Source organism: Patescibacteria group bacterium, from assembly GCA_040387855.1.
In the GTDB taxonomy this organism is placed as follows: Bacteria; Patescibacteriota; Minisyncoccia; order Phycocordibacterales; family JAKAEA01; genus JAZKCY01.
Genome location: JAZKCY010000001.1, coordinates 630,327 through 745,669, shown reverse-complemented (window position 1 = coordinate 745,669; position 115,343 = coordinate 630,327). Strand labels below are relative to the sequence as shown.

121 protein-coding genes and 8 tRNA genes (2 of these 129 cut by a window edge) are annotated in these 115,343 nt (G+C 38.3%); 91 read left to right on the top strand and 38 right to left on the bottom strand.

What is annotated here, in order from left to right; all coding sequences use genetic code 11:
* Both V4519_04195 and lepB read right to left on the bottom strand, forming a co-directional pair.
* Positions 1-893: the 5' portion of a His/Gly/Thr/Pro-type tRNA ligase C-terminal domain-containing protein gene (locus tag V4519_04195; protein MES2437185.1), read on the bottom strand. Its footprint begins 283 nt before the window's first position; 893 of the gene's 1,176 nt are visible here — the first part of the coding sequence; it begins with the start codon at positions 891-893; its stop codon lies beyond the left edge, outside the window.
* Between the two features lie 6 nt (positions 894-899).
* Positions 900-1,472: a signal peptidase I gene (lepB, locus tag V4519_04190; protein ID MES2437184.1), complete on the bottom strand. Its 573-nt coding sequence runs from the start codon at positions 1,470-1,472 to the stop codon at positions 900-902.
* Between the two features lie 76 nt (positions 1,473-1,548).
* On the opposite strand from lepB, the gene pth reads away from it, so the two are divergent.
* Positions 1,549-2,178 (top strand): aminoacyl-tRNA hydrolase, encoded by a 630-nt coding sequence (gene pth / locus V4519_04185; GenBank protein ID MES2437183.1) that lies wholly within the window; start codon positions 1,549-1,551, stop codon positions 2,176-2,178.
* A gap of 322 nt (positions 2,179-2,500) precedes the next feature.
* Here the strand turns inward: pth and V4519_04180 are convergent, their stop codons facing one another.
* Positions 2,501-3,643, bottom strand: a complete 1,143-nt coding sequence (locus V4519_04180) for a S1 RNA-binding domain-containing protein (GenBank protein ID MES2437182.1) — start codon at positions 3,641-3,643, stop codon at positions 2,501-2,503.
* A 160-nt stretch (positions 3,644-3,803) separates the two neighbouring features.
* Here V4519_04180 and V4519_04175 point away from each other — a divergent pair, with 160 nt between their 5' ends.
* From V4519_04175 to V4519_04130, 10 genes are all read left to right on the top strand, one after another.
* Positions 3,804-4,442, top strand: coding sequence for an MBL fold metallo-hydrolase (locus V4519_04175; protein ID MES2437181.1), 639 nt, complete (start codon positions 3,804-3,806; stop codon positions 4,440-4,442).
* A 6-nt stretch (positions 4,443-4,448) separates the two neighbouring features.
* The gene (locus V4519_04170) at positions 4,449-4,862 is read left to right on the top strand and encodes a hypothetical protein (GenBank protein MES2437180.1); all 414 of its coding nucleotides are present in this window, start codon (positions 4,449-4,451) and stop codon (positions 4,860-4,862) included.
* 9 nt (positions 4,863-4,871) lie between these two features.
* On the top strand, positions 4,872-7,352 hold the full coding sequence (gyrA, locus tag V4519_04165; GenBank protein MES2437179.1) for a DNA gyrase subunit A: 2,481 nt from the start codon (positions 4,872-4,874) through the stop codon (positions 7,350-7,352).
* A gap of 54 nt (positions 7,353-7,406) precedes the next feature.
* A complete protein-coding gene (locus V4519_04160; protein ID MES2437178.1) occupies positions 7,407-7,937 on the top strand; it encodes a methyltransferase domain-containing protein in 531 nt (176 codons plus the stop codon).
* Positions 7,938-7,939: 2 nt separating this feature from the next.
* Positions 7,940-9,247, top strand: a complete 1,308-nt coding sequence (locus V4519_04155) for an extracellular solute-binding protein (protein MES2437177.1) — start codon at positions 7,940-7,942, stop codon at positions 9,245-9,247.
* A gap of 2 nt (positions 9,248-9,249) precedes the next feature.
* On the top strand, positions 9,250-9,936 hold the full coding sequence (locus tag V4519_04150) for a pilin (protein MES2437176.1): 687 nt from the start codon (positions 9,250-9,252) through the stop codon (positions 9,934-9,936).
* Between the two features lie 2 nt (positions 9,937-9,938).
* On the top strand, positions 9,939-10,424 hold the full coding sequence (locus V4519_04145) for a pilin (GenBank protein MES2437175.1): 486 nt from the start codon (positions 9,939-9,941) through the stop codon (positions 10,422-10,424).
* Positions 10,425-10,445: 21 nt separating this feature from the next.
* Positions 10,446-11,144, top strand: coding sequence for a hypothetical protein (locus V4519_04140; protein MES2437174.1), 699 nt, complete (start codon positions 10,446-10,448; stop codon positions 11,142-11,144).
* A gap of 100 nt (positions 11,145-11,244) precedes the next feature.
* Positions 11,245-11,640, top strand: a complete 396-nt coding sequence (locus V4519_04135) for a hypothetical protein (protein ID MES2437173.1) — start codon at positions 11,245-11,247, stop codon at positions 11,638-11,640.
* A 16-nt stretch (positions 11,641-11,656) separates the two neighbouring features.
* Complete coding sequence (locus tag V4519_04130) at positions 11,657-11,989, top strand: pilin (GenBank protein ID MES2437172.1); 333 nt, start codon at positions 11,657-11,659, stop codon at positions 11,987-11,989.
* 153 nt (positions 11,990-12,142) lie between these two features.
* Here V4519_04130 and V4519_04125 read toward each other — a convergent pair whose 3' ends face one another.
* The 5 genes from V4519_04125 to V4519_04105 form a co-directional block, all read right to left on the bottom strand.
* The gene (locus V4519_04125; GenBank protein ID MES2437171.1) at positions 12,143-12,787 is read right to left on the bottom strand and encodes a hypothetical protein; all 645 of its coding nucleotides are present in this window, start codon (positions 12,785-12,787) and stop codon (positions 12,143-12,145) included.
* Positions 12,745-13,095, bottom strand: a complete 351-nt coding sequence (locus tag V4519_04120) for a hypothetical protein (protein ID MES2437170.1) — start codon at positions 13,093-13,095, stop codon at positions 12,745-12,747. Before V4519_04120 ends, V4519_04125 begins: the two co-directional genes overlap by 43 nt.
* 21 nt (positions 13,096-13,116) lie before the next feature.
* On the bottom strand, positions 13,117-14,373 hold the full coding sequence (locus V4519_04115; protein MES2437169.1) for an SPFH domain-containing protein: 1,257 nt from the start codon (positions 14,371-14,373) through the stop codon (positions 13,117-13,119).
* 165 nt (positions 14,374-14,538) lie between these two features.
* Positions 14,539-14,620: transfer RNA gene (locus tag V4519_04110), tRNA-Leu, on the bottom strand.
* 41 nt (positions 14,621-14,661) lie between these two features.
* Complete coding sequence (locus tag V4519_04105; GenBank protein ID MES2437168.1) at positions 14,662-16,014, bottom strand: hypothetical protein; 1,353 nt, start codon at positions 16,012-16,014, stop codon at positions 14,662-14,664.
* Between the two features lie 150 nt (positions 16,015-16,164).
* On the opposite strand from V4519_04105, the gene V4519_04100 reads away from it, so the two are divergent.
* Positions 16,165-19,014, top strand: a complete 2,850-nt coding sequence (locus tag V4519_04100) for a hypothetical protein (protein ID MES2437167.1) — start codon at positions 16,165-16,167, stop codon at positions 19,012-19,014.
* 45 nt (positions 19,015-19,059) lie between these two features.
* On the opposite strand, the gene V4519_04095 is transcribed toward V4519_04100, so the two are convergent.
* Positions 19,060-19,132, bottom strand: a tRNA-Lys gene (locus V4519_04095).
* 70 nt (positions 19,133-19,202) lie between these two features.
* Here V4519_04095 and V4519_04090 point away from each other — a divergent pair.
* On the top strand, positions 19,203-20,249 hold the full coding sequence (locus V4519_04090) for a phosphatase PAP2 family protein (GenBank protein ID MES2437166.1): 1,047 nt from the start codon (positions 19,203-19,205) through the stop codon (positions 20,247-20,249).
* On the opposite strand, the gene V4519_04085 is transcribed toward V4519_04090, so the two are convergent.
* The 6 genes from V4519_04085 to V4519_04060 form a co-directional block, all read right to left on the bottom strand.
* Positions 20,238-22,634, bottom strand: coding sequence for a DCC1-like thiol-disulfide oxidoreductase family protein (locus V4519_04085; GenBank protein ID MES2437165.1), 2,397 nt, complete (start codon positions 22,632-22,634; stop codon positions 20,238-20,240). The genes V4519_04090 and V4519_04085 overlap by 12 nt on opposite strands.
* Before the next feature lie 11 nt (positions 22,635-22,645).
* A tRNA-Leu gene (locus V4519_04080) sits at positions 22,646-22,727 on the bottom strand.
* A 15-nt stretch (positions 22,728-22,742) separates the two neighbouring features.
* Positions 22,743-22,816: transfer RNA gene (locus V4519_04075), tRNA-Cys, on the bottom strand.
* A 6-nt stretch (positions 22,817-22,822) separates the two neighbouring features.
* A complete protein-coding gene (locus V4519_04070; protein MES2437164.1) occupies positions 22,823-23,149 on the bottom strand; it encodes a ribosome-binding factor A in 327 nt (108 codons plus the stop codon).
* Positions 23,150-23,151: 2 nt separating this feature from the next.
* The gene (gene infB, locus V4519_04065) at positions 23,152-24,651 is read right to left on the bottom strand and encodes a translation initiation factor IF-2 (GenBank protein ID MES2437163.1); all 1,500 of its coding nucleotides are present in this window, start codon (positions 24,649-24,651) and stop codon (positions 23,152-23,154) included.
* A 42-nt stretch (positions 24,652-24,693) separates the two neighbouring features.
* Positions 24,694-25,182, bottom strand: a complete 489-nt coding sequence (locus V4519_04060) for a DUF4446 family protein (GenBank protein ID MES2437162.1) — start codon at positions 25,180-25,182, stop codon at positions 24,694-24,696.
* Between the two features lie 27 nt (positions 25,183-25,209).
* Between V4519_04060 and V4519_04055 the strand changes: the two genes are divergently transcribed.
* From V4519_04055 to alr, 5 genes are all read left to right on the top strand, one after another.
* Positions 25,210-26,391 carry a cysteine desulfurase family protein gene (locus V4519_04055; protein MES2437161.1) on the top strand — a complete coding sequence of 394 codons (1,182 nt, stop codon included), beginning with the start codon at positions 25,210-25,212 and terminating at the stop codon, positions 26,389-26,391.
* 83 nt (positions 26,392-26,474) lie between these two features.
* Positions 26,475-29,162, top strand: a complete 2,688-nt coding sequence (locus V4519_04050) for an AAA family ATPase (protein ID MES2437160.1) — start codon at positions 26,475-26,477, stop codon at positions 29,160-29,162.
* Between the two features lie 92 nt (positions 29,163-29,254).
* Positions 29,255-29,338: transfer RNA gene (locus V4519_04045), tRNA-Tyr, on the top strand.
* A gap of 86 nt (positions 29,339-29,424) precedes the next feature.
* A complete protein-coding gene (locus V4519_04040) occupies positions 29,425-30,264 on the top strand; it encodes an aminotransferase class IV (GenBank protein ID MES2437159.1) in 840 nt (279 codons plus the stop codon).
* Between the two features lie 6 nt (positions 30,265-30,270).
* The gene (gene alr, locus V4519_04035) at positions 30,271-31,419 is read left to right on the top strand and encodes an alanine racemase (protein MES2437158.1); all 1,149 of its coding nucleotides are present in this window, start codon (positions 30,271-30,273) and stop codon (positions 31,417-31,419) included.
* Positions 31,420-31,421: 2 nt separating this feature from the next.
* Here the strand turns inward: alr and V4519_04030 are convergent.
* The 4 genes from V4519_04030 to V4519_04015 form a co-directional block, all read right to left on the bottom strand.
* Positions 31,422-31,493: transfer RNA gene (locus tag V4519_04030), tRNA-Trp, on the bottom strand.
* Between the two features lie 61 nt (positions 31,494-31,554).
* The gene (rpmG, locus tag V4519_04025) at positions 31,555-31,713 is read right to left on the bottom strand and encodes a 50S ribosomal protein L33 (protein MES2437157.1); all 159 of its coding nucleotides are present in this window, start codon (positions 31,711-31,713) and stop codon (positions 31,555-31,557) included.
* 22 nt (positions 31,714-31,735) lie between these two features.
* Positions 31,736-32,647 (bottom strand): tRNA (adenosine(37)-N6)-dimethylallyltransferase MiaA, encoded by a 912-nt coding sequence (miaA, locus tag V4519_04020; GenBank protein ID MES2437156.1) that lies wholly within the window; start codon positions 32,645-32,647, stop codon positions 31,736-31,738.
* A gap of 401 nt (positions 32,648-33,048) precedes the next feature.
* Positions 33,049-33,130: transfer RNA gene (locus tag V4519_04015), tRNA-Leu, on the bottom strand.
* 139 nt (positions 33,131-33,269) lie between these two features.
* Here V4519_04015 and V4519_04010 point away from each other — a divergent pair.
* Entirely contained in the window at positions 33,270-34,379 is a 1,110-nt protein-coding gene (locus V4519_04010; protein MES2437155.1) for a ParB/RepB/Spo0J family partition protein, read from the top strand.
* 27 nt (positions 34,380-34,406) lie between these two features.
* On the opposite strand, the gene V4519_04005 is transcribed toward V4519_04010, so the two are convergent.
* From V4519_04005 to dprA, 4 genes are all read right to left on the bottom strand, one after another.
* The gene (locus V4519_04005) at positions 34,407-35,825 is read right to left on the bottom strand and encodes a RelA/SpoT family protein (GenBank protein ID MES2437154.1); all 1,419 of its coding nucleotides are present in this window, start codon (positions 35,823-35,825) and stop codon (positions 34,407-34,409) included.
* A gap of 84 nt (positions 35,826-35,909) precedes the next feature.
* Entirely contained in the window at positions 35,910-36,284 is a 375-nt protein-coding gene (locus V4519_04000) for a hypothetical protein (GenBank protein ID MES2437153.1), read from the bottom strand.
* A 57-nt stretch (positions 36,285-36,341) separates the two neighbouring features.
* On the bottom strand, positions 36,342-38,525 hold the full coding sequence (topA, locus tag V4519_03995; GenBank protein MES2437152.1) for a type I DNA topoisomerase: 2,184 nt from the start codon (positions 38,523-38,525) through the stop codon (positions 36,342-36,344).
* Positions 38,526-38,562: 37 nt separating this feature from the next.
* Positions 38,563-39,420 carry a DNA-processing protein DprA gene (dprA, locus tag V4519_03990; protein MES2437151.1) on the bottom strand — a complete coding sequence of 286 codons (858 nt, stop codon included), beginning with the start codon at positions 39,418-39,420 and terminating at the stop codon, positions 38,563-38,565.
* Between the two features lie 90 nt (positions 39,421-39,510).
* Here dprA and serS point away from each other — a divergent pair, with 90 nt between their 5' ends.
* The 8 genes from serS to dnaX all read left to right on the top strand — a co-directional run bounded on the left by serS (position 39,511) and on the right by dnaX (position 49,223).
* Complete coding sequence (gene serS, locus V4519_03985) at positions 39,511-40,827, top strand: serine--tRNA ligase (protein ID MES2437150.1); 1,317 nt, start codon at positions 39,511-39,513, stop codon at positions 40,825-40,827.
* A gap of 6 nt (positions 40,828-40,833) precedes the next feature.
* Positions 40,834-41,709, top strand: coding sequence for a hypothetical protein (locus V4519_03980; protein ID MES2437149.1), 876 nt, complete (start codon positions 40,834-40,836; stop codon positions 41,707-41,709).
* Positions 41,710-41,719: 10 nt separating this feature from the next.
* Positions 41,720-42,115 (top strand): hypothetical protein, encoded by a 396-nt coding sequence (locus V4519_03975; GenBank protein MES2437148.1) that lies wholly within the window; start codon positions 41,720-41,722, stop codon positions 42,113-42,115.
* On the top strand, positions 42,112-44,553 hold the full coding sequence (locus V4519_03970) for an AAA family ATPase (GenBank protein MES2437147.1): 2,442 nt from the start codon (positions 42,112-42,114) through the stop codon (positions 44,551-44,553). Before V4519_03975 ends, V4519_03970 begins: the two co-directional genes overlap by 4 nt.
* 490 nt (positions 44,554-45,043) lie before the next feature.
* Positions 45,044-46,048, top strand: coding sequence for a 3-deoxy-7-phosphoheptulonate synthase (locus tag V4519_03965; GenBank protein ID MES2437146.1), 1,005 nt, complete (start codon positions 45,044-45,046; stop codon positions 46,046-46,048).
* Entirely contained in the window at positions 46,045-47,058 is a 1,014-nt protein-coding gene (locus V4519_03960) for a tRNA-dihydrouridine synthase (GenBank protein MES2437145.1), read from the top strand. The genes V4519_03965 and V4519_03960 overlap by 4 nt, the downstream gene beginning before the upstream one ends.
* Before the next feature lie 153 nt (positions 47,059-47,211).
* Positions 47,212-47,529 (top strand): hypothetical protein, encoded by a 318-nt coding sequence (locus V4519_03955; GenBank protein ID MES2437144.1) that lies wholly within the window; start codon positions 47,212-47,214, stop codon positions 47,527-47,529.
* A 656-nt stretch (positions 47,530-48,185) separates the two neighbouring features.
* Positions 48,186-49,223, top strand: a complete 1,038-nt coding sequence (gene dnaX / locus V4519_03950; GenBank protein ID MES2437143.1) for a DNA polymerase III subunit gamma/tau — start codon at positions 48,186-48,188, stop codon at positions 49,221-49,223.
* A 73-nt stretch (positions 49,224-49,296) separates the two neighbouring features.
* Here the strand turns inward: dnaX and V4519_03945 are convergent, their stop codons facing one another.
* From V4519_03945 to V4519_03935, 3 genes are all read right to left on the bottom strand, one after another.
* Positions 49,297-49,989, bottom strand: a complete 693-nt coding sequence (locus tag V4519_03945) for a DUF5666 domain-containing protein (protein ID MES2437142.1) — start codon at positions 49,987-49,989, stop codon at positions 49,297-49,299.
* An 85-nt stretch (positions 49,990-50,074) separates the two neighbouring features.
* Complete coding sequence (locus V4519_03940) at positions 50,075-50,953, bottom strand: hypothetical protein (protein MES2437141.1); 879 nt, start codon at positions 50,951-50,953, stop codon at positions 50,075-50,077.
* Entirely contained in the window at positions 50,937-51,500 is a 564-nt protein-coding gene (locus V4519_03935; GenBank protein MES2437140.1) for a sigma-70 family RNA polymerase sigma factor, read from the bottom strand. The genes V4519_03940 and V4519_03935 overlap by 17 nt, the downstream gene beginning before the upstream one ends.
* 135 nt (positions 51,501-51,635) lie before the next feature.
* On the opposite strand from V4519_03935, the gene V4519_03930 reads away from it, so the two are divergent.
* The 11 genes from V4519_03930 (at position 51,636) to V4519_03880 (ending at position 58,796) form a co-directional block, all read left to right on the top strand.
* Positions 51,636-51,706: transfer RNA gene (locus V4519_03930), tRNA-Gln, on the top strand.
* Positions 51,707-51,736: 30 nt separating this feature from the next.
* Positions 51,737-52,243 carry a hypothetical protein gene (locus V4519_03925; protein ID MES2437139.1) on the top strand — a complete coding sequence of 169 codons (507 nt, stop codon included), beginning with the start codon at positions 51,737-51,739 and terminating at the stop codon, positions 52,241-52,243.
* A complete protein-coding gene (locus tag V4519_03920; protein ID MES2437138.1) occupies positions 52,230-53,291 on the top strand; it encodes an ATP-binding protein in 1,062 nt (353 codons plus the stop codon). Before V4519_03925 ends, V4519_03920 begins: the two co-directional genes overlap by 14 nt.
* 13 nt (positions 53,292-53,304) lie before the next feature.
* Complete coding sequence (locus tag V4519_03915) at positions 53,305-53,631, top strand: hypothetical protein (GenBank protein ID MES2437137.1); 327 nt, start codon at positions 53,305-53,307, stop codon at positions 53,629-53,631.
* Between the two features lie 13 nt (positions 53,632-53,644).
* Positions 53,645-54,328, top strand: a complete 684-nt coding sequence (locus V4519_03910) for a hypothetical protein (GenBank protein MES2437136.1) — start codon at positions 53,645-53,647, stop codon at positions 54,326-54,328.
* Between the two features lie 89 nt (positions 54,329-54,417).
* On the top strand, positions 54,418-54,765 hold the full coding sequence (locus tag V4519_03905) for a nucleotide pyrophosphohydrolase (GenBank protein ID MES2437135.1): 348 nt from the start codon (positions 54,418-54,420) through the stop codon (positions 54,763-54,765).
* A 3-nt stretch (positions 54,766-54,768) separates the two neighbouring features.
* Positions 54,769-56,331, top strand: coding sequence for a DNA/RNA helicase domain-containing protein (locus V4519_03900; GenBank protein ID MES2437134.1), 1,563 nt, complete (start codon positions 54,769-54,771; stop codon positions 56,329-56,331).
* A 9-nt stretch (positions 56,332-56,340) separates the two neighbouring features.
* Entirely contained in the window at positions 56,341-56,787 is a 447-nt protein-coding gene (locus V4519_03895; GenBank protein MES2437133.1) for a hypothetical protein, read from the top strand.
* 104 nt (positions 56,788-56,891) lie between these two features.
* Complete coding sequence (locus tag V4519_03890; protein MES2437132.1) at positions 56,892-57,620, top strand: hypothetical protein; 729 nt, start codon at positions 56,892-56,894, stop codon at positions 57,618-57,620.
* A 105-nt stretch (positions 57,621-57,725) separates the two neighbouring features.
* Positions 57,726-58,382 carry a hypothetical protein gene (locus V4519_03885; protein ID MES2437131.1) on the top strand — a complete coding sequence of 219 codons (657 nt, stop codon included), beginning with the start codon at positions 57,726-57,728 and terminating at the stop codon, positions 58,380-58,382.
* Between the two features lie 69 nt (positions 58,383-58,451).
* Positions 58,452-58,796, top strand: a complete 345-nt coding sequence (locus tag V4519_03880) for a hypothetical protein (GenBank protein ID MES2437130.1) — start codon at positions 58,452-58,454, stop codon at positions 58,794-58,796.
* A gap of 61 nt (positions 58,797-58,857) precedes the next feature.
* Here the strand turns inward: V4519_03880 and V4519_03875 are convergent, their stop codons facing one another.
* Entirely contained in the window at positions 58,858-59,319 is a 462-nt protein-coding gene (locus tag V4519_03875) for a hypothetical protein (GenBank protein ID MES2437129.1), read from the bottom strand.
* 39 nt (positions 59,320-59,358) lie between these two features.
* Between V4519_03875 and V4519_03870 the strand changes: the two genes are divergently transcribed.
* Complete coding sequence (locus V4519_03870) at positions 59,359-59,799, top strand: hypothetical protein (protein MES2437128.1); 441 nt, start codon at positions 59,359-59,361, stop codon at positions 59,797-59,799.
* A gap of 11 nt (positions 59,800-59,810) precedes the next feature.
* Here the strand turns inward: V4519_03870 and V4519_03865 are convergent, their stop codons facing one another.
* Positions 59,811-60,347 carry a DUF1697 domain-containing protein gene (locus tag V4519_03865; GenBank protein ID MES2437127.1) on the bottom strand — a complete coding sequence of 179 codons (537 nt, stop codon included), beginning with the start codon at positions 60,345-60,347 and terminating at the stop codon, positions 59,811-59,813.
* A 73-nt stretch (positions 60,348-60,420) separates the two neighbouring features.
* Here V4519_03865 and V4519_03860 point away from each other — a divergent pair, with 73 nt between their 5' ends.
* The 18 genes from V4519_03860 to V4519_03775 all read left to right on the top strand — a co-directional run bounded on the left by V4519_03860 (position 60,421) and on the right by V4519_03775 (position 75,212).
* A complete protein-coding gene (locus tag V4519_03860) occupies positions 60,421-61,308 on the top strand; it encodes a L,D-transpeptidase family protein (protein MES2437126.1) in 888 nt (295 codons plus the stop codon).
* An 11-nt stretch (positions 61,309-61,319) separates the two neighbouring features.
* Complete coding sequence (locus tag V4519_03855; GenBank protein ID MES2437125.1) at positions 61,320-61,709, top strand: DUF1801 domain-containing protein; 390 nt, start codon at positions 61,320-61,322, stop codon at positions 61,707-61,709.
* Positions 61,710-61,712: 3 nt separating this feature from the next.
* Positions 61,713-62,276 carry a YdeI/OmpD-associated family protein gene (locus tag V4519_03850; GenBank protein ID MES2437124.1) on the top strand — a complete coding sequence of 188 codons (564 nt, stop codon included), beginning with the start codon at positions 61,713-61,715 and terminating at the stop codon, positions 62,274-62,276.
* A gap of 39 nt (positions 62,277-62,315) precedes the next feature.
* The gene (locus V4519_03845) at positions 62,316-62,852 is read left to right on the top strand and encodes a prepilin-type N-terminal cleavage/methylation domain-containing protein (protein ID MES2437123.1); all 537 of its coding nucleotides are present in this window, start codon (positions 62,316-62,318) and stop codon (positions 62,850-62,852) included.
* 15 nt (positions 62,853-62,867) lie between these two features.
* Entirely contained in the window at positions 62,868-63,770 is a 903-nt protein-coding gene (locus tag V4519_03840) for a VOC family protein (GenBank protein ID MES2437122.1), read from the top strand.
* A 66-nt stretch (positions 63,771-63,836) separates the two neighbouring features.
* A complete protein-coding gene (locus V4519_03835) occupies positions 63,837-64,712 on the top strand; it encodes an SDR family oxidoreductase (GenBank protein MES2437121.1) in 876 nt (291 codons plus the stop codon).
* A gap of 18 nt (positions 64,713-64,730) precedes the next feature.
* On the top strand, positions 64,731-65,195 hold the full coding sequence (locus tag V4519_03830) for a hypothetical protein (GenBank protein ID MES2437120.1): 465 nt from the start codon (positions 64,731-64,733) through the stop codon (positions 65,193-65,195).
* Positions 65,196-65,200: 5 nt separating this feature from the next.
* Positions 65,201-65,641 carry a hypothetical protein gene (locus V4519_03825; protein MES2437119.1) on the top strand — a complete coding sequence of 147 codons (441 nt, stop codon included), beginning with the start codon at positions 65,201-65,203 and terminating at the stop codon, positions 65,639-65,641.
* Positions 65,642-65,655: 14 nt separating this feature from the next.
* Complete coding sequence (locus V4519_03820) at positions 65,656-66,021, top strand: hypothetical protein (protein ID MES2437118.1); 366 nt, start codon at positions 65,656-65,658, stop codon at positions 66,019-66,021.
* 254 nt (positions 66,022-66,275) lie between these two features.
* Positions 66,276-68,069 (top strand): ABC transporter ATP-binding protein, encoded by a 1,794-nt coding sequence (locus tag V4519_03815; GenBank protein MES2437117.1) that lies wholly within the window; start codon positions 66,276-66,278, stop codon positions 68,067-68,069.
* A 44-nt stretch (positions 68,070-68,113) separates the two neighbouring features.
* Complete coding sequence (locus V4519_03810; GenBank protein ID MES2437116.1) at positions 68,114-68,668, top strand: CYTH domain-containing protein; 555 nt, start codon at positions 68,114-68,116, stop codon at positions 68,666-68,668.
* A 30-nt stretch (positions 68,669-68,698) separates the two neighbouring features.
* On the top strand, positions 68,699-69,109 hold the full coding sequence (locus V4519_03805; GenBank protein ID MES2437115.1) for an SRPBCC domain-containing protein: 411 nt from the start codon (positions 68,699-68,701) through the stop codon (positions 69,107-69,109).
* A 4-nt stretch (positions 69,110-69,113) separates the two neighbouring features.
* Positions 69,114-70,919, top strand: coding sequence for a YiiX/YebB-like N1pC/P60 family cysteine hydrolase (locus tag V4519_03800; GenBank protein MES2437114.1), 1,806 nt, complete (start codon positions 69,114-69,116; stop codon positions 70,917-70,919).
* Positions 70,920-71,033: 114 nt separating this feature from the next.
* Complete coding sequence (locus V4519_03795; GenBank protein MES2437113.1) at positions 71,034-72,575, top strand: PAS domain S-box protein; 1,542 nt, start codon at positions 71,034-71,036, stop codon at positions 72,573-72,575.
* On the top strand, positions 72,576-72,932 hold the full coding sequence (locus tag V4519_03790) for a response regulator (protein MES2437112.1): 357 nt from the start codon (positions 72,576-72,578) through the stop codon (positions 72,930-72,932).
* Positions 72,933-72,951: 19 nt separating this feature from the next.
* Positions 72,952-73,242 (top strand): hypothetical protein, encoded by a 291-nt coding sequence (locus tag V4519_03785; protein ID MES2437111.1) that lies wholly within the window; start codon positions 72,952-72,954, stop codon positions 73,240-73,242.
* 5 nt (positions 73,243-73,247) lie between these two features.
* A complete protein-coding gene (locus tag V4519_03780; GenBank protein ID MES2437110.1) occupies positions 73,248-74,042 on the top strand; it encodes a LamG-like jellyroll fold domain-containing protein in 795 nt (264 codons plus the stop codon).
* A gap of 63 nt (positions 74,043-74,105) precedes the next feature.
* Positions 74,106-75,212: a hypothetical protein gene (locus V4519_03775; protein ID MES2437109.1), complete on the top strand. Its 1,107-nt coding sequence runs from the start codon at positions 74,106-74,108 to the stop codon at positions 75,210-75,212.
* Positions 75,213-75,220: 8 nt separating this feature from the next.
* Here the strand turns inward: V4519_03775 and V4519_03770 are convergent, their stop codons facing one another.
* Complete coding sequence (locus V4519_03770) at positions 75,221-77,821, bottom strand: HAD-IC family P-type ATPase (protein MES2437108.1); 2,601 nt, start codon at positions 77,819-77,821, stop codon at positions 75,221-75,223.
* Positions 77,822-78,036: 215 nt separating this feature from the next.
* Here V4519_03770 and V4519_03765 point away from each other — a divergent pair, with 215 nt between their 5' ends.
* The 4 genes from V4519_03765 to V4519_03750 all read left to right on the top strand — a co-directional run bounded on the left by V4519_03765 (position 78,037) and on the right by V4519_03750 (position 80,068).
* Entirely contained in the window at positions 78,037-78,648 is a 612-nt protein-coding gene (locus V4519_03765; protein ID MES2437107.1) for a hypothetical protein, read from the top strand.
* Positions 78,649-78,721: 73 nt separating this feature from the next.
* Complete coding sequence (gene cyaB / locus V4519_03760) at positions 78,722-79,270, top strand: class IV adenylate cyclase (GenBank protein MES2437106.1); 549 nt, start codon at positions 78,722-78,724, stop codon at positions 79,268-79,270.
* Positions 79,271-79,274: 4 nt separating this feature from the next.
* Complete coding sequence (locus V4519_03755; protein ID MES2437105.1) at positions 79,275-79,721, top strand: NADAR family protein; 447 nt, start codon at positions 79,275-79,277, stop codon at positions 79,719-79,721.
* 11 nt (positions 79,722-79,732) lie between these two features.
* The gene (locus tag V4519_03750; protein MES2437104.1) at positions 79,733-80,068 is read left to right on the top strand and encodes a tRNA-binding protein; all 336 of its coding nucleotides are present in this window, start codon (positions 79,733-79,735) and stop codon (positions 80,066-80,068) included.
* A 70-nt stretch (positions 80,069-80,138) separates the two neighbouring features.
* Here V4519_03750 and V4519_03745 read toward each other — a convergent pair whose 3' ends face one another.
* Positions 80,139-80,912, bottom strand: coding sequence for a hypothetical protein (locus tag V4519_03745; protein ID MES2437103.1), 774 nt, complete (start codon positions 80,910-80,912; stop codon positions 80,139-80,141).
* A gap of 158 nt (positions 80,913-81,070) precedes the next feature.
* Here V4519_03745 and V4519_03740 point away from each other — a divergent pair, with 158 nt between their 5' ends.
* Together V4519_03740 and V4519_03735 are read left to right on the top strand one after the other, a co-directional pair.
* Entirely contained in the window at positions 81,071-81,469 is a 399-nt protein-coding gene (locus V4519_03740; protein MES2437102.1) for an NUDIX hydrolase, read from the top strand.
* Positions 81,470-81,472: 3 nt separating this feature from the next.
* On the top strand, positions 81,473-82,366 hold the full coding sequence (locus V4519_03735; protein ID MES2437101.1) for a diacylglycerol kinase family protein: 894 nt from the start codon (positions 81,473-81,475) through the stop codon (positions 82,364-82,366).
* Here the strand turns inward: V4519_03735 and V4519_03730 are convergent.
* Positions 82,347-83,342, bottom strand: coding sequence for a phosphatase domain-containing protein (locus V4519_03730; protein ID MES2437100.1), 996 nt, complete (start codon positions 83,340-83,342; stop codon positions 82,347-82,349). The genes V4519_03735 and V4519_03730 overlap by 20 nt on opposite strands.
* 86 nt (positions 83,343-83,428) lie before the next feature.
* On the opposite strand from V4519_03730, the gene V4519_03725 reads away from it, so the two are divergent.
* The 5 genes from V4519_03725 (at position 83,429) to V4519_03705 (ending at position 88,308) form a co-directional block, all read left to right on the top strand.
* Positions 83,429-84,121 carry a DUF5684 domain-containing protein gene (locus V4519_03725; GenBank protein MES2437099.1) on the top strand — a complete coding sequence of 231 codons (693 nt, stop codon included), beginning with the start codon at positions 83,429-83,431 and terminating at the stop codon, positions 84,119-84,121.
* A 191-nt stretch (positions 84,122-84,312) separates the two neighbouring features.
* On the top strand, positions 84,313-84,843 hold the full coding sequence (locus V4519_03720) for a CxxC-x17-CxxC domain-containing protein (protein MES2437098.1): 531 nt from the start codon (positions 84,313-84,315) through the stop codon (positions 84,841-84,843).
* Between the two features lie 62 nt (positions 84,844-84,905).
* Positions 84,906-86,750, top strand: a complete 1,845-nt coding sequence (locus V4519_03715) for a PAS domain-containing sensor histidine kinase (protein MES2437097.1) — start codon at positions 84,906-84,908, stop codon at positions 86,748-86,750.
* Positions 86,751-86,826: 76 nt separating this feature from the next.
* Positions 86,827-87,603 (top strand): LamG-like jellyroll fold domain-containing protein, encoded by a 777-nt coding sequence (locus V4519_03710; protein ID MES2437096.1) that lies wholly within the window; start codon positions 86,827-86,829, stop codon positions 87,601-87,603.
* A gap of 228 nt (positions 87,604-87,831) precedes the next feature.
* Positions 87,832-88,308, top strand: a complete 477-nt coding sequence (locus tag V4519_03705; GenBank protein ID MES2437095.1) for a peptidylprolyl isomerase — start codon at positions 87,832-87,834, stop codon at positions 88,306-88,308.
* 57 nt (positions 88,309-88,365) lie between these two features.
* On the opposite strand, the gene V4519_03700 is transcribed toward V4519_03705, so the two are convergent.
* Positions 88,366-88,533 carry a hypothetical protein gene (locus V4519_03700; GenBank protein MES2437094.1) on the bottom strand — a complete coding sequence of 56 codons (168 nt, stop codon included), beginning with the start codon at positions 88,531-88,533 and terminating at the stop codon, positions 88,366-88,368.
* Positions 88,534-89,004: 471 nt separating this feature from the next.
* Here V4519_03700 and V4519_03695 point away from each other — a divergent pair, with 471 nt between their 5' ends.
* The 9 genes from V4519_03695 (at position 89,005) to V4519_03655 (ending at position 98,314) form a co-directional block, all read left to right on the top strand.
* Positions 89,005-90,000 (top strand): hypothetical protein, encoded by a 996-nt coding sequence (locus V4519_03695; protein MES2437093.1) that lies wholly within the window; start codon positions 89,005-89,007, stop codon positions 89,998-90,000.
* A gap of 54 nt (positions 90,001-90,054) precedes the next feature.
* Positions 90,055-90,819 (top strand): slipin family protein, encoded by a 765-nt coding sequence (locus V4519_03690; GenBank protein ID MES2437092.1) that lies wholly within the window; start codon positions 90,055-90,057, stop codon positions 90,817-90,819.
* Between the two features lie 302 nt (positions 90,820-91,121).
* Positions 91,122-92,498: a hypothetical protein gene (locus V4519_03685; GenBank protein MES2437091.1), complete on the top strand. Its 1,377-nt coding sequence runs from the start codon at positions 91,122-91,124 to the stop codon at positions 92,496-92,498.
* Positions 92,499-92,615: 117 nt separating this feature from the next.
* Positions 92,616-92,927, top strand: coding sequence for a hypothetical protein (locus V4519_03680; GenBank protein MES2437090.1), 312 nt, complete (start codon positions 92,616-92,618; stop codon positions 92,925-92,927).
* 57 nt (positions 92,928-92,984) lie between these two features.
* Positions 92,985-93,284: a hypothetical protein gene (locus tag V4519_03675; GenBank protein ID MES2437089.1), complete on the top strand. Its 300-nt coding sequence runs from the start codon at positions 92,985-92,987 to the stop codon at positions 93,282-93,284.
* Positions 93,285-93,321: 37 nt separating this feature from the next.
* Positions 93,322-94,101 (top strand): ATP-binding cassette domain-containing protein, encoded by a 780-nt coding sequence (locus tag V4519_03670; GenBank protein ID MES2437088.1) that lies wholly within the window; start codon positions 93,322-93,324, stop codon positions 94,099-94,101.
* Between the two features lie 5 nt (positions 94,102-94,106).
* Positions 94,107-94,856, top strand: coding sequence for an ABC transporter permease (locus V4519_03665; GenBank protein ID MES2437087.1), 750 nt, complete (start codon positions 94,107-94,109; stop codon positions 94,854-94,856).
* Positions 94,857-94,903: 47 nt separating this feature from the next.
* The gene (locus V4519_03660; GenBank protein MES2437086.1) at positions 94,904-97,195 is read left to right on the top strand and encodes a PAS domain S-box protein; all 2,292 of its coding nucleotides are present in this window, start codon (positions 94,904-94,906) and stop codon (positions 97,193-97,195) included.
* 57 nt (positions 97,196-97,252) lie between these two features.
* Positions 97,253-98,314, top strand: a complete 1,062-nt coding sequence (locus V4519_03655) for a hypothetical protein (GenBank protein ID MES2437085.1) — start codon at positions 97,253-97,255, stop codon at positions 98,312-98,314.
* Here the strand turns inward: V4519_03655 and V4519_03650 are convergent.
* The 3 genes from V4519_03650 to V4519_03640 are packed head-to-tail and all read right to left on the bottom strand — an operon-like array spanning position 98,311 to position 100,294.
* On the bottom strand, positions 98,311-99,024 hold the full coding sequence (locus V4519_03650; protein ID MES2437084.1) for a glycosyltransferase family 2 protein: 714 nt from the start codon (positions 99,022-99,024) through the stop codon (positions 98,311-98,313). The genes V4519_03655 and V4519_03650 overlap by 4 nt on opposite strands.
* 8 nt (positions 99,025-99,032) lie before the next feature.
* On the bottom strand, positions 99,033-99,746 hold the full coding sequence (locus V4519_03645; GenBank protein MES2437083.1) for a glycosyltransferase: 714 nt from the start codon (positions 99,744-99,746) through the stop codon (positions 99,033-99,035).
* Complete coding sequence (locus V4519_03640; protein ID MES2437082.1) at positions 99,743-100,294, bottom strand: DedA family protein; 552 nt, start codon at positions 100,292-100,294, stop codon at positions 99,743-99,745. Before V4519_03640 ends, V4519_03645 begins: the two co-directional genes overlap by 4 nt.
* A 102-nt stretch (positions 100,295-100,396) precedes the next feature.
* Between V4519_03640 and V4519_03635 the strand changes: the two genes are divergently transcribed.
* On the top strand, positions 100,397-102,058 hold the full coding sequence (locus V4519_03635; protein MES2437081.1) for an AAA family ATPase: 1,662 nt from the start codon (positions 100,397-100,399) through the stop codon (positions 102,056-102,058).
* Here V4519_03635 and V4519_03630 read toward each other — a convergent pair.
* Complete coding sequence (locus V4519_03630; protein MES2437080.1) at positions 102,039-103,310, bottom strand: aminoacetone oxidase family FAD-binding enzyme; 1,272 nt, start codon at positions 103,308-103,310, stop codon at positions 102,039-102,041. The two genes, V4519_03635 and V4519_03630, sit on opposite strands and share 20 nt — an antisense overlap.
* A 45-nt stretch (positions 103,311-103,355) precedes the next feature.
* Here V4519_03630 and V4519_03625 point away from each other — a divergent pair, with 45 nt between their 5' ends.
* The 8 genes from V4519_03625 (at position 103,356) to V4519_03590 (ending at position 112,303) form a co-directional block, all read left to right on the top strand.
* Entirely contained in the window at positions 103,356-104,465 is a 1,110-nt protein-coding gene (locus tag V4519_03625) for a metallophosphoesterase (GenBank protein MES2437079.1), read from the top strand.
* Between the two features lie 137 nt (positions 104,466-104,602).
* Positions 104,603-104,896 (top strand): RNA-binding protein, encoded by a 294-nt coding sequence (locus V4519_03620; protein MES2437078.1) that lies wholly within the window; start codon positions 104,603-104,605, stop codon positions 104,894-104,896.
* 157 nt (positions 104,897-105,053) lie between these two features.
* A complete protein-coding gene (locus tag V4519_03615; GenBank protein ID MES2437077.1) occupies positions 105,054-106,424 on the top strand; it encodes a DEAD/DEAH box helicase in 1,371 nt (456 codons plus the stop codon).
* Positions 106,425-106,691: 267 nt separating this feature from the next.
* Positions 106,692-107,069, top strand: a complete 378-nt coding sequence (locus tag V4519_03610) for a response regulator (protein ID MES2437076.1) — start codon at positions 106,692-106,694, stop codon at positions 107,067-107,069.
* Positions 107,070-107,079: 10 nt separating this feature from the next.
* Entirely contained in the window at positions 107,080-108,744 is a 1,665-nt protein-coding gene (locus V4519_03605) for a GspE/PulE family protein (protein ID MES2437075.1), read from the top strand.
* A gap of 2 nt (positions 108,745-108,746) precedes the next feature.
* Positions 108,747-110,039 (top strand): cache domain-containing protein, encoded by a 1,293-nt coding sequence (locus V4519_03600; protein MES2437074.1) that lies wholly within the window; start codon positions 108,747-108,749, stop codon positions 110,037-110,039.
* Positions 110,036-111,889 carry an ATP-binding protein gene (locus V4519_03595; GenBank protein ID MES2437073.1) on the top strand — a complete coding sequence of 618 codons (1,854 nt, stop codon included), beginning with the start codon at positions 110,036-110,038 and terminating at the stop codon, positions 111,887-111,889. The genes V4519_03600 and V4519_03595 overlap by 4 nt, the downstream gene beginning before the upstream one ends.
* Before the next feature lie 15 nt (positions 111,890-111,904).
* Positions 111,905-112,303, top strand: a complete 399-nt coding sequence (locus V4519_03590; GenBank protein ID MES2437072.1) for a response regulator — start codon at positions 111,905-111,907, stop codon at positions 112,301-112,303.
* Here V4519_03590 and V4519_03585 read toward each other — a convergent pair.
* Together V4519_03585 and V4519_03580 are read right to left on the bottom strand one after the other, a co-directional pair.
* The gene (locus V4519_03585) at positions 112,280-112,603 is read right to left on the bottom strand and encodes a hypothetical protein (protein MES2437071.1); all 324 of its coding nucleotides are present in this window, start codon (positions 112,601-112,603) and stop codon (positions 112,280-112,282) included. The two genes, V4519_03590 and V4519_03585, sit on opposite strands and share 24 nt — an antisense overlap.
* Positions 112,604-112,635: 32 nt before the next feature.
* Positions 112,636-113,058 (bottom strand): hypothetical protein, encoded by a 423-nt coding sequence (locus V4519_03580; GenBank protein MES2437070.1) that lies wholly within the window; start codon positions 113,056-113,058, stop codon positions 112,636-112,638.
* A gap of 108 nt (positions 113,059-113,166) precedes the next feature.
* Between V4519_03580 and msrA the strand changes: the two genes are divergently transcribed.
* The 5 genes from msrA to V4519_03555 all read left to right on the top strand — a co-directional run.
* The gene (gene msrA / locus V4519_03575) at positions 113,167-113,733 is read left to right on the top strand and encodes a peptide-methionine (S)-S-oxide reductase MsrA (GenBank protein ID MES2437069.1); all 567 of its coding nucleotides are present in this window, start codon (positions 113,167-113,169) and stop codon (positions 113,731-113,733) included.
* A gap of 19 nt (positions 113,734-113,752) precedes the next feature.
* The gene (gene msrB, locus V4519_03570) at positions 113,753-114,166 is read left to right on the top strand and encodes a peptide-methionine (R)-S-oxide reductase MsrB (protein ID MES2437068.1); all 414 of its coding nucleotides are present in this window, start codon (positions 113,753-113,755) and stop codon (positions 114,164-114,166) included.
* Between the two features lie 125 nt (positions 114,167-114,291).
* The gene (locus V4519_03565; protein MES2437067.1) at positions 114,292-114,753 is read left to right on the top strand and encodes a fasciclin domain-containing protein; all 462 of its coding nucleotides are present in this window, start codon (positions 114,292-114,294) and stop codon (positions 114,751-114,753) included.
* 16 nt (positions 114,754-114,769) lie between these two features.
* Entirely contained in the window at positions 114,770-115,237 is a 468-nt protein-coding gene (locus V4519_03560; protein MES2437066.1) for a hypothetical protein, read from the top strand.
* 43 nt (positions 115,238-115,280) lie between these two features.
* Positions 115,281-115,343 carry the 5' portion of a peptidoglycan-binding domain-containing protein gene (locus tag V4519_03555; GenBank protein ID MES2437065.1) on the top strand. It continues 822 nt past the right edge of the window, so 63 of the gene's 885 nt are visible here — the first part of the coding sequence; the start codon lies at positions 115,281-115,283; its stop codon lies off the right edge, out of view.

Below are 115,343 nucleotides of genomic sequence, written 5' to 3'. Positions count from 1 at the left end.
TTAGGTAATTTCTTTGCAGCTTTTGGTTCTTGTTTATTAATTGATACAACAGCACTAATGCCTTGAATATCTTTTTTAAGTCCCAAGCGTTTTGCCAATCCTCCCCAGCGACAGCCACTTGCAACCACAATACGCTTTTCGTTTTCTGTAGCATATATTCTGAAGATAGTATGCGACGCAAAGTTATGACCATCGATCAAACAACTATTAATCGAATAGAGAATATTCGACATTTCGAGTTGTTCTAAAATTTCTTTTAGATGAGTTCGTGAAGGTTCAGAGAGATAATTTATTGCCTTTGGAGCATTATTTTTAATCGTCTGACATTTTTCATGTGTACATGTAATAGCTGCAAACACATCTTTTTTCAAAACTTGCTTACATTCTGGATCAAGTTCGTTGAGATGTTTTTTAAAATAGTTTGTTAATTCACGATTAAAACGAGCAAGAGAATCTTTATCTCCAATACTATTTATTTCTAATTCTAAATTTTCAAATCCTTCTTTTCGTGCAATTTCATATGCTGTTTTAATAACAGTAGCATCAGAAATAGGACGAGTGGTTCCTATGATATCGAGACAGCATTCATGTCGAGTGCTTTTTTTATCAGTAACAATTCGATCTCGGAATAGTGTAAAAGGCAGATGACCAAGATTTTTTACTACGTGCTGTCGAAGAACTGCCAACTCTTCATCTGGTTTAACATGCGGAGTGATAGCTATGAGATCATCAACATCAAGATTTTTCAGCGCGTCAATATCACTTTTTTCTACAACAATAGGACTAATGTAATTAAAACCATAATAGAGAGCAATTTCAAATGCTTTAGTTATATTATGAGAGACCCAATATTCCACACTTGGTTTCACTTTATCTATTGATCGTTGTGCCATTAAAGATTAAAGGTTAAATTCCCCTGGGAAAACACTTATTTTATTCAATGGGAAGAGACGGATAAAAGGAGTTCCTACAATAAGTTCACGAGGAAGCGTTCCCCATGATCGTGAATCTGAGCTTTGCCGTCTGTTATCGCCCATAACGAAATATTGATCATCTTTAAGAGTCACGCGTAGTGAATCTTCTTTTTCATTCGCAAATGAAATGTATGGTTCACGAAGTTTTAATCCATCAGGATTTGCATCATTAAATATTATTACTTGAGTTCCATCAATCTGAACTGTGTCACCAGGAAGACCAATTACTCGCTTGATAAAGTATTTTGTTTCATCCTTAGGATACTTAAAGATAACTACATCACCGCGAGCAGGATCATTGAGGTGATAGCTCAATTGATCAACAATAAGATATTCACCAGTTTCGTAAGCAGGATCCATAGATGCTCCACTTACAATGAAAGGTTGTGCTATGAAAAGTCGGATAGGCAGTACGATTAAAAGAGCAAACAGTGTAAATTTTATTATTTCACCCCAGAAACTTTCTTTTTTAACTTCATTATTATTTTCAGGATTCATTTGTTTATTTATTGAGCATAATTTTAATACATGGATCTATTTGACACAAGAGACGAATCAGTGACACAATATTATTATGTCATATATTATTGTTGGACTCGGAAATCCTGGTGAAGAATATAAAGATACTCGTCACAATGCTGGCCGAATTGTTTTAGAATATTTTGCACAAAAGCATGCTCTACCAGAATTTAAACAGCATATAAAAAGCAAAGCTCTTGTATCTAAGGGAGAGATTACTGTTGGGAATACTACAGAGAATGTTGAGTTAGTTGAGCCAAATAATTTTATGAATCGTTCAGGTTCGAGTGTTGCAACACTTGCAGGAATCGGAATGCTCACGTCAAAAGCAAGTGCAACTAAGAAAGCGCACAACATTATTGTGATTTATGATGATTTAGATTTGCCATTAGGCAGCATTAAGATTTCATTTAATAGAAGTTCTGGAGGACATAGGGGAGTTGAATCAATTATCAAATCAGTGAAGACGCAGGAATTCATTCGTGTGCGAGTGGGAATATGCCCTCTAACACCTGCTGGCAAGCCCAAAAAGCCTCAAGGTGAAACGGATGTTGAGAAGTTTATCATTGGGCCCTTTAAGAAAAACGAACTCGAAGAACTCAATAAAATAGCCAAAGATGTTGCTGAAGCTCTTGAACTAATTATGTTTGAGACCAAAGAGCGAGCAATGGAGAAGTTTAATTAAATTTTATATAAAAAATCACGTTGGTGGGACGTGATTGCTCGGCGGCTGTGCCGGCATGATGACAGGGAATCCATATGACTTCGGTTCTTTGCGTTCGCAAATCTTAACCAAGATCGCAAGTATAGCCATCATCACCATAAAACCGCAGAGTAGAGCAGTGCCTTTTAGTACGACAATCAGCATCTCGAAGCAGTCATTGGCAGAAAACATGAATCGCATGGAATTCTCCTTCTAACCAGAAGATTACTCAAATAGATATCTAAGTCAATAAAACAAAAACCTCTCATAATTATGAGAGGTTTTTGTTTTCGAAGTAAAGAAATTATTTCTTAGCTTCTTTTGTTGAATATGAGAGCGCCATCTTTTGTTCCTTTGGATCAAAGAGCGTGATCTTGAAGTCATAACTCTTTCCAAGCTCTAATGCTTGTCGGAGCTTTTCTTCACTACCAAATTCTGAGATATGAACAAGTCCTGCGATTCCTTCTTCAATAGATGCTAATGCGCCGTGCTTATTGTATTTAATAATAACGCCCTGCACAGTATCATCTTTTTTATACTTAGCTGTAGCCTCTTTCCAAGGATTCTCTTTAAGAGCTTTGATAGAAAGTGATACTTTGTTATCTTTGATTTCAATAACTTTTACTTTCACTTTCTGACCTACCTTGAAGAGCTGCTTTGGATCTTCAACAAGTGACCAATCGATTTCTGAGATGTGAACAAGTCCTTCAAGTCCGTCTTCGATTTTCACGAATACTCCGAAGTCTACGATTCCTGTTACTTCACCTTCTACATCGTCGCCAATCTTGTACTTACCAATGATCTTTTCTTTATCTTTTTCCTGGAGATTCTTTTCTGAGAAGATAAGTTTTCCTTCTTTTGGAAGCGCTGAAATAATAGATACTTCAATGCGTGTTCCAACAAGTTTCTTAAGTTCTTCTAGAATTCTGTCTTTGTCACCATCAGCAACACGTGGGTAGTGTTCAGCCTTAAGCTGTGAGGCAGGGAGAAAGCCCTGAATACCTTGCCAGTTGATGATAAGACCTCCTTTGTTTGCTTCAGTAACTGGAAGTTCGAAGATTCGTCGATCTCGGATAGCATCGTTTGCTTCGCCCCAGATCATTGCTTGCTTTGCTTCTTTCAAAGAAAGCTCAATATATCCTTCGGCATTGTTGGTATCAACAACTTTTGCACTTACGCGGTCTCCTAGGCCAATTTTCTTGATAATATCTCGAGCTGCGATAAATTCACGGCCATAGATAATACCAGTTGAGTATGGATGGAGGTCAATAAAGATTGAGCTCTTTTCAATACCAATAACTGGTCCTTCAACGATATCTCCAACTGAAGGGGGAGTCATAGACTCAGACAAGATTTTAGACATCTGTGTCTCCTTCTTTGGTTTTACTTCCTTCTCTTCTTGTGCGATTACAGGTTCCTCTGTAACCTCAGTGGTTTTTGTTGCCATAGTTAAATGTGGTTCACGGTCTAGGCTTACTTTCGTGACTATCGAGCCTAGGATTACGCTTTGCCAGTGCTAATAAAATGACTCAGCTACTATACAGGAAAATAAGGAAAAGTAAAGGTATTAAGGGGATGTGAAGTTTCTATGTAATTTGCTATACTATATGCATATGATCGTTACATATCACGGAAATCAATTTTTTAAGTTACAGTTTGGCGACATGGTGGTGGCGGTAAATCCTATCTCAAAAGATTCAAAGCTAAAAACAGCTCGTTTTGGTGCGGATATTGCCCTTATTTCTATTAATCACGAAGATTTTAATGGTGCTGATCAGCTTGGTTTTGGTGATAAACAACCTTTTGTTGTTACCGGTCCTGGTGAGTATGAAATTAAAGGAGTGTTTATAAAAGGCTTTCCTTCAGAATCAAATTATGGAGGTGAAAAGAAGATTAACACTGTATATACCCTGAATTTAGATAGTATAAATATTTGTATTTTAGGAGCACTTGATAGTGTGGCACTCACTACAGAAGCAAAAGAAGCAATGAATGAAGTAGATATCTTATTTGTCCCTATGGGAGGTAATGGGGTGTTGTCTCCTGCGGATTCTTATAAATTAGCATTACAGTTTTCTCCAAAGGTGATAATTCCAATGGGCGCTGACACTGGCGATAAGGACTCACTCAAGGTATTCTTAAAGGAAGGAGGTGGTGATGCGGTAAAACCGATAGATAAACTTACGATTAAGAAAAAAGATTTAGAAGGCAAAGAAGCCGAAATTGTAGTACTATCTATTAGTTAACTACGTATGCGAAAATATATTGATTCGTTAAGTGAAAAGCCAGACCACAAGAAAAAGCAAATAGCATTTGCTGTTTCATCGGGATGTATGGTTGTTATTGCTGGAATTTGGCTCATGACGTTTTCAGTACGATTTTCTCCACTCTATATTTTGACTCGTGTAGATGAGATTGAAGCTTCTCAAGAAGAGTTTGTTCAAGAAGCTCAACGAAGTCAGGCCGCATCACCATTTGAATCTCTACAAAATAACTTAGATGTGGGTTTTGAGGATCTTATGAAATCAAACGAAGCAGGAGTTCAAGTTGAATCCTCAACAAATAATATCCCTCAACAGCAAGATTCATTTATTTCAAACGATGTTATTATTACTGATCCAGGTCAGGTAGACACCGACTTATCCGATTACTCATATACCTACTAACAATATTTTATGGCAGAAAAACCGAACAAAAAAACTGAAGGGGAACCGTCTGTACCTGAAACTCGAATTAATGTAGTTGATAGAAGTATTATTAGTGAAATGCGTGATTCGTATATCGATTACGCTATGTCAGTTATTACTGATCGAGCCCTTCCTGATATTCGAGACGGATTAAAGCCTGTACAACGACGTATTTTGTTTGTAATGCATGAACTAGGCCTTACAGCCGGAGCAAAGTTTCGAAAGTGTGCAAAGATTGCCGGAGATACTTCAGGTAACTACCACCCTCACGGAGAAACAAACGTATACGGAGCGCTCGTAAACCTTGCTCAAGATTTCGGTATGCGCTATCCACTTATTTGGGGCCAAGGAAACTTCGGATCTATCGACGGAGATTCACCAGCTGCTATGCGATATACCGAAGCAAAGATGTCACGAATTACTGCTGAACTTCTACGTGATATCACAAAAGAGACTGTTGATTGGCGTCCAAACTATGACAACACCTTGAAAGAACCTATGGTGCTTCCAACTGCTGTGCCCAATCTTCTATTAAACGGAACGCTTGGAATTGCCGTGGGTATGGCAACAAACATGCCTCCACACAATCTTCGAGAAGTTGTGGATGCAACTATGCACCTTGTAGATAACAAAGATGCTACAACAGAAGATCTTGTACAGTTTATTAAGGGTCCCGATTTTCCAACAGGAGGAACTATTTATGGTGAAAAAGAAATTCATCATGCATATGCAACTGGTAAGGGGGGAATCGTAACTCGAGGAGAAGCTGAAATTATTGAAAACAAATCAGACAACTTTCAAATTATTATTACCTCAATTCCATATCGAGTTAATAAGGCAAACCTTATTATGTCGATTGCGGATTTAGTACGCGACAAAAAGCTTGAAGGCATTAAAGGTCTTCGAGATGAATCAACAAAAGACATCCGAATTGCTATTGATCTAAAATCTGGAGCAAATCCACAGAGTGTTTTAAACTTTTTATACAAACACACTCAGCTTGAAGAAACATTCCACTTGAATGCCGTGGGCCTTATTGATGGAGTGCCACAAACACTTTCTCTTAAATCTATTCTCCAAGAATTCGTTAAACACCGAATTAGTGTTATTCGACGACGAACAGAATATGATTTACGAAAAGCCGAAGAACGAGAGCACATCTTAATTGGTCTCAAGAAAGCTCTTGATCATATTGATGAAATTATCAAACTCATCAAGAAATCAAAAGATACTCCCACAGCTCATGCCAACTTGATGAAAGAGTTCAAGTTTTCAGAACGACAGGCAACTGCTATTTTGGAAATGCGATTGCAAAAACTTGCAGGTCTTGAACGTCAGAAACTCGAAGATGAACTTAAAGCTATTCAGGCACTTATCAAAGACCTTCGAGATATTCTTGGAAATCAGAAGCGAATTCTTACTATTATTAAGACAGAACTTTCTGAAATTAAAGAAAAGTATGGTGATGATCGACGAACTCGTGTTGTAAAGAGTGCTGCGAAGTCATTCTCAGAAATTGATCTTGTATCAGATGAAGAAGCCGTACTTGTGCTTACATCTGGAGGTTATATCAAGCGCACAGATCCAGAAGAATACCGCAAGCAAAAGCGAGGTGGTGTGGGTGTAGTTGACCTTGATACAAAGGAAGAGGATTTTGTAACTCAGCTTATTACAACAAATACTCACAGCGATCTTTTGTTCTTCACTGATAAAGGTAAGGCATACCAGATGAAAATGTATGAAATTCCTGAAGGCCGACGAGCTACAAAGGGTAAGTCTATTATGAACTTCTTAGCAATCGAGCAAGGCGAGCGTGTTACATCTATTTTGCCTATGCCAAAGGAAATTAAGAATAGTTCTGTTTCACTTCTTATGGTAACTCGTGATGGTATTGCAAAGAAAGTTGCTGGAGAAAGCTTCCATGACGTGCGACGATCTGGAATTATTGCTATCAAACTTGCTCCTCAAGATCAGCTTATTTCAGTATCATATGTAGATAAGGGTGATGACATGGTTGTTATTACTTCTAAGGGCCAATCTATTCGATTTAAGGAGTCTGATGTGCGAGAAATGGGCCGTGGTGCAGCTGGAGTAACTGGTATGCGACTCGATAAGGGTGATGCTGTTATTGGTGCTGATGTTGTGAAGAAAGATTTCAAAAACCCAGAACTTCTCGTGGTTATGGCAAATGGATACGGAAAGAAAACAGATCTCAAGGAATACAAAGTTCAGAAACGAGGTGGATCTGGTATTAAAACTGCTCAAGTTACCACAAAAACTGGTGATGTTATTGCCTCAAAGGTTGTAGCTCCAGGCGAAGAAGAATCAGAACTTGTAGCAATGTCTAAGAAGAGTCAGGTAATTCGTGTGGATATTAAAGAAATTCCATCATTAGGACGACAGACTCAGGGCGTTCGAATTATGAAAATGCGAGAAGGTGATGGTATCGCAAGTGCGGTGGTTCTCTAGTGTTGATAACTATTCCTTATATATTTATGCTGAGGCTGCTATAATAGAAATATTATGGCATTTTCAGATCCGCAAAAAAATATTGATAGTTTAGGTTTGGCTGAAGGATCGTATGTTGCAGATCTTGGAGCTGGTTCGGGATTCTATACACTAGCTGCTGCTCATACCGTGGGTGCTGGCGGAAGAGTATATGCAATCGATGTGCAGCAAGAATTACTTACTCGCATTAAAAGCTCTGCTCATGCAGCTCACTACACAAACGTTGAAATAATTCACGGTGATATAGAACGGCTCGGCGGAACTCGACTTAAAGATCAATCTATAGATGTTGCATTTGTATGCAACATACTATTTCAAGTTGAAAAGAAGGATGATTTTATTATTGAAGTAAAGCGAATCTTGAAATCAGGAGGAAGAGTTCTTGTTGTCGATTGGGCAGAGTCATTTGGAGGCCTTGGACCACATCCAGATCATGTGGTTACTGAAGATGTGGCTACGGAGCTTTTTAAGAAACATGGATTTGTATCTGTGAACACCATGGATGCAGGGGATCATCATTATGGGTTTGTCGTAAGAAAAAATTAACAATGTCTAAATTTCAGATTGTAGTATTTGGAATATTTATAGCAGCAGTGGCAGGTGGTCTTACGTTGTTTGCCCTTTATAAAGGAGGGACAAAGGACACTACCTACAATGTAAAAATCTGGGGAACTCTTGATGGAGGAATGGTAAGTGACTATCTTAAAATTGCGCAAGCTTCATCAAATGAAGAATTTACATTTACTTACCGTCAGCTTCGTCCTGAAACAATGTATCAAAATTATGTTGAGTCCCTTGTAAGTGGGACAGGTCCAGATATTTTGTTACTTCCACACGACATGGTTTGGCTATTCAAGAGTAAAATCACTCAGATTCCATACGATAGTTATCCGGAAAAAGAGTTTAAAACAACATTTATTCAAGAAGGTGAACTATACTTAGATTCAACAGGAGTTTTGGCATTACCATTTGCTGTAGATCCAATGGTTATGTATTGGAATAGAGACATATTTACTAATGCGCTTATTTCTACTCCTCCAAAGTATTGGGAAGATTTTCTAGCATTGCCATTGGAACTTACTAAAAAAGATGCAGCCACAAACATTATCCAGAGTGCTGTGGGACTAGGGGAATATACTAATATTACTCATGCAAAAGAGACATTGAGTCTTCTTATGATGCAAGCAGGTAATCCGATTACTGTTAAAAATAATGGTAATCTTCGAGCTACACTTACAACAGCAGCTTCTTCAAATGCATTATCACCTGCAAACTCGGCATTATCGTTTTACACGCAATTTGCTAATCCTATAAAGCAGGTATATAGCTGGAATCGATCACTTCCTGATGCAAAAACATATTTCACTTCAAATAGATTAGCTGTGTATTTTGGCTTAGCAAGTGAATTTAGGGAAATTAGTATTCGAAATCCAAATCTTAATTATGATGTTGCAGTTATTCCTCAACGTAAACCTCAGACAGGAGTTGCTGCAAACAATATGACCTATGGAAAAATGTCGGGATTATCTATCGCACGAAGTACACGAAATCCTGCTGCTACAATGAAAGCTATGCGATTGCTTACATCAGCTAAACTAATCCCAACTTGGGTGAAGCAAACTACATTACCTTCAGTACGAAGAGATTCATTAGGAATTGATGCTAGTAAAGCTGAATCAAATATTTTTGCTACATCAGCACTTATTTCTCGAGGGTGGCTAGATCCTGATTACAAAAAGTCTGCGATTATTTTCAAAGATATGATCGAGTCAGTAACTTCAAATCGAATGGGAGTTGAGAATGCTATTCAACAAGCCCATGGAGAAATGGTGGATTCAATTTCGGCTGTAAAATAAATATGAAAAAAATCACGTTCACATCAGTAATAAGTTTTTGCTTCGCAGTCTTCCTTTTGGTTGGAGTTCCACTTATTGCACAAGCTCAGCTCTCAGCAATAATTCCTTGTAATGGAACTCAATATTCTGGTGAAGCAGAAACAGCATACCAAAAGGTATATGATGAACATGCTCAATTTAATGTGGGAGGAGAATACATTCCAGCCAATAGATTTAAGATAAATAAAGGTACTCCACCAGATCTTAGAAACAATGTTAGTCATGGAGTAGATTATGATGTTACCTATACAGGTGAGACATATGATTACAATGGTACAGTTCTTACAAAAGGGCAAACAATAAAAGCTCGATTTGAAGGTGTTGACCCATCTGATGGGGCGGCAGATGATGCACTTACTGCTGCTAATGATAAATATAAAGAATGTGGTTTCAATGATGTTGTAATTCTAATACAAAATCTTATCAATGTGATGTTTACGATTTCGATTCCACTCACCGTAATTGCATTTACCTATGTGGGAATTTTGTTGCTCACTGCTGGCGGCAATGCTTCAAAAGTTACGCAGGCAAAAGAAATTGCCGGCAAAGTAATGATTGGATTTATTATTATTCTTTCTGCATGGTTAATTGTCTATTTAATTACTTCAACATTCTTGAGTGATGAATTTAATATGTTCTTAAAACCATAATTATGAAAAAATTCTGTAAAATATTAGCTGGGTTGCTATTTATGCTGCTGGCTATTACGTCAGTAGGTCAGAGAAATGTATATGCTGTTGATGCAGTAACACCTCCAGCACCGCCTGTTGTCACTGGAGGTGAGGAGCCCACTGTTCCAGGTGGTTTGCCCGATGTTGCTTTAGATAATCCTTTTGATGATGATAGCGGAATAGGGAACTTATGCGATCTTATTAATCAAATTCTAAATATTGTAGCTGAGATTGGAGCAATTGTAGGAGTGTTATTTATCATTTGGGCGGGATTCCTGTTCATTAAAGCTCAAGGTAAACCTGAAGAAATTCAGAAAGCAAAGAGTACGTTCTATACAACGGTTATTGGATTGGCAATTCTTTTAGGAGCATCTGTTATTGCAAAAGTCGTATTTAATACAGTTTCAAGTATTACAACAAGCTTCAATCCAGGAGCAAGTATTTGTGCAGCACCCGAGGCAGATTAACATGGTTTAAATACTATTTTGATGTTTAAAAAATTAATAACAATTATAACCCTAGCACTAATTCTCCTACCGAATCAGGTATTTGCCGATGATCCCAAAAATCTAAAAGATTTAGTGGGCATGCTTATTGGTATTGCAAATGCACTTGTCCCTTTATTTTTCTTATTAGCATTGATTGGATTTATTATAGGTATCATTAAGTATATATATAGTGCTGATCCCAAAAAAATAGCAGAGGCACGGAGCTATATTGTGTACGGTATTATCACCGTAAGTGTCATGCTCTCTGTGTGGGGATTAGCCCTTTTGGTTAAAGGATCTTTTTTTCCAAGCGCAGAATCACCATTAGTTTGTGTAGTTTCACCAACATCAGGTCCAACAAGTTCTTTGGAAAATGTAATAGGTCAAATTGTTAATGCTGGTAATTATCTTGTTCCGTTTCTTATCCTTGTTGCCTTTATTGGATTTATTATAGGTGTAATAAAATACATCTTTAGTGGAGATCCAAAAAAGATTGAAGATGGTAGAAGATTTATTGTGTTTAGTATTATAGGAATGACCGCTATCCTTAGCTTGTGGGGAATTGCACGATTGCTCAGTGGAATGGTTTTTGGAACTATAAATAGTAACGGCTGTGAATCATCAGTTCCAGATGGTGTTGATTATTATCCTCCAGGCACCGGGCCAACGCCACCTGGTTTTCCAGTAGATACAACATAAGTAAGATATCCACAGTTGTGTTGTCTTTTTAGTTGAAATAAGAGATAATTACACTATATAGTTTTTTATTAGCAAGGTCATCGTTATAAATAATAGTAGTATGAAAAAGAAAATAGTAGCAGCACTCATGTTTGCATTGGTACTTGTACCATCAATGGCATCTGCACAGGATATCGATCCAAGTGGATTCAATGCCGATGGACTTACATCGACAATTATGAACTTGACTAACGTATTAAACTACGCTATTCCGTTCTTCATTGCGCTTGCGATCGTAATGTTCATCATCGGAGTTATCCGAGTTATCCTTGCAAAAGGACCTGAAGATGCAAAGAAGGCACGAGAATTCCTCGTATGGTCAATCGTTGGTGTTACCGTTATCCTCGGTATTTTCGGTATTTCACGACTTCTCATCAGTGCATTCGGTTTGGATCCAGCTCAGCTAAATAGTAGTGAAATTCCTGGAGTTCAGGCACAGCCAGAAATTCTCGACTAATTATTACAAAGATATTATGTTAGGAGCATCTGCATTAGGAGCGGCTCAGCCCGTAGTTGATAAGATTCTTAGTGAAATAGTAGCTCCACTTATTTGGCTTTTGTTTGCAGTAGCTCTTATATATTTCCTTTATGGGGCAGTAAAATATCTCTGGAATGCAGCAAGTAGTGAGGAGAGAGATAAAGGACGGAAGCATATGATTTGGGCAGTCATCGGTATGGCAATCATGCTCTCAGCGTTTGGAATCACACAGTTTATTTTCAGCACTGTCACAGATGGTGGAACAGCAGAAGATTTAAATGGTGATACAATCCTTACTCCATCGACTATAGATAAGGGATCATTTTAAAAAATAACCGCTTACATGTGTAAGCGGTTATTTTTTTTGTATAAAAAGTGAGATTTGAGTAATAAAAAAGCGAGACCTCATTGCGTACAATGAAATCTCGCTTGGCTTGTGTGACCGAAGTCACAATGAACTGCTTCGCCCGATCTACAACGGCTACTTCTTCCGGTTGAACTCGAGGGTCACCTTTACGGGACTCTCGTTCACCGACATCATGTCGATGAGCCGGTACCGCGGTAGCGGCTTTCCGCTAAGGTCGGTATGAGCCGGCAGTCGATGAGCTGCCGAATCGCGGAAGCCATTGCCGTAGATCCAGATTTGCTTTCCGGTTTCTACGACAATCACGCAATCGTAGACCACACCTGCAGGCAGGCCAGGGTAGTAGTCTTGTGCGCGCATGCTCACTTCTTCAAGTGGGCCATCGAACCTGCTCGGGGCGATGAGCGCTGCCCTGCCATCTGGCCAGGGTAGGTAGTCGGGCGTTGTGCCCGGCTGGTACACGAACACGGGCGGCGGTGTGATCCGCGTTCCGCTCGGTGTTGTCGAACTCGTGGGCGATGAAGCCGTTGAATCCGGTCCGAGCAAGGAAGCCTTCATGGCTTCCGTTGCTTTCGCGGCAGCTTGCTGCTCAGCCACGATACGTGCCTTATCGGCATTGAACTTGTCGACGGCCTCCTGCATCGTCGGCTCCCTCACGGGTGTCGTCCACTTGTTCACCAACGTAGAGACTGAGTCTCGGAGGATGAACGCTAGGACGATCACGCTGATAGGGAGGGCGATCCAGCTGTGTTTACTGTCCATTTCGGGACACTCCTTTCTTGGGGTTTGAGCTTGGGTTTGGACTTCTCTTCGCGCGCGGTGTGGATCACCACGTACACGATCCAGAGCGCGAAAATGACATGCAGGATGTAGAATCCTCCGCGACGATTTCGCGGGTAGAACTCTTTGTATCCATTAGTGCCGTTCTCGCGACCTTCTTTCATCCACGCTGACGAGCGATTTTTCATCTCGTCTTGGTTGATCTGCTCCGGCGACTTCTTCTGTTCCGGTTTCTTGTCATCCGGTTTCTTGTCGTCGGACTTGTTGTCTTGGCCTTTATTCTTGGCCATGATGTTTCTCCTGTAGAAAGGTTACTTCATTGCAGCCAAGAGTTGGGCAAACGCCGCTTGGAACACAGGATCGGGAGATTTGGCCGCAAGCTCTGCAAGAGCAGCTCGCACCAGCGGATCACCCTGATTACTACCGCCTTGGATTGCGACGATAGTTGACTTGGCGTCCTTCGTGATGACCGTAAACTGTTGAAACAGCTCAAGGTATCTCTGATGAGCGCCAGGATCGTCAGGGTTAACATAGGTCTTCTCCCAAGCCTCCTGACTGATGCCCATGCTTTTTCGCATAGCCGGGCCCATCTTGCGAAGGATGTCGATGGCGTTCCGTGCCTCTTGGACATCCCTGTCGAAATCGAAGTCCGTTATCTCAACGGTATTCATGTCGACACCGAACTTGCGCTCACGAGCACGACGGGTATTCCTCAACGCACCTTGCTGGCCGTCGAGGGTGACGTACTTCGACATCCTTTCGTAGATCTTCCTGATTTTTGGGTCATCAAGGTTGATCTCGTCTTGATCGATGTCAAACACCGACCGGGCCAACCAGCTCAGGATCATTTGCCCATTGCTAGCGACTTCGGCAGGTATCCGACGAATCTGCGAGGTAAAGAACTCCTCGAAGATAGCGCGGAACCTCTCCGACACTCCTTCAGCCATGTTGCCACCGATCTGGAAGAACACGTCGAGGTCGCTCAGACGCGGCTTCCAGCTGAACTGGAACGACAAGTAGATTTTCGCACCCTTGGTGGGGATGCTGATCTTGCGCACCTGGATTGTAAGGTCCTGGAGCGAGATGTGGTTCTTCTCGTGCACCGTCTCCCAAGGGAAACGGAAGCTAAATCCCTGTCCGTAGATGACGAACTTCTTCGTGAACTGGTTGAGGGTAAGGAGTCCTTGTCCTTCCGGCACGTACACGCTAATTTTCGGCAGGACATCAGACACGAAATGCCACATGATGTACAAGCTCACAAACACCATCAGCTGGTTGAGCCGAGGGTCGATGTCTTGTAGAGCAAGTCGCATGAGGAACAAGGGGAGGAAGAAGCAGATCGCTGCGAATGTTAGTGCAAACGCAGTCCTCAACTTTCTCCAACGCTTCACCTCACTATCGTGCTGAGGCTTGTTGTCATCGTCGTCGTTCCGCTTTTTACGGCCAAACAACGAACGCATGAACTTGGGCTTGAGCGGCCTCCACACCTCTTCGCAGAGGATGTCGAGGAGGAGGGCGCACACGAGGAACGCCACTCCACCAATGATCAGTTGTGTAACTGGGTTCATCGGGTGCCTTTCTCCACGTACTACGTGGTGTTTGTGTTGTAGATTGGGTTGTCAAAGGACCAGACTGTATTATATCACAATATGTGCCTATTTGTCAATAGATGAGATACACAAAAAAACCTTACATAGAGCCATAAAAGCTTTGTAAGGTTCTTTGCTTGACTGTGGGCGAGGGGAGACTCGAACTCCCAATCCGTGAGGAACTAGTTCCTAAGACTAGCGCGTATACCAATTCCGCCACTCGCCCAGTCCGTCTATACTACTATACTTAAGTTTGTTTCTCAACATTTATTGTTGAATCAAGAGAATACTCGTAGAATCAGCAATTAAAACATTCCAACCTTGTGTTTTTAAATCGCTGATTAGATTTGTTGCTGTGTGGGGAAATAAAACACACTTAATAGTATGGGTATCAAAAAGAGTTTTTCTAAATTCGGTATCATGTATTGCGCGCACATAATCTGCCATATAATTTTCTGTATCTGTTCGCCATGTGGGCATTCGTCCATCGATAAATACTTTATGTGAAGGCAATTTCCAAATAAGATATCCTCCATAATCATAAAAATTAAAAAGATTGCCAGGACAGGCATTTTGTTGAAGATATGCCACAGCCTGAACTGGATAATACTGCCCGTGAGAGACTCGTTCTGTGAGACCAACAAAAAAGATACTGCATCCTATTAGTACATAAGTATATACAAAACTTACATTTGATACTTTGGATCTAATGTACGAACGGAATTTTATAAAATAATCTTCCAAGTATCTGAGGCTGTATGCTGTAAAGAATAAGAAAAAACGTGTGCTTACAATACTTGCGCAGAATAAAATACAAGAGAACAGGTATTTACGATCGAAGATCGCTTTCTTTTTCCCAAAAACATACATTAAAAGTAACGGCAATATCGTAAAGAAATAGGTGATGGGGATGATATACCCTTGCCATTCTGATACATAGGCACGCAAATCATTACTTGTAAGAGTTCTAAAAATTTCTACATATATGTGAGGCCCATATGGATTTACAAATGATGCGAGAATACATGTAGCATATATATACCAAGGAATAGTCTTTTTGTGAGAACAAGCAAAAATAATAAGAACAACAAAGCCTAAGGGAAAGCTTGCATGAATATTTGCCCAAACTAAAAACAGCAGGATTAATGAAATTAAAAAAGGTAGTTTATTTGTTTGGGTAGATATCTTTTCTAAGATTCTTTCTAAAAGTACAAAAAACAAAAGAGCAAATACTGAAGGTCTAATACCTGCAAATGAAATAATAGAGATACCAGCTGCTATGAGGATTAAAGGCTCATATTTTCTACTAGCAAGTAGTATTCCAGCAGTCCACAATCCGGCTATTACTAGTGAAAGTAAAAGTTCTCCTCCAAGAGCATGAAGTTGTGAAATTAAAACACTATACAGCCATTCGTGATTAATCCATTCAAAGCTTGATGCGCTATATGAGAAAATATCGTATGTTGGTATTCCATTTTCAACTATGTACTGTCCTGATTTAATGTGCCAACCCAAATCAGGATCATAAGAGTAGGCGCAGACAATAAAAAAGGCTAGGAATAAAACTAGACCAACTATAGATTTTATTACTTTGTTATATATGTTTGAGGTTAGCTTCATATTATATGTATATAGTATAATACATGAGTATATTTTGATTACTAATTTATTAATGGGCATTCAGTGATAAAAAAAATCTCACTTTCGGTTGCATTACTCGCAGTTTTTATTGGTAGCTTTGTCTTTGTAAGAGCGTTGATGACAAATAATATGTCATTTACAGCAGCAGTAAATCAAATTGTTGCCCAGCTTACCACTTCTACATCAGTGACTGGATTTAGTCTCATAAATGCAGATTCAAATCAAGTGATTCCTGGATATGAAAATTTTACTAATGGAACTACACTCAACTTAGCGACATTACCCACTCGTAATCTCAATTTAGTTGCTAAGACAAATCCTGCCACGGTGGGTAGTGTTCGTTTTGCATACGATAGTACTACAAATTTTTCAACTGAAGTAACAGCACCATATTCTTTTGCAGGAGATTCAGGTACTGATTATGGGGCATGGACTCCTACGACAGGTACTCATACTATTAAGGCTACTCCATATTCAAAAACAAATGCGACAGGAACCATTGGACGCGCATTGTCAGTTCAGTTTACCGTCATTGATGTTGCCCCTCCCACACAAATATCTACAGTAGTATTAATTAATACTGATACCCAAAAGCCAGTTGCGAATTTCGTATTTCAAGATGGAGCTGTGATTGATTTTGATAAGATTGGTACTAAAAATCTAAATATTTTAGCAGAACCAAATGCTAATGAGATGATTGCAAAAATCCAATTTGGATATGATACAAAAGACAATTATTCCTCTCAAGCTACAGCACCATATTCATTTGCGGGGGACTACGGAGTTGGCAAATTGAATGCATGGACGCCAACAGTGGGTAATCACACATTGACTATTACTCCGTTTAAACAAGCAGGAAGTACTTTTATTTCAGGAACTCCAAAAGTTATTCGATTTAGTGTTGCTGCACCAGTTGCTTCAGCAAAAATTGATAGCTTGTCATTGTATTATGCAAATTCAACAACTATTGTTCCTGGTTTTACGAGTCTTAATTCTGGAAATACCATTAATCTTGGAGCGCTTACTTCCAAAAATATAAACATTAAAGCAAATGTTGCCGCAGATGTTGTGCAGGTCAAGTTTGGATATGATGGCAATGCCAATTTTCAAACCCAATCTCAAGCGCCATTCTTTTTTGCTGGAGATGGTGCGCAAGGACCAAATGCTTGGACTCCTACGGTAGGTGCACATAGCGTGGTTGCAACTCCATATAAGCAGATTAATGGTGTACTTGTTGCGGGAACACCTACAACTATTACGTTTACAGTTACAGATTCAACTACTCCACCAGTAACTCCACCTGTAGTAAGTCTGAAGCCTGTAGTTACATTGAACGCTACACCAGTGATTACGAGTGGTGGAAATATTCGAATCCAATGGAGTTCAACTAATGCAACAGGATGTTCTGCTTCAGGTGATTGGAGTGGAAATCAAAGTGCGACAGGAGAGGTGGTTTTATCAAATATCACTACAACAGGCACAAAAATATTTATAATTAATTGTGTAGGTAATGGTGGTACAACATCACTTACAGCACAAACTATTGTCAACGCATCATTACCTGTTGATCCGAATATAACCGGGTATACAAATATTTCACCTAAATTTGATTCAAAGGTTATACATGTGTCTAGTTCAGAAGGAAATGATGCAAACAGTGGAACTATTGATAGTCCACTTAAGACAATAGCTAAAGCATTTTCTCAAGTTCGACTAGGATATCCAGATCAGATTAGATTAAAAAAAGGGGATACTTGGAATGGTATGGTTAGAAATTCTGTAAACGGCAAAGTTGTTTCAGGACGATCAAATTCAGATAAATTTGTACTCACTTCATATGGTTCAGGTGCTCGTCCAATTATAACTTCTTCAGATTTTGGATTGTTTTTTGAATTTAATACAAGAAATTTTGCTGTTGTAGGTATTCATTTCAAAGGAAATAATAATGGTAATGGTATTGGACTTGAAGGTACATCAAACGGCGGAGGAAATATTCTCATTGAAGATTGTTACATTGAAAGACATAATAAAGGCATTGTGTTTTCATCAGGGCCACTTGTGTACACACCCAACGATAGACCAGTTATGACTAATATAACTATTCGCCGTTCAGTGATAGTTGATAACTACAAATCGGGAGGTAAGCCGCAGGGAATTTATGCATATGGTGTAAATGGACTTATCATTGAAGATAACGTTGTTGATAATAACGGAAGAAAATTGGATGGCTCAGGAAGTACCATTTATGATCACAATATGTACATTCATGCAATGAACTGGGGAGTGGTAATACGTAATAATATTGTAGCAAATGCATCGAGTCACGGAACTCAAGTGAGAGGTGGAGGAATAGTTGAGGGGAATTTTTACTACAATAATCCAATGAATATGACATTTGGACTTGTTCGTGGAGATGGACAAACGTTTCCAAAAGGAGTTACAGGAAAAATTATTAATAATGTTATGTTGGGAACACGTTCAATAGATTCAGGCCCAAATGCTGGTCCTCGAGGTTTTGGAATCGAACTAGCAAATATTAGAAGCGTTGAAATTTCAAATAACATTATTGCCTACAATGAATCTACAACTCCAATTTATGGAGCTATTCGTTTCGAGCCAGGAGATGGTGCCTATCAAAATGATGCTGTGGGATTTCATAACATAACCATAGAAAATAATACATTTTACAAGTGGCCTGTTGCATTTGAATTGTATAGAGTACGACCAAGTAACACCGCCCCGTGGCGAACATCTTCAAGTAATATTGTCATAAGAAATAATAAAATTGACGGTCTTGTACCGCAGAGTTCTGTATTTACAGTGCTTCAAAATACTACAAGTCCATCGGCTACACAGACTACAAAACCAAATTTTGACACCTTTATTAGAGAAGCTCGAAAACAGTCAAAAGACAACTGGATGCCATCGTATACTGCTGCATCGGCTATCAGCCAAACTAAAACAATGATGGGTATTTAATAAGAAACAAACAACCGTACACATATGTGTACGGTTGTTGTATTGTCCGCCCAGTAGGAGTCGAACCTACGACCATTCGCTTAAGAGGCGACTGCTCTACCAACTGAGCTATGGGCGGGTAGAAAATTTATAACATATTATGGTGAAAAAATCCATATTCGCTAAAGTTCAGGTATACTAATCTCTATATGTGGTTACGTAAGTTTCCCTTAGAACTATACTGTATTGTTGTGCCCGCAGTTCTTTTCTTACTGTTTATATTTTTTGATGGATCAAAAAACACGGTACCGTTGTCGGGCGATCTCATTGTATTACTCTCTGTATTTATTGCGAGTATTGCCTGCTATGTAGTTTTAAAATCTTTATGGCTTGTGGCGCATAAACATTCTTATAATGTTGTTGTGAAGCTAGTTGTGAGTGGCATCGTTCTTGTAGGTATTGTGTCTTTAGAACTAGTGACTTTAGCACTATCAACTCTTTATTTATTTGCTCATCAATCTGTTGAAAGAGTTACAGAAATAAGTAACTGGTACATGATGCTTGATAAAAAGATATTTGGAGTATACCCAGCTTTTTTTATTCACTCTATATCATATCCAGTATTCTTAGAGATGCTTATAGTGTATTCATATCATGCTGCATTTTTGTTGCTCTTAGGAGTTCTTGTATTTGCATTCTGCATGAATAAGAAAGTATTTAGAATACTTATCTTAAGTATTTTTATTTCACATGTACTTGGGTATGCATGCTGGGCATTATGGCCATCTATCGCTCCAAGTGAAATGTATAGATTAAATATTTTGAATGCGCCAATAAGTTCTGACATTCAGGCTTCAGTAGAAAATATGAAGCTGTCAGAGAACCTCACACAAGAAATAGACAAGATAGACAGTTTTTGGATTGATCCAGCTGGAAAATTGCTAAGTGTAAGCACAAATCCAAGCATGCACATTGTATGGGCAATACTCGTTTTATATGCAGCTATGAGCCTTTGGAGGCCTTCAGGATATATTCTAGTGCCTTGGTTTATCTTAAATATGCTAGGGACACTATTTACGATTCAACACTATGGCATCGATATTATTGCTGGGCTCGTATTAGGAGTTGCGACAGTTTATATTGTGCAGAAATTACTTAGATATGAAGAGAGAATTAAACCTTATAATTATCTGTATATTGCAGATGAGCTCAAGCAAGATATAAAAAATATATATAACTATATTTTATTTAAATAAGTACTCAGTGCTTTCAACTGTTTTATAACAATAGTTTTGGTTTTTTATCTCGAGTATAGAACACACTTCACGCGCTGTTGTGGGAGATGCATGGTAAAGCACCTGCATTTGTGACATTCCTATAATACATGATTGTTTGTAGAGAATAGGCGCACCATTACAAATATTCTCTACTTCTTTTGGATTATTAACGAGATCTTTTGCAGCTTGATTTCCAACACCAAAATAACAAGAGCCGCGATATTTAGTATCTACAGTCTGACACCACTGTAATGCTAAAGAATAATCATTAGGATGTTGAGATAGGAACCATGAAGGTGCATACGCATAACAATCATCTTTTATGCCATCAGCTATGAGAGATGTATCACATGGATAATAGCTATCAGGTTTAATAAAGAGAGAAGGATGCATTTTATCTGTTGTATTAAAGTTTTCCATAAGTACTCCATTCATACAGTTTTCTTCTGCAAAGTTTGAACTAAACGTAGAACAAAATTCTAACGATTTAGGTAAATCGTTTTCTGTATAAAACATAAAGCCATGACCTGTGCCGTGATAGCATTGCCAGCTTTTAAACGTACCTTGAGGATATGATCCACAGACTTTTTTAATCCCTTCTATTCCGGCATCATCATCTTCGGTTTGAATAAAATATTCTTCTATAACTCCATGAATATAGCCAGAATTACATGCTTCATTGAGATAGACTAATGCTTCAGAAAAATCTTTATATTTTAGGTATGCTCCATGACCAATAGCATGTGCAAATGAATGACAGCTTCGCGCAATTTCGGGATTTGTCTTTGAATCAAGTAACAATGTAGACATAGCTTCACGAGGTGAGGATGTAGCTAAAATACCTAGTAGCTTGTTTTTAAAATCAATATATTCATTTGAAGAAAGAGGAGTAACAAACATTGAACTACATTCGATTTCTTTAGTAGTACGCTCTCCAGTAAAAATATTACGCTTACTTACAAGAGAAAGCTGAACATCTGAAGGTTTTGTGGCAAACAAACATACATACTTTGCTACATTCCTATATATTCGCTCTTCAGGATACTGAGGAACATTGAGTTCTTGCATAGACCATTTGTAGATGCTTATCTCGTTCATTCCATTTTTTTCAAGTGCAACTGTATTTGCCTGAATAATCGATGGCAATAATGGTTTTACAGCATCCGAAACATATAAATGTGCCTGAGGTGCATTGCCTGAGTATAAGGCAAATGAAAGATATGAATCCCAAATACCAATAAAGCTAAAGAAAGGAATTATTAAGAATGTTACAAGCGACACTTTGTGAGCTACACCTTTTTTTGGAAGTAAAATATCTCTAAATGAATATGTGCTTTTTGAAAAGAGTATGAGTACAAGCACAATCATTACAATATTCCAGGGCCAGATAATAGCATTTACACCATGTCCTAATGGACCTAGAGTTGTAAGAATCAATAGATGCATGCTAATAGCTCCAATTATTCCGATTTTTCTAAACTTCTTTGAAAGTAATGCAAGACCAATTCCAAGTTCAATAAATGGTGTGAATACCGATGAAAGTAAAATAACTGGATAAATGCTATTTGGTAAAAATTGAGTAATTGGTTGTACTAGCCACGGGAATACTTCAAGAATAAAACTTGGATTTATTTTTTGAATTCCACTCCATATATAGATACTACCAATTATTAGTTGGCATATTTTTATAATACTATTGTGATTTTCTGTATCTGAATGTTTCCAAGAAAAGAGTGCAAGAATTCCAATCATCCATACGTACTGATATACCCAAGGATGCCATCGTGCCTGATCAAATAATGCAAAGATGATAATTCCAGCACCGCTAATAAGTAGATATTTTTTGGGGTATGCGCTAAATAGACTTACCAAAAGTGATATCAAAATTATTATAAATAAGAGTACATCAAATGGGTACGATAATGACGTATTTTTAACGACAGGCAAGTAGGGGAATGTGCGCTCTCCAATCCAGAGGTAAATAGATCCTAAAAGGCCAATGATTGTCGCAACTGCAATGCTATTCTTTACCCAAAACAAAGTGCTCGTAGGACCAAAGATGAAATGTCTATTGTGAGCAACGAGTTTATATCCAATAGAAAGAATATTTCTAATGATTGGAAGAGAGCCGATCTGTGCAACCCATTTAAAACGAGGATAGTGGGCAAGTATTTTTAAAATAGCATGTGATCCTCTATATGTATTCCCAGATATATCTGTATATAAGATTTCTGGACCAGAATTCGTATCTTGCTTTTCGAAACTTTTAACTTGAGAAGAAGAATCGATGGTGTCCACTACAACAGTACACATTGGACATGTTCCATCAAATGCAATAATTGGCTTCTTCTTTAATGAAGTCATGATTTTATCTGTGCCCGAGGTGGGAGTCGAACCCACATCCCTTGCGAGACACGATTTTAAGTCGTGCGTGTATACCAATTCCACCACTCGGGCATATTTTACTAACGGAGGTGTAGGCCGGGATCGAACCGGCGCATAGCAGTTTTGCAGACTGCCGCGTTAACCAGCTTCGCCACTACACCACAATACTACTGATTACTTATCTCTTCAATACGCTGTCGATTCTTTTCACCATAATCGATTTCGAAATCCACCAACGGAAGCCGCTGCAATTTACTATGCTTCTTGATGTACTCCTTGAATTCTGACCTTTTTCGACGTACAAAGTCAAGCGCCTCTGGAGCCTTATGGTCGGGGAGTACACTCAACAGTATAACAGCTTTTGTGTATCTATCAGCAAGTTTTATACCGGTAACTGTAATAAGAGAAATTCTATTTGATTCTCGCTGCAAAAATTCTGCAGCAAGATGCATAAGGGTTTCTTCAACTTTTTGTGTTCGAAATTCTGAGGCCATTGTTATTTTTGAACAACATTAAATGCTTCAAGACGATCGCCAGGAGCGATTTCAATCTTTGATTCAACGAGTGCGCCAAATTCTTTTCCTTCTGGTACTTCTGTCGCTTTGTTTTTAAGATGCTGAAGTTCTCGTACTCGTCCACGGCCAACTTCAAAATCACGTCGTAAGATTTTAACTTCGGCATTCAACATAATTACTCCTTTTTCTACTTTACCTCCAAGCACCTGTTTATCCTTAGTCTTACTAAAAAGACGAATAACTTTTGCAGTTCCTGTAGCTTCTTCTACATTCATTCGTGGAGTTCGTTCATTGATTGCATTTTCAAGCCATTCAGAAAGCTTGTATATAATATCAAATGTCTGAATAACAACTCCTGTTTTCTCAGCTAAAGACTTTGCTTGTGCATCTACTTTAAGATTAAATCCAAGAACAATAGTGTTTTCACGGCCACTAGCAAGCTTCACATCGTTTTCTGTAATATCTCCAACCCCACTAGAAATTATCTTAATTCGCACCCGGTCGTTTTTTACTTTTTTGATTTCATGTTCAAGAGCTTCAAGACCTCCAGCTTCATTAGCCTTGAGTACAATAGGGATAACTGCTTCATCTGTTTCTTTAACAGGAGTGTTCTTTAATGGAGCTTTACCATTTTTTCGATCAAGAATAAGTTGATCTGCTTCTTTCTTTGAACTCACAGAAAAGATTGAGGTTCCAACTTTTGGAAGTTCACTCCATCCAATGAGTCGAATGGGATTTGAGAAGGTTGCTTCTTTTATAGGCTTACCCAAAAAGTTTTCTACCATTCGTACAGGAACAATAGCAGTATCAGCAAGGACAAACTGTCCGGTCTTGAGTGTTCCGTTCTTGATTATGATTGTAGCTGAGATTCCTTTTCGCTTATCAAGGTTTGCTTCGATAATAATTCCTTCAGCAGGAACAGATCGATCACCCTGAAGAGCCTCAAGTTCAGCTTGGAGAAGTACCATATCCAAAAGATCAGAAACGCCCTGACCAGTCTTTGCAGAAATAGGTACAAAAGAAATATCTCCACCAAATCCTTCTACGTATACTCCTGCTTCAGCAAGACTTACTTTAGTTTTATCAATGTCTGCACCTTCTTTATCAATCTTATTAATAGCAACAATAAATGGGATTCCTGCAGCAACGATAATTTTGTGAGCTTCAATAGTTTGAGGCTTCACTCCGTCTTCAGCAGACACAACAAGAATAGCAATGTCTGCTACTTTTGCGCCTCGTGATCGAATAGCGGTGAACGCTTCGTGACCAGGAGTATCAAGAAATGTAATAGCATGCTCTTTACCATCTGCACCTTTGTGCATTACTTCATATGCAGAAATACGCTGGGTAATTCCACCCGCTTCACCTTCTACAATATTAGTCTTTCGGATATAGTCGAGCAACGTTGATTTCCCGTGGTCAACATGGCCCATGATGGCAATTACCGGAGGACGTTCAATGAGAGTTGTTTTTTCTGCCATAGTTGAAACATAATACTACAAAATGCTCTAATTGGCCAGTTTTTACTTCTCGAGCTTCTTCTTAGAGGTTTCAATTGCTTCGAGTTCTTCTTCAGAAAGTTCAAATTCTGATTCAAATTTCTTGAGAGGCTTAGCAAACATGCTGATACGATCTCTAGTATACATACTTGTAAGCACAACACCGTCGCCGTGTTCATTTATGAAAGAAGTAGAGAAACTTTGATTGCCGCCAGATCCAGTTCCTTTAAATGGGTTGAAACGAATTGTCTCTACAGCTTGCAAACTATTTTTCAGTCGAGTTTCAACAGTTGTGAGATATTCTTCCATCTCTTTTGTGAAAAGTTTGAGATCCTGCAATTCTTTGGTAATGTTACCAATCGAATCTTCAAGGGTGAGTGCATTCTTACCTCGGAGCAATCCTTTGAGGCGGTTATTCATTTTATTCATCCATACAAGAAGGATAATAATAAAAATACCGAGAACTGCAGCTAGTATATAAATAAGTATGGTGGGTGTAAGAACAAAAGGCATGATATCCTATAGTAGCACATTATATATATGAGTAAACGAATATTTTTAGATTATGCTTCCACAACACCGCTCGACAAACGAGTGTTGAAAGCCATGCTTCCTTATTTCTCTGAAACCTTTGGAAATCCTTCTGCTATATATAAGGAAGGACTTGAGGCTAAAGCACCTGTAAAGCAGGCACGAGTAGATATTGCTCAGATTTTAAATTGCAAAGCTGAAGAAATTATTTTTACTGCAAGTGGAACTGAAGCTGATAATCTTGCTGTATTGGGTACATTTAATTATTGGAAAAAAGAATTAAAAGACAGTAAGCCTCATATTATTACTACAAATATAGAGCATCCGGGGATTTTAGAAATGTGTAGATTTATAGAGAAAGAAGGCGGGGAAGTAACGTATGTGCCAGTTGAAGAAAATGGAATTGTTGATCCTACAAAGATTAAAGCAGCATTAAAGCCAACTACAGTTCTCGTAACAATAATTCTTGCAAGTAATGAAATTGGAACTATTCAGCCCGTAAAAGAAATTTCACGAATGATTGCTGAATATAAAAAAGAGAATAATCTTGATAATGCCTATCCGTATCTTCACACTGATGCGAGCCAAGCTGCAAATTATCTTGATATTAGTTTTCAAAAGCTTGGAGTAGATATGATGACCCTTGATGCATCAAAACTCTATGGACCAAAAGGTGTTGGACTTCTTGCTGCAAAGCGACATGTGTTACTTTCGCCAATCATTCGGGGAGGAGGCCAAGAAAAAGGATTGCGATCAGGCACAGAAAACGTAGCTGGAATTGTAGGAATGACTGAAGCGTTAAAAATCTCTCATGCAATGCGTGAAGAAGAATCAGAACGTTTAGCAAAACTTCAAGAATATTTTATCCAGTCTGTAATAAAATATATACCCGACGTCTCTATTAATGGAGACATCACACGACGATTGCCAAACAATGTGAATATATGTATTCCGGGACTTGATGCAGAATTTGCAGTAATCAAGCTTGATCATGAAGGAATCGCTTGTTCGTCGGCTAGTTCGTGTATGAATCTTTCAGAAGAGTCGTATTCATATGTTGTTGATGCTCTCGGAGAACGGGGGAAACAGTGTCGAGCATCATCACTACGATTTACATTTGGACGTGCTACAACAAAGAAAGATCTTGATTTGACTTTGAAGAAAATAACGAATATAATTATTACACAATAACAGCTCCCGAAAGACAAATAAGTCATTGCTAATATACTGATTTCTGAAACGAGTTATTGCATTAGCCTTTAATAACCACATTCATGCCACCACTAAGTAATTTTACGACAAAAGCCAAAGAGGCTATCCGACGGGCACATGAGCTTGCGATTGAACGTGGTCAAAATCACGTTAATCCATTGCACTTGCTTGCAGCGCTTATCCTTCAGGAAGAAAGTATGGTTGCGTCAATTCTCGATAAGCTCGAGGTTGATAGTATTCTCATGACTGATTCATTACTTGAAGCTATTGAAGCACCGGATGGAAATGCAACACTTAATCCTTCATATCAAATTTACCTCACACCTGATCTAGCTCAAGCTATAGAAGGTGCTGTTAAGATTGCAAAGACTCTCAATGATGAGTTTATCTCAACAGAGCACTTGTTTATTGCAACCATTGAAATTCCTGGTACAGCTAAAGAATTATTAGCTCGATTTAGAATCGATAAAGATTCTGTGCTTCGCGTACTTGAAGAATTGAAATCAAGTAAGGTAAACGACACTCACGCTCCAAAGAAATTTAAGGCTCTCAATAAATACACACGAAGTCTCACCAAGCTTGCTGCAGACAATAAGCTCGATCCAGTGATTGGACGAGATACTGAAATCACTCGAATCATTCAGATCCTTTCTCGACGCACAAAGAATAATCCAATTTTGATTGGAGAAGCGGGTGTTGGAAAGACAGCTATCGCAGAGGGTCTTGCTGTGCGTATGGCTCAGGGCGATGTTCCTGAATCTCTTAAAGATAAAGAACTTGTCTCACTTGATCTTGGTTCACTTGTAGCTGGTACAAAGTACCGAGGTGAATTTGAAGAACGACTTAAAAATATTCTCAAAGAAATTGAACGATCAAATGGAAAAGTAATTCTGTTTATTGATGAAATTCATACTATAGTGGGAGCAGGTGCAGCTGAAGGATCACTTGATGCTTCAAATATGTTGAAGCCTGCGCTTGCACGAGGAGAACTTCGCGCAATTGGTGCAACTACATTAAAGGAATACCAAAAGCATATTGAAAAAGATCCAGCGCTTACTCGACGATTCCAACCGGTGTTTGTAAATGAACCATCAGTTGATGACACTATTGCAATTTTGCGAGGTCTTAAAGAAAAGTATGAGCTCTACCACGGAGTGCGAATTACCGACGATGCTATTATTGCCGCAGTAAATCTCTCAAGTCGATATATAACAGACCGATATTTGCCTGATAAAGCTGTTGACCTTATTGATGAATCGGCCTCATACCTCAAGATTGCTTTAGAAAATCTTCCACCAATTCTTCAGGAAACCCATGCAAAAGTGATGCGTCTTGAAATTGAACGAGAAGCTATTAAGAAAGAGACAACAACCAAAGCTAAGGATCGTCTCAAGCAAATTGATAAAGAAATTGCAGACTTCAAAGAACAAACTTCTGAAATAGAACTTAAGTGGAAAAACGAAAAAGAAATTCTCACAAGTATTAAAGAAATTAAGAAAGATCTTGAAACTCTTAGACTTGATGCAGAATCAGCAGAAGCTCGAGCAGACCTTGGAAAGGCAGCTGAGATTCGCTATGGACGCATCCCACAGCTTGAAAAAGATTTGGATCTAAAATCAAAGCGACTTAAGAAACTCCAGAGTTCACGAAGAATTCTACGAGAAGAAATTACTGAACAGGATGTTGCAGATATTGTAGCAAAATGGACGGGAATTCCAGTGTCACGAATGCTAGAAAGTGAAGCAGAACGATTGAACCGAATGGAAGATGAGCTCAAGAGCCGAATCGTTGGTCAGGATGAAGCAGTAAAACGAATTGCAGATACGGTAAAACGATCACGAGCTGGTATTGCCGATGAAAATCGACCAATTGGATCATTCATATTCTTGGGACCAACAGGAGTTGGAAAGACTGAGCTTACAAAAGCACTTGCAGAATTCATGTTTGATGACGAAAAGTCACTTATTCGAATCGACATGTCAGAATATATGGAGAAGCATTCTGTATCAAAGCTCATTGGTGCTCCAGCTGGATATGTGGGATATGAAGAAGGTGGAACATTTACTGAAATGATCCGACATCGACCATACTCTGTAATCCTTCTCGACGAAATTGAAAAAGCACATCCAGAAGTATTCAATATTCTTCTTCAAGTGCTCGACAACGGTCAGCTCACCGATGCAAAGGGACGAAAGGTAAACTTCCGAAACTCAATCATCATCATGACCTCAAACCTCGGTGCAAACTATATTGATAAAATGCAGCGATTCGGATTCGGTCATTCAGATGATGCAAATAAAGATAAATCTGATTACGAAGATGTGAAGAACCGAGTTATGGATTCTTTGAAAGAATTCTTCCGACCAGAATTCTTAAACCGAATTGATGATACCGTTGTCTTTGATATCTTGCCTCGAGAAGCAATTCGAAAGATTGTAGAAATCCAGGTGAATATGGTCAAAGAACGACTTGCTTCAAAAGAAGTTAATCTTGAAATTGGTGAACCTGTACTCGAATTCTTGGCAAAAGAAGGATACAACCCTCAGTACGGTGCGCGACCACTTCGACGATTGATTCAAAACAAAATTCTTACACCTGTAGCCTCAATGATTATCTCAAAGGGAGTCATGAAGGGAGGAACAGTAACTGTGGGAGTTAAAGACAATCAGTTTACCTTTGATGTAAAGAAGGGACGAAAGGGAAGTATGCTACGGGAGGATATGTTGAATGCAGGACACATAAACTCATAATAAGAAAAGAAAGAGCCGCTCTACGCAATGTCGAAGGGCGGTTTTTTCGTGAACTTGTTTTTTGCTGGGATTTAAGTTATATTTTTCTCACTGCGTAGGTGGTAGAGTGGTCAATTACAACAGACTGTAAATCTGTCGGCCTATGGCCTTCGAAGGTTCGAATCCTTCCCTACGCACAAAACAAACCGTCCTGAGCAATGTTTAGGGGCGGTTTTTTGTTGAAACAAATCTGGTTTCCTTTGTGTTATAGTATGTACACTATATGCCGAAATTCTGTTACTACAACGGGAAGATCATACCAATAGCAAAAGCAGCTTTGCCAATTAATGACATTGGAATTTTGCGAGGCTACGCTATTTTTGATTATGCAAAAGTCTACAATGGCAAGCCGTTCTTACTCAAAGAACATATTGCTCGGTTTGAACAATCGGCAAAAAAAATGGGACTCATTATTCCTGCAGCTGCTCCAAAGATAGAGAAAATAATTAAAGAATTACTTACTAAAAATAAAATTAAAGATCAGAATGCCGGTATCCGAATGATTCTCACTGGTGGAACTTTAGTTGAAGGCCTTTCTTTCAATCCTGCAAAACCCAGCTTCTTTATTTTAATTGAAGATCTCAAAGATTTACCTGAAAACCTATTTGAAAAAGGTGCAGCACTCATAACTCATGAACACGAGCGAATGTTTTCAGACATTAAAACTACAAATTACATTACTGCAGTTCAGCTTCAGAAAGAAAAGAATAAAAAGAAAGCTGTCGAGATTTTGTACTTATATAACAGTAAGGTTTTAGAATGCAGTACGAGTAATTTCTTTATTGTAAAAAAGAATAAAATTTATACACCTGCTGAAAATATCTTAATTGGGATTACTCGAAATCATGTCATAAAACTCGCAAGAAATGCCGGCATGAGTGTAGTAGAAAAAAATATCTCAAAACGAGAAATGTTGGATGCAGATGAAGCTTTTATTACTGCATCAAATAAAGAAGTACTACCAATAGTACATATTGATGATGCTCTTATTGGGAATGGTCAGGTAGGAGAAGTCTCAAAAAAATTACGGCAGCTATTTATTGAAAGTATTTCAAACAAATAAAATAATATGAGTGGCATTTCACGAACAGAACGATTGGGTGTGCGTACATGGATCGAAATCGATCGTGCTGCATTGGAGCACAATTATAAAACGTTCCGTGAGCTTATTCCAAAACCGACTAAGCTACTTTCAGTAGTGAAATCTAATGCATATGGTCATGGCCTCGTTGATTTTTCAAAACAGCTTGAAACACTTGGGGTTGATTGGTTTGCTGTAGATTCTATTGTGGAAGGCTTAAAATTGCGCAAGGAGGGTATTACGAAGCCAATTCTAGTACTTGGCTATACTTTGCCAGAACTGCTTCAGGAAGCCATTAATCAGGACATTACGGTCACAGCCTCAAGTATGTACATGCTTACTGATATCAGTACACGTGAGCTTAAGGGGATTCTTAAGATTCATGTGAAGATAGATAGTGGCATGCATCGTCAGGGTTTTATGTCCCATGAGATGGAAGAAGTACTAAAAGTGCTCACACAGAATAATCATAAGATTTCAGTAGATGGTTTGTATACTCACTTTGCATCTGCAAAAGATCCTGCGTTTACTGAAGAAACTCAAAAGCAGCGACAGCTCTTTCTTACCTGGGTAGATGCATTTAAGGGAGCCGGATTTTCACCAATAGTTCATGCTGCAGCTACAGGTGCCGCTTTGCTATTTCCTGATACTCATTTTGATATGGTTCGCATTGGAATTGGAATGCATGGCATTTGGCCTTCTCCAGAAATAGGATTACTCAAAGAAAACAGTTCAGCTCTCAAAACGACACTTTCATGGAAAACAATTGTAAGTGAAATAAAGTTAATTCCAGCTGGAGAAAAAATTGGATATGACTTTACGGAAGAGACAACTCGAGAAACAAAGATTGCTGTATGTCCTATTGGATACTGGCATGGATTTCCACGAAGTCTTTCGAGTGTGGGACATGTACTTGTTAATGGTTCTAAAGCTAAAGTGATGGGGCGAGTATCGATGGATATGATTGTTATAGATGTGACTGATACTCCTGATCTAAATGTGGGAGATGAAGTTGTACTTATTGGAAAGAGTGGGGATTTGGAAATTACTGCAACTGATGTGGCAAATACGGCAGGATACTCTCGCTATGAATTTATCACACGAATCAATCCGTTGATTAAGAAGATTTATATTTAGGGCGGGCCCAGCAGGACTCGAACCTGCAACTACAGTTTTGGAGACCGTTGTTTTACCATTGAAACTATAGGCCCGTACGGCACATACTAGCATAAGTAGAGCCAAAATAAAAAGCCCCTCGTATGGGGCTTTTTATTATTTCTTTGCTTCCTTGTGTGTAGTGATTTTTCGGCACCACTTACAGAACTTTGAAAGTTCTATTTTGCGGTCTACTTTTCGCTTGTTCTTGCTTGACCAGTAGTTTACGCGTTTGCAATCTTTACACGCTAGTTTGATGAGTCGATCCTGTGACATGTCATTAATTCTTTAAGTTTCCCTAGGATACTATAAATTGATCAATAGAGCAAGCGATTTCGGACTTATTGTCGAGACTGAGCCATTTTATGCGTTTATCCCGTCTAAACCAGGTCTTTTGGCGCCGTGCATACTGACGGGTAGCAATCTCTAGCGCATCTATCATTTCTTGCTGTGTAAGCTTATTTTGGAGGTGAAGGGCCATGTATTTATACTCAAGTCCCAAGTCTTCCATGCGTTTAAACGTAACCCCTTCAGCATGAAGTTTTTTTGCTTCATCAAGCATTCCCAGATCAAAGCGTTTTAAGAGTCGTTTGAAGATTCGTGGACGTAATTCTTCATCAGAAATTTCGATGCCAATTTGAAGTGTGTCATATAAGGGCTCGGTTTGAATTTTGGGTACATTGCCAAGTGCTTCGTTAATTTCAAGAGCCCGAATAATTCGGACATGATTGTGTGGGTCAATAACTTCTGCTCGTTCTGGATCTTTTGCTTTAAGCATCTCAAATAACTCTTCAGTAGATTTCTCAGACAGCTTTGCTCGAAGTACTTGATCTGGGGATACTTCTGGGAGGGTTACATTGTCGACAACAGCTTGAATATAAAATCCAGTACCACCGCAAATTATTGGTAATTTATTTCTTGAAAGAATATCGGCTATAGCTTTGTCTGCTAATACTTTAAAATCTTGTACTGAAAATACATATTCGTTTGATGGAGAGATTACATCGAGAAGGTGATGCGGTACACCTTTCATTTCTTCTTTGGTGATTTTCCCTGTACCAATATCCATACCTTTATAGACTTGGCGTGAATCAGCAGAAACAACCTCGCCATTGTATTTAAGGGCGAGTTCTACTGCTAAGTCACTTTTACCCGATGATGTGGGGCCAACAATGACGAGAATTTTAGGTTTTATATTCTTAGGTTCCATATAATAAAAAATGCCTGATCCAAATGTGGTTCAGACACGGCTATCAACTTGCCGAAGCGCCGGCTGTTTTGGCACGACTTTTCAGCAAACGCTTTATCCAGCGACGCCACATCTGCTTGAGCGACTCTCGCACGTGCACCTGTGGCCCCAGCTCAGGTGCGTATTTGTCCCACCCGTTGGGCAGGTAACGCATCGGCCGGAGTGTCGGCGGTGGGGCCTCCTCAAGAGGCATGCCCACAAATCCACCAGCATCCCTGTTGCCTTCCTCTTGTTCACCGTCATAACCAGACATGGCATCCTCGCTGTGTTTGACGTGATTCGGCCGCGATCCTCTCCTTCAGAAGAGAACCGTTACATTGCTACTATTCTTAGAATACAATACAACAGATGAGTGTCAAATGTGCCGGGGGGGAGAATCGAACTCCCACGAATTACTTCGCACGATTTTGAGTCGTGTGCGTCTACCAATTCCGCCACCCCGGCATACGAAGCAGTGTATCAAACAATCTTTAAAAATCAATGTACTCTACAATAAGCCCTATAAAATATTCCTGAAGTGTTGTGCACTCCTTATTCACCATTTCATGTTTTTCTATGTGTGTTAAAATGACGGAACAATTATATGTCACAGTTTTACAACGATTCAATTTTTTGGATAGAAGTCGATAAGATCAAACCCAATCCATATCAGCCACGAAAAGATTTTGATCCGATTGCGCTCCAAGCACTTTCAGATTCAATTCGACAGTACGGAGTGCTACAAGCTCTTGTTGTGACTCGTACTGAAGTGCAAAAGCCAGATGGAGGTCTAAGTACAGAATACGAACTCATTGCAGGAGAGCGACGATTACGAGCTTCAAAACTCGCAGGAATTCGCGAAGTACCATGTCTCATCAAAACTGGTGAAGACAACAATTTAATGAAGCTCGAACTCGCTATTATCGAAAACGTACAGCGAGAAGATTTGAACCCTGTTGATCGTGCTCGATCATTCCAGCGACTTGCAGATGAATTCGGATTTAAGCATGCAGAGATTGGAGAAAAAATTGGTAAATCACGAGAATACGTATCAAATAGTTTGCGATTACTTTCACTTCCAGAAGATATCTTGAATGCGCTTTCTACTGGAAAAATTACTGAAGGTCATGCTCGACCTTTGATGATGCTCAATGACCGACCTGAAGAGCAGAGTACTCTCTTTAAAGAAATCATGTTCCGAAAGCTCACGGTGCGAGAAGCTGAAATGATTGCACGAAAGATTGCGGTAGAAAAAGTACGAAAGAAGGATTTGGGAGCTGATCCTGAAATTACCGAGATAGAAGAGAGATTTGCAGAGTCACTAGGAACACGAGTTCATATCGAGCGAAAAGAAGTAGGAGGAAAGCTTACTATCGATTTCTTTTCTAAAGATGATTTGCGAGCAATTCTAGATCTTGTAAACAAAAGTAGGGAAGCAGGAGTGCAGCCGGGAATGATGAACAACTTCATCAATGCCCAGCAACAACAGCAAGCAACGCAGATGCAAAATGTTGGAATTACAGTGGCAGCAGTAGAGACTGTTGCTCAAGCAGAACCAGCATTACCTCAAACAGTACTCGAAACATCTGATGCGCCAATGATTCCTGCAGATGCAGCATCAACATCAGAGGGAGCTATAGATGATAGAACTCCAGTAGAAAAGAAAGAAGAAGAAAACGAGGATATCTATTCTGTTTCAAACTTCAATATTTAAATAAAATAAAACTGCAGTGATGCAGTTTTATTTTTTACTTATCTTATCAAGAATAGATCTGATATGTCTTTTTGCCATTGTCGTCTTACAAAAATCCAGCCATTTTTGCGTGGGATGACTAGATGCTTTGGTAATAACCACTACGATATCACCATTCTTGAGTTTGCGATCAAGAGAGCTAAATTTCCCATTTACATGAGCGCCACTAATGTGATCTCCCAAATCAGAGTGAACACTATACGCAAAATCTATAGGACTTGAATCTATTGGTAAATCGATCACATCACCTTTAGGGGTAAACACAAAAATACGTTCTTTGAGAAAATCTGATTTTAAACTCGTAATAAAGTTTTTAGAAAGATAGCTCGTGTTTTCTTGTTGAACTAGTTCTTGGATCCAATGAGTCTTTTTTCCTGATCCATCTTTATACTTCATATGAGAAGCAATACCAAATTCTGCTTGCTCATGCATTTCTTTTGTTTTTATCTGCACTTCAACAATACTGCCATCGCCAGTAAATATCGTGGTGTGAATACTTCGGTAGCCGTTGGGCTTTGGAAAGGCAATATAGTCTTTAATCCTGCCAGGTAATGGGCGCCATGTACCATGAATAATTCCCAATACTTTGTAGCAATCACCGACATCATTCACAATAATACGTAGGGCAATGATGTCATAGATTTTCTCAAGTTCACCTTTCTTTTTAAGGATCTTTTTATGTAAGCTGTATAAGCTTTTTACTCGGTAATCTGTTTGAACAGAAATAATATCTTCTTTTGCTAATACTTTCCGTACTGATTTATAAAACTTCTTAAGTCGATCTTCAATTTCAGATTGTTTCTTTTTTGTAAACTGTTGGATTTTTTTATATTCTTCTGGCAATACAAAAGGGAATGCTAAATCTTCAAGTTGGCGTGAGAGCTTTCGCATCCCAAAGCGGTAGGCAAGCGGAGCATATATTTCTAATGTCTCACCAGCAATTCTTTTTTGCTTCTTTTCTGGAACATGATGAAGAGTCCTCATGTTGTGAAGTCGGTCTGCAAGTTTGATGATAAGCACTCGTAAGTCTTGTGACATTGCAACAAAAAGCTTACGCATACTTTCGTTGTGTTGCGTCGTTCCTCTATATTTTACTGTTCCTAATTTTGTGACCCCTTCAACCAAGAAAAGTATTTCTTTGCCAAATTCTTTTTCAATAGTTTGAGGAGTTACACCTACATCTTCAATACTGTCGTGAAGTAATCCAGCAGCAATCATAGTGCCATTCATGCCTAAATCAGCAAGGTTTTTTGCTGTTTCTGTAAGGTGCACAAAATATGGTTCACCTGTAAATCGCTTTTGATCTTTGTGAGCTTCCTGCGCAAAGTCATACGCCTTTTTAATCAATGCAACTTCTGCATCAGTAGGAGAGTTCATTACATTAATTATGTCTTGAGCGGTAAGCATATCTTAATAGTACCACTCTGGTATTAAAAGCAAATTCAGGTATAAAAAATCCAGACGGGAAGTCTGGTGTTGTTCTTATGGGCTTTATGATATTCTTTCTATCTTTTCAACCACTTGAACAACTGTTCTTTCAAGGCGGTTTCCTTCGCCTTCTTGCCAAGGACCAGGGCTAGCAGATACAAATTTGAAGGGCGGAAACGTATCTGCATTGCGTTGCACTGCCCGGTTCACCCGATCGAGGATCGGGACAAACACTTCAACGACTTCTTCTCGAGTCAGGTCAGGTATCTTTTCTCTGAAACCTGCCCACGTGGCATCAATGATCCGGTCATCTATTTTTGCCACACATGGCGGCGGACCATTGATTACTCCCAGGTCATCAGCATTAAACACCCTTTCCATCATGTAAAAGTAGACGATCTCAGTTAGAAGAAAGATTCTACGTGCATTGGAAATCATCAACTCTCCTAGAACGAACCGGTATTCATATAACCACTAAATAGTATTTATGTCAAATTAGACTTTCTTTGGATCTAGCTTATGAGGATTGTGGTTTGGACACACCTTATTTGAGCAGCGTTCAGGAATAGTTTTTGTTCCTTCCATCATAAGAGAATTACACATAGGGCAGATGTTGCCTGTAGGTTTTGTTTTAATTATATTTTTGCATTTTGGATAGTTTGAACATCCGTAGAAGATTCCAAATCGTCCGCGCTTTTCAGTCATTTCACCTTCGTTGCAGACATTACATTTTACTCCGGTCTTGCGACGGGCTTCTTCTTTTTCATCTGTTTTAACGTACTTACATTTTGGATAGTTTGAGCAGGCGATAAAAGTACCAAATCGGCCTTGTCGTTCTACAAGCGTACCGGTTTCACAATCAGGACATTTGATACCCAAATCCTTTGGACCTTCCATAATATTTCCTTCAGCAGTTCGTGCTCCCACACACTCTGGAAATTTTTTACAGCTCATAAATTTGCCAGCTCGCCCAAGCTTCCAAATCATAGGTCCATTACATACAGGGCACTTGAATTGTTCATCAACTGGACCAAGATCGGTAATCTTATCAGCGTTCTTAGATTTCTCTTTCACCATCTTTAAGAACGGCCCATAGAAATCCTTAAGCACTTTGAGGTACTGATTTTCACCTCGAGAAATTTCGTCGAGATCATCTTCCATTTCAGCGGTAAATGAATCACTGATATATTCATTAAAATTTGCCTCAAGAAAAGTACTTACTACATCTCCAGTATCTGTAGGCTTAAGTGTTTTACCATCTTTTTCTACATACCCTCGATCAACAATAGTCTTAATAATAGATGCATAAGTAGAAGGGCGGCCAATACCTCGCTTTTCAAGTTCTTTCACCAATCCTGCTTCTGAATAGCGAGATGGAGGCTGAGTTTCTTTTTCTTCTGTTTTAAGATCAATAAGATTGAGTTTTTCTCCCACAGTTACCTTTGGAAGTTCAACATCATCTTGTCGAGCTGCTGGATCTGCCGCTAGCCATCCATCGAAAAGCACTCGTGAACCGTTGATTGCAAACTCTGGGATATCAGAAGGGGCACCTACAATTTCTGCAGAAAGCTTCGTTCGCAATACTTTGGCATCTGCCATTTGTGAAGAAATGGTACGGCTCCAGATAAGTTCATATAGTTTCTTTTGTTCTTCATTTATACCGGCAGAAGCTACGGCAAGATTTGTTGGTCGAATAGCTTCGTGAGCTTCCTGGGCATTTTTACTTTTTGCTGCATAGGTGCGGATATCGAGATACTCTTTGCCATATTTCTTTTCCACAACGCCCGCAACTTGTGAGATTGCCATCTTACTCAAGTTGGTACTATCAGTTCGCATGTAGGTAATAAGACCAGCTTCGTAAAGCTTTTGAGCAATACCCATGGTTCGTGATGGAGCATATCCAAGACGTGAACTAGCTGCTTGTTGAAGGGTAGAGGTAATAAACGGTGCTTTTGGTGCTCGTTTTACTTCGGTTTCTTTTAAGTCTTTAACTTTCCACTCATTCTTTTTTCCAATATCTAAAATTTTTTCAACAAGGGCATAATCGGTAGGTTGTTCGCCACATTCCAAAATAAACTGAACATTTGCCTGATTTGAAACATCAGCAGTAATAACCCAGAATTTATGTGAAATAAATGCTCTGATTTCTCGTTCACGTTCCATCAAAATTCGTAGAGCAGGAGATTGTACTCGTCCAGCAGAAAGTCCGTAACGCACTTTTTTCCAAATGAGTCCGGATAGATCATATCCCACAAGTCGGTCGAGCACTCGTCGTGCTTCTTGAGCTTCTTTTAAGTTCTCATCAATATCGCGTGGATGAAGCATCGCCTCTTGCACAGCTTCCTTGGTGATTTCGTGAAATACAACACGCTTTGGCTTCTTCAATCCAATAGCTTCTTTAATATGCCAAGCAATAGCTTCTCCTTCTCGGTCGGGGTCGGTTGCGAGTAACACTTCATCAGCTTTTTTTGCGAGCTGTTTAAGCTCGGCAACAACACTTTCTTTTCCTTTACTAATTTCATAGTGCGGAATAAAACCACCTTCGATGTCGATGGCCTTTTTATTGTTCTTGGGAAGGTCTCTCACGTGGCCAACTGAAGCCTTAACTGTGTACTTTCCATCAAGATACTTTGATATTGTTTTCGCTTTCGCTGGTGACTCTACGATAAGGAGTTTCATATATAAGGTGTACTACATATATTTTTTGTTTGCAAATTTAGGCTAGATGGATAAGTCCTAAATGCTCTTGTATGTGGCCTTTAATTTCTAAGAGCGAAAGTAGCATATTAAGTTCATGGATCGGTATTCCAACGGCGCGAATTAAATCATCACGAGACATAGAATCTTTGAGAATAGAAATTATCTTTTTTTCTTGCTCACTACAGTCAAAATATTTCTGTTCAGGTGTGAGATTTTCAAAAAGTGTATCAAAGCCTAATGCTTCATGGAGATCTTTCTCACACGTGATTGGAGTTGCTCCCAGTCTTAATAATAAATGCGGTCCTTCAGAATTTTGAGCAAATATTTGGCCAGGAACTACAAACACATCTTTATTATAGTCTGTTGCTAAACGTGCAGTAATGAGCGTTCCTGATTTTTTCTCTGCTTCTATGATAAGTACCGCATGACACAGTCCGGCCATGATTCTATTTCGCTTGGGGAATGCCCACATGGTTGAAACAAAGTCTGGTTCAAATTCAGAAAGTAATCCGCCTCCTGATTTTATAATTTCATCTGCGAAGTTCTTGTTAATAGAAGGGTAGAGGACTTTGCGGTTTAAGCCCGACCCAGGCACAGCAAGTGTATGCAACCCGGCTTTGAGTGCTGCTTTATGAGCAATAGTATCTATGCCCATGGCAAGTCCCGATACTATAGATATGTTTTTGCCAGCTAAGCTTGCGATAAGCTTTTCTGTTACTTCTTTGCCGTAGTGTGTATTTTGTCTCGCGCCGACCACACACAAGAGCTTTGCATCAGCTTTTGGAAGCATTCCTTCTATATATAGGTGCTCTGGCGGCTGGGGAATCTGTAACAGTTGATAGGGAAACTCATGTTTTTCTAATTTACGAATCATGACTCTTCTATTTATACATGTCTGAGATAAAGAAATGATAAAGATGAGGTAGTGGTTAAATTAAAGACTATTTGTTATTATCTACCTACTATGTTGGACATTAAATTCATCCGGGAAAATAAAGACATTGTTGCTGCGATAATTAAAAATAGAAATAAAGAAGTTGATCTTGATCAGCTTATTGCTCTTGATGATGAACGTCGAGCTGTAATGACAATTGCAGAAAAGAAGCGTGCTGAACAAAATGAAGCTAGTGCAAAAATTGCACAGGCTCAAACTCCTGAAGAACGACAACAACTTATTGATGCAATGCAACAAGTGAAAGTTGATTTTCAAGCTGCTGAAGAACAAACACGAGAGGTCACAAAGAAATACATGGCTCTCATGCTTAAAGTTCCAAACATTACATCTCCTGACACTCCAATTGGAAAAGATGAAGAAGAAAATAAAATCTTGAGACAAGTTGGAGAAATTCCAAAGTTTTCATTTCAACCTAAGGAGCACGATGAACTGGGGAAAAATTTGGGTATATTAGATACCGAGCGAGCAGGGGAAATTTCTGGAACTCGATTTGCATACCTTAAGGGCGACTTAGCATTACTTCAGTTTGCGCTTATTCAATTTGGATTAGAAATACTCACAAATAAAGAAAAAATAGAAGAAATTGCTCAGGATGCAAATCTTACGGTGCCTGTCACAGCATTTACTGCTGTAGTTCCTCCCGTATTTATAAAACCAGCAATTCAAAATCGAATGGCTCGGTTTATGAATCCTGAAGAACATTATATGTTCCCAAATGATGATTTGATGCTCATTGGAAGTGCGGAACACACTCTCGGTCCACTACATATGGATCAAATACTTACTGAAAAAGAATTACCAATTCGATATGTTGGCTACTCAAGTGCATTTCGACGTGAAGCGGGAACAAATGGTAAAGACACTCGTGGAATTATTCGTCAGCATCAGTTTGATAAATTAGAAATGGAAACATTTTGTCTTCCAGAAAATTCAATTCAGGAGCAGTCATTCCTTGTTGCTATTCAAGAGTATATTTTAACTTCTCTTAAATTACCGTATCAGGTAATTGCCGTATGCACGGGTGATATGGGATTCCCAGATTATCGTCAGATAGATATTGAAACGTGGATGCCTGGACAAAATCGATATCGAGAAACTCATAGTGCAGACCTCACAGGAAATTTTCAGTCTCGAAGATTAAATACTCGAGTAAAACGTGCCGACGGTAAGAATGATCTTGTTCACATGAATGATGCTACTGCTATTGCTGTGGGACGAATGCTTGTTGCTATTATGGAGAACAATCAAAACGAAGATGGTTCAATTACTATCCCAGAAGTACTCAGAAAATACATGGGAGGCAGGGATGTTATAAAAAAGGCCTAACGCGTAATGATTTCGCTTAAGAAAAAAAACAAATCTCCCTTAAAAAATTCCCGACTCGCAATACGTAAACGCCGCATATTTTATGCCAAGATATTTGGTATTGCTGCAGCTATCATTATATTTATCGCAGGTGCATCGCTCATTTCAAAACTAAATGCATTGGCTATAAAAGTAATAGCAGTAGAAGGTAATGCTGCTGTGGATGTAGATGGTCTTAAAGCAATAGCACAAGAAAATCTTGCTGGAAGCTATGCGTATCTTTTTTCTAAATCAAATAAGCTTTTGTATGATAAAGATTCAATTAAGGCTCAAATATTAGAAAATAATACTCGAGTTGAATCTGTGGAAGTATCTACAAAAAGAGACACACTTACTATTTCTATTAAAGAACGAGCGCCAGCATATACTTGGTGTACAGGTATGCCTCAAGATACTGGATCAAAAGTCTGTTATTTTCTAGATTCTAATGGTTATATTTTTGCAGAGTCACCAATATTCTCAGGTAATGTGTTTTTTGCGTTCTATGGATTAATACCTGCAGACAAAGCAATTGGTGCCACATTTCTTGATTCACAAGAATTTAAAGATATAGACAAACTAATTACGTTTCTAAATTCCCATAGTGCAAAGCCGTATGCTCTTGTTGCAAAAGATAACGGAATATTTGAAATATATTTTGAAGAGAGTGGAAAATTACTTTTTAAGCAAGATCAAAGTGTGGATCTTCTTATTGCAAACTTAGATGTGATTGTGAAAAACACTCCCATATTCACTACACTTAGTTCAAAGCTTGAATATATCGACATGAGATTTGGAAATAAAGTCTATTATAAAATTTCAGGGGATAACGAAGTACAAGAAGTAGAAGAAAGTGGGGTATAATAACTCTGCAATGAGACCTTTGTTGTTGTTACCATATTATATTCACTGGCATTATGGTCGGGCAATTTCAAGTGGCTTTACTATTTTTCAAAATTTTATTTGGTTTATCGGGCATTTTTTCTCAATCGGTATTTTATTTAAAACATTATTTCAACCCTGGGAAAAAATGGTTGAAGAACGACAGCCTGGATTGTCGTTTAGCAACATAGCATCTGCATTACTTATAAATCTTTGTATTAGATTTGCCGGAGCTGTGATTCGTCTGGCTGTAATCTTTACTGGATTTATTTGTATGAGTGTCATTACTGTTATTGGAGCATGTGTGTTTATTATCTGGCTCGCATTCCCATTATTTATTATTGCATTCTTTGGTTTGGGGATAGTTTTCTTAATTAAAGCGATATGACATTTAAAGAACTCACATCAATTGCCATTAAAGAATACTATCCAGCTCTTTTTCTAGAGCAGGTTATTCCACATCGATTGCAAGATCGTGTAAGAAGAATTGCATGGATTGTTACCGGAGCCCTTTTTATTGCTTTATTAAGTGTATACTCACTTGCTGGTATTTCTCCTGAATATTCTGGATTGCTCAATGTAATTTATGGTTTGTTTTTTGTAGCTTTGCCATTTTGGATGGTAATAATTAGTCTCCAAGCTTTTTATTACTCATTTTATTTTAAAGCGGTTCCAGATAAGAACGAAAAGCGGCCAATGCCGGTAATGCCATTTGAGCTCGCAAATATTTTGTTCTATTCAACACAGGAAGATATTACCGAAAGCTTTTTGCGAACCGTTGAAGGCCAGCTCATTATGCGGCGAGCGGGAATTAGCTCTGAAGAAGTTCAAGAGTTTGTAATTTCACGCAAAAATATTCCTGATGGCTCAACATTTTCAATTCCAAATCAGGATCATGTGGGCGTTGTTGATTATACTCAGGCAATTTATGCATTCGATAAAGAGTTTGCAGATTTTCTATTTACAAAAAGCATTCAACAGAAAGATTTTTCTGCTATTTCACAATGGGTAGTTGAGCGAGAAGTCGAAGCTAAGAAAAAGAAGCGATGGTGGAGTCGAAATATTTTAGGAAGAATTCCTGGTATTGGAAAAAATTGGTCATATGGTCAAACATTCTATTTAGATGAGTATGCAATGGAGCTTCCCGTTATAGATATTACAAACTATGAAATTCATGAGACCTACGGATCAAAAGAATTAGAAGAGCTTGAGTCAATTTTGATTAAGGGTAAGGGAGCCAATGCTTTTCTTGTAGGAAACGATCGAGAAGGACAGCTCGAAATTATTGCGAGATTAAAGTACATGATGGAAGAAGGCTTGGCATTTCCAGAGCTAACTCATAAGAGAATTATTGTGTTTGATGCTGAACTTTTGGGAGCAGCAGCACATTCAAAGAGTGAATTTGAAACAAAGCTGATGGAGCTTATGAATGAAGCTCAGTATGCGGGCAATGTCATTTTAGTTATCCCAGATTTTGCTTCATTTATGGCATCAGGAGAAGCCCTTGGCGCAGACATTGTAGCGGTGCTTGATCGTTATTTCACATCTTCAACAATTCATATGATTGGTCTTGTTGATACCGAACGATATCATTCAATCATCGAACGCAATGCAGCACTTGGTCAGCGCTTTGATAAAATCCTTATCGAGCAAATTGATTCACTTAATACTATCCGGGTTTTAGAAAATGAAATTATTCCATTAGAAGCTCAGTTTGGAGTTTTCTTTACGTTTCTATCACTTGTAGCCATTGCAGAATCAGCAGAGCGATATTTCCCAGATGCTATTTTGCCTGATCGAGCTGTAGATCTTTTGGTAGAACTTGCTCCGCAAATTGCTGGACGAACTGATGGCATGGTAACTCGGGAAGATGTGCTCGCATTGGTAAAAGTGAAAACAGGAATTCCAGTAGGAGATGTAACACCCGAAGAACGAGAGAAGTTATTAAATCTTGAAGGAATTTTACATCACAGAATTATTGGTCAGGATATTGCTGTTGATGCAATCGCAAATGCAGTTCGCAGAGCTCGATCAGGAATTAATAATCCCAATCGACCACTTGCATCATTCTTATTCTTGGGACCAACGGGAGTAGGAAAAACAGAAACCACCAAGGCCCTCGCAGAAGTGTTCTTCGGAGCTGAAGCAAAAATTGAGCGACTAGATATGTCTGAATACACATCTAGTGAATCGCTTTCAAAGCTTATTGGCTCATTTGATTCTGGAAAAGCAGGAGTACTTTCAACTATGTTACGAGAACACCCTTATGGCGTGCTCTTGCTTGATGAGTTTGAAAAGACAACTCCCGATGTGATGAACTTGTTCTTGCAAATTCTCGATGAAGGTATGTTTTCTGACATGTCTGGTAAAAAGATTAACGCTCGAAATTTGCTTATTATTGCAACTTCAAATGCAGGCAGTGACCTTATTTGGGAAGCCGTAAAACATGGAGATGATTTGAATCATGCAAAAGATATCATTATCGATTCTATTATTAAAGCAAGTATTATGAAGCCTGAGCTTATCAACCGTTTCGATGGTGTCATAGTATTTCATCCTCTTCAGAATGAACACTTAGAAAAGATTGCTCGACTGCAATTAGAAAAATTAAAAAAGCGATTGGCTGAGCGAGGAATCAATTTGGTTGTTACAGATGACTTAGTAAAATATGTCATGAGCTATGGAGTAGATCCAAAATTTGGTGCTCGTCCCATGAATCGTGCAATTCAAGATAAAGTTGAGCAGCTCATTGCGGAGAGAATGATTCGCGGGGGAATGAGACCTGGGGCCGCAATTGAACTTTATCAACAGGACCTCAATAGATGAAGTTGACGTGAAGTACCAAGGGTATATACTAATTGTATGAATATAAAGAATTTCATCAACAATCACTTTAACTTCTTTCTCTGGATTCGGTTATCGAAAGTTCGTCTTTGCTACGTGAAGGTTAAGTAGATCAATCAAGTAACAAAAACGAGCTCTCGATAGGGCTCGTTTTTGTTTTACCCACGCACTCGCTGGGAGGGAAACAATTACTGTTCATACAATGGAGGTAAGAAGATGACGACCACATGCATTAACTGCAAGAAAGATGTCGAAGTCCAACCGGATGCCAAGGATGTGGTGAAGTGTCCCATGTGCAACGCCACATACAAGCTTCCTGGTTCTGACAAACCTGCAGTAGTCGCTGGTACTGATCGTCCTGCTCCCGCGCAACGCTGGGGCAATGTCGGTCAATTTGCCTGATTCCAGTCTCCCGTGCGCTACGTGCGCGCGTGAGGCTTTTTTATTTCCTAAATAAGGTTAAAATATAGATATGAATATTACACCGGTCATCACACCTCAAGCATTAAAAAAAGAATTGCCGTTAGCGCCATATATTACAAATGTAGTTTCCTCAGGACGAACTGCACTTTCAGAAATCCTTTCAGAAAAGAGTAAACGGTTTATTGTGATTACCGGACCATGTTCTATTCATGATTCTCAAGCTGCATTTGAATACGCAGAAAAATTGGCAGCACTTCAGCTGGAAGTCTCAGACAAAGTATTGCTCGTGATGCGTACCTATTTTGCAAAGCCTCGCAGTACTATGGGATGGAAAGGACTTGTGTATGATCCTGGTATGGATGATACATTTGATTTTGAAGCAGGAGTGCGAAAAGCTCGTGAAGTGTTAATTGGAATTTCTGCAATGAGTGTGCCTGTAGCTTTTGAAGTGCTCGATCCATTTACCACTCATTATTTTGATGATCTTTTAAGCTATGGAGCAATTGGTGCACGAACTGCAGAATCACAGCCTCATCGAGAGCTTGCAAGTGCACTTTCATTTCCCGTAGGAATTAAAAACAGCACTGATGGTTCTATTCAAGCAGCTGTTGAGGGCGTGGTCACTGCCACACACCCACATCACTTTTGGGGAATAAATGTAGAGGGCGTAGTTTCAAAAATAGAGTCAGAAGGTAATCCACATGCACACGTCATCTTGCGTGGAGGAAAGAGAGGACCAAATTATGCGCCTGAGTTTATTAAAGAAACAATAGAACTTTTAAAGAAAAATAATTTGCCAGAATCTATTATTGTAGATTGTTCACACGGCAATTCTCAGAAAGATTATAAAAAGCAGGCAGGCGTGCTTACCGATGTCGTCGAACAACGAGTAAAGGGATCTACTGCAATCAAAGGAATTATGCTTGAAAGTAATTTAAAAGAAGGCAAACAAGAGGTTGGACCTAATCTTATATATGGAGTTTCTGTTACTGATGCATGTGTGAGCTGGGAGGAGACAGAAGTCCTTATTCGTGGTATTGTTGGTGACCTATGAATCCAGGGAATCAAGGCTTTTGGGCAAAACTAAAGAAACCGATGTTTGTATTGGCTCCTATGGCCGATGTAACCGATCCTGCATTTCGCAGAATGTTTGCAAAATATGGCAAGCCTGATGTGACCTGGACAGAGTTTGTATCTGCTGACGGGCTAATTCGAGCCACAGAGGTGGGCAAGAAAAAGCTAATGCGAGACTTATTGTATACCGAAGCAGAACGACCAATCATCGCTCAGCTTTTTTCCTCACACCCAGAATATATGAAGCAAGCAGCAGCGCTTGTGCGAGAGCTAGGTTTTGATGGTATTGATATTAATATGGGTTGCCCTGATAGATCCATAGAAAAGCAGGGAGCAGGAGCAGCAATGATTAGAAATCCAGCACTTGCTCGTGAAGTGATTCGTGCTGCACAAGAGGGAGCTCAAACACATACTGGAGGAATTCCTGTATCAGTAAAAACTAGAATTGGGTACAACAAAAACGAACTAGAAACCTGGTTACCTGAAATTTTAAAAGAGAATCCTGCTGCGGTCACTATCCATGCACGTACTCGAAAAGAAATGTCGTTGGTTCCTGCTCGATGGGAGCATGTGAAGCGTGCCGTAGAAATTCGTGATGAACTACAAAAAGATTTACCCGAGAAAACGCTTATTCTGGGCAACGGTGATGTGAAAGATTTGAATGATGCACGACAGAAGTGTGAAGAGACGGGAGCTGACGGCGCAATGCTTGGACGAGCGATTTTTGGTAATCCATGGAGATTTAATAAAGACATAGATATAGCACACGTTTCGATACATGACAGATTAACTGCAATGGTAGAACATACAAAGTTATTTATGGAACTTTTGGGAGATATAAAAAGTTTTGCGGTGATGAAGAAACACTACAAAGCATATGTAAATAATTTTGATGGAGCAGCAGAATTGCGAGCAAAATTGATGGAAACAAATAATGAGCATGAAGTAGAGCAAATAGTAGGTGATTTTCTTACAAATATTTCAAAATAACGTTGCGCTTGACAGAGTAAACATATGTGGTAGTTTATCCAACAGGCAAGAGTACGCAGAGCATACCTGTGGATCCGGGCGTTTCCGGAACTGCAAACTAGGTAGGCTAGGCGTGCGTGAGACCAGAGGTTCAACCTCTGGGGAAGGATTCCCATGTTGGGCAAGCGCAGCAGCATCTTTTCGATCCTCAGCGGTCCGGTCCAGTCCTCGATGAACTACACGCAGGACGACCCGGCCAGCGGCGGCGGCCCCGGCGGCAGCATGTCGAACAACGTCACCGAGGGCGACGGCACCGGCGCGCACGGCCAGCAGCAGGGCGGCGCCGACGGCGGCAACGACCAGAGCCAGCAGGGCCAGCCGCGCGACCAGCTCGACCCGGCCGACCGCGGCGTCGGCGCCAACGACTCCGACAGCGGCACCACGGCCGTCGTCGAGAACGAGAAGGGCGCCGGCGGCCAGACCGACGTGTGACCCGCAGCCGAGTCCGATGATCAGCAACGTTTGCTGATCCCGCGAGTCACGGTTTGACTCACTCACAGTTCTAGAATTCATTCGGTGTGTGCGAGGTATCAATCGATACCCACACATACCAGACAGGCGGCCCCGCAAAGGCCGCCTGATCTATTTTTATACAGACTGGAAACTCAACAACGTTTCTGATATAGTGGGTTTCAGTAGTGATCAACCGTGTCCGCTGGAGGAATCCAGCCATACCGAAGGGAGAGTTCGCCTATGTGCCGAGCATTCATCAGCCCCAACCTGTTCTTCGAGACCAAGAAACGCCGACGCTCCTGAAAGGGGGTGATCCGGGACATTGTCCCATATCAAATTCGGGTGCTACGGCAACCCTGACCTGTACCTCAGAGGTTCTGAGCAGGATAACGGCATAACTGCCGGTTATCTGGGCCGGAGAGAGCGCGACGCGCACAACCCCTCTCCGGCTTTTCCTTTGCATAAAAACTACTATCATTTATACTAGTGAGCGGAACCAGTCGTCTGCAGTAGCATGGGCGATGTATACTCAGAGCTGGACCATTGTTGCAGCATTGAGCTGTGGCGCGGGGCCCCGTTTGCACTGGAGTGCAGCGGGGTCCTTTATATTTTAAATATTTGATATACTACTCTTCATGACAGAAGAACATGTTGCACTTTATAGAAAATATCGACCACATACCTTCAAGGATGTTGTAGGACAGGATCATATTGTTAAAGTTTTAGAAGGATCAATTGAACAGGGAAATATTTCCCACGCATATTTATTTTCAGGGACTCGAGGTACCGGAAAGACATCTATTGCTCGAATTTTTGCCCGAGAGATTGGCACAAGTACCAATGATTTATATGAAATAGATGCTGCCTCAAATCGAGGTATTGATGATATCCGAGAGATTCGCGATGGAGTAAATACACTGCCCTTTGAATCAAAATACAAAGTCTATATTATCGACGAGGTACACATGCTTACCAAAGAAGCATTCAATGCGCTTCTAAAAACCCTTGAAGAACCTCCTGCACACGCTGTGTTTATTTTGGCAACGACAGAGACCGACAAACTTCCAGAAACTGTTGTCTCACGATGTCAGACGTTTGCTTTTAAAAAGCCTTCACAAAAGATTTTGAAAGATGTGGTGCTTAAGGTTGCCACAAAAGAAGGATACACTCTTGATACGGCATCTGCGGAGCTCGTAGCGCTCTTGGGAGATGGATCATTCCGAGATACTCACGGCATATTGCAGAAGGTGATTAGCTCATCTAAAGATAAGGAAATATCTCGAGAAGAAGTAGAACTGGTAACAGGCGCTCCACGTACTTCACTTATTAATGATGTGGTAGCAGCTATAGATACAAAAGATGCTTCATCTGGATTGAAAGCTTTGAGATCTGCAGTGGATCAAAATGTAGACATGGCTATTTTCTCAAAGCTTGTGCTCCACAAACTCCGATCTATTTTATTGCTCAAGTACAGTCCAGACATGGACAAAATGATAGAAGATGAATTTTCAGGAGAAGATTTTAGTTGGATGAAAGTCCTCGCTGCAAAGAAAGATACAGGCATTACCTCAAAAGCAGTATTAGAATTTTTGAAAGCTCAGGATCTTGCTCGGTTCTCTCCAATAAGTGAATTGCCATTTGAACTTGCTCTCATTTCACTAAGCACGGCATAACATCTTATATATAAGCCATACAAAAAGCCCTGATTTAACTCAGGGCTTTTTGTATTTTACGTATGAGAGATACTTAGAGAGATAAGTCGTGAATGATAGACGCATCGATTGTTGTCGTTCCTGTCTTTGTTCCGTACACGTGAATCTGATGATTTGCTTTGATTGCTGAGGTTGAAGTTGCAGTCCAATCTTTTTTATATGTCTCTGTTGTTGATGAAGTTTTTATATCATATGTTGCACCATTCTGAGACTTGAGGGTGAGGGAATTAGTTCCGACACTTTGCACCGTACCGAAGCTAAATAGTGATAACATATGCTTTTTCAATTCTTTAAGACTCTGCTTAATTTCTTTTTTGTTTTCGTGGGCAGCTTTCTTTTCGAGTTTCATCGTTGTCTTGAGTGTCTTGTTTTCAATTTTTGAAGCAACGATAGTCATAGTCTCTGTTGTTGAAACAGTTCCATATACCATCACGGTATCACCAACTTTCACTTGGTTTGCTCCATTCTTTACAGTGAAGTGAGTATTAGAATCAGTCTTAATAGTCCATGAGCCTCCTTGTGAAGCTACAGTAAATCCAGTTGCAGATACGGCAGTTACCGATCCAACGATGTTTGTTTTACCAAGACCGTTGATATGTAACTTTGAGAAGAACTTCGCAGTCCCTGTTTTTGGAGTTGTAGTTCCTGTGTGTGCATATGCTGAACTTCCTGTAAGAAGAACAACGGTAAGCGCGAGTACTGAACCAATTTTAGCTGAATTTTTCATACGTATATAAGTTAAAGATAATCGTGACTGATGTGAAGAGACCATGTGATCTCTGCTTATATATACGTAGCAGACTCAGGGAGTATTAGTCTTGACAGTATTTGATAATATTGTCGAGTTTTGTATTGATCTGAAGGCTTTTTCGAGTAGAAAGCTTATTAATTTGCTTTTCCACATCTTCAAACTTTTTACACTCAGATGTTTTTACTTCAGCAGTAATTGATGTAGACGTACTTGCTTTCAAAGCATCTTTAGCTGCTTCTCGCTTTTCTTTAATATCTTCTTTTTGTTCTTTAGAAGTTTCTTTTATTTCTTTAATAAGAGTTTTAATCTCTGACTTTAAAGTAGAAGTTGCAGCTTGCCCTGAGGTGCTTGTTGCGAGCGCAGTCGAGGAAGTCGAATGGGTAGATGTAGCAGTAACTGAAATAGTAGAAGTAGCTGCAATTCCAACATTACCTCGCTTTGCTTGCTTCATAGCAATAAATCGCTCGGCATTTACCATATGCTTTTCAAGCTGTGCCTGAAGCATTATCTTCTTTTTCTCTCGTGCCTCTTGTGGCATTTCGGTATATTGTTCTTCAACTTCAATTTCAACCATTCGTCGCTCAGCAAATTTCAATTCAAGCTCTGCACGTTTTTCTTCAGATGAAGCAAGAACCTGCACTTTCTCAGCAACAAGCTTAAATGAGTAGAGCGGATGTTCTGCATCTACATTAGTAGTATCAGCATACATCACAGCTCCACTGTTTATGAGAAGAATTGCAACAACTCCAGCAATAGCAAAGCGGGCATAGTGATGTGTCGCTTTAGGTGTAGACTTCATAGCAAAAGGGAAGCGCTCGGTAACTTCGCCCATAAACGCCAATCGCGCATGATTCATCGCCTCTTTCGAAGGGTTTAAATCTCGCTTTGCGCGGCGGGTGATCTTTCGATCCTGTATGTAGTTGTTAATCTTTTTTATCATATTCTTTTTTGATTTTTTCGCGGATTCGATGGAGTGAAACTCTCAGTGCATTCTCGGTCCTATCAGTGAGCTCAGCAATTTCTTCAAACGATAATTCGGCGATATACCGAAGTCTAAATAGTTCTTGATCTTCTTCCGAAAACTCTTGAATGATTTCTTTTACTTCGGTCATTCGTTCTCTCACACTTTCGGTATTGTCCAAACTTGCTTCCATACTATCGAGAGCAATATCAAGCTGAGTCTCACTCTGTGAATGATCTCGCTGCAATGATCTCAAATGATCGGTAAAGGTGTTGCGGGCAATTTGCCAAAACCATGTACTAAAATTTCCTTTAGCTGCGTCATAGAGAACAATCGATTTTGCCAGTTTCAGAAAGACATCTTGAGCTACATCTGCTGTTGCTTCCTTGTCGGTAAGGCGGGAGCGGATGTATCTAAAGATAGCGGGGTAGAAATAGTTGAAAAGCTTCTCAGCAGCTCGTTGGTCACCATCTTTGAAGGCTGCAGCAAGGCTGTTGATCTTTTTGTTGGTATATAGGAATTCCATTGATATATACGCTAGATTCTTCGTAATATTACAATAGCACAGTTTGTCTATTGAAATAAGGCATAAACTGTAGTATCTTTGGAACACATCCCACTTCGTCCTACACCTATGGTGCAGGACTTTGCGGGACAAGATTGCGGGATCGTCTAATGGTAGGACATCAGGTTTTGGTCCTGAGTATCTAGGTTCGAGTCCTAGTCCCGCAGCATAGTAAGAATAGAATAATATAAATCACCATGTGGGAAATTGCAGCTACAAAGCTGGCGGGAGTATTTATTGGTGTAGGAATGGACAAAACTGGAAATTGGTTAAAAAAAGTTTTAACTAAAAAAAAGATACCATCAATTGAAGAAATCAAACGTTCAACAAAGGTATTATTTGTTGATGATGAAGATTTTTCTACGAGATTGAATATTATTAGAGGTGCAGGATGGAATGTTCAGCAAATAAAAGATGTGACTAATTTTGATTCAGAAGATATAAAAAATGCTGACATCATATTTATGGATTACATCGGAGTGGGTAAAATCCTAACCCCATCAGAAGAGGGAATCGGTTTGCTAAAAAAAATAAAGAGCAGATATCCAGAAAAATTTCTCATATTTTATTCTGGGCATGCTGGTTATATTCCAGGACATGAATTTCATTCATTCGCGAATGCATGGATTGACAAACATTCAGATCCGTATGTTTATATTGACCAAATTGAGGTAGCAGCTATAAAAAAATATGAATCAAAATAGTGAAGGAATTATTTTTTATGAGTTACGAAATTTTAAAGGAAATATTGTGGCAAGACACGGTCAGTTAGATCTTTTGCCTGATATTTTTAGTAAAAACAATCGAGAAAATTTTTCTCAGAAAGGTTTAAAAAATGCTTTTAGAGAAAATGCAAATGGTTCAATTCAGCTAATAGTTGATGAGAATGCTGACTTATTTCAAGGCAGTAAAGCAATCCAAAGAGCTTGTAGTATTTATTTAAGTTTAATTCCAAAATTTAAGGAAATTGAAGTTGGTCAAAGACAATCATTTGACGCAATTATTAGGAGATTTTCACATAATTTAATAAAGTTTCAAAATAGATTCAAAAATAATTTTGTACGTTTAATTTCTGATAAGGCAAGAGCTAGACCCTATGCTGAATTTACTAGAGAAGTTAAACGAAGAATCGAGGAAAATACAAGTGCAGCTGCAGATGATGTATGCCAGATGTCACATAGAGCAATTGATTTAGATGCACAAATTGAAACACTTAGAATCATTGGAGGATATGCTGATAATACTGGCACATTATTGCCTACAAATATCGAAAGAGCATTGTATCGTTTAACCAATCCTTTTATTGATGAACTTAAAAAAAAGAATGTTGATATTAGAATAAATCTTCAAAACAGCGATCGAAATAAAATAAATATTGTTCATAGTTTGTTTAATGCTGCGATTTGGCAGATCCTCGATAATGCATGTAAGTATGTGTTAAATGATACTACAATAGATATTTCTGGAGATTTAGCATTGAAACAAAAGAAAATATCAATTTCAATGGACAGTGTCTCAATTGAAAAAGATGAAGAAGAAATTATATTTCTAGAAAATAGACAAGGAAGAAATATAAAAAATGGTATTAAAAGCGAAATAAGTAAAAATGGATCAGGTATTGGTCTGTATATTGTAAGAAAAGCATTGAGTTACATGAAAGCAAAGATTAGTGTTGTAAATACAGGATTCATAAAAAATGACTCAGGTTACCCTTATAGTCATCATGTTTTTGAAGTTGAGTTTTTAGGTTAGATAAAATCCAAATATGTTTAAATCCTCAATCATAGAAAGCAGTTTGACTGATAAATCTTTTTTAGACTCCGTAAACATTCTGAATACTCGAAGAGCCGGTTCATGGATATTACATGATGTTCTTATTGAAAAAGAACAGATAGAACTAATCTCAAAAAGTCTTGTTGAAGGTCCATGGTATGTTCACGCATGGGAAGAGGGAAAAGATGATGTCTGCGTTATCTATAAGAACAAAATATTCTGGATAAAGTATTCAGATAAGTCTACATGGAGTGATGCTGTGGAGTACGGTAAATCAATAGGTATACCTGAGGAACAGTTGGACTTTCCAATATCATAAAATATAACTTAAAATGCCAATACCTTTTATAAATAACGGCAAACGTCCATATGATCAGCCAACCATAAGTAATAGTCATTTATTTTATCTTCCTCCAAATACACCCTATGGAAATTTAACATTAAAAGTCTCTAAAATTTTACAGAGGCTAGATCTTATTAATATAAAAATAACAGTTTTGAATGAATGGCATGAGAGAAATCTGATTGAATTAACATCAAGTGATTTTATATCATATAATCCGATAAACGATCACTCTCTTAGTGATGAAATTACTTTTTGGCTAAAGAGAACAACAGATGAACTCATATCACTGCTTTATATAAAAGACTTTTATATTGCTAATGAAGAATTTCCTGACATCCTGAAGGTTGATTGCATAGGAGCACTAATTAATGAGCCCTCTCAATTAGCGAGGAATATAAAATCAAAATATTCCGGGCACATTTCATTTTTGGAGATATTAAATGATATAGCAAATGCTCACAAACATTCTTTTGTTAATAGTGATATGAATGTCACAAGTCTTAGCGAGCCCCAAGTATTTGCTTTAACATTACCTAGAAACAGTCTTAAAAATCAGCCGCAATTCCTACATGTTCATGTACGAGAAATTATTGAAAAATTTAATATTTTTTATGGTGAAACAACAAGCGAACTTAGACAATGGCCAAATGTATTTGAAGTTGGAAAATAGGGACAGGTACCTTGTGACTTCGCGAAGACTTTAGAAATAATTGATTTTTTCTTTAGAAGGTATAGGCTTATAGATAAGTTTATATAAATATGTCTGAAATTAAGGATTTAACAAAAAGAATAGTTGACTTTAGAGACAAAAGAGACTGGAAGCAATTTCATAATGCAAAAGACATGGCGCTCTCACTTGTTCTGGAAGCAACAGAAGTACTAGAACATTTCCAATGGAAAAAAGAAGGTGATATTGAAAATTATCTTGTGGAGAATAAAGATAAAGTCGGTGAAGAGCTTGCTGATGTATTGTATTGGGTGCTTCTAATGTCACATGATCTAGGTTTAGATATTAAAAAACTGTTTGAGGAAAAAATGAAGCAGAATGAAGCAAAGTATTCTGTAGAAAAAGCAAAAGGAAAATCCGATAAGTATACTAAGCTTTAATATATGTCTGACATAAAGACATTTCCTTTTGATCAAGCTGGAGTTGAAACAATACGCACCTCCAAGTATGGAAGTGGCTGGCCTGTAGTGTATCTTATAGAAAATGGAAAAGAACTCTATGTCGGTGAGACCGTTCGCGTATATAGTCGTACTAAACAACATTTAGATAATCAAAGTAGAAAACAATTAAATAAAATTCATATCATATCTGATGATGAGTTTAACAAGTCTGCAACTCTAGATACTGAATCTTCTCTCATTGAATATATGGTTGCTGATGGACAGTACATTCTACAAAATGGAAATGCAGGTCTTCAGAATCATGATTATTTTGATAGAGAAAGATATAAAACCAAATTTGAACTTTTGTGGAAGACACTTCAGGAAAAAAAGCTAGCAAAAAACGATCTTCTTCAAATTAGAAATAGCGATATTTTTAAATACTCACCATATAAAACACTTACCGATGATCAGTATTTAATAGCGATGAAGCTCCTTGAGTATTTCAAGGAAGATAAAAAGCAAACTTATATTATTCATGGCGGACCAGGTACAGGTAAAACAATTCTAGCTACTTTTCTTATAAAAAGACTTGTTGAACTTGGAAATACAAATGTTGCTATAGTGATTGCAATGACCTCATTAAGACAAACACTCAAAAAAGTGTTTAGAAGTATTCCTGGTCTCGATTCATCAATGGTGATAGGCCCTAATGAAATAACTCAAAAGCAATATGACATAGTAGTTGTAGATGAAACCCACCGGTTACGTCAGAGAAAAAACATTCCAAATTATGGAAGCTTTGACGCCACAAATAGAAAGTTGGGATTGGACAATGAAGGCACAGAACTCGATTGGATAGTCCAATCAGCAAAACATGTTGTGCTTTTTTATGATGAGCGGCAATCAGTACGTCCTTCAGATGTCTCAATGACAAAAGTGCTTAAAACAAATCCAATCAGCTTTGAATTGAAGACACAGATGAGAGTAAAAGGGGGACAAGAGTACATAGACTTCATTGATAAATTATTAGAAGCAAAAGTAGATGTAAAAGCTAATTTTTCAGATTATGATTTCAAGATATATGATGATCTAGATAAGATGGTTGAGGATATTAAAGAGAAAGATAAAGAGCATCAGATAAGTAGATTAGTTGCAGGGTATGCCTGGAGGTGGATTTCAAAAACTAATAAAGGTATTCCTGATATTGTAATTGAGAACACTAAACTATTTTGGAATTCTCAAATTCATGATTGGGTTAATTCAAAGAACTCAATTAATGAGGTGGGATGTATTCATACAATTCAAGGGTATGATTTAAATTACACAGGTGTGATTATTGGTCCAGAAATATATTATGACTCAGTAAGAAAAGAAATATCTGTTAATAAAAATAAATATCACGATACAAATGGACATAGAGGGGTAAATGATCCTGAAGAGTTAAAAAGATATGTGATTAATATTTATAAGACATTATTAACTCGAGGTATTCTAGGTACATATGTATATATAGTTGATCCTGATCTTAGAGAATATTTTAAAAGAAATTTAAATTCGAGATAAAGTCTTTGTATGAAAAAACTACTTATTGGAGCAGGAATCATTGGTGCGTTTGTTGTAATGGCTGGAATGTCAGATACCTCAGCAGTCCAATCACCTCAGCCAGCAGCTGTAGTGATGCCTTTTCAGAATCAGGCTGCAGAAAAAACACCTGAAGTAAAAAAGGAGCCAGCAATACCACCAGAAGTTAAACCTGTTGCTCAATCCGTAGCAAAACCTGAATCTACACCAGTACCTACTCCAACTCCTGCACCGACTCCAAAACCAGTTCCTCCACCTGAACCGAAATCAGAACCTGTATGTAATACAAATTATTCTGGATGTTTGAAAATTGGCGCCGGGGATTATGATTGTAGAAGCGGATCAGGCAATGGACCAAATTATACTGGGAAAGTACAGGTACTCGGCTATGATGAATTTGATCTTGACCGAGACAATGATGGATGGGGATGTGAGTAAATGATTGTGCCGCTCAACCATATTTGTCATACTTATGGTAGTGAGTTTGTTCATCCATTGTTGCCTCTTATATCTCTTACAGCCCTACCGGGCAGGAGTGCTTCGTGAACACAAGCAACCCCAATGGCACCGATGTATTTCGCGGTGATCTCATCACCGTGGGAATCAACGTTGTCACTGCGCGTGGCGATCCTGTACGCAAGGTGAGATTTTTCCAACCAAAGGCTCTCGCTGATGTGGTGGGAATCGGGCCCCGAGATGCGGATAGGTACTTCCGCTACATCCCTCTCGAGCAGGGCGAGCAGTTTGAGATTGTGATCGGCGTCATCGATCCTGTTGCGAGCCACCAGTGCTCGATGGGCGTCGACGGCTTGTCGGTGAGCGACAGCGAGATCGTGCCCGTGTATGAAGATGTTGACTCAGCGGTCTGCTGGGACGACACAGCCAACTACATCTTCAACGTTGGCGAAGAAAACGGCGGGACGGTGAAGGGCTGGCGCAAAAAACGCACGCTCATACCGTTTGTCGCCAAGGGCAATCAGCAGTCACACGTTGCAAGGATGTTTCGTGAGACGACTGCTGTGGGCACCATCGTCATCGCCGTGTTCCGCGAGACAATCGACGAGTGGGCTCGCAAAGCCCAGAAGCCGCCGCTTCCTCGCAATCACGAAAGGTACCAAGACGTCGAAGCCGTGATGCCCGTGGACGATGCCTTCGTGACATCCGGCTGCGCATACGAGCTCATCCTCATTCGGTACGCACCGGCAAGCGCCGTGAGTGTGCTAGCCGACGAAGCTACCGAGCTTGTGGGGAGTGATCTCGTGACTGTGTAGCAATATGTACCCTCCGAGCCTACCAAGACCCGGGGATTTTTATTCCCATACTATGTGCACATACGTATAGCCGTGTTTTATTTTTAATGAGATACTAAAAGAATCATGAGAAAGTATGAAAAAGGTTTTATACGAGTAGTAAGTATTATCGTAATAACTATTGTTGCAATATCTGCGAGTGTGTATCTTTCTACAAAAATAAATTCTGTAAATTCTTCAACCTCCGATACAGAAGGAGTTCTTAGTTCGATAGAAATTACTGACATGACCGATCTCACAGATCAACAGATTGTAGATGCTTTAAACATTGGGCTCATTTCTCAAAACAGAGCAAAGTATCAGTATCTTACTCAACAAGATGCACAGGGGAATACTATATATGGAGTAGCTGTTGATAATGGATTCAATAAAATCGATGCTATCTATAAAGGTGATTTAAATAATGATAAGTATGCTGATGCTCTTGTGTGGGTGAGCTCATGTACTAAGGGTGATTGTGCTTATGGTTTGCGACTTGTACTCAACAATCAAGACAAAACAGGGGAATCAGTTGAGAATTTTAGAACTCCAGATACTATTTCTGGATGGTCTGGAGGTAATGCTACAGTTTTAGAAAAAGTTGTAATTGAAAAAGGATTTGTATATATCACTTCAAGTTCTTTTTATAGTTCTGGTGATTGGAAAAGTGCAGAAAAACTTTTACGACAGATCAAAAAATTTCAGTTGAAGGATAAAGAATTGGTAGAGGTACGTAATTTGTAAGTAACAATTTTGTAGTTCGTCATAGTGCTAGTATAGTAGAGTAAAGCATTACACATAATTAGAATACACATGAAGAAATTAATGATCGCAATAGTAGTGGCAGCAGTGTTTGCACTTCCTGCATATTCATTTGCAGCAACTTACGGTTATATCAATACCTCAGGAAACTTCGCAACCGTAACTGCAAATACCGCCGCAGAAGCTCTACGTCTTCCTGTAGATATTCATGCAAACAGTGGAGTTGTATTATTAAATGCAGGAACAACACTTCCAAATGTAGCGACAAGCACCCTTTCGACAGGCTCAGGGCAAGCAGCAACATCAACTATGATGACTGCAACAAGTACAAGCATGATGGCAACATCTACTTCAGCAGTTGCAACAACAACCGCTACATCAACAGTAAGTAAATAATTTATTTACTTTAGATACAAACAAAAACCTCGGCATAGTTATGGCGAGGTTTTTGTTTAAATTACTTTCTCATTGTCGCGATTAATGTTGCTGGATCAATGAGAAGATCAAGTGCATCAGTGATGGAAGGAATAACAATGTCGGAGTTTAAAAGAGTCTGCACATGCACTCCTTCGGATTGGAGGGTAACTATGCGGAGTTTAACAACTTTCATAAGTTCAAGATCGATCTGCCCATTGCCAATAGAAACACAAGTTTTAGGATCTATTTTCAATGCTTCATCACGTTTTGCTACACCGCTCTCGGCAAGAATCCATTCAATACCAAGAGATGTAGCAATCTCATCTGCATTGTTACGTGTATTTCCAGTGAAAAATAGAATTCGATATCCTTGTGATTTGAGAGTCGTGAGCCGTACTTTAACGCCTTCAGGAATTATTCCTTTTACAGTAAGAGTCCCATTCAAATCAAGAATGAGCGTCTTTAATTCCATCTCGCCAATACCAGGGACATTGTATATCATGTAAGCTATAATAGACTAAAAATAGTCTTAATACTATATATGAGCATTCAAGAAAAAGATACATATTTTGTAGCAGTAAAGGTTTTCCTAGAAAAGGATGGAAAGTTTTTGGTCATGAAAGATAATTTTGGTGATTGGGATTTGCCTGGGGGAAGAATTAAGAAAGATGAATTTGATGCTCCTTTCGAAAGCATTATTGCAAGAAAGATGTCTCAGGAAGTGGGCAGTAATCTTGCATATGAATTAGAAAAACCCTTAGTGTTTCTAAGACATGAACGAGTAGAAGCAACTGAAGGAAATCCAACAGTAAGAATATTTGCCATTGGTTATCCTGCCACATGGAAAAGTGGCGACGTACAACTTTCGGAACGACATGTTGAAATGCTCTGGGCTGATATAAAAACATTTAAGCCAGAAGAATATTTTAAAGGGGGATGGCTAAAGGGTGTACAGGAATATTTAGAAATTAGAAATTCGTAATAGAATTTTTACTATTTATCCTCCATCAACATTTTCAACTTATGCAATGTATTCACATTGCGTATTGTCATCTTTTTATAGAGTTCTGTGCCAACTATTTTCATAAGTCCGCTTTTGGTAACTTTATTTTTATCTACTCGCCATACTATTGCGCCAGGAAGGTATTTCACATCATCTATATCCGGCTTAATAGTAAGCTGCTTTACTACATCTTTAGAATCAAATTCTTTCCATAAAAACATAATATCTGTTTTCATACTCTCATCATTGACCCAAGTTGCCGGTACTGCATCATCAAGCTTTTCTATTTCTTTTTGGGTACGCACGACGACAGTTACTGGGATTTTGAATTCTTTTTCTATTGCAGCATCAATAGTCTTAGCTAGAGCTTCAGTAGTGCCTTTTGTTTCAAAGATAATATTACCGGAATTAATGTACGTAAGGACATTGGTATAACCCATGCTTTCAAACAGCTTTTTAAGCCGTGACATCTCAACTTTGTTGTTTCCACCGACATTAATCCCGCGGAGTAGGGCAACGTATTTCATAGCTAAAGTATACATATTAAAATAAATTTGGCATACTTATCTTAAATCTTAAACAATCTTTTTATTATCAATTATGGATACGTGGTCAAAATATGGTTTTATCTGTTCAGTAGTATTAACGATACTTACTGTGAGTGGAATCATTTTGCATCATAATACATACGGTAAAATATCAGATCTAACGAAACAGACTCAGACACAGCATGCAATAGCAGCTGATATCTCTGTACCTATTGAAGTTACTCCGCCTGAGCCACCAGCTCCAGTAGTACCTCCACCACCAGTATTTACCTATATAAAGATACATAATGGGTGTGATTGGAAGAGTGAAGGATCCTGCGTAAATATGCGATCGGGACCAGGTACTGAATTTCCATCTGTATTGAAGCTGCGAGATGGAATGGTGCTTAGAGTTGCCGATAGTGTTGTTTCAGATGGTCTTACTTGGTATAAAATCGATTTCAAATCTACATGGATTCGCTATCCAGAACGAATGGAAGGTGATCTATATGTTGCTGAATCTGATTCTGTGCAGGTATTTACTGATGTAGGAGATTTAAATACAGCAACAGTAAGTACCACAACAACCAAACGCATTGTCGTTGATCTTTCAGAACAAAAGCTCTATGCCTACGATGGTGCTGAATTATTTATGGAGGAACCTGTTTCATCAGGTTTAGAGACAATGCTCACACCGCGGGGTACATTTTTTGTCTTTAGAAAGACACCTAGTAGATATATGCAAGGTCCTATTCCCGATATTAGTAGTCAGTATTATGATCTCCCTGGAGTGCCATGGGATCTTTATTTTACAACTGATGGAGCTGTCATTCATGGTGCCTATTGGCATAATAAATTTGGTGAACAATGGTCACATGGTTGTGTGAACCTTCCACCAGAAGTTGCAGAAAGACTCTATCGTTGGGCAGATATTGGAATGCCTGTTATAGTACAGTCGTAATATACCAATATATGCATAAAGATATTCAAATTTATAACAAGGCTCTATTAAAAGAAGATAAAGATATTTGCGAAACACTTGCACAAGAAATATTAAGCGCGCTTCCTCAAGCTGAAAATAAAGTGTGGCATGGTCATCCTGTATGGTTTTTGGATGGCAATCCTGTTGTAGGCTATAGCAAATTGAAGGATTCAGTGCGGCTACTATTTTGGAGTGGGCAAAGTTTTGAAGAAGAAGGTTTGAATGATGAAGGAAGCTTTAAAGCTGCTGATGCACGGTATACATCTCTAGATCAGATCAATAAAAAAGATTTGAAACGATGGCTCAAGAAAGCTGAAGATATCCAGTGGGATTATAAAAATATTGTAAAACGAAAAGGGAAGCTAGAACGGCTGAAGTAAACAATGGAAGATATTAAATCTTTTACAACGCAAAAAGCATTTGAAACGTGGCTTGATAAAAATCACACTAAAGCACCGGCTCTGTTTATTCGCATATTTAAAAAAGCATCAGGGAAAAAGACTATCACCTATGCTGAAGCACTTGATGTGTGTCTGTGCTATGGATGGATTGATAGTGTTAAGAAAAGCTATGATGCCGAATCATATCTCCAACGATTTGGACCTCGACGAGCTAAGGGATTATGGTCTAAGGTAAATCGTGAACATATTGCACGGCTCATTAAAGAAAACAGGATGAAACCTGAAGGACTAGCACAGGTGGAAGCAGCACAGAAAGATGGACGATGGGATGCTGCATATGATTCGCCAAAGAATACTGTATTGCCTGAAGACTTTTTGAACGAGATAAAAAAAGATGCAAAAACATATGAGTTTTTTTTAACGCTTAACAAAACAAATACATATGCGATAGCTTTTCGATTGAGTACTGCAAAAAAGCCTGAGACTCGAGCAAAAAGAATGGCTGCTATTTTAGAAATGTTGAAAGAAGGAAAAAAGTTTTATTAACAGTGTATTTAATTAATCATCTGATATGATTAGTTGTACATGAGTCTTCACAAAAAAAGTTCAGGTTTTACTTTAATCGAACTCTTAGTCGTGATTGCTATTATCGGCACACTTAGTGCTGTTGTGTTGGGGAGTTTGAATAGTGCTCGGCAAAAAGCAAGAGTAACAAAAGTAAAAGCTGAACTCTTTCAGATAAGTAATGCGATAAAAACATTAGCCCTTGATACTGGGTTCATACCTACGGTTGGTTCAACAAAATTACAGGAAACAGAATGTGTATGTAACGGCGCATGCAACGGTAACGGCAATGAACTTTATGTTGATTTAGCGGCAGCAGGAGTTGATGAAACAGATGGCAACTTTCCAAATTGGAATGGGCCTTATATATCGAGGATACCGCTTGACCCATGGGGTAGCTCGTATATATTTGATTCAGATTATACATGTTCTACCCAAGCTGGCTGTGAAGCATATAGTGGGCAGATTGTGAGTGTCGTGCATTCTGCAGGACCAAATAAAAGTGCAATCAATGCCTATGATAGTGATGATATTGTCCGTGTATTTTGTGCAGAGTAATAATAAATAATTTTTATGCAAAAGATAACCCCACACCTTTGGTTTGATACTCAAGCTAAAGAAGCTGCAGAGTTTTATATATCTATTTTTCCAAATTCAAAGATCAATACAGTTTCGCAACTGCGGAATACTCCTTCAGGAGATTGCGATATCGTGTCATTTGAAATAGAAGGTCAGCCATTTATGAGTATCAGTGCTGGACCATATTTTAAAATTAATCCTTCTGTTTCGTTTCTCCTCAATTTTGATCCATCAGTTTGGCCAGATGCTGAAGAACGATTGAATACTTTGTGGGCGCACTTAATTGATGGAGGAAACGCACTTATGCCACTCCAAGAATATCCTCATAGCAAATGGTATGGTTGGGTACAAGACAAGTATGGAGTCTCATGGCAATTGATGCTAACAAATCCAGATGGAGAAAAACGACCGTTTGTAACTCCTTCTATCATGTATGCAAATACAGTGGCTGGAAAAGCTGAAGAGGCAATTGATTTTTATACTTCAGTATTTAAAGATGGAAAACGAGGAACTACCGCGCGTTATCCTGCAGGTATGGAGCCTGATAAAGAAGGGACACTCATGTACGCAGACTTTTTTATTATGAATACATGGCTCGCTGCTATGGATAGTGCTCGATCTCATGAATTTATATTTAATGAAGGTGTTTCACTTATGATTCCATGTGATACACAAGAAGAGATAGATTATTATTGGCAGAAACTATCTGCTGTTCCAGAAGCTGAGCAGTGTGGCTGGCTTAAAGATAAATTTGGACTTTCATGGCAGGTAACCTCAACAGCATTAGACACTATGATGACACAAGGTACACAAGAACAAATAGATAGAGTAACTCAAGCATTTCTTAAAATGAAAAAGTTTGATATTGCTACACTAGAGAAAGCATACAACTCATAATTATTTGTAATTTAATTTCATACTATTCGTCGATAAAAGTGTATTCATTTAGATACACTTTTATTTATGCAAACTGATCCAAAAGAAAAATTCCCAAAGCCAGGCAAAAATGAAAAACCGCAAAATTATCCGGGTTTAGAATCAGATATGGTAACTAAGCCTGACTATGGAAAAGATTCATATAAAGGCTCAGGACGATTGGCGGGGAAAGCGGCGCTCATTACTGGAGGAGACTCTGGTATTGGTCGTGCTGTAGCTGTGGCTTTTGCAAAAGAGGGAGCTGATGTGGTGATTTCGTATGTACCAGAAGAAGAAGTTGATGCACAAGAAACATTGGATGTGCTAAAAGCATTAGGACATAAAGCTATTGGAATTCCTGGTGATTTAGCAGATGAATCTTTTTGTAAAAAGCTTGTTGAGCATACACATGAAGAATTAAGAAAATTAGATGTTTTAGTAAACAATGCTGCTTTACAAAAATATTTTAAAAGTATTGATGTACTTACAGGAAATGACTTTGCAGAAATATATCGTATAAATGTTATTGCACCATTTTTGCTATCTCAGGCTGCTTTAAAGTATATGAAACCTGGTGGATCAATTATAAATACAGTTTCTATTCAGGCATATGACCCATCTTTTATTTTGCTGCCGTATGCTGCAAGTAAGGGGGGATTTGTAGCTCTCACAAAAGGTCTTGCAGAACAGTTGATAGAAAAAGGTATTCGCGTAAATGCTGTGGCCCCAGGACCTATTTGGTCACCACTCAATACTCATGCCTCACCTCCGGAAAAATTAAAACAATTTGGAGAAAAGTCTGCATTTGGTCGACCTGGTCAACCAGTCGAACTAGCACCTGTGTATGTGCTTTTGGCATCAGATGAAGCGAGCTATATTACAGGAGAAATATATGGAGTAACTGGTGGCGATGGAATTGCCTAAAGGTGATACAATCCTAGGATGAAGAAACTTTGGATTGGTATAGTTTTAGTCGTTGCTGTTTTTTGTGTGGGCGCAACACTACTGCTCAACCAACCAGATGCGCCGCAAGTTACAGAAAGTCCTGAATCTTTGCATGCATACTTTGTTGAATCAATAACAGCAGGAGTGAAATCTTCGCTCAAAGACTACGAAAAATTGGGTTTAGATGGGGGAGTTGATGGGTTTGCACTCATGAAAGTATATCCAAATCTTATTGCAATCGATTTTACAAATGTTACTACTGCTCAGGGGGAGTATTCTATGAAGAACTTTAAGCTTGTCTTTACGGGCAATGCTGCCTCAAATTCTGCAGTGCTCGGAAAAGAGGGCATGCAGACGTTGCTTGAAAATACTTCAACACGATTTGGAATTACACTTAAGACTAAAAGAGATGTTGATCATTTACTAAAAAGAATAAAAGGGGCGATTTTTGGGTATAATTAGAATCTATGAAATTACTTCAACATCGTTTTGCTCCTATTATCTTATCTTTATGTGCAGTGCTAGCTGTAAGTGTGGGTATTTATATCACATATCAAGAGACATTTATTGAGAACACCCCACGGTCTGTTGAGACATCACAGAATGCTTCTGTCTTTACTTACAAAATTAGCATCAATATAAAATCTAAAGAGCATTTTGTTACATTCTTGAAAGAAAGAGAATTCTTACTTAAAGATAACAATGAAAATAATGTTTTGAGATTAGATAATTTTAAAGATCAAAATTCTAAAGTGAATTGGCATAGGGTTTTGGAAGAGGTAAAAACAGAAATTAAAGATGGTAAGACATTTTACTCTCTGACCTATATACCAACTACTTGTTTTGGTTATACTATTACAGCTTCAAATGTGGGGGATGTGACAGTGAATGCTAAGTGTGGAATATAATAATATTAAAATTCATGACTGATAATTTTGAAACTAACTGGAATCGAGTTGAAGAAAATGCAGAAAAGTTTCCCAGTATTGAAGAAATAAGAAGTGTATTTGGTACTCTTTTGCAGGGTAAGAAATATACTGAACTGCGAACAAAAACTGACGATGCTGGTTTGAGCTTTTATGAAGTAGAAGTAATAAACGAGGATGGTAGCAAGACTGAATATAGTTATCAAAAGGCAAAAAATGATTATAAAGATCCTAATGCGAAGGTGGCACCAGGATGCCGTTTTGCTGCCTCAATTCACACGGTTGAATATGATGTTGATGGAATGCCAACCACGGGAAATCATATAGCAAACTATTTGGACGGGGAGTGGACATATCTTTAATTTGGTGCTTGCATGTTGTACTAATGTGTGGTATTGTTTCAATATCATGACATCAAACATGTTTAATCGAAATAGTTCTACCAATCCACGAAAGGCCGTGGGTGGTATTTATGCGCTCTTTCTTTTAAACAGGTATGATGTTTTAAGTATTTGATTTCTCCCATTAAATCAAATTTTTAAAACATCATGCCACCCGGCATGATGTTTTGTTCTTTACCATAGCCATATAACACGCATCTCGAAAGGAATCTCGAATGTTCAAGAAGCCTCACAGGAACGGAAATCCGTTCGTGTACCTGTTCTGGAAGACGTGGCACTACTCAGCGGGCAACCGCAAGAGTGTGGCCCTGTACTGGGGCTTCTTCATCATTGCGATCTCGATCATGCTCTTTTTCTTGCCTCTGTTGGGGGCGAAGATCATGAATGAGATCCAGGCTGAGGGAATCACCGTCGACAGCATGCCCACACTCATCAAGTTGTTGGTGTGGATGTTTGTGACCAAGATGGTCTTCTGGGCTTTTCACGGTCCTGCGCGCGTTTGGGAAACCCTGAATGCGTTTAAGTCCCGTGCGAACTACCGGAAGTACTTGCTCAAAGGCACGATGACCCTGCCATTGGAATGGCATGTGGAGCATCACTCTGGCGACACCATCGACAAGATTGAAAAAGGTGCTTCGGCACTCTATCAGTTTTCGTCGATGTCGTTCCAGATCGTCTATGCCTTCATACAGCTCGTGGGGAGTTTCATTATGCTCGGATACTTTTTTCCGATGTCGATTCCAATCGTCGTCGGAATGATGTGTCTGTCCATATTCTTCACGATCAAGTTCGATCGAGTGATGATCCCTCAATATCGGAAACTCAACAAAGCAGAGAACGAGATTTCGGAGAATGTTTTTGACACAATCTCAAACATTGCAACCGTGATCATTCTGCGCGTTGAGCGACTGGTGTTCGAGGCGATCTGTCACAGGGTCGACAAGCCGTATGATCTCTTTAAGCGGAACACAACGCTTAACGAGATAAAGTGGTTCCTTACTACCTTCTGTACCGCCGCCATGACAATGCTTGTCTTGGGGCTGTACGTTTGGCAGCATATGGAAACACCGAAGGCAGTGCTCGTGGGCACGGTCTACATCCTCATCAAGTACTTGGATGAAATGAGCGAAGTTTTCTTTCGCTTCACCGGCATGTACAAAGATGTCGTGGTGGGAACATCACGCATCGCGAATGCCGAGGAAGTGGCTGACGACTTCAAAGAAGATAACCTTGCTAACCATGTGTTGCGAAAGGATTGGCAACGCATGGAAGTGAGGGATCTCAACTTCTCGTACGCAGATAATGGTACGGGACTACACTTGGCAAATGTAGCGTTCGACATCACACGTGGGTCGCGCGTTGCACTTGTGGGAGCAAGTGGAAGCGGCAAGTCGACATTGCTCAAAGTCGTACGAGGTCTCCATCGTCCGCAGAGCTTGAAACTCTTTGTGGATGATCACGAAATCGAAGACGGGTTTGATGGCATTTGCCGAGCAATTGGACTTTTGCCGCAGGATCCCGACATCTTTGGGACGACGGTGATTGAAAACATCACCCTCGGTGCGGAGTACGATTCGGACTTGGTCCGTCGTTACACCGACATGGCGTGCTTCACCGATGTTGCCGCTTTGTTGCCGAAAGGACTAGATTCGTCCCTCAAGGAGCGCGGAGTCAATCTCTCAGGTGGCCAAAAGCAGCGCCTGGCGCTTGCACGCGGGCTCCTGGCCTGTCACGACAAGGAGGTCGTGCTACTCGATGAACCCACATCGAGCTTGGATACGGCTACAGAGAAGAAGGTGTACACCAACATCTTCAACGCGTTCTTGGATAAGACGGTGATCTCGTCAATTCATCGGCTGCACCTACTCCACATGTTTGATGTGATTCACTTCTTTCATGAGGGGCAATTGGTCGCTACCGGCACGTTGGCACAGCTCATCCGTACGTGTCCTGAATTCTTAGTGTTGTGGCAGCAGTACAACACCCAACCCACGGAAGTGGTAGGGTAACAGAGCATCCTCGTGATGCTCTTTTTTTATGCTATGATTTATATATGTACGAAGTTGAACTAAAAGTAGAGCTTACTGCAGAAGACAAAGAAAATCTCATTGCTGAATTTAAAGCGCGAGGTTTTGTTGCTAAGGGTATGACTCCACAAAATGACTATTATATTGAAGCTAAAAAGTCTCAATATAAGGGATATGATTTAAAGCGCTACCGAGAGGAAGCAGGGAAATATATTTATACAGAAAAGATTTGGGAAATTGTAGATGATCAACCGGCTCGAAGAGAGAATGAACATGAAGTTACAGAACCAGAATTTAAATCTGTGATAGCACAATATCCTGATGCTATAAAAATAATAAAAGATAGAGAATGGTTTGCTGGAGAATACCAAAGCACTCCCATAAGCCTAACTATAGATAGTGTAAAGTTTGATCACTCTCCTAGTATGCGATTTTTTACTGAGGCTGAAATAGATGTGGAAGATAGAACTGAAGTATCTAAGGCAAAAGAAATTATAGAATTATTTCTTAAAGATGTGCTAAAGAAAACTGAAATAGTTGAATCACCTGGAATGTTTATGATGGCGTTTGAAAAGAGATAGAATAAATACATTTGATATAATTATTTCACTATGCAAAAAATAAAAATAGAAACGACAGTACATGCTAGTCCAGAAAAAGTCTGGGAATATTGGAATGGGGCAGAACATATTCCACATTGGGCATTTGCTTCTGATGATTGGGGTGCAACATCTAAAACAAATGATTTGAAAGAGGGAGGAAGATTTTTAACATATATGGCCCCAAGAGATGGATCTCCAGGGTTTGATTTCTCTGGTGTTTATACAAAAGTAATTGCACCAACTAAGCTTGATTATACAATTGATGACGGAAGAACAGTCACCGTTGATTTTGAACAAGTAGGTGATTCTGTAAAAATAGTACAGGAATTTGAAATGGAAAATGAAAATACTGAGGAACTCCAAAGATCAGGATGGCAAGGATTCTTAGATAATTTTAAAAAATACGTAGAGGGCAATTAATAGTGTGGCAAAGCATTCGCAGCAAGAAATAGTTACACTCAAAAATCACTTTCTGAAACACAAAAAGAAAGTGCTTTTATCGTTGACCATTGCTGCTATCTCATTTGGATTGGCTGCTGCTTGTGCTGGGCTCAAGCTCTTATATCCATTTCACTTTATCGTATCTGTAGTATTTTTGCTTATAGCACTTCGCTATCTCATAAAAGCATTTTTATTTGATCGACAAAAAGTTTCTAAATCTAAAATATTTAGAAAAACAAAAAATATTATATTCCAGTATAAGTTAGTTATAGCTATAGTTTTGGTTGTACTTTTTTGCGTATATATCGCATGGACGGTTATTCCATATTCTGGCAATCCGTTTGAAGCATTAAGTGTAGAAGAACGACACGAACTCATAGAAAACGATGTGGAAATAGCTACGGTGCTTCTCGACAACTTAGAATTGGCTGCAGATGATTTGATTCAGGATCCCATTCTAAAGAAATCAGTTTTAACAGCAGATGATAGAATTCAGCTTCAAAATAAGTGGAATTTGTTCTTATCTGTAGCAATGGAATCAGAAAAAAATACTGATATTCACAAATATTTTAATCGCATAAGTGTTTTTAGTCATCCCAAAGATCACGCGCAGTCTTTTGGAATTGCATACTCGTTGTATATAAAAAAGTTTGAGATTTTTCATAAACTTATAGATACAGTTGATGATAATAATGTTGTGATAAAACAACTAAATGAGTATTCTCCAGTATTTGGAGCTAAAGATTCATATGATGACGTTCTCGATAGATTTTTTAGTTCCGATAGTTTTGTAAGAAGAAATATGGGGAGATTCTATATTTCTCTTTTAAATCTCACTCTTTCTGAAAAGAACTTAAACGAAGGATATATAGTGCTTACTGAGGAAGCTGAAAAGAGCTATGCATATCTCTTGAGTAATATTTTTAATACAACCGTTAAAGCAGCAAAAGAACAGCGGTATAGTTTGGAAAAAGAGTTATCAAACCTATGGTTTCCAGTTCAGAAAAATGTTGCAAATATGATGGGGGATTCATATCTATCTTCTCGACATGAAAAATTTATTACCCTAGAACAGATTGCTGAACTTAAAAAAGAAATGCAGCCAGGGGATATTATGGTCCAACGACGAAATTGGTATGCAAGTAATGTGGGGATTCCTGGCTTCTGGGCACATGCAGCTTTGTATGTGGGAACTCTCGAGGATATGAATGCTCACTTTGCTGATCTTTTTCCAATGGGTGAATACCAAAATGTAGAACAACTTTTAGCACAAGAACATCCAAAACTACTCAAGCAATTAAAAGAAGTAGATAAAGATAATTTCAAGTATTCAGTTATAGAGGGTAAATCCCCAGGTATTATTCTTCAGTCCTTAGAACAATCAGCTCGTGCTGATTATTTGGGTGTACTAAGACCTCGGCTTAGTAAGAAAGATACATTTGATTCTGTTATGAGAGCATTTGAAAACTACGGAAAGCCCTATGATTATAATTTTGATTTTGAAACACGAGACGAATTGGTATGCTCTGAGCTTGTGTATGATGCGTATCAACCTATAGGAACAAAAAAAGGGTTGCACTTTGAATTAAGAATGACATCTGGAAGAAAGATTATCTCACCTACAGATATGGTAAAGAAATATAGCGCTGAAAGAGGTACTGAAAATAGAGAATTGGATTTTGTGTATTTTATTGATGGAAATGAAGAATTAGAAAAAGCATTTGTTAAAACAGAAGAAGAATTTGCTCAAAGTTTTGACAGGCCCAAGTATTCATGGTTTCAAAAATAGTAGATAGCTATACATGAAAGAGAATAGAAGAGTCATCGTCAATATTTAGATAGCTTACTTAAGTAACCTATGTATTCTTATACAGAGTTGATTTAATCCTTAAGAATTCTACCTATGAAAAATATTAAACAGGCTTCAATTCATAAAATTGATGTTACTTCAAATCTTAATTTACTCATTAATGCAGTAGATGCAACTACAAACGGAATTGTAATTACAGATTGCCTTCAGCCAGACAATCCAATTATTTTCTGTAATCGAGCCTTTGAATTTATTAGTGGATATACACGTGACGAAATAATAGGAAGGAATTGTAGATTCCTTCAAGGAGATGATCGAGATCAAGAAGCTCGAAGAATTTTGCGAGAATCAATTGAAAAAGGTATTGATTGCAAAGTGGAATTAAGAAACTATAAAAAGGATGGCTCATTATTTTGGAATGAGCTTATGATGTCTCCAGTCCGAAATAAAAAAGGCGATATTACCCACTTTATTGGGGTTCAAAATGATATTACTCGTCGGAAAAAAGCTGAGGCAGCATTAAAAAATGAACGTGAATCTTTAGAGAAAAGAGTAGCTGACGGAACTCAAAACTTGAAAGAAAGTGAAGCATTTCTCACAGGTATTTTTGAAACAATGCGTGAGAGCTTGCTCGTGCTGGATAAATCACTAAACGTAATCTCAGCAAATAAGTACTTTTACAGTACATTTAAGGTTTCAAAGGAAGAAACTGTCGGTGTAAATATATTTAAACTTGGTAACGGACAGTGGGATATAAAAGCCTTGAGAGATCTGTTTGAAAAGATCCTACCTGAGCAGAATCCGTTTGAGAATTTTGAGGTAGAACACAATTTCCCTCAGATTGGAAAGAAAGTGATGCTTTTGAATGCCCGACAAATTGAGGCATTGGAGAATGCAGAAGAGATAATCTTGTTAGCTATTGAGGACATTACAGAATTGCGAGAAGTTCAAATTAGAAAAGATGATTTTCTCAGTATTGCAAGTCATGAACTCAAGACACCAGTAACAAGTATTAAAGCGTATCTGCAAGTATTAGAAATTCTTATTAAAAGTAAGAAGAGTACTACAGAGAAAAACTTAGAGATTATTGAGAAAACGAATGTTTCATTAAAAAAGCTTGAAAGTCTTATCAGCGATTTACTAGATGTGTCTAAGATTCAGGCGGGTAAAATAGAATACAAATATGCTGAATTTGATGTTAACCAGATGATTAAAGAATCCATTGATCTTGTTCAGTCAGCAGCAAAGCACCATACAATCAAGTATTCAGGTGATCTCAATTTGAAAGTTAATGGAGATAAAGAAAGATTGGAAATGGTGCTCAACAATTTATTAAATAATGCAATCAAGTATTCTCCCAATGGAAAGGATGTGGTGGTTCATGCATCACGTGTGAGTGATTACCTAAAAATAATGGTCACTGATCAGGGAATTGGTATTAATAAAAAAGATCAGCAGAAATTGTTTGAGCGATTTTTCAGAGTTGAGGATGCTCAAAAACAGTTTGCTGGTATGGGCATTGGATTGTATATAAGTGAGCAAATCGTAGTGAGACATGGAGGACATCTATGGGTTGATAGCGAGCCAGGCAAAGGATCTACATTTAGCTTTACTATTCCGTTAAACAATAATTAAATGAAAAAATGTGTCATGGTCTGTGATGATGATGAGGGAATCCTTGACTCAATTTCTATTGTATTAGACCTACATGGTTATAAAGTGATACCAGTACTTCACAGCCTAGAAATATTCGCAAAAATTAAGGAGGAAAAACCCGATATAGTTTTACTTGATTTATGGATGCCTATCTTAAACGGTGAACAAGTATTACAAAAATTAAAAGCTTCAGATGAAACAAAAGATATTCCTGTAATAGTAGTAACAGCTAGTAAAGATGGAAAAGCTATCGCTGATAAGTATGGAGCAAGTGCATACTTGCCAAAGCCATTCGATCTCATAAAACTTGATGCACTTATAGCAAAAAACACATAGCATATAGTATACTGATTTTATGAGTGTAGAATTTGATGAACCAGAAGATGTAACACGGTTTCAATCTCGAACAATATTGGGCGCACCTCAAACTCCACAAATGGTGCACTGGCTTACAAAGAAAGGAATAGTAAAGCATCAAAAACATGCCTATTTTATGCTACTCAGCATTTCTGTATCTTTCTTTATAGCTGCACTCGTAGTTTTGTATGTATATGTATTTCCGAGTCGCTCAAATAATTCTCCAATAATGATTGATCCTGCCACCAGTTCAGTCGAAAGTATTAAGGTTCCAGACTATAGGCCATAAATAGTATGAAGAATAAAAGCACACAAGGATTTACACTAATAGAACTTTTAGTAGTTATTTCTATAATAAGTCTTTTATCTACTATAGTTTTAGCTTCAGTAAATATTGCTCGAAACAGAGCTCGAGTTGCTGCAGGACTTATTTTTAGTACGAGTTTACATAGAGCTTTAGGAGCGGACGCTGTGGGAGAATGGAATTTTGATGCCTTAGATGGATCTAGCGTTTTAGACAATTCTGGTTTAAATAATAATGGTGTCGCATATAGTGCTAGTCTTTCGAGCGATACTCCAAATAACTCTGGATCTTCACTAAGTCTCAATGGTTCAAATTATGTAGAGGTTCCCAATAGTCCAAATTATAATTTTGGTACTGGAGATTATGCATATAATTTTTGGGTTAAGTTTAGTTCTGTCACTTCATTGAATACCTATTTTGAGAATGGATCATGGGGAGGAAATACTCTTCTTTTTAGACAAGAAAATGCAAATGTTGTTATGGTATATATCAATACTCAATACGCATATTCATACAGCTTTAGTCCTGAAGCAGGGAAATGGTACAACCTTGCATTAACACGCGAAAATGGAGTGATGAAATTGTATGTTGACGGAGCTCGATTGGGCGCCAATCAAGCTGAGACATCAAATATTGCACCCTCACAAGTACTTCGTATTGGTTCATCAGTGCATGCTTCTGGACAAACCTTCAACGGTCTTATTGATAGTTTTAGAATATATAGCCGATCTTTAAACTCTGCAGAGATAGAAAAACTGTATGCGTTGGGTCATCAAAACGATTAGTTTTTTTATTGTGTGCATATCTTAATAGTTGAGTTTACTTTTTAGTGGGATAATATCCCTATCATGAAAAACCAAAAAGGATTTGCTCCACTACTCATAATTATTATTATCGGAATAGCTGTAGGTGGGGGTGCATATTATGTATCAAAAAAACAGAATACAAATGTTCCCGTTGTTGATCCTATAGTTACTACTGATACCGAGCATGTTCAATTACGTGATCGGGCAAATGCTACTACAACACCAAATACAACTCCTACTTCAACAAAAACATCAGCTTCACAAAAAGAAACTACGACATCTATTAAAACAGAAGTAAAAACAACTGGTACTCCTTCTTCATCAGGTGCTCAAAATGCATGGGAATTAACTTCTGCACAAGCAGAACTAGAAAAAGCATATGCGGCTCTAAAGGCCCAAGGCATGGATCCAAGTATCAATCTCATAATTGCGATGCCAAATTACGATCAGGTTTTAGAACCAGGCAAACCATTCATTGTTGTGTTTTCTCCTATTAAAGGCGCTGTAAAATATGAAATAAGTATTACAAAACCTTCATGGGTTGATAAAAATCGACTTCTCATCGATCCAGAAAATGTAACAACACTTTTAAAAGAAACGACAACAAACACAATTCATACTATTATTGTTCCTAAAACAGATTCTATGTACTCAAGTGAAAACTCATATCAAGGTGAGATATTGCATGTAAAGGCACTTGATAGTCAGGGTAATATCGTTAAAAATAAAATCACCTATGGTGGACAAAGCTTTGATGCTCCTGCTCAAGATCAGCAACAGATCGAAATACTAGCCAGTCCCACACACCCTGAACTTTTGAAAGCTAACAATTATGTACTAGAAAAAAGCGGTGGATCAATAACGCTATCATTTGGACCCTTACCAGCAAAATACAGTAAACGAGAAGTGAGTCTTATGTGTATTAATGGATCATCTCAAAGCGCATCAATAGATGGAAAAAATTGCGATGAGAAAATAACCTTAGGAACAGGTCCTTATACAAAAAAGTTATTAATTGGTCCCAACCCATTTAAAGACAGGGAAACATCAATAGCTGTGCAGGTACAATATTTTGATCATTCAGGAACAGTGAGATCACAAGGTGTGTTTGATGACTCATTTATTTCTATTAAGCTACGAAGACAGTAAGTTTTAAGTTACTTTCTAATAAAGTATTTTGCTCCTTCAACAAGTAGAACATTGAGGATGAGCCATGCTGCAATAAACCATATCCACACTAGTGGGATTGCTACAAGTCCAAATATTTCTCGTGCCGCAGGGATTGTTACTGTTCCGATAAGTAATAGTGCTGCAAAAAGAATGCTGATATTTAATTTAGCGTTTGAGAAAACAGGATATGAGAATAATGGATTGTAGAGACTTCTAAATGAGTATGCAACAACAAGAATATATGAAGCGAAACATACAAAGAATAATGATTTAGTGAGTGCCAGATCTACTCCAAATCTTAATAGACCGTAATAGATAAAGAATAAAAACAGGGAACTCATAACACCAATACCGAAGGTAATGAATGTTACTTCATTGGTAAATATTAATTTTGATCCTGTTGTTTTTGCTGTGTGTTTTTTATCAAGATCTTCATCAAAGGCAAAGGCGAGTACTGGAAGACTTCCCGTGAAAAAGTTGACCCAAATAATTTGAAGCGCAGTTAGTGGCATTGGCAATCCAATAATTAGACTTCCTCCAATCACAAAAATTGCATCCAGTGAATTCGACATGAGATACACAAATGTTTTTCGTATATTTGAAAGAATCTTCCGTCCTTCTTCAACTGAGAGACTAATTGTTTTAAAGTTGTCATCGAGCAATACCATATCTGCAGCACTCTTTGCCACATCACTTCCAGAGCCCAATGAAATACCAATATCCATGGCTTTAAGTGCGGGTGCATCATTTACTCCGTCACCTGTCATGGCAACAACTTCACCAAGCCGTTGATAAAGCTGACCAATGCGTAGTTTATCTTCAGGAGTTACACGAGCAAATATTTTTATCGAAGGAATTATTGTAAGTAGTTCTTCATCAGTCATTTCATGAAGCTGACTACCTGTTAGCACTTCCTCTTCAGTAACATTCCATTTCAAATCTCGAGTGATTGCAAGTGCTGTTCCTTTAAGATCTCCCGTAATCATTACCATTTTGATTCCATAGCTCTGGATTTTTTTAATAGCAGCTGGTACGTCAGGACGAATTGGATCAAACAAAGCCATAACTCCCATAAAATGAATATTCTCTATGTCATCTGTAGATATCTTCTTTGAAAAATTCTTTTTATCAAGTGTAGCTATACCTATGAGACGCTTTCCTTCTGAACTAACTTTATCAATCCAGGTTTCTGTTGTGAGATATGCATCCTTAGTCATTTTTGAACGTCTGAGGAGGATATCAGGAGCTCCCATAACAATATACTGGGTATCTGTTTCTGCCACTGAGAATTTGTGGGTTGAGTTGAAGGGAATTACAAGACGGACATCCTTTTTGAGCTGTTCGAGGCCCACATTGTGTTCGATACTAGCTTTAGCGATATTAATTTCAAACGGTCGTCCGTGGAATTTCCATTCGGATGGAGCATCTTCATGATTCTCAATAGTGACATCAATATTTTCTAATGCTAAAGATAAAATTTTCTTTTGATCAGTAGAAAAGTGTTTTGATTCTAGCGCTTCAGTATTTTCTAGAATGTGACTCTGAGTATAAATACCAACCAACTGCATATCTGCCATTGTGAGTGTTCCAGTCTTATCAGTCATAATAAGAGTGGTTGATCCTAGTGTTTCAGCAGCTGCAAGTTTCCGAACAATTCCTTTTCGAGATGCAATTCGTTCTGCACCAATAGCAAGAATTACGGTAAGGGCAATTGGCAATGCTTCTGGCACGGCACCCACCGCTACCGCAGCAGAGAGGGTTAGCATTTCAAGAATTGGCTCTCCTCTGAGGGTCCCTAATGAAAAGATTCCAGCAACGATAATTATCGTTACAAAAAAGAGCAACCATCCAAGCTTTGCTACACCTTTTTGAATTGGTGTTTCAGCTCGCTCTGTATTTGCAACAATGTTTGCAATTTTTCCAATCTCAGTGGCACTTCCAGTTGCATACACAATAGCTGTAGCATATCCTTCTACGACCAATGTTCCGGCATGTGCAATGTTTTTTCTATCGGCAATGCCACTAGTAATAGATACAACTCCTGTTTCTTTTTCTACAGGAATAGATTCACCAGTAAGCACTGCTTCATCCACGCGAAAATTACTCGTGCTTATAATGCGAGCATCTGCTGGGACTCGGGTTCCATAGGAAAGCTTCACAATATCTCCAGGCACCAATTGCACTGAATCAATCTCAAGTTCTTTTCCGTCACGTATCACTCGTGCTCGATCTTTAATATAGGTAACGAGTTTATCAAGCGTATTTTCAGCATGATATTCACGATAAAATCCAAGTATCGCGTTGAATAACACTGCAAAGATAATCACAAACATATCAATAGTCTTTCCAAGTACTGCAGTAAGTACAGCAGCTCCCAAGAGCAGGAAGATGAGGGGACTTGCAAACTGCTTTAGAAAAATAGAAACAACTTTGATTTTTTCCTTGCTATGAAAAATATTGGTTCCAAACTTTTCTATTCGTTTGTCTGCTTCTGCACTACTAATTCCTTCGTTTGATGTTTGTAAATATGTGAAAACTTCTTGTGGTTCCTGTGCCCACGGTGTGTTGGATTGCTTGTCTTGATTCATGTTGGTATTTTATCGCAATTTGACACAATAATATATCCATGTTGACATGTTGGATATATATGGTATCGTACTCAACCGCTGAGCTAACGTAGCTCATGTTCCAATCTAACCCTGCAACCGGAGGAATCGCAATGCAGACTCAAACGCGAAGACAGACCCGATCTCGACGGAGGCCCCACTGGTTCATGCCGAGGAAGCGGGTGATGACCCAGGCGATGGATCAGCTTCTGCTGCGTCTTCGGGAGAATCTCACGTGGCAACAGCGGACCTTGTTGTTGTTTCGGATGGTCGACCTTACGATCATCCCCAACGACAACTACTTCGTCGGCTATCCATTCGAGCAGGTATCCGTCGACACCGCGCTGGTCGTCAGCGAGCAGATCGCGACGCTGGAGACGTGCATCAAACTCACCCTCTCGCAGATCCACAAGGTCCAGAATGTCGCCGAGCGCATGCACGGTGCCGACATCAACATCGGGCCTAAGCGCGAGATGATGGGCATGGAAGTGGAAGTCGGCGTCATGTCGCCGAACCTCCGCCGGCTCTACCGCGTCTATCGAGGGGTGTGCAACCGGCTCAACACCCTCAACGAGCAGTTGGACAGCCGTGGTCACCTGGGATCCCGCAAGATGGATCTGATGCACCAGCTGGTCGAGGAGGAGCCTTTCCTCCACGAGCTGCTGATGCAGTCGATCGCTCACGAGTTCCCGACTGTCAACGGCTTGCTCCGAGCGGCCGGGCCGTGGTCGAAGGTGTGCTTCCGCAAGGGGTGGAAGCTGGTCATCGGGTGGCAGAAGACGGTGCCCATCGTGGTGATCGTGCTGTAGTGTTCTTGTTGGTTGTTGGCACGGGTAATTCTGTGCTTTTTTTATACCTGAATTATTTTGCTATACTACTTCCATGAAAAAAGAGATCGAAGTAAAGGCAAAGGTGGGAGATTTTGAAAGACTTAAAGAAGGCCTTATTGCTTTGGGCTGCACTCTTTCAGAACCTGTTACTCAAGAGGATACTATTTTTATAAATTATGATCGACCATTTATTCAATTTAGTCCAGGAGATTCTTTTCTGCGCATTCGAAAAGCAAAAGGACAGATTATCTTTACCTATAAAAAAGGCGAAGAGCTTAGTTCTATAGAACGAGAAATTATAGTAAATGATGCATCACAGCTTCAGGATATTATTACATTCCTAGGATTCCGTCCGGAAGTGCAGGTAAAAAAGACTCGTCAGAAAACCAATTATTTGGATTACGAAATTTGTCTTGATGAGGTAGAAGGATTGGGCTCGTTTGTTGAAGTAGAAAAGATTACTGATGAGGATTCTAATAAAGTGCAAGATGAGTTATTTGAATTCCTACAAACTATGGGAGTAAAAAAAGAAGATCGGGTATTGAATGGATATGATACGTTGGTATGGTTGAAAAATAATCTTGATCATAAACTACCGTAACTTTATGCTCCCATTAGAAATTTTTTATATTTACTTTTCACCATATACAGCTCATGTTATCGAACTTGATGCTGTCGTATATCCCACAGTAGAACATGTATATCAATGTGAGCGTTATACCGATCAAAAGATTAAAGATGAAATAAGAGCTGCACAGAGCCCTGTGAAAGCTTGGACTGTTTCTTCAAAATATAAAGAATTTCAAATTCCAGAATTTAAACAAGCTGAATTTAAACTGGGTGTCATGAAAAAAATCATGAAACTTAAAGTGGATCAGCATCAGGATGTACGCCAAGCACTTATTGATTCAGGAGATCTGAAAATAGTAAAACATATAGTTACACCTCCTCCTGGCGATGGATTTTGGGATGATGGAATTGATGGCAAGGGAGAAAATCATATGGGGCGAATGTGGGAAGAAATACGCCAAGAGATCAAAAATACCAACTAGCAAACTTATTTATGGCAACAATTGATGATTTTTTGAAACTAGATATTCGTGTGGGAAAGATCTTAGAAGTTAATGATTTCCCAGAAGCAAAGAAGCCTGCATATAAATTAAAAATAGATTTTGGCTCTGAGATAGGAATCAAAAATTCTTCTGTCCAGATTGTAAGTACTTATTCAAAAGAAGAGCTAATAGGGAAACTTGTGTTGGGAGTAGTTAATTTTCCACCACGTAAGATTGGTCCATTTGAATCTGAAGTGCTTACTCTAGGAACTCCTGATGTAAATGGGAAGGTCACATTAAGTGTGCCAGATAAAAATACTGCGTTAGTAGGTGGTAAATTATTTTAAATAAAAAATGCATAAGCTATGGGAGCTTACGCACTGGGTTGAAGAACGAAGAGTCCACGTTAGAGCCTGATCAGCACCAGCTCATGCTGCGTTCGCTGGAGCTCGAGGACCTGGACGGCTTGGACTCGCGCACCTCGCCACAGGTTGACTCTCGCGGCATCTCCGGTACCACGAGCCTGGAGTTCCAGTGGGTCTCGGCGTAGCCGGTCAGGTTGTAGACCCGACCGATGACGTGGAGCCCCTGGCTGCCCAAGACCTGGCATGCCTGGTAGACGATGCCCTGGGTGAGCTGCTCGCAGCTCGCCGTGTAGGTCTTGCTCTGGAAGGCGCGTCGGATCACGTCGGTGATCGCGGTGGAGCGGTTCTTCCCGTCGGCGGCAGTATACCTCAGGTCGCAGCGGAACTGGCCGTCGTACCCACCGCACACGTGGTTGTCGCTCAGCTCTGCCTCCACAGAGAGGCCATCGATCCGGAACGTGTCGAACCCTTGCGGCAGGCTGGGCTGTGGGTCGAGCTCGAGCACTTTCGGCTGCTTCAGGGTGAAGCGGCTGGCAGTGTTCTTGACCTCGATCACGACCTGACGGATGCGGCGGTCGAGGTAGCTGATGGTCATGTCTCCGATAGCGTGCGCCACTCCCTCGGAGGTGTGGCGACGTGCCCGCCGCTGGACCTGCTCGATGAACGGCATGTTGTCGGTCACGAAGCCGTTGTCGTCGAGGCTCTTGGTCCCGATGCCGACGCTGACGACGAAGTTGTCGCGGCTGGTCGGGTGGGGGACCTCGAAGTCACGGAGGTTGAGAGTGGTGGTGGTGGGAATCGACGCTGAAGCCGTGGCTTTGGTCATGGTATCGTCCCTTACGTATCTTTCTGATCATCGAAAACGCTCCGATGTCAGATCTTTCCAGAGAGTATATTGATATATTTTATGAGTTGTGTCAATAGTCTTAAGCGTTAAACATACTTTAAGTTGTTTTATTACCTAAACAGCCTTACACTCACTCTATGATTTCAGTAAGACGCAAAGTAGCGCGTGGTTTTATCTACAATCCTGAAACAAAGCTTTTTCTTATCGTGAAAGGTGCTTTGCCGCCGTTTAATTTTCATCTACCTGGAGGAGGCATTGATAAAGGAGAATCAGCTGAACATGCTTTGGTACGTGAGCTTCATGAAGAACTTGCTATTACGCAAGAGAATATTATTTCTGTAACATTTTTACACAAAGCAAAAGAAAGCGTAATGCTTATCCCACATCAGCTAGATATATTTTTAGTAACAGTTAAAGACTTCGAATTACAATTGAGTTGGGAATTAAGTAAATATAAATGGATTAGTGGCAACGAACTCAAAGATTATTTTAAATCAGAGATAATTGGTAAGGTTATAGAAAAGACATATACTTAACCTATGGAACCCATTCTCCTTATACGTAATTCAAAATCTGGCCTTGTTGCTCGTGAGCAGGAAATAGAAGCTGGAATAGAAATGCTTCAAGAAAAAGGTTTTACCGTGCATACCGCATTTATTCAGGATGTGCTTACTCGAGCAAATTTTAGAAAGAAGCTTGAGGAGTTTAAACCTACAACTGTAATAGCTTGTGGGGGTGATGGAACAGTAAATCTTTTAACTCAGTATCTTATTTATACTCCTATTCGACTGGCTGTAATTCCAGCAGGCACGTTTAATCATTTTGCCAAGCATATAGGCATTGGCACAGCAATTAATGATGCATTTATTACCGTAATTACTGGTGAAACTATCAATATTGATGTTGCAGAAGTTAATGGCAAAGAGTTTGTAAACTTTTCTAGCGTGGGGTTTTATACACAGCTCATAAAACGAAGAGTGGGATATCAAAAGTTGTCCTGGAAAAAGTGGACTGCGTTTATTATTGCTATTTATGAAAGTTTTGTAAGCTACTCATCACTTGAATTAGAAATAAAAAAGAATGATAAGCAAGTATCAATAAAAACCCCACTAATTTTTATTGGGAATAATATTTTTGATTTTGGTAGTACAGATATATTAGCCGGCCGACAAGATTTTATGTCCGGGAAGCTTCATATCTCAATTGCTAAAGATATTGGAAGATTTAAAATGCTGTGGCTTGGATTTCGATCTCTGTTTTCTGATATCAAAAACAAAGCAGGATTTACAACAATAGCTTTGGATACTCTAGAAATAAAAACAAAACGATCTAAGTTGTGGGTATCACTCGATGGAGAAATAGAAAAGATGAAAGCTCCACTTGTATATAAAATCTGTCCGAAATCTCTTCGGGTTATTGTCCCAAAAAGTTAGCCTCTTGAGCTACTCCTTCTTTAATTTCTTTTTCATCTTTAGATGCGATAAAGCCATGTTTCAACGCATGTGCTGCAGCTTCAGCAGATGTTTTCACAAACACTACATCTACTTTGCCATCAACTGTCTGTATGGTTTCTTTAATGATGTCATGTTTTTTAACGCTGATATCTCTAATGTAAATAACTTTAATTCTGTCGGGATATTTTTTTACGATAGCACTATAAATCTCTACATCTTGCTGGCCACTGTCTCCGAGTAAAATGAATTGAAGGGTTGGATACACATCCAAAATCATTTCTATTTTTTCTTGTTTGTGATTGTGATTGCCCGAAGTTGTGTACACAGCCTTAATACTCGAAACTTCTTTGAGTAGTAATGGACCGGTGGGAATAGAATTGATACTCATAAATTCTATAAGCATGCCGTAGAGGTTCCATGTTGTTGAGGAAACATAAAAAATGGGATTGTGAGGATGTACGAGTGCTTGATAAAACTCGGCAACTCCAGGGAAGGGTTTGCGTGAGTGGGCATTTTTTGTAAATACTAAATAAAGCAGAACAAAAACACGTGTCACATTTGAAATAAGAATAGTGTCATCAACATCAGAGATTATTCCATACGATGCTTTTTCTATAGAAGCAGCAATTTCAATAGGGACTATCTGATTATTGATTTTTGCTTGAAGTAATTCTCCTGTTTTATATGGATGCTTAATTTCAAAGATGCCATTCTTATTTGTTTTTACAATGCGAGTATCTGTATCAGAAATAATCTGCACTTCAAAATTCTTAAACGGTCGTGCAAGATATGCTCGAGCGAGTGCTACTATATTTCGCAACGAAGAAGATGCTGATGACTTTTTTGTTTGCTCTATAACTCGTCCAGTTATGTATACAAAATCAGCATTCGCAAAGCTTCTATAGACTAATAGCTGGGGTTCTTTATAAATGCCAAGGAGGCGTTTCACAATCATTGGTAAAGTGTAGGGAATTGTATGAAGATTGTAAAGATAATTTGCGTATTGCTGAGCAACTCAATTAGTGTGATAATAGTTTGATCATGAAGAAATTTTTATTATCACTTGTTTTTGTCGCTAGTTTTATTATTCCATTAGTTAGTCTTGCTGATACTGTATGCCGTGTAAATGGTGAGATAGTTCCGTGTCCAGAATGGTTGGGTGGAGCAAGCATTGGTATGGTTGTATTTATGCTTGCCGTGTTTATCGTAATGATTGTATCTACTTGGAAAATATTTCAAAAAGCTGGAGAACCTGGGTGGGCAAGTATTGTTCCTATCTATAACCTCATTGTGATGTCACGAATTTCGGGCCTACCAATTTGGATTGTATTACTTATGTTTATTCCGTTTGTAAGTATCTTTGCTGGAATTGCACTTATTTATGGACTTACTAAATCTTTTGGAAAGGGAATTGGTTTTATGCTTGGACTTCTCTTTTTACCTTTTATTTTCCTACCAATTCTTGCCTTTGGAAAAAGTCAGCACATTACCCGCGAGACAGGATTGGGTTCTACAAATACATTAAATACATCTTGGAAGCATCCAGAATCACAAGCTGATGAAGCTTATTTGGGAAATTTTACTCGGCAAGATTTTGAAAATAAATTGCGATGGGAAAGTAAGCGAATGGGGCAGATTGCGTATGACAAGAATGGAACGCGAGAAACAAATATGGATCTCTTTCCTGTGTTTGTAAAAAAAGAAGAATTGCAGAAAGCTGGATTGAGTTTGTAGGTAGTATCAATAAAGGTATACATTTACTCATTAATAAGGTATAGTAGGACACTATGGCAAAACGATCTTCAGTAAATACAAAGAACAAAGCATCACGTTCTCGAAAAACTGCAAAGCGTCTCGCAATAAAGCACGCCCGCAATCAGGCTAAGGCTGCTAAAAAAGCAAGATAAGCTTCTAATTATATTGATATGAAAAATTTTAACAGAGACCGAGGAGGGAATCGTTTTCAAGGTGGAAACAACAGACGACCAGAAATTACTATGCATAAGGCAACCTGTAGTAATTGTGGAAGACCAACAGAAGTACCTTTTAAGCCTACCAATGGTAAGCCTGTGTACTGCCGTGATTGTTTTAAGACAATGGGAGGAGGAGAAGGTAATGATCGAAATGACCGAGGCGGCGACCGAAACGAACGACGAGATTTTGCTCCACGAAAAGATTTCAAAGATTTTCGAGACCGATCAGAAGCACCTCGAGCACCTCATGTGGAAACACGTGTTGAGCGTCCTGCAGAAAGCACTCTAGAGCTTAAACGACAGCTTGAATCTGTAAATGCAAAGCTAGATAAACTTGTTGGATTTGCTGAAAAATTCTTTAAATCACAAGATGTATCTAAACCATCTGAATCTGTTAAAGAAATTCAACAAGCACCATCTACACTCAAAATGATTGTAGAGAAAGCAATCAAACCTAAGAAAGCTACAAAAAAGAAGAAATAAGCTTGAGGTCTGAACTTCATTGAATATTTTGTAATTACGAGTATTATTCATACATCCTTGCTATGAATAAAAAGATTCGTACTCAAAAAATTCCGGTAACTGATAAGCGATATACAGAACTTCTAAATATCTCACCTTTTCCTATTGCAATTCATGTGAAAGGGCTTATTGTCTATGCAAATCAAGCCGCGCTTCAGCTTATTCAAGCAAAGAGCCAAAAGGAAGTATTGGGTAAACATGTATTAAAGTTTATTCATCCTGATTACCATGAGCTTGTTAAACAGCGGATGGGTGCTCTTATGGCGGGTAAGAAAACAGAATCAAATATTGTTCAAGAAAAATTTGTAACGCTTAAAAGAAATATTCGTGATGTTGAACTTGCATCTATAAGCTTGGAATACAACGGAGAGAGAGCTGTACAAAGTACAATTCGTGATATTACTACTCAGAAAGAATTTGAAAGGAAATTATTACAATCAAATAGTACGCTTGAAACAATTATTAATTCTTCACCACTGGCTATATATGTAGTCGATGTGAATGGTCGTGTGTTACTTTGGAATCCAGTATGTGAAAAAATCTTTGGATGGACTCAAGAAGAAGTTCTGGGAAAATTACTCCCACTGCCTCAAAAGAAAAAAGCTGCGGAATTTAAGGATTTAATGCTGGGTTTATTACAGGGAAAGCCATTCTCAAAAGACTTAGTGAGATATAAGAAAGATGGATCAGAAATTCATGTAAACGTTTCAGCATCGCCGCTTTTTGATGAAAATAAAAAAGTAGTTTCTATCGTTGCAATTACATCAGATGTTTCTGAACGAAAGAAAACCGAAGAAATGCTTAAAGATAGTGAGCGTAAATATAGAATGATGATTGAGCAATCATTGCTGAGCACACAAATATTGTCACCTGATGGATACACTTTGCAGGTTAATAAAGCATGGGAGCGTTTGTGGGGGCTCAATCTAGATATGCTAAAAGGATACAATATGCTCAATGATAAGCAATTGGTTGAAACTGGAGTCATGCCATATATACAAAAAGGCTTTTCTGGTGAAGCCACAATGATTCCTGCTATTAAATATGAAACAGAAAAGACAATAAAAAATGTTACTTCAAGCGTAACAAAATGGGTGCAAGCATATATATATCCTGTAAAAGATGATGAAGGGAGGATCCGAGAAGTTGTACTTGTCCACGAAGATATTACTGCAAGCAAAGAATTTGAACGTCAAAAAGATGACTTTCTTGGTATCGCAAGTCATGAACTTAAAACTCCTGTAACAAGCATCAAAATGTATGGGCAGGTTTTAAGTAAAATGTTTTTAAATAAAGGTGATGTGAAAGCTGCAGAGCTTATGGATAAAATGGATCTTCAGGTAAATAAGCTTTCATTACTAATTACTGATTTGCTTGATGTTACAAAAATTCAATCAGGAAGAATGCAGTTTAATTCTGGATTTTTTGATTTCAACGAGCTTCTTATTGAGACAGTAGATGAACTTCAGCATATGTCTGAAAATCATAAAATTGTTTTACAGTTGGCAAAATCTGAAAATGTTAAGGGTGATAGAGACAGAATCGGTCAGGTAATAACAAATTTTATTACTAATGCAATAAAGTATTCACCTAATGCTCAAAAAATAGTAATTAAGACATCTTGCAAGTCTGGGTATCTTACTTGTATGGTTCAAGATTTTGGTATTGGAATTTCAAAACAAGATCTACCACGAATATTTGATCAATTTTATCGCAGTAGTCTATCATCAAAAACTACATTTCCGGGATTAGGGTTGGGACTCTTTATTTCAAAAGAAATTATTACTCGTCACAAGGGTGAAATTTGGGTGGAGTCATCCTCAAAGAAGGGAACTACATTCTGTTTTAAAATTCCTATAAGTACATAATTTTAGTTATCCAGTGTATAAACCTGTATTAAATAGTAAGCTCTGCTATAATTAGAATATCTTATTGTAAGATCACATGGTTTTAAATAAACACAAAAGAGGATTTACACTCATCGAACTTTTAGTGGTCATTGCTATTATTGGTGTTCTATCAAGCATAGTAGTTGTTGTACTAAATAATGCTCGTATTAAAGCTCGTGTTGCTGCTGCTCAGCAGTTTGAGCGATCTGTATTTAATGCACGTGGTGATGAACTTCTTGCACAGTTTAATTTTGATGATTCGGTAGTTGATACAACTGGTGTCTACACCGGAACTATTACATCAGCTGTTTATTCATCAGATGTTCCTACTTCAAGCCTAGCTGGTAAATCACTTTCGCTCGATGGAAGTGATAATTTTATTTCTGTGCCAATGAATGTTTCAGAAACAGAGTTTAGTGTTGGATTATGGTTTAAAACTAGTGCTTTAAATGGAGGATTATTTGAAGTAGATGGAGGAGGTAATGATCGAAATCTTAGAATGCAAAATGGAGCAGTATGTTCACGTGTTTGGGGAGATGCTACAGATGAAACAATTTGTTCACCCAAAACATACAATGACAACAACTGGCACTATGCTTTCTTTAGTTTTGGAGGAAATTTAGGACCTCATCAATTATATATTGATGGTGATAAAGTAGGGCAAGGTCTCAATACAATGTCTAATTTTGATTGGCAAGATTCGATTCGAATAGGATACAGTGATCATCCAACAGTATATTTTTTTACAGGATTAATTGATAATGTTAAAATTTACAACACTTCGTTTGCGGGACACGTAACTGCAGAAGCACCTCCACCTGAAGAGGATTAAATTAAATAGTGTTAGCTTAAAATAAATATGTTTAAAAGGATCCTTTCTGTGGTTTTGCTTTTTCTTATTAGTGCTGTTGTTATCTGGTTGATATATGGAAATAAAAGTCCACAAAATAGTGCACTTCAAGGTATAAACACCTCAGAAGTAGTATTGCCATATGGTACATCTACTCCTTTGCAAAATCCTGGAAGTTCAGTATCATCATCAACTAATCAACAAAAATTTATGAATGCAACATTACACACAAATAAAGGAGATATAACGTTAGAATTCTTTGCTTCACAAGCTCCACAAACTGTTGAAAACTTTACAAAGCTAGCATCTACAGGTTTTTATGACGGTGTTAAGTTTCATCGAGTGATTCAAGATTTTATGATTCAAGGTGGAGATCCACTTTCAAAAGATGATTCAAAACAGGCAATGTGGGGAACTGGGGGACCAGGATATAAATTTGCTGATGAAATCACCTCTACAAATAAAAACGATGAAGGAACTATTGCTATGGCAAACTCTGGAGCAAATACAAACGGCAGTCAGTTTTTTATTAATCTTAAAAATAACAATTTTTTAGATGGTAAACATACAGTGTTTGGTAAAGTGACTCAGGGAATGGATGTAGTAAAAGCAATAGAAGCAGTAGAGACAAATCAGAATGATCGTCCATTAGAACCTGTTGTAATAAAAAATATTACTCTCAAGTAATTTTAAAATTTAGAATAAAAAGATATAAAAATGCGAGGCACCAGGTGGTGTCTCGCTTTAGTTATTTTGATGGTGCAGATTCACAACTCCAACAACTATTAGCCAACGTATGGCTAGTGCGTGTTGCATAGCTTGAATCCTTGCACGTTCAGCTGGCCACGTCTTTTCTGGAAGCTTGAGCCTCTGAATTTCTTCAAGAAGCCACGGTCGTTCTTGTGCTGGCACCAACCCCTGTGCTATCAGTTGGTCAAGCGCTGCGATTGCCGTTTCGTCGGAGTAAAACGGGAAAATGATCAGATGAGACTTTTTCCTGTTAACGAAATACCCATGCTTGAGGGGATCGCTGCTCTTGCTGCGTTTGAAGTAAACCCTCCGCTTTACTTTGGCGGTGTTGTAGACCAATAAACCAATCCCAATCCACGCCAAGGGTACGATGACCCATGAAAGTGGATTTCGACTAAGACCCCGAATGAGGTCCTTAGTCTCCCAACCGAGGAAAACGATTCCTATGGGTAAGAGGAAGACATATACAACCCTACGAATCCATCGCCACATATAAGGCTCCTTTGTACGAGTACGCTGTAAATAATGCAATATGAAATAATATTAGTCAAATGAGTTGCTTTTCATAATCCAAAATTCATTATGTAAGTAGAAATTGTGTAACTCACATGGCAATTTTACGTCAGTGACTAGATGAAATTGCTTAACAAAAAAACAGGTAGTCTGATTATGAGCTTTGTGCTCCTTGCTGTGCTCGCTGTACCAAATGGATCTGCAGTATTTGCCAACGAAGATGATGGAGAGGCTGTTGAAACAGTTACTCCTCAGGAAGAAAAGAAAGAAGCTAAACAAGAAAAAAAGGAAGAAAAGCAAGAAGTAAATAAACAAGAGACTCCTACTGAAACCTCTATTCCTGAATCACAACCTGAACCAGAACCAACTCCTGAAACACCAGTACCACCCCCAGCAGAACCAGAAGAGGAGAATGAAGATCCTGTGATTGTTATTCCTCCTGTAGTTATTCCCCCTGTTGTGATACCGCCTGTGCTAAATCCTAATCCACCTGCACCAGAAGAACCAACTGTACCTGAAGATACTGATGACGAAGAAAATGTAAGTGAGGATGAAGAGGAAGATGAACAAGAAGAAAATGAAGATCCTGTAATTGTTGCTCCACCAGTAGTTGTTCCTCCTGTTCAACCACCAGCACCTACAAATCCAACGCCGTCTCCAATTCAAACAATAATTCGCCAGAATCCTATTGCAACATTTTTTGCGCCATTAGTACAAATTGAAAGACAGGCTGCAACAATCACTTCAGCAACAACGACTGATGTGTATACAAATCTAGCAACAACAACACAAACTACTTCTGAAATTAGTTCTACAACTCCAGTAATTGGAAACATAAACGAGCCACAAAAACCTCAATCTTCAAATAGTACTTTAATGTTAAATATTCCATCTGAAGTATCTGCTGCATTTGCATTTACTCCTCTTCAAAAAGTAATGAATTATTTTGCACCAAGTGATTACTACAACGTTAATGACAACTTGAGTAAGGGTGTAAGTACATCACTCATTTCATTTGCTGCTGCATTGGGAATTCTAGGAGGTGGACTCATTGTTAGTCATGGACTATCAAGTTATCGACGAACCCCAGCTCGGTCATATCAAGCACAAGCATAGCGTGCATTTCCATCAAATTTAGGTATACTTGGGCCAAGTAATTAATAAAAATTTATGGCACCAATAGTAATCGTTTTGATTGTGGTTGTCGGAGTCATTCTAATTAGTCTTCGACAGATCAACCAGTATGAGCGAGGCCTCAAATTTACCATGGGTAGATTTACCTCAATTCTTGAGCCGGGGTGGAGAATTATCATTCCTATTTTTCAGAGTTATAGCAAAGTAGATATGCGAGTGAAAGCTGTGGATGTGCCTGATCAGAAAGCCATTACTCGTGATAACGTGTCTGTAACTGTTAATGCAGTGATTTATTATAAAGTTCAGTCGGCTGAGAAAGCTATTCTTGAAGTAGAAGATTTTCGCTATGCAATTTCTCAGTATGCGCAAACAACAATGCGAAACATCGTAGGTGAAGTAACCCTAGATGAGCTTTTAGCAAACCGAGATAAATTGGCAGATCGAATTAAAGAAATTGTTGATACTGAAACAGATGCGTGGGGACTTAAAGTAAATAATGTAGAACTGAAAGATGTGAGTCTCCCAGCAGATATGGAACGAACAATTGCAAAACAAGCAGAAGCAGAACGAGAGAAGCGAGCGGTAATTATTAATTCTGAAGGAGAACTTGCAGCTTCTCAGAATATGGCAGAAGCAGCAAGAGTACTTGGATCTGTGCCTGGTGCTCTCCATCTCCGAACTTTGCAATCCATTAATGACATTTCATCAGATCAATCTAACACTGTCGTATTTACGGTGCCACTTGAAATCCTCCGATCATTTGAAGGTTTTAAGGATGTTATTGTGAAAAAATCAGAGTAAATAGCTGACGTTGATTTTGAAAGCATTCATAGGTTCTAATGTAAGTATCTGTAATAACTAGGTATATCTTCGTCGTAGTAGATATGACACGTGATTACCGGAAGATACTTTCTATGAATTTGGATGAATTGCAAGATCCACTATATAAGGGCGAATCTCCCCATAATGAAAAGGCTACACACCAAAACAGAAAATGCATAGAGCCAGATTGTAGTAAAGATTATAGAAGTAAAAAGAATAAAAAGCCCCCACAGTAAGCTTGGGGGCTTTTTGTGTAACTAAAAATAGATTATACTCTAGGTATGCCGACATCTAATAATAAAAAAGATCCAGCTTCAGAGATTCATCAGCTGCGTACCTACACTGATGATATAGCAGAATTGATTCGCAACAATCAATTGACTCCAGAACAATTAGCAAAAATTGATCCTGAAGTTATTAAGCAGGCTCAGAATAGAAGGAATCTAAATAATTTTGGTAACTTTGATACGACTACCGATGGAGTAACGATTGATCCTCGAGATCAAATTGTTCGAGAAGAGATGAAGCAACCAAAAGCAGTTGATCCTAAAGATAAAAAGCCAGAACAGCAAGAGTTTAAAGATAATGTTGTCGATCTTGATGACACTACTGGAGAATCTGGCGTCGCTGACTTTGTTTTAAGTCTAAAAGATAAAGCAAAGCCACAGCAGCCCACACAAGCCGCACCTGAGCCAGTAGTGCAACAGGCCCCAATAGCAGAGCCAATTACAGAAGTGGAACCTCCTGTCCAAGAAATTAAGCCTGAACCTAAAGTTGTTGCACCGGAACCTAAACCTGAACCCGTTAAAGAACTTTCACCATTGGAGAAACTTCAAAAGAAGGAAATTTCTTTGCAAGATGAAGTTACTTCACTCATGGATCAACAGAAAAAACTTGAAACAGATCAGGCAACTTTAGAATCATCACTTCATGAGATTGATGCTAAACGTCAGCCCTTGAAGGCTCAGGAAGATGATATAGAAAAGCAGGTGCGTGCAATACGTCTAAAAGAAAGCGAGGTAGATACTATTGAAGAAAAAAAGGCTCTAAAGCAACAACGCTGGAGTTTGGAAGATGAACGACAACGAATTGAAAAAGAACGTTGGGATATAGACCAATCAATTCTCACACTTACAAAGCAAGTTCAAGATATTCATTCAGAGCAGGCTAAACTCATGCTTCAAGAGACGGAAGTAGAACATGCAATAGATGAAGTTAAAAAGAATGAGCGGGTTTTGCAGGCGGAAATAGAGTTGAAAGTTATGGCGGATAAACTCAAAGTAATTCTTGCTGATCGTCAAAAACTTGAAGTGGATTGGAAGGATATAATGGATAAAAAGAAAGTTGTTCTTGATAAAGAGGCTGCAATACACAAACAAGAAAAGGTAATGCAAACCGAAATTGATTCTATTGAGCTTAAAGAACATTCAGCAAAAGATCCATCAGATCTGCATATAGTTGAAGAACAACGATGGCAGAAAGATAAAGAACTTCGAGCTATAGAGGTAGAAGAGGGAGCCGTGCAAGAAGAATTACAGGCATTCAATGCTTCTGTTACAGAAATAGAGACCAAGTCTCAATCTGTTCTTCACCAAGAACGTGAACTTAAAGATAAAATTAAAGAGTTAGAAACAATTGTAGCTGGAACAAAAAAGTAAAGCTTCAAAAATATTTAGAGACACAGGAGACAAACGTGTCAAAGTTGTGTTGAAACCCTAGGTTACTACTGGTGTACCCATATCACTTCTTGATATAATCATCACATGGTAAATAATATGGAAAATCCATTTGGTAATGAAGCTCCTCAAGAAGAGTCGTACCTTCAGTATAAGATGCGTACTACAGCTGAAGCGCGACTAAAGGATGATGAACAAGTAAAGCTTGATATTAAAAAGATTGAAAGAATGAATAAGTCTTATAAATTCTATAAGCGAATTCTCGCTGTGGGGGCTGCTGCAATTGTAGCTGGTGTTGGTGTGACTGCTCATTTTGCAACAGAAGCAGTAAATTTAAATGCAGAAACAGAAGATACAAAAAGACAAACTGATGAATTCGAAAAAAGAACAAAACAAATAGAGCAAAAATGATATTAGCAAAGAAATCCTTGACATTAAACTCAAATATGATCAAATAGGGTATAACTCATGCTTACTACCGAAAACCCAGAAATTCGAGGCCAACTTGTTGAGCTTCTCAATATCAATTCATTTACTACTGAAGAACAGGATCAGATTATTCAACATTTGAATGAATTAGTCAGTGAAAAAATCTTTGAATTTGCTTTAGATAACCTTTCAGATAAAGATAAAGATACTCTTGAGAATATAAGTGAAGATGAGGATATCTCTGGGCTTGTAGCATTTTTAAAAGAAAAAATTCCTACATACGATGAACAGGTTAAAACTATTGTTGATGATGTAGTTACAAAATTAAAGGCTTTCTAGCCTTTTTTTGTAGGAGTGTGTTATATTCTTAGGTATTATGATAGAAGTAAAAAACGTAACAAAAAAGTTCGGTAATTTTACTGCTGTAGATGATGTGTCATTTACAGTAAAAAAAGGAGAGGTTTTTGCATTCTTAGGCCCAAACGGCGCAGGTAAGTCTACAACAATTAAGATGTTAACGACTTTGCTTCATCCAACACAAGGTCAGATTTTTCTTGATGGTCATAATGTGACTGAAAATCCAAGTATGACTCGAAAGTCATTTGGAATTGTTTTTCAAGACCCTAGTCTTGATAATGAACTTACTGCCTATGAAAACATGCAATTTCATGCGATTTTGTATGGTCTCACAAAAGAGCAATATACAGATAGAATAAAAAAGCTCCTTCAACTAGTAGAGCTTACTGATAAGAAAGATAATTTCATTAAGACATTTTCAGGAGGTATGAAGCGACGATTGGAAATTGCTCGAGGTTTGCTTCATCATCCAAAAGTGCTCTTTTTAGATGAACCAACAATTGGTCTTGATCCTCAAACTCGAAATCATATTTGGAATTACATTCATAATCTAAATAAAGAAGAAAACGTTACAATTTTCTTTACGACTCACCATATGGAAGAAGTAGAACGAATGGCAACAAAGATTGCTATTATCGATCATGGAAAAATAATTACTCAAGGTAGTCCAGAGGAAATTCGAAAGAAAGCAGGGAAAGATAATTTGGAGGATGCATTTATTGCATTAACAGGAAATCAGATTCGAGAAGAAGCTTCAAACTTTAGTAAGGGCACATTACGTGGAGTTTCAAAAATGTAAAAATTATGAATGCTATATATATTTTGTGGATTCGACAGTTAAAGCGATTTATTCGTAAGAAGGCGAGTGTGATTGGCGCCCTAGGCCAGCCTGTTATTTTCCTTTTTGCTTTCGGTTTTGGATTAAGTCCTATGTATTCATCTGCCACAGGTGGAGGGGATTATATACAGTTTATCGCTCCAGGTATTATTGCCATGACGGTGCTCTTTAGTTCTATTTTTACGGGAATGGAAATTATTTGGGATAAGCAATTTGGGTTCCTCAAAGAAACGTTTGTTGCTCCTGTATCTCGCTTTCAAATCTTTATGGGAAAAACATTGGGTGGTATGAGTGTCGCTGCAATTCAAGGATTATTAGTATTTCTTGTAACACTTATTGCTGGATTTCGACCACATAGTTTGGCAATGCTTCCTGTGGGTCTATTGATAATGTTGCTTGTTTCATTTCTGTTTTCAGCATTGGGAGCCGCAATTGCTGCACGGCTTGAAGATATGCAGGGTTTCCCATTAATTTTCAATTTTATTATTCAGCCATTATTCTATCTTTCAGGGGCGCTCTTCCCAGTTGATAATTTACCTGCTGTACTTTCATATATCACGAAAGTAAATCCACTCACATACGGCGTAGATAGTATGAGATATGCATTTAGCGGTGCTAGTGCTTTTTCACCAGTTGTAAGTATTTCAGTTCTTCTTGGAGTTTCAGTGGTTACCGTACTCATTGGTATATACCAATTCAACAAAATCGAGCTATAAAAGGAGCGTTTACTTATTCATAAAATAGGCATAGAATCTATTAACTTATGGATGATCCTACAGCATTGCCTAATATATATAAAGATATTGTAGATAGTCTCGACAACTATGCAGTTTTTGCTGTTTCAAAGGAAGGGATTATTTTGACATGGAATGATGGTGCTCAGGAAGTCTTTTCTTATAAACGAAAAGAAATTATTGGAAAGCATGTATCTACACTGCGTTCTCAAGAATATAAACAAAAAGATGGATTTAGTAAGCTCTCAAAACAAGCCCTTAAAGAAAAAGTAGTAGAGCTGGAAGGCTGGTACTTTAAAAAAGGAGGAAAAAAGTTTTGGGCAAAGGGGTTTTTGTATCCAATGAGAGATACTCACGGAAAGGTTATTGGTTTTAGTGAAATAATTCGTGATAGAACAGAACGGCAAAAAGCTGTAGATGAACACAATCATATACGTGCCCTTGAGCGTGAAGCATTAGCTAAATCAGAAGAGGTTCGCCAGAGTTTATATTCTGTGTTTACTCAAGCACCAGCACTAATTGCAATTTTGCGTGGACGTAAAGGCATTGTAGAGCTTTTTAATCCCATGTTTGAAAAGTTGTGGGGTAAACGAGATATTTTAGGTAAACCAATGCGAGACGCAGTACCTGAATTAAATAAGCAGGGATATTTTAAATTTATTGAGCGGGTATACGATGAAGGCGAAGTTGTATATGGAAATGAAATTTATGCATCTATTGATCGACACGGGACTGGAGTGTTCGAAGATGCCTATTTCAACTTTGTATATCAACCCCTGCGCGATGAAAAAGGGAAGGTAGACTCAATAATCATTTTGGGTCTTGAAGTTACAGAACAAGTTCAAGCTCGCAAAGAATATCAGTATAGTCAGGAACGACTCGATCTTGCACAAAAGGCTGGGAAGATAGGGACTTTTGAATGGCGAATAAAAGATAATAAACTTATTTGGACTCCAGAGTTGGAGGCATTGTATGGTTTGCTTCCAGGAGAATTTCAGAAATCATATGATCATTGGGTTTCAATGATTCATCCTGAGGATGTAAAAAAAGTTGATGACAATCTAGCTCATGCTTTAAAAAATAAGAGCAAGTATGATGTTGAGTTTAGAATTATTTTACCCAATCAAACAACACGTTGGTTGATGGCTAAAGGTGATGTGTTCTTCAATAAAAAAGGAAAAGCTGAGCGAGTTGTGGGAGTTAATATAGATATTACTGAAAAGAAGTTTACTGAAGAACGTTTGAGAGAAAGTGAACGTCATCATGCTCGTGTAGTGTCAACGCTTGGAGAAGGTATTACTTTGAGTGATATGGGTGGTGTTGTCCAAACCGCAAATAAAGCTGCGTTAGAAATACTTGGTTTAAGTTATGACCAGATTGTTGGTAAGTTGCCCACTGATCCTATGTGGAAAGTTATTAAAGAAGATGGATCTCCATTTCCTGCAGAAGAACGCCCTTCTCTAGTAACACTCAGAACTCGCCAACCACAGAGTAATTCTGTTATGGGTGTATATCGGCCTGATGGAACACTTGTATGGGTTCTTGTGAACTGCACATTATTGTATGAACAAGGCAATACTGAACCATATGCAATGGTGTCTTCATTTATTGATATTTCATTACGTAAAAATCTAGAACAGCAAAAAGATTTGTTCTTAGGTATAGCAAGTCATGAATTAAAAACCCCAATAACTAGTTTAAAATTATTTGCTGATATTTTAAATATTCAGGCGAAGAACTCAGATCAACCAAAGCTCATTGAAATTGCAGGTATGGTTCATTCTCAAGCAGAAAGAATTTCACATCTCATTCATGATCTTCTTGATATGAGTATGGTTCATGCTGGTAAGCTTGATCTTAAATATCAGCAATTTGATATGAATGAAGTTGCTCGAGATATTATAAAATCACTTCAGCTCACAACAACGTCGCATCTTATTGAGTATAAACTCCTAGCAAAACATAAGGTGAGTGCTGATAAAGATCGAATAGAACAAGTGCTTACAAATCTTTTAGCTAATGCTATTAAGTATTCTCCAAAGGCAGATCGGATTATAGTTCGCGTTAAAGAAAACAAGGGTAATATACTTGTAGAAGTTGAAGACTTTGGTCAGGGGATTCCAAAAGAAGAACAGCAAAAAGTATTTGATAGATTTTTTAGAACAGAATATTCGAAGCAAAAAAATATTTCCGGCTTTGGTTTGGGATTAAATATTAGTGCCCAAATTATTAAACGTCACAAGGGTACTTTAACGGTAAAAAGTGAAGTGGGTAAAGGTTCTATATTTTGTTTTACACTACCTCTAAAAAAGAAGGATTAACATAACAAGCTGTTTTTGAGATGATGTCAAATGATGATTGGTGTATAATTATTCATTATGAAAACATTACAGAAATTGTCGGTTATTATGGCAGTTGTGGTGATGGTGTCAGTATTTGTTGTAAATTTTGCTAGTGCAATTACCCCGTCTCTTTCGGTACACACAATTAATAATGATTGGGTGAGAGTAACAGTTCAGGCTGATTCATATGCACCTGTGTATCTGTATTATATGCCATCAGGCTCTGGATCATGGACAAGTACAAATTCAATTGGTACTACTGATGCGAATGGTTATTTCTCAACTACATTAAGTAGTAATGGTTACAATATTCCTGCAGGAACAAATGTATATGCGATGGTAAACAATCAGCAATCATCGTATGTAAACTGGCCTTATTACACAAATAATTACAACAACAGCACTGCACTTAATCTCTCAAGAAATAATGTGCAGCTTTCTCAAGGTCAGACAGTAACAGTTACTTCAACACGAGGTTCTCTTTATATTTCTTCAAATACAAATACTAATATAGTTAATGCGTATGCAAACGGTAGTGTAGTAACTCTTAGTGCTCCAAATTATTCACAGCAAGGTTCAGCAACTGTAACGGTATGTAGTTCAAACAACAATACTCCATGTGCAACTATCTATGTTGATGTACAAAGTTCTCATCCGTACAACAACTCTTGGGTAAATGTAAGTCAAACTAATATCAGTCTTAATACAGGTCAATCTCAAACGGTTACACTTCATGGATCTGGATCATACTATCTTTCAAATTCATCAAATAGTTATGTCGCTTCAGCATCGTTGAATGGAAATGAGCTAAACATTCGCGCACAAAATCCAGGTAATGCTGTTATCACGGTATGTTCATCTGTATACAATTCAAATAATAGTAATCCATGTGTAAGCGTAAACGTAAGTGTGCAAACAGCATCAGTAGTAACACCTATATATGTACCTGTACAACAAGAACCAACAACTGTGTATCTTAATCAGGTTCCCTATACTGGATCTTCAACAACAAACATCGCGCTATTCATGACTGCATTAGCTGCATGGACTGGAGGTCTTGCATACTTCCTCGTGCGACGAAAAGCGTTGAAAGCTTAGCGAATATCTTTATAACTTTTAGTGAGAGGTTTCTTTAAAACTACTTCAGAAACAAAATTAATAACATAGGTTTTACCAGTACTTATAAACCCTTGCCCAGAAAAACGTCGCCCTGAAGTAAACATATAAAGACTTGGTTTGAAGAGCACTTTGCCAAAAGCATGTGCTCTTCTTGCTATATTGGTATCTTCTCCATAAAAATCGATAGTTGTATCAAATCCATTCATTTTTATAAGAGTGTCTTTACGAATGGCAAAGTTTCCACCAACAACCATATATCCAATTATTAGATACATAGGATATGCCAAAAGATACCAATAGAGTTTTACAAAAAATTGCTGCCACTTTGGTATATCATGATAAATATATGGGCCACTCACACATGCAACTTTTTGATTGTTCTCAAACTCTTGTGCAATCCGTTCCAGCCACTGAGCAGGCATTTTAGTATCTGCATCTATATACGCCACAATAGGTGATTGAGCATGATTGTATCCACACTGGCGAGCTTTGGTAAGACCTTTTTTCTCTTCATATACTACGCGTACATTTGGAAAGCTTTTTGCAATTTCGCTGGTTCTATCAGTACTTGCATTATCTACAACAATAATTTCGGCAAGACTCTCGCAAGCATTTTTTGTCACAGCGTCGAGACACTGGCCAATATATTTTTCTTCATTATATGCTGGAATAATAAGTGAGATTTTCATAAAATTATTTAGCGAACGGGTTTCCATTCTTTAGAATGAGATTTTTTAAATAACATAAACCAAATATTATCTACTGTCCAAATCCAAAGCAGGCGTGGCCATCCCAATGTATGTGCTCTTCTATTTTCATGATACACCGTTAGCTCTGTATGAAAGTATGTTGGACCTACTTTAGAAATTCTATTAAACATATCAAAGTCTTCACATGAAATAAGATTTTCATTGTATCCTCCTATAGTATCAAATGATTGTTTATCAACCATTTGAAATTTACCAGTCGCATTACCTGTATGAAGTATATTATTACTTATTCTGTAAACATAATTAAGCAGTGTAATAATAATTTTATCTGGAAGTGTTTCTACATCTGGGGCTACCTTTATCCAACAGGTAAGGCCTGCAAGCTTCTTATTCCTAATAGCTTCTAAAGCTTTGGTGAAAAAAAGATCAGGATTGTGAATCATGCATCCAGCATCTAGAAAAGCAATATATTCACTATGAGCATGAGTTGCTCCAAAATTTCTATTTGCTCCGATGCTTTTTTTATGGGGATTAACTACAACTTTTACCGGAAATGTTTTAGCTATTTCTACTGTTGTATCTGTACTAAGATCATCGGTAACTATGATTTCATAGGGAATAGTAAGTGTAGTTGTAAGATGTTTGAGCATCTTGCTTATAGCTTTCTCTTCATTATATGTAGGAATTATAATAGAAATCATAGAGGTTTTTCTGATGTGGCTGTTACTCGTTCTTTCATGTATTTACCAATGCCAAAGAATAATGCAAGCGCTATAGCTATCATTGCGAAAAGTGAAATCTTTGCAAATATCCCATCCATTGTTTCGTATACATTACCAAAGAAATAACCAAGTGCAAGGAGTGTGCCAGTCCAAATAAACTGGCCAATAGTATTGAGAATCATATAGCGCTTAAAAGATATTTTAACGATTCCAGCAGTCATAAGAGTTACAAGTGCAAAGCCGAAGCCGTTTGTAATTTTTGAAATAATTAAAATCTTATCTGAATGAGTATGAAAGAACTTTTCTACCGTTGTAATCTTTTCTTCTGTAACACTAAAATATTTGCCAAATCTGCGTACAAACGGGCGGCCTCCATAATATCCAATTCCGTACCAGATGACATCTCCTAGGATATCGCCAAACATAAGTAGGAGATATGTGGGTATAAAAGCAAGGTATCCCATTTTATAGAGAAACCCACATATCATGGTGAGAACTGGCCCCTCAATCACGGCGGCCGGGACCATAATTGCGTATTTATAGGTTAGGATAAGCGAGATGATCTGCTCCATACATGAGATTATAGCAGATTTTATTTTTATTTTATCTGGGTCTGGTATACTAGCTCCGTGACTCAAACAGACGCACTCAACATTTTAAAACTTGGACATAATGTCTATCTCACAGGTTCTGCCGGTAGTGGAAAGACTTATGTGCTCAATCAATACATTCAGTATTTAAAAAAGCATGAAATTGCTCATGCCGTTACTGCCTCAACAGGAATTGCTGCCAGTCATATGAATGGTGTGACTATTCATTCATGGTCTGGACTTGGAATTCGCAATACATTGACTCCTTATGATTTGGAAGCAATGGAAGAAAAAAGATATTTATGGGAAAGATTTAAGAATACAAAAGTACTGATTATTGATGAAGTATCAATGCTCCATCATTTTCGCTTAGATCTCGTTGATGAGATTGCGCGGTTCTTCAAACGAAACGATAAGCCATTTGGAGGACTACAGGTGGTTTTGTGTGGTGATTTTTTTCAGTTGCCACCAGTTTCAAAATCACATGAAGAAGATGCTGAATTTATTTATAAATCAGAAGCATGGAAAAATTTGAATTTAAAGATTTGTTATCTCGAAGGTTCATATCGTCAAACAGATACTGCCTTCTTGGATGTCCTAAATGGAATTAGAACAAATTCTGTTTCTGATGTATTGCGGTCACATTTAGATAAAAGATTTAATTCTGAACTGATTGGTGATCTAAAGCCCACCAAACTTTTTACTCACAATGTAGACGTAGATGGTATTAATGCTCAAGAACTTGCCGCTACCGAAGGCGAAGCACGGAGTTATTTTATGAATGAAGAGGGTCGTGATGTACTGGTTGCTGCTATCAAAAATAGTTGTCTTGCTCCGGGTGTGTTAACTCTCAAAAAGGGTGCTCAGGTAATGTTTGTTAAAAACAATTACGATGTGGGCTATGTAAACGGTACATTGGGTACGGTTATTGAGTGTGGAATTACGTCTCCTATAATTAAAACTGCAAGCGGCAAAATCATTAAAGCAGAACCCATGGAATGGACTATTGAAGATGATGGGAAGGTAAAAGCAAAAGTAAAACAAGTGCCACTTCGTTTGGCCTGGGCAATTACTATTCACAAAAGTCAGGGAATGACTCTCGATGCTGCAGAGATTGATCTTTCAAAATCATTTGAAAAGGGTATGGGATATGTGGCGTTGTCGCGGCTCAAATCTCTATCAGGTTTAAAACTCTTAGGTATCAACGAACAGGCTTTAGAGGTTGATGAAGATGTACTTATGTTTGATGAAGAACTCCAAGAGCAATCAAAGAAGCTTCAGCAAGTACTTTCAAAAGTTGATCAAAAAGAATTACAAAAACAGCAAGATGAATTTCTTGCACGCGCCGCTGCTGTAATGCGCACTAAGAAAAGTATTAAGGTTGAAACTCACATTATTACCAAAGCGCTTCTTGAAAAGAAGATGTCACTTCAGGCAATGGCAAAAGAACGGAACCTAAAAGTTGAGACTATCATTAGTCATATAGAAACATTGCAAGAAGATAATCACGATATAGATATAGAGTATTTGAAAGCTGCAAATATCAAACCTGCATTACTTAAGAAAATTACTGATGCATTTCATGAGTCTTATAAAACTACAGGAGATTATAGTTTGGGCTCAGTACGTACTCTATTAAAGAATACCGTGTCTTTTCCAGAAGTGCGTTTTGCAAGACTCTTTATTGAGAAGAAGAAATAGAATTTCCTGCTACAAATCCTGTGGTCCAACAGAGCTGCAAAGAATAGCCACCTGATGGTCTATCTATATTTAAAACATCTCCAATTAAGTATAAATTCGAGAATAGGCGAGAGCGCATAGTTTTAAAATCTACTTCATCAAGAGAAACTCCCCCTGAAGTTATGATCGCTTTATCAAGCCCGAGTAATCCTGTGGCACGCATCCGCATGTCTTTTAGTGTTTTTACCAGTTGGAGACGCTCTTCTCGCGTTACACTATTGCTTGCTGTATCGCCGTTTACTGCTGAAAGTTCGAGCACTGGTACGACAAGTGCTGCAGGTATAATTTCATCTAATACATTTTTAAGTTTCTTGTTTATATCTTTGCCACGTAAAAGTTCTTGGAGTTTAAGATTGAGAGTTCCTGGATCATACACAGGAAGTGCATCTACTGAGATTATTACTTCACCGTATTTTAAAAGCTCACTAATATCCTTACTCATATTTAAAACAGTTGGGCCTGAGATTCCAAAGTGTGTAAAAAGAATTTTGCCTTTTTGTACGTCTTGTTTTATCTCATTCTGAAAAAGAGTAATCTTCACTTCAGGCATAGAGATACCCTGCAAACGCTTCACCCACGCATCCTCTACTTCAATAGGCACTAATGATGCTTCTGGCTCAATGACATCGTGGCCAAGCTTTTTGAGCCACACGAAGCCATCTCCTGTTGAGCCTGTCTCTGGTCGAGATTTTCCTCCAGTTGCTACTATATATGAGTGCGCAGTAATAGTTTTATTATTCTTTAATTTTATTCCAGAAATAGTATTCTTTTCAGAATCTCGAATGATTTCTATCACGGGTGAGTTAGAAAGAATAGTTACATTATGCTTTTTGAGATTTTCGACAAGCACATTCCACACTGACTGAGATTTATTTGAAATAGGGAAGACTCGTTTTTCTTTTTCTTCTTTTGTTTCCATATTGTGTATATGAAAAAAGTCTAACGTTTCTTGTACACTCCATTGAGAAAATGCTGAAAACAAAAATTTATCGTTGTCTTTAAATTTTGAGAGAAGGGTGCGGGTATCCAATTCCCCGTTCGTTACATTGCAGCGTCCACCACCGGTAATAAGAAGTTTTTTTCCGAGAGAATCATTTTTCTCAATAAGAATAACTTTAAGACCGCGTTCTGCTGCGCGTCCTGCTGCCATCATTCCAGCTGGGCCTCCACCAATTACGGCTACGTCCCATAGTATTGAGAGATCCTTATCCATGGGGCCATCCTAGCATAAAGATGTGTTTTTACGTATACTATTCCAATGATTCCGTCATTTATATTGTTTTTTGCGACACTGCTATCACTACTCTTTGCGGTTCACTACGTAGCATACAAAACGCTCGTTTCTATTTTTGTGCTCACAAATGTTCAGCTAGTATTGTGGCTTAAAGTAATATTTATTCTCCTCACACTTAGTTTTATAGTTTCTTCTATTCTCACTAGAAATTATGATACATTTTTGACTCGATTGTTTTATACAATGTCTGTAGTGTGGTTGGGCTTTTTATTGTATCTATTTTTAGCGGGAGTTATCTATGGACTTATTGTGTATGTTTCTCTTTATTTAATCCCATCTATCCCAGCGTTGCTCATTGGTAGAGTATTAATTGTGATTGCCGTGCTCGTAGGCGTTTACGGCCTACTTAATGCAAGAGACATCAAAACTACTGAAGTTACTATGTGGTTGCCTAATCTTCCAGATTCATGGAAGGGAAGAAAAGCTGTCTTTATCTCTGATGTGCACTTGGGTCAAGTAAACGGAGTAAAATTTTCTCGAAAAGTAGTAAATAAAATTCAGGAAATTAATCCAGATTTGATCTTAAATGCAGGCGACTTTTATGATGGACCCAAAGTTGACCCAGTTTCTGTTGCTAAACCTTTTTCAGAACTAAGGCCACCTCTTGGTCATTTTTATGTAGCAGGAAATCATGAAGAATATGGTGACACTCCAGGATTTATGGCAGCAGTAAAAAGCTTTGGCTTCACTGTGCTTAATAATGAAAAAGTAGAAGTTGATGGCTTACAAATTGCAGGAGTTGATTATGTAACTACTACTAAACAGGCTGAGTTCGAGAGAATACTTAAAGATATTAAGCTTGAAGAAGATAAACCAAGCTTACTTATTAAACATGTACCTCTAAACCTTGAGACTGCAGAAGAAGCAGGAGTAGATCTCCAGGTTTCTGGACATACTCATAGAGCACAGGTTTTTCCACTTAGTCTTATTACAAAAGCCGTATATAAGGGCTATGACTATGGTCTTAAGCCTCTAGGAGCCCTTCAGGTGCTCGTAACCTCAGGAGCTGGTACATGGGGACCACCATTACGTGTGGGCACAAAGAGTGAGATAGTAGTAATAACCTTTAAATAAGGCTTTTTACCTTGACAAAAAGGCTATTCTGGTATAGTATGGCTTTGTAAGTATATCTCTCTTAGTGTCTCTATAAAGGAAACTAAAGGGAAGCTAGTCACCTTACGTTTAATTATAAAGACTAGATTTGTAAGCACATGGCATCAAGACTCTACGTTGGAGGCCTTTCATACGGCACAACAGAAGCTGCATTTGAACAAGAATTTTCAAAGGCAGGATCAGTAAAATCAGCTAAGATTATCATTGACAAAATGTCAGGAAAATCAAAGGGATTCGGATTCGTTGAATATTCAACAGATGAAGAAGCTCAGGCTGCTATCAACATGTTTAACGGTCAGGAATTCGAAGGACGAACTCTTACTGTTAACGAAGCTCGACCACAAGAACCACGAACAGGTGGAGGAGGTGGAAACGGCGGTTGGAGAAACTAAATCGCACATCATAAGTTGATGAGAAGGAGTGGCGAACCCTCTCGGGTTCGCCATTCTATCTTATAGATTTGTGGCCAAACTCGAACTTCTCATAACTATGGCCGTAGTTTACGGTGTCACATGCTTAATTAGTAAGTAACTATTTGTATTTAATTATATGTATCAAAAAAATTCACAAAGTTCTTCTCCACGAAAAAGTGTAGGAGGAGGAAATTATAGTGACCGTCGAATTGGCGGTTACCAAAAGCCAGGTTTTTCAAAACCAGGTTATTCTGGATCTTCACAGCGAAGTTCTGGATATTCATCAGCTCCACGAACTGGAGGCTATTCATCACGACCACAAAGTGGATCTCGATTTTCTCGACCCCCACAGCGATTTGGTAATGGAGGAGGTCAACGACGTGGCCGTCCAAATATGGGTCAATATATTGATCCTAATAAATTTATCAACAAAGCAGTAATTACCGAACAGGTAGAACACTTTGTCCCTGAACACACATTCCAGGATTTTAAAATCCACGATGTACTTAAAACTTCTATTACAAAGAAGGGGTATGTACAGCCAACACCTATTCAGGACCGATCAATCCCACATATTCTTCGAGGTGCTGATATCGTAGGTATTGCAAACACTGGTACTGGTAAAACAGCAGCGTTTCTTATTCCACTTATTCACAAAGTACTTTTAAATCCTAACGAGAAAGTAATTATTATTGCTCCCACACGAGAGCTTGCTCAGCAAATTGATCAAGAATTTCGAGGGTTCTCATTTGGACTCAAAATGTTTTCAGTATGTGCAGTGGGAGGTGCTCACATTGGCCGACAGATCAATGATCTTCGCCGAAGTCACAACTTCCTTATTGGTACACCAGGACGACTTAAAGATTTGATCCAAAGAAAATTCATCGATCTATCTAAGTTTCAGACTATTGTGCTTGATGAAGCTGATCGAATGTTGGACATGGGATTCATCAACGACATGAAATTTATCATGGCCGGAATGCCAAAACAGCGACATACACTCTTCTTCTCAGCTACACTTTCACCTGATATTGAAAAGCTTATCCAGGATTTCTTAAAAGAGCCTGTTAAGATTTCAGTTAAAACTCAGGATACATCAAAGAACGTTGATCAAGACGTTATTCGATTGAAACCAGGAGAAATGAAGATCGATGTACTCCAGTCACTCTTAAAGTTACCAGAATTTAACAAAGTTCTTATTTTCGGCCGTACAAAACACGGAGTAGAAAAGCTCTCAAAGGTACTTGAAGAACGAGGTATTCGTGCAGAATCAATTCACGGAGATAAAAATCAGTCTCGACGACAGAAAGCCCTTGCTCTCTTTAAAGAAAATAAAGTTCAGGCTCTTGTTGCAACTGATGTTGCTGCTCGAGGTCTTGATATCAACGGTGTATCACATGTGATCAACTTCGATATTCCTGCAACCTATGAAGATTATGTTCACCGAATTGGACGAACAGGACGAGGAGGAAAGAAGGGAATTGCACTTACATTCTTAGATAACTAGTAATTAATTAACAATAACGTTTATGCTTAAACTACAACCAACAAAAACATTTCAGCGAGATGGAAAGTGGGTACACAAGCCTACGCGTTCTGAAATTTTGGTTTGCTCTGCTTGTGCAAACAAATATATTAAGACACGACCTGAACAAAAGATTTGTGTGAAGTGCATGGCCAAAGAAGCTCACGCGTAACATATTTCTTTAATCAAAGTCAACGATATACACAGTCTCATACGAGACTGTGTTTTCGTCATGGTATACTTCGATACATGTCAGAACTAAAGAAAAAAATACTTGTTGTGGAAGATGAGAAGCCAATGGCTCATGCTCTTGAATTAAAATTAAAAAGCTCTGGATTTGATGCCGATGTTGCCCATGATGGAGAAGCCGCGTTAGAGCATATTCTTACAAATTCATATGATCTTGTATTGCTCGATCTTGTTATTCCAAAAAAAGATGGATTTGGAGTACTTGCTGAACTTAAGGAAAAGGGTAACACTACTCCTATTTTTGTAACTTCAAATTTAAGTCAGCAGGAAGATGAGAAAAAAGCCAGAGAATTGGGAGCGCAGGGGTATCTTATCAAATCAAACACGCCATTATTAAAAATAATAGAAACAATCAAAGAGTTTCTTCATGTAGTGTAATTTATTTACCATGAGATTAGATGAGGCAAATGTAAAGTATATTCTTTTAAAGCAAAACTATATCTCAGTTGATGATGCTACTAAAGCTGAATTAAATGCAAAAAAAGAAAATATTTCCTTCATAGATTACCTTATCCGTGAACAATATCTTTCAAGAGATTTGCTCGGACAAGCCATTGCAGAATCATATGGTATTGAATTTGTTGCTATAACTCCTCAGAATGTTCCTAAAGAGTATATAAATCTTATACCGGAACCTATTGCTCGACATTCACATATTGTAGTAATCGCAAAAGAGGATAATCAGATTACTATTGCTACAGATAATCCAAAGGATCTAGATCCTATGGTTGTTAGCCGTATTTTTCCCGGAGCAAAAATAAAATATGCATACACTTTTAGTGAAAACATAGAGAATATTATTTTAAAATCTCAGAAAAAGCTTGAAGTACGATTTGCAGAGATTCTTAAGCAAAAGACGGTTGCTCCAAGTATCATAGAAGAAATTTTAGCCGATGCTATGTCATTTCAGGTATCAGATATTCACTTTGAACCTGGAGAAACTATTGTACGAGTGCGATTCCGTATAGATGGAATGCTTGAACAAGTAGCTGAGATCCCTAAGGACGCATATGCAAATGTACTTCGTGTTGTAAAACTTCGAGCAAATCTATCGACAGATGAACATACTGCATCACAAGATGGGGCTATTCGATTAAAGCATAATGATCGGAATGTAGACCTACGTATTTCTATTGTGCCAACTATTGATGGAGAAAAGATAGTTATTCGTTTGTTGTCTGAATATGTAAAGAATCTTTCAACTACAGAACTGGGTCTTTCGTCTGAGGATCAGGCGCTCATCATGAAGATTGCAAAAAATCCGTTCGGACTTATTTTGACAGTTGGTCCCACTGGATCTGGAAAAACGACAACGCTCTATAGTATTTTAAAAATGCTCAATAGACCTGATGTAAACGTTACAACTATCGAAGATCCTGTTGAATATAAAATCCCAGGTGTAAATCATATTCAGGTAAATGAGAATAGTCACCTAACATTTGCTCAGGGGTTGCGATCAATTGTTCGACAAGATCCAAACATTATTTTGGTGGGAGAAATTAGAGATAAAGAAACAGCAGAAATAGCTGCAAACGCAGCACTTACTGGTCACTTAGTATTGTCATCCTTTCATGCAAATGATGCTGCTACGGCCTTTCCACGCCTTTTAGATATGGGTATAGAGCCATTCTTACTTTCTTCAACACTTGAAATTGTAATTGGACAAAGATTAGTTCGGAAAATTTGTGATGCATGTAGATATAGCTATGTAAGTACTCATCAAGAGCTTACTAAAATTATTGATAATCCAGAAAGATATTTCTCAAATGAATCAGTAACACTTTATAGAGGGAAGGGATGTGCACTGTGTAATTCAACAGGCTTTAAGGGAAGAATAGCTGTATTTGAAATAGTATATACAACACCAGAATTGCAGAGTCTTATTTTAAAGAGTCCATCTACTCAAGAAGTCTGGAAAATGGCTAAGTCACAAGGAGCTCATTCAATGTTTGATGACGGATTGATTAAGGTTAAAAATGGAATTACTACTTTAGAAGAACTATTACGCGTAGTTGCACCAGCAAAAGAGAATATTTATAACCAAGAATTGTAATCATGAACAAACGTACGCTCTTTATTATAATAACAGTAAGTGTCATAGTCCTTATTATTATTGGTGGAATGATTTCATCAAATTATATAAAGAATAAGATTACTGATAATCTCATTACTGATTATGGTGAACAGGAAAAACTAATTGCAAGTCAGGTTGCTCAAACAATTGAAATTGAAATCCTTTCACTTGAAAAACAACTTTATTTTATTTCTGAGTTGCCTGAAATTAAATATGGAGATACCGATGAGTGTAATGCAAAACTTGATCAAATTAAGGAAGGAGGTAAGACCAAACTCGGAAACTTGGGACGAGTGGATGCAGACGGCACTTTTAAGTGTTCAGTAAACAGAGCACTTGTTGGAACAGAAGCTTCTAAATTGGGCCCATACATAACCAAAATTTTTGAAGATCCTCTTCATGAGCCTGTTATGAGCCGATCTATAAAACCAGCTGGAGCAACAAGCTTTCTCGTTGCTGTGCATGTACCTGTTTTTGGTGACGAAAAAGAATTCCTAGGAACTCTAGGAGGGGCTATTTATCTAAATGACATTCAGCAGCAATATATTTCAAATGTTCAATTTGCAAAAGATGGGTTTATAAACTTGTATGATGATGATGGTTCTATTTTATACAACTATAAAACAGAACTGATTGGAAAAAATATTGCATCTCCAGAATTTCAAAGCTTGGTTACAAATGGTACACCTCCTGAAAAAACAATTGCCGATATAAAAGCAGGGGTATCAAAAGTTACAAGATTTGGTTTTGATTCTCAAGAAAAAGTGGGAGCCTCTGCGCCAGTTAATCTCTCTCCTGAAAGAAAATGGCGTGTTTCTGTATCTGTACCTATCGCAACAATCAAAGAAGATTTGGCTGCTATTCATATTGATTCGCTTATACGACAACTTACATTCTATATTACGATGATCGTAGGAGTGTTTGGAATCATTCTGTGGTGGATTATTGATCGAAAAGTATTTATTCCAATAAAGATTGTTACTAAGACTCTTGAAAAAATGGGTGCTGGGGATACATCTGCAAAAGTGCCGTTTAGTGGTAATGATGAAATCGGTACGTTAGCAGCTGTGTTTAATAGTATGTCTGAAAAGATTAATGCTGCAAATATCACTCTAGAAAAGAAAGTTAAGGAACGAACTGAAGAAATAGAAAAGATTAATGTTTCGTTGCGTGATAGAAGTGCCGAGTTGGAGCTATTGAATAATGTTATGCTCGATCGTGAATTAAAAATGTCTGATTTGAAGAAGGAAATAGCAAAATATAAAAAGCAATGATATATAGCAATTTCATATCTTTGTGGAAAAAATATATCCACAATGGATTGCCACAAACATATAGTGACACCGAACAGCGTCATACTATCTTTGTAAATGCTTTTTCTATTGTAGGAATACTTTCACTTTCTATATTTGGTATAAGCCACATAGATACTCTAAAAAGTATGGGTACACTAGAGTTAGTATTTGCCGCGCTTCTAATATCTAATATAATTATTTTTCATTTCCAGAAAAAACCTCGACAAGCAGCAAATCGTGCACTTGGAATTATGATATTTGTCTTGATATCACTACTTTATTCAGGAGGTATTGAGGGTACTGGAATATATTGGTATTTCACGTTTCCAGTTTTAGCATTTTTTCTACGAGGTACAAAGGACGGCATTATGTGGGTTGGTGCGTTGATAGGTATTACTATAGTAGCTTCATTTGCTCAAGCAAGTGAAATTATTACACTTGCATATCCACTTGTCGTTATCCGACAGATGGTAGCAAGTTTAATTGCAGTGACATTGCTTGTCTATTTTTATCAAAGCATTCAGGAAAATTTTGAGAAAAAAATAATTAATACAACTAAAGAACTGAAAGAATTAAATTCGTATTTACAGGAAGAGACCCGAATAGCTTCAACAAATCAAGATCAGGTAGTAAAGCAAAACACAACATTACAGAAGACTAAGAAAGCTATGATGAATCTTTTGGAGGATTTAGAAGAGTCAAAGTCTAATATTGAGAAAATAAATGAATCTCTCAAAGTGAAAGATGCAGAACTCATTGATGCTCAAAAGATTGGTCAGATTGGAAACTATGCATGGGATATTAAGACAAATAAATTTGATTGGTCGGATATGATGTTTGAGCTTCATGAACGTACACCTGAGGGGGGAGAATTAACACCAGAGACATTCACAGAGCTTATTCACCCAGATGATCGAAAGGTTACTCAAGAAAATGTAGAAAGAGCTATTAAGACTCACGCTCCTTATGACAATGTGTATCGAATCAATCTAAAAGATGGCAGTATACGTTGGCTCCGAACACAGGGTAAAGTTGTGGTTGATGAACATAATAATCCAATCAAGCTTTTAGGAACTACCCAGAATATTACTAAAGAGAGAGAGATCGATCGTGCAAAAACAGAATTCGTATCTCTTGCATCACATCAATTACGAACTCCACTTTCTACTATTAATTGGTATGCTGAAATGCTTCTTGCGGGAGATGCTGGAAAATTAACTCCAGATCAAACTCAATATATTCAAGAAATATATACAGGTAACCAACGTATGGTTGAACTAGTAAATGCATTACTCAATGTTTCTCGAATTGATTTGGGGACTTTTGCTGTCGAGCCAGAACCAACAGATATTACAAAAATATCTGAAAGTCTTCTTACTGAGCTTATCCCGATGATAAAAACACGGGAAGTAATGGTGGATAAAAAATACGCAGAGAATATTCCGTTGATAAGTCTAGATCCAAAGTTAATTCGCATTGTGCTACAAAATTTGCTTACCAATGCAATCAAATATACGCCACCAAAAGGTAATGTAACTATTGATATTTCAAACAATAAATCTTCTTTGCAAATCAAAGTAGCTGATACAGGATACGGTATTCCAAAAGCGCAGCAATCGAAGATTTTTAGCAAACTATTTAGAGCAGATAATGTTCGAGAAAAAGAAACAGATGGTACCGGACTTGGGCTTTATATAGTAAAATCAATTATTGAACAATCAGGTGGTAAGATTAGTTTTAAGTCAGAAGAAAATAAAGGAACAGTATTTACCGTTACATTACCACTTAAGGGTATGAAAAAGAAAGAAGGAGTCAAAGGATTATCATAAATAATAATTATCTTTATGGCAGAATCACGCAAAACAGTATTGGTACTAGAAGATGAGCGTCCGCTTCTTGAAGCAATAAAAAAGAAACTTGAAATTACAGGTTTTGATGTATTGTCTGCACGTTCTGTAGATCAAGCAATTGCGTATCTCACAGATGTAGGAAATATTTCTGTAATATGGCTTGATCACTATTTGCTCGGTAAAGAAAATGGTTTAGATCTAGTTGCAAAACTTAAGAATAATGATGCGTGGAAAAATATACCAATATTTGTAGTCTCAAATACAGCAACCCAAGATAAAGTAACTTCATACTTGAAATTAGGAGTAAATAATTATTATACAAAAGCAGATTATCGACTCGATCAGATAATAGAGGATATTAAAACAGCATTAGACGAACACAGCGATAAATAGAATCCAGGTCCAACAGATTAGAGAAATGCACACAGTTCGTGTGCTTTTTCTTTGTAGTGCATTCACTATAAGAATTGCCAATACAGACATGTTTGAAATAAATTTAACAGACTGAGTATATTTTGGAATATCACCCAAAAACAAAAAGATGCCTGTGATAAAAAGAATGATAAGGCCTATCCATGCTATTTTTGTAGCAATAGCCTGAACACCAGGCAGCTTTTTGAAGAATGCATAACCTTCAAGATATGCTCCAATAATTCCTATGAAAGATGCAATAATGTGAGTAATTAAAATCATGACTCTAGTATATATAAATAAAAAAGCACCCGCTAGGGTTGCTTGAGCTGAATAAGAAGAACGATGCCGGTGACCATGCTTGCGAGGCCGAAAAGGATCGTCGTGTATGCACTGAATTTGTGAAGGATATTCCTCCACCAAATCCAGATGCATGAAACGGTATCCTCGTCCTCTTTAGTACTCACGCCCCGGAACACAAATGTCGTGAGTAGCAATAGTCCGAGAAACGGGTATGAGCACCAATGCAGGTGGAAGTAGAAGAACCATCCACGCGCGGACCGACCGAATACCCACATTGTGAGTTCGATGCCGCCGATTGCGATGAGTAGGGAAAGGTACGCATACCCAACTGCGCGCTTGTGGGCTTTGAGCTCCTTTCTACGCCCCGTGAGGATTATCATGAAGATGCAGTAGATCACATACATCACTGCACAGATCGCCACCATTTTGAACATCCACAACAACATACAGAGTCCCTTCTTGGCTAAGTCCTCACTTAATATATAAGAATACTCTTATGTGTCAATGTGATATAATTAACTTACTTAACCGTCAATATAATTATGACAACGAAAACAAAAGAAATTGCAGTGTTTGGTGGAGGATGTTTTTGGTGCACAGAAGCTGTCTTTAAAATGCTCAAAGGAGTAATTATTGTTGCTCCGGGATATGCTGGTGGAACTACCGAAAATCCTTCATATGATCAAGTATGTGGAGGTAAAACAGGACATGCAGAAGTCATTCATATTCTTTTTAATCCTACTCAAATTCAGTATAAAGATTTATTAACAGTCTTTTTTGCATCTCACGATGGGAGCACCCTTAATAGACAGGGTAATGATATTGGTACACAATATCGATCGATAATTTTGTATACTAATGATGAACAGAAAAAGGTTGCTGAGGATTTTATTAGTGAGATAAATACCTCAAATCAAGATGGTAAATCACTGGTAACTGAAGTTGTGCCGCTCACCACTTTTTATCCAGCAGAAAATTATCATGAAGATTATTATGCCAATCATAAGAATGAGCCTTATTGTCAGGTAATAATTAATCCAAAGCTTGAGAAAGTGCAGAAACAGTTTCAAGCATTGCTAAAGAACAACGAAGACATCGTAAAGCTTTAATTCTTTAACCCATAAATATATGACTATTTATCAACCCAACGATATGCCAAAAACAGAAGAAGAGTGGAAGGCAAAGCTTACTCCAGAGCAATATAAAGTATTACGTGAGAAGGGAACTGAGGCTCCGTTTACAGGGAAACTCTTGGATGAGAAACGAGATGGTACGTACAAGTGTACGGCATGCGGGAATCCTTTGTTTGCTTCTGATGCAAAATTTGAATCGGGAACTGGATGGCCAAGTTTTGATCAGGCACTTCCAGGAGCAGTGAAGTACGAACATGACGATAAATATGGAATGGAGAGAACTGAAGTGCTCTGTGCAAATTGCAACTCGCATTTAGGTCACGTATTTGATGATGGACCAGAGACTACAGGTAAACGATTTTGCATGAACTCTGTGTGTTTGGAACTCGATCCTGAGCAAAAAGCATAATCTAAGCAAAAAGGGCAAGTCTTGTAAGAAAGCTTGTCCTTTTGCGTTATTATATATATACTTAAGTAACTTAAGTAATCAAAAAAGGTCGGATCTTAAGTATTAGAGCCATAATATATAAACATATGAATTCACAAGAACAAGGTGTAATGGTGGGAGGAGCTATGATGGTGCCATCAAAGAACATTGTTGAGAACGCTATGAATGCAAACAATGTAAAAACAGTTGTTGCTGCAGTAGTAGCAGCTGGGCTCGCTGAGACATTGTCAGGCAAAGGTCCATTTACCGTTTTTGCACCTACTGACGCTGCTTTTAATAAGCTTCCAGCAGGAACTGTAGAGACATTGGTACAGCCAGAAAACAAGGCAAACCTAACAGCAATTCTTACCTACCATGTAGTATCTGGAGCATGGAAAGCATCAGATATTAAGGAAGGAGAACAAATGGTAAAGACTGTTAATGGCAAGGAGTTAAAAATTACCAAAAAAGATGGTAAAGTATGGGTAAACAATGCAATGGTAGAAATTGCTGACGTTATTTCTTCAAACGGAGTAACTCATGTGATCGATACTGTATTAATGCCATAAGGCACATAACACGACGATGGGACTTTTTAAAAAAATAAAAACAGTAACAAGCACAACGACTACCTATCGTGCTGGTTTGCTGCAAACAAAAGCCTATCGTGCATTAAAACAACATACTGCTGCTGTATTGGATGATTCCAATATTTCTACAGTTGAATGGGGGTTCTTAGGACTCCTGAGAGAAAATCCAAAAGGTTTGCGATTGAGTATCTTAGCCAATGAACTTGGTGTAGAAGCTCCTTTTGTAACTCAAATGGTAAATCGATTAAAACCTAAAGGCTTTTTTGAGGTTGTCACTGATCCTGAGGATAGTAGAGCAAAGATCATGTGTCTAACTCAAAAGGGAATTGAGTTTGTAGATTCAACTGAAAAAATTCTCAGAGAAAAAACACGCCGGTTGTTTCATGGTGCATCACTAACAGATTTGGCAGCGTATCTCACGGTGCTTCAGACTATTATTGATAACTATGAAGGTAAAGAATAGGTAAAAATTTTATCTAAATACTTAAGTTAATTAAATAAATTACATGAAAAAATTATTAGTTAGTTCATTAGTTGTAGCTCTTGTTTTCAGTTTTACTGGAGCACAA

Bases quoted from the DNA above. Each gene is read 5' to 3' on its own strand.
- V4519_03965 (MES2437146.1), top strand. From the start codon at position 45,044: ATGAATATTACACCGGTCATCACACCTCAAGCATTAAAAAAAGAATTG.
- V4519_03915 (MES2437137.1), top strand. From the start codon at position 53,305: ATGTTTAAATCCTCAATCATAGAAAGCAGTTTGACTGATAAATCTTTT.
- V4519_03840 (MES2437122.1), top strand. From the start codon at position 62,868: ATGCAAAAGATAACCCCACACCTTTGGTTTGATACTCAAGCTAAAGAA.
- V4519_03980 (MES2437149.1), top strand. From the start codon at position 40,834: ATGATTTCGCTTAAGAAAAAAAACAAATCTCCCTTAAAAAATTCCCGA.
- V4519_03695 (MES2437093.1), top strand. From the start codon at position 89,005: ATGAAATTGCTTAACAAAAAAACAGGTAGTCTGATTATGAGCTTTGTG.
- msrA (MES2437069.1), top strand. From the start codon at position 113,167: ATGACAACGAAAACAAAAGAAATTGCAGTGTTTGGTGGAGGATGTTTT.
- topA (MES2437152.1), bottom strand. From the start codon at position 38,525: ATGAAACTCCTTATCGTAGAGTCACCAGCGAAAGCGAAAACAATATCA.
- V4519_03825 (MES2437119.1), top strand. From the start codon at position 65,201: ATGAAATTACTTCAACATCGTTTTGCTCCTATTATCTTATCTTTATGT.
- V4519_03735 (MES2437101.1), top strand. From the start codon at position 81,473: ATGGAACCCATTCTCCTTATACGTAATTCAAAATCTGGCCTTGTTGCT.
- V4519_04145 (MES2437175.1), top strand. From the start codon at position 9,939: ATGAAAAAATTCTGTAAAATATTAGCTGGGTTGCTATTTATGCTGCTG.
- V4519_03790 (MES2437112.1), top strand. From the start codon at position 72,576: ATGAAAAAATGTGTCATGGTCTGTGATGATGATGAGGGAATCCTTGAC.
- V4519_03920 (MES2437138.1), top strand. From the start codon at position 52,230: ATGAATCAAAATAGTGAAGGAATTATTTTTTATGAGTTACGAAATTTT.
- V4519_04100 (MES2437167.1), top strand. From the start codon at position 16,165: ATGTCATTTACAGCAGCAGTAAATCAAATTGTTGCCCAGCTTACCACT.
- V4519_03725 (MES2437099.1), top strand. From the start codon at position 83,429: ATGAAGAAATTTTTATTATCACTTGTTTTTGTCGCTAGTTTTATTATT.
- V4519_04130 (MES2437172.1), top strand. From the start codon at position 11,657: ATGTTAGGAGCATCTGCATTAGGAGCGGCTCAGCCCGTAGTTGATAAG.
- V4519_04060 (MES2437162.1), bottom strand. From the start codon at position 25,182: ATGCCTTTTGTTCTTACACCCACCATACTTATTTATATACTAGCTGCA.
- V4519_03805 (MES2437115.1), top strand. From the start codon at position 68,699: ATGCAAAAAATAAAAATAGAAACGACAGTACATGCTAGTCCAGAAAAA.
- V4519_03945 (MES2437142.1), bottom strand. From the start codon at position 49,989: ATGAAAAATTCAGCTAAAATTGGTTCAGTACTCGCGCTTACCGTTGTT.
- V4519_03810 (MES2437116.1), top strand. From the start codon at position 68,114: ATGTACGAAGTTGAACTAAAAGTAGAGCTTACTGCAGAAGACAAAGAA.
- V4519_03740 (MES2437102.1), top strand. From the start codon at position 81,071: ATGATTTCAGTAAGACGCAAAGTAGCGCGTGGTTTTATCTACAATCCT.
- dprA (MES2437151.1), bottom strand. From the start codon at position 39,420: ATGATTCGTAAATTAGAAAAACATGAGTTTCCCTATCAACTGTTACAG.
- V4519_03835 (MES2437121.1), top strand. From the start codon at position 63,837: ATGCAAACTGATCCAAAAGAAAAATTCCCAAAGCCAGGCAAAAATGAA.
- V4519_03845 (MES2437123.1), top strand. From the start codon at position 62,316: ATGAGTCTTCACAAAAAAAGTTCAGGTTTTACTTTAATCGAACTCTTA.
- V4519_04160 (MES2437178.1), top strand. From the start codon at position 7,407: ATGGCATTTTCAGATCCGCAAAAAAATATTGATAGTTTAGGTTTGGCT.
- V4519_03565 (MES2437067.1), top strand. From the start codon at position 114,292: ATGAATTCACAAGAACAAGGTGTAATGGTGGGAGGAGCTATGATGGTG.
- alr (MES2437158.1), top strand. From the start codon at position 30,271: ATGAGTGGCATTTCACGAACAGAACGATTGGGTGTGCGTACATGGATC.
- V4519_03615 (MES2437077.1), top strand. From the start codon at position 105,054: ATGTATCAAAAAAATTCACAAAGTTCTTCTCCACGAAAAAGTGTAGGA.
- V4519_04115 (MES2437169.1), bottom strand. From the start codon at position 14,373: ATGAACCCAGTTACACAACTGATCATTGGTGGAGTGGCGTTCCTCGTG.
- V4519_03580 (MES2437070.1), bottom strand. From the start codon at position 113,058: ATGTTCAAAATGGTGGCGATCTGTGCAGTGATGTATGTGATCTACTGC.
- V4519_03780 (MES2437110.1), top strand. From the start codon at position 73,248: ATGAAGAATAAAAGCACACAAGGATTTACACTAATAGAACTTTTAGTA.
- V4519_04135 (MES2437173.1), top strand. From the start codon at position 11,245: ATGAAAAAGAAAATAGTAGCAGCACTCATGTTTGCATTGGTACTTGTA.
- V4519_04055 (MES2437161.1), top strand. From the start codon at position 25,210: ATGAGTAAACGAATATTTTTAGATTATGCTTCCACAACACCGCTCGAC.
- gyrA (MES2437179.1), top strand. From the start codon at position 4,872: ATGGCAGAAAAACCGAACAAAAAAACTGAAGGGGAACCGTCTGTACCT.
- V4519_03770 (MES2437108.1), bottom strand. From the start codon at position 77,821: ATGAATCAAGACAAGCAATCCAACACACCGTGGGCACAGGAACCACAA.
- V4519_03715 (MES2437097.1), top strand. From the start codon at position 84,906: ATGAATAAAAAGATTCGTACTCAAAAAATTCCGGTAACTGATAAGCGA.
- V4519_03855 (MES2437125.1), top strand. From the start codon at position 61,320: ATGCATAAAGATATTCAAATTTATAACAAGGCTCTATTAAAAGAAGAT.
- V4519_04090 (MES2437166.1), top strand. From the start codon at position 19,203: ATGTGGTTACGTAAGTTTCCCTTAGAACTATACTGTATTGTTGTGCCC.
- V4519_03630 (MES2437080.1), bottom strand. From the start codon at position 103,310: ATGGATAAGGATCTCTCAATACTATGGGACGTAGCCGTAATTGGTGGA.
- V4519_04070 (MES2437164.1), bottom strand. From the start codon at position 23,149: ATGGCCTCAGAATTTCGAACACAAAAAGTTGAAGAAACCCTTATGCAT.
- rpmG (MES2437157.1), bottom strand. From the start codon at position 31,713: ATGTCACAGGATCGACTCATCAAACTAGCGTGTAAAGATTGCAAACGC.
- cyaB (MES2437106.1), top strand. From the start codon at position 78,722: ATGAAAAAAGAGATCGAAGTAAAGGCAAAGGTGGGAGATTTTGAAAGA.
- V4519_04180 (MES2437182.1), bottom strand. From the start codon at position 3,643: ATGGCAACAAAAACCACTGAGGTTACAGAGGAACCTGTAATCGCACAA.
- V4519_03665 (MES2437087.1), top strand. From the start codon at position 94,107: ATGAATGCTATATATATTTTGTGGATTCGACAGTTAAAGCGATTTATT.
- V4519_03675 (MES2437089.1), top strand. From the start codon at position 92,985: ATGCTTACTACCGAAAACCCAGAAATTCGAGGCCAACTTGTTGAGCTT.
- V4519_03905 (MES2437135.1), top strand. From the start codon at position 54,418: ATGTCTGAAATTAAGGATTTAACAAAAAGAATAGTTGACTTTAGAGAC.
- V4519_04000 (MES2437153.1), bottom strand. From the start codon at position 36,284: ATGATTTCCAATGCACGTAGAATCTTTCTTCTAACTGAGATCGTCTAC.
- V4519_03765 (MES2437107.1), top strand. From the start codon at position 78,037: ATGGATCAGCTTCTGCTGCGTCTTCGGGAGAATCTCACGTGGCAACAG.
- V4519_03560 (MES2437066.1), top strand. From the start codon at position 114,770: ATGGGACTTTTTAAAAAAATAAAAACAGTAACAAGCACAACGACTACC.
- V4519_04005 (MES2437154.1), bottom strand. From the start codon at position 35,825: ATGCTTACCGCTCAAGACATAATTAATGTAATGAACTCTCCTACTGAT.
- lepB (MES2437184.1), bottom strand. From the start codon at position 1,472: ATGAATCCTGAAAATAATAATGAAGTTAAAAAAGAAAGTTTCTGGGGT.
- V4519_03605 (MES2437075.1), top strand. From the start codon at position 107,080: ATGAGATTAGATGAGGCAAATGTAAAGTATATTCTTTTAAAGCAAAAC.
- V4519_04120 (MES2437170.1), bottom strand. From the start codon at position 13,095: ATGGCCAAGAATAAAGGCCAAGACAACAAGTCCGACGACAAGAAACCG.
- V4519_04175 (MES2437181.1), top strand. From the start codon at position 3,804: ATGCATATGATCGTTACATATCACGGAAATCAATTTTTTAAGTTACAG.
- V4519_03660 (MES2437086.1), top strand. From the start codon at position 94,904: ATGGATGATCCTACAGCATTGCCTAATATATATAAAGATATTGTAGAT.
- V4519_03625 (MES2437079.1), top strand. From the start codon at position 103,356: ATGATTCCGTCATTTATATTGTTTTTTGCGACACTGCTATCACTACTC.
- V4519_03620 (MES2437078.1), top strand. From the start codon at position 104,603: ATGGCATCAAGACTCTACGTTGGAGGCCTTTCATACGGCACAACAGAA.
- V4519_03730 (MES2437100.1), bottom strand. From the start codon at position 83,342: ATGATTGTGAAACGCCTCCTTGGCATTTATAAAGAACCCCAGCTATTA.
- V4519_03750 (MES2437104.1), top strand. From the start codon at position 79,733: ATGGCAACAATTGATGATTTTTTGAAACTAGATATTCGTGTGGGAAAG.
- V4519_03745 (MES2437103.1), bottom strand. From the start codon at position 80,912: ATGACCAAAGCCACGGCTTCAGCGTCGATTCCCACCACCACCACTCTC.
- V4519_03690 (MES2437092.1), top strand. From the start codon at position 90,055: ATGGCACCAATAGTAATCGTTTTGATTGTGGTTGTCGGAGTCATTCTA.
- V4519_03650 (MES2437084.1), bottom strand. From the start codon at position 99,024: ATGAAAATCTCACTTATTATTCCAGCATATAATGAAGAAAAATATATT.
- infB (MES2437163.1), bottom strand. From the start codon at position 24,651: ATGGCAGAAAAAACAACTCTCATTGAACGTCCTCCGGTAATTGCCATC.
- V4519_03710 (MES2437096.1), top strand. From the start codon at position 86,827: ATGGTTTTAAATAAACACAAAAGAGGATTTACACTCATCGAACTTTTA.
- msrB (MES2437068.1), top strand. From the start codon at position 113,753: ATGACTATTTATCAACCCAACGATATGCCAAAAACAGAAGAAGAGTGG.
- V4519_03865 (MES2437127.1), bottom strand. From the start codon at position 60,347: ATGAAATACGTTGCCCTACTCCGCGGGATTAATGTCGGTGGAAACAAC.
- V4519_04105 (MES2437168.1), bottom strand. From the start codon at position 16,014: ATGAAGCTAACCTCAAACATATATAACAAAGTAATAAAATCTATAGTT.
- V4519_03640 (MES2437082.1), bottom strand. From the start codon at position 100,294: ATGGTCCCGGCCGCCGTGATTGAGGGGCCAGTTCTCACCATGATATGT.
- V4519_03850 (MES2437124.1), top strand. From the start codon at position 61,713: ATGGAAGATATTAAATCTTTTACAACGCAAAAAGCATTTGAAACGTGG.
- V4519_03955 (MES2437144.1), top strand. From the start codon at position 47,212: ATGTTGGGCAAGCGCAGCAGCATCTTTTCGATCCTCAGCGGTCCGGTC.
- V4519_03935 (MES2437140.1), bottom strand. From the start codon at position 51,500: ATGGAATTCCTATATACCAACAAAAAGATCAACAGCCTTGCTGCAGCC.
- V4519_03975 (MES2437148.1), top strand. From the start codon at position 41,720: ATGAGACCTTTGTTGTTGTTACCATATTATATTCACTGGCATTATGGT.
- V4519_04150 (MES2437176.1), top strand. From the start codon at position 9,250: ATGAAAAAAATCACGTTCACATCAGTAATAAGTTTTTGCTTCGCAGTC.
- V4519_03585 (MES2437071.1), bottom strand. From the start codon at position 112,603: ATGATTTTAATTACTCACATTATTGCATCTTTCATAGGAATTATTGGA.
- V4519_03960 (MES2437145.1), top strand. From the start codon at position 46,045: ATGAATCCAGGGAATCAAGGCTTTTGGGCAAAACTAAAGAAACCGATG.
- V4519_03645 (MES2437083.1), bottom strand. From the start codon at position 99,746: ATGATTTCTATTATAATTCCTACATATAATGAAGAGAAAGCTATAAGC.
- V4519_04085 (MES2437165.1), bottom strand. From the start codon at position 22,634: ATGACTTCATTAAAGAAGAAGCCAATTATTGCATTTGATGGAACATGT.
- V4519_03795 (MES2437113.1), top strand. From the start codon at position 71,034: ATGAAAAATATTAAACAGGCTTCAATTCATAAAATTGATGTTACTTCA.
- V4519_03655 (MES2437085.1), top strand. From the start codon at position 97,253: ATGAAAACATTACAGAAATTGTCGGTTATTATGGCAGTTGTGGTGATG.
- V4519_04050 (MES2437160.1), top strand. From the start codon at position 26,475: ATGCCACCACTAAGTAATTTTACGACAAAAGCCAAAGAGGCTATCCGA.
- V4519_03820 (MES2437118.1), top strand. From the start codon at position 65,656: ATGACTGATAATTTTGAAACTAACTGGAATCGAGTTGAAGAAAATGCA.
- V4519_03670 (MES2437088.1), top strand. From the start codon at position 93,322: ATGATAGAAGTAAAAAACGTAACAAAAAAGTTCGGTAATTTTACTGCT.
- V4519_03590 (MES2437072.1), top strand. From the start codon at position 111,905: ATGGCAGAATCACGCAAAACAGTATTGGTACTAGAAGATGAGCGTCCG.
- V4519_03880 (MES2437130.1), top strand. From the start codon at position 58,452: ATGAAGAAATTAATGATCGCAATAGTAGTGGCAGCAGTGTTTGCACTT.
- V4519_03815 (MES2437117.1), top strand. From the start codon at position 66,276: ATGTTCAAGAAGCCTCACAGGAACGGAAATCCGTTCGTGTACCTGTTC.
- V4519_03785 (MES2437111.1), top strand. From the start codon at position 72,952: ATGAGTGTAGAATTTGATGAACCAGAAGATGTAACACGGTTTCAATCT.
- V4519_03680 (MES2437090.1), top strand. From the start codon at position 92,616: ATGGAAAATCCATTTGGTAATGAAGCTCCTCAAGAAGAGTCGTACCTT.
- miaA (MES2437156.1), bottom strand. From the start codon at position 32,647: ATGGAACCTAAGAATATAAAACCTAAAATTCTCGTCATTGTTGGCCCC.
- V4519_03970 (MES2437147.1), top strand. From the start codon at position 42,112: ATGACATTTAAAGAACTCACATCAATTGCCATTAAAGAATACTATCCA.
- V4519_03610 (MES2437076.1), top strand. From the start codon at position 106,692: ATGTCAGAACTAAAGAAAAAAATACTTGTTGTGGAAGATGAGAAGCCA.
- V4519_04140 (MES2437174.1), top strand. From the start codon at position 10,446: ATGTTTAAAAAATTAATAACAATTATAACCCTAGCACTAATTCTCCTA.
- serS (MES2437150.1), top strand. From the start codon at position 39,511: ATGTTGGACATTAAATTCATCCGGGAAAATAAAGACATTGTTGCTGCG.
- V4519_04155 (MES2437177.1), top strand. From the start codon at position 7,940: ATGTCTAAATTTCAGATTGTAGTATTTGGAATATTTATAGCAGCAGTG.
- dnaX (MES2437143.1), top strand. From the start codon at position 48,186: ATGACAGAAGAACATGTTGCACTTTATAGAAAATATCGACCACATACC.
- V4519_03600 (MES2437074.1), top strand. From the start codon at position 108,747: ATGAACAAACGTACGCTCTTTATTATAATAACAGTAAGTGTCATAGTC.
- V4519_03870 (MES2437128.1), top strand. From the start codon at position 59,359: ATGAGCATTCAAGAAAAAGATACATATTTTGTAGCAGTAAAGGTTTTC.
- V4519_04010 (MES2437155.1), top strand. From the start codon at position 33,270: ATGTCACAGTTTTACAACGATTCAATTTTTTGGATAGAAGTCGATAAG.
- V4519_03900 (MES2437134.1), top strand. From the start codon at position 54,769: ATGTCTGACATAAAGACATTTCCTTTTGATCAAGCTGGAGTTGAAACA.
- V4519_03925 (MES2437139.1), top strand. From the start codon at position 51,737: ATGTGGGAAATTGCAGCTACAAAGCTGGCGGGAGTATTTATTGGTGTA.
- V4519_03910 (MES2437136.1), top strand. From the start codon at position 53,645: ATGCCAATACCTTTTATAAATAACGGCAAACGTCCATATGATCAGCCA.
- V4519_03885 (MES2437131.1), top strand. From the start codon at position 57,726: ATGAGAAAGTATGAAAAAGGTTTTATACGAGTAGTAAGTATTATCGTA.
- V4519_03860 (MES2437126.1), top strand. From the start codon at position 60,421: ATGGATACGTGGTCAAAATATGGTTTTATCTGTTCAGTAGTATTAACG.
- V4519_04040 (MES2437159.1), top strand. From the start codon at position 29,425: ATGCCGAAATTCTGTTACTACAACGGGAAGATCATACCAATAGCAAAA.
- V4519_04170 (MES2437180.1), top strand. From the start codon at position 4,449: ATGCGAAAATATATTGATTCGTTAAGTGAAAAGCCAGACCACAAGAAA.
- V4519_03595 (MES2437073.1), top strand. From the start codon at position 110,036: ATGATATATAGCAATTTCATATCTTTGTGGAAAAAATATATCCACAAT.
- V4519_03755 (MES2437105.1), top strand. From the start codon at position 79,275: ATGCTCCCATTAGAAATTTTTTATATTTACTTTTCACCATATACAGCT.
- V4519_03895 (MES2437133.1), top strand. From the start codon at position 56,341: ATGAAAAAACTACTTATTGGAGCAGGAATCATTGGTGCGTTTGTTGTA.
- V4519_03940 (MES2437141.1), bottom strand. From the start codon at position 50,953: ATGATAAAAAAGATTAACAACTACATACAGGATCGAAAGATCACCCGC.
- V4519_03775 (MES2437109.1), top strand. From the start codon at position 74,106: ATGAAAAACCAAAAAGGATTTGCTCCACTACTCATAATTATTATTATC.
- V4519_03830 (MES2437120.1), top strand. From the start codon at position 64,731: ATGAAGAAACTTTGGATTGGTATAGTTTTAGTCGTTGCTGTTTTTTGT.
- V4519_03705 (MES2437095.1), top strand. From the start codon at position 87,832: ATGAATGCAACATTACACACAAATAAAGGAGATATAACGTTAGAATTC.
- pth (MES2437183.1), top strand. From the start codon at position 1,549: ATGTCATATATTATTGTTGGACTCGGAAATCCTGGTGAAGAATATAAA.
- V4519_03875 (MES2437129.1), bottom strand. From the start codon at position 59,319: ATGATATACAATGTCCCTGGTATTGGCGAGATGGAATTAAAGACGCTC.
- V4519_03720 (MES2437098.1), top strand. From the start codon at position 84,313: ATGAAAAATTTTAACAGAGACCGAGGAGGGAATCGTTTTCAAGGTGGA.
- V4519_03685 (MES2437091.1), top strand. From the start codon at position 91,122: ATGCCGACATCTAATAATAAAAAAGATCCAGCTTCAGAGATTCATCAG.
- V4519_04125 (MES2437171.1), bottom strand. From the start codon at position 12,787: ATGGACAGTAAACACAGCTGGATCGCCCTCCCTATCAGCGTGATCGTC.